Source organism: Erwinia sp. AK-PDG3-5, from assembly GCF_056821705.1.
Map to the genome: position 1 here is coordinate 2,756,742 of NZ_CM165967.1, position 113,944 is coordinate 2,870,685.

The 113,944-nt window shown below is 55.7% G+C and carries 109 protein-coding genes and 1 pseudogene (2 of these 110 only partly in view); 50 read left to right on the plus strand and 60 right to left on the minus strand.

The features are described from left to right. The 4 genes in view from astB to AC1UKS_RS12695 are tightly spaced (each overlapping or abutting the next) and all read right to left on the minus strand, a layout consistent with a single transcriptional unit that may run on beyond the window. Nucleotides 1-22: the 5' end (the start) of an N-succinylarginine dihydrolase gene (gene astB, locus AC1UKS_RS12680; RefSeq protein WP_265910255.1), read on the minus strand. The gene continues 1,307 nt to the left of window position 1, outside the view; the window shows 22 of its 1,329 coding nt (coding positions 1-22); it begins with the start codon at nucleotides 20-22; its stop codon lies off the left edge, out of view. Then, entirely contained in the window at nucleotides 19-1,488 is a 1,470-nt protein-coding gene (gene astD, locus AC1UKS_RS12685; RefSeq protein WP_482433869.1) for a succinylglutamate-semialdehyde dehydrogenase, read from the minus strand. The genes astB and astD overlap by 4 nt, the downstream gene beginning before the upstream one ends. After that, complete coding sequence (astA, locus tag AC1UKS_RS12690) at nucleotides 1,485-2,516, minus strand: arginine N-succinyltransferase (protein ID WP_482433871.1); 1,032 nt, start codon at nucleotides 2,514-2,516, stop codon at nucleotides 1,485-1,487. Before astA ends, astD begins: the two co-directional genes overlap by 4 nt. Continuing rightward, nucleotides 2,513-3,733 (minus strand): bifunctional succinylornithine transaminase/acetylornithine transaminase, encoded by a 1,221-nt coding sequence (locus AC1UKS_RS12695; RefSeq protein WP_482433873.1) that lies wholly within the window; start codon nucleotides 3,731-3,733, stop codon nucleotides 2,513-2,515. The genes astA and AC1UKS_RS12695 overlap by 4 nt, the downstream gene beginning before the upstream one ends. Nucleotides 3,734-4,784: 1,051 nt before the next feature. Here AC1UKS_RS12695 and AC1UKS_RS12700 point away from each other — a divergent pair. Beyond that, nucleotides 4,785-5,852: a porin gene (locus AC1UKS_RS12700; protein ID WP_482433875.1), complete on the plus strand. Its 1,068-nt coding sequence runs from the start codon at nucleotides 4,785-4,787 to the stop codon at nucleotides 5,850-5,852. 99 nt (nucleotides 5,853-5,951) lie between these two features. Here the strand turns inward: AC1UKS_RS12700 and AC1UKS_RS12705 are convergent, their stop codons facing one another. Beyond that, on the minus strand, nucleotides 5,952-6,857 hold the full coding sequence (locus tag AC1UKS_RS12705) for a bestrophin family protein (protein WP_265910251.1): 906 nt from the start codon (nucleotides 6,855-6,857) through the stop codon (nucleotides 5,952-5,954). Between the two features lie 658 nt (nucleotides 6,858-7,515). Here AC1UKS_RS12705 and AC1UKS_RS12710 point away from each other — a divergent pair. Next, the gene (locus AC1UKS_RS12710; RefSeq protein ID WP_482436975.1) at nucleotides 7,516-8,583 is read left to right on the plus strand and encodes a porin; all 1,068 of its coding nucleotides are present in this window, start codon (nucleotides 7,516-7,518) and stop codon (nucleotides 8,581-8,583) included. A gap of 68 nt (nucleotides 8,584-8,651) precedes the next feature. Here the strand turns inward: AC1UKS_RS12710 and AC1UKS_RS12715 are convergent, their stop codons facing one another. Beyond that, the gene (locus AC1UKS_RS12715; protein ID WP_482433877.1) at nucleotides 8,652-10,076 is read right to left on the minus strand and encodes a YchO/YchP family invasin; all 1,425 of its coding nucleotides are present in this window, start codon (nucleotides 10,074-10,076) and stop codon (nucleotides 8,652-8,654) included. Between the two features lie 212 nt (nucleotides 10,077-10,288). Between AC1UKS_RS12715 and AC1UKS_RS12720 the strand changes: the two genes are divergently transcribed. Then, nucleotides 10,289-10,837, plus strand: coding sequence for a YbhB/YbcL family Raf kinase inhibitor-like protein (locus tag AC1UKS_RS12720; protein ID WP_482433879.1), 549 nt, complete (start codon nucleotides 10,289-10,291; stop codon nucleotides 10,835-10,837). A 9-nt stretch (nucleotides 10,838-10,846) separates the two neighbouring features. Here the strand turns inward: AC1UKS_RS12720 and AC1UKS_RS12725 are convergent, their stop codons facing one another. The 9 genes from AC1UKS_RS12725 to AC1UKS_RS12765 form a co-directional block, all read right to left on the minus strand. Further along, nucleotides 10,847-11,644 carry a glucose 1-dehydrogenase gene (locus tag AC1UKS_RS12725; protein ID WP_482433881.1) on the minus strand — a complete coding sequence of 266 codons (798 nt, stop codon included), beginning with the start codon at nucleotides 11,642-11,644 and terminating at the stop codon, nucleotides 10,847-10,849. Next, a complete protein-coding gene (locus AC1UKS_RS12730) occupies nucleotides 11,634-13,169 on the minus strand; it encodes an FGGY family carbohydrate kinase (protein ID WP_482433882.1) in 1,536 nt (511 codons plus the stop codon). The genes AC1UKS_RS12725 and AC1UKS_RS12730 overlap by 11 nt, the downstream gene beginning before the upstream one ends. Beyond that, nucleotides 13,162-14,229: an ABC transporter permease gene (locus AC1UKS_RS12735; RefSeq protein WP_265910246.1), complete on the minus strand. Its 1,068-nt coding sequence runs from the start codon at nucleotides 14,227-14,229 to the stop codon at nucleotides 13,162-13,164. Before AC1UKS_RS12735 ends, AC1UKS_RS12730 begins: the two co-directional genes overlap by 8 nt. Before the next feature lie 30 nt (nucleotides 14,230-14,259). Then, nucleotides 14,260-15,810 carry a sugar ABC transporter ATP-binding protein gene (locus tag AC1UKS_RS12740; protein WP_013201872.1) on the minus strand — a complete coding sequence of 517 codons (1,551 nt, stop codon included), beginning with the start codon at nucleotides 15,808-15,810 and terminating at the stop codon, nucleotides 14,260-14,262. A gap of 3 nt (nucleotides 15,811-15,813) precedes the next feature. Next, nucleotides 15,814-16,431 (minus strand): DUF2291 family protein, encoded by a 618-nt coding sequence (locus AC1UKS_RS12745; RefSeq protein WP_013201871.1) that lies wholly within the window; start codon nucleotides 16,429-16,431, stop codon nucleotides 15,814-15,816. A gap of 55 nt (nucleotides 16,432-16,486) precedes the next feature. Next, complete coding sequence (locus AC1UKS_RS12750) at nucleotides 16,487-17,422, minus strand: substrate-binding domain-containing protein (RefSeq protein WP_482433884.1); 936 nt, start codon at nucleotides 17,420-17,422, stop codon at nucleotides 16,487-16,489. Nucleotides 17,423-17,500: 78 nt separating this feature from the next. After that, the gene (locus tag AC1UKS_RS12755) at nucleotides 17,501-18,298 is read right to left on the minus strand and encodes a GolD/DthD family dehydrogenase (RefSeq protein ID WP_265910243.1); all 798 of its coding nucleotides are present in this window, start codon (nucleotides 18,296-18,298) and stop codon (nucleotides 17,501-17,503) included. A gap of 10 nt (nucleotides 18,299-18,308) precedes the next feature. Further along, on the minus strand, nucleotides 18,309-19,226 hold the full coding sequence (locus AC1UKS_RS12760; protein WP_482433886.1) for a transketolase family protein: 918 nt from the start codon (nucleotides 19,224-19,226) through the stop codon (nucleotides 18,309-18,311). Beyond that, nucleotides 19,226-20,032 (minus strand): transketolase, encoded by an 807-nt coding sequence (locus AC1UKS_RS12765; RefSeq protein WP_041692280.1) that lies wholly within the window; start codon nucleotides 20,030-20,032, stop codon nucleotides 19,226-19,228. Before AC1UKS_RS12765 ends, AC1UKS_RS12760 begins: the two co-directional genes overlap by 1 nt. A 373-nt stretch (nucleotides 20,033-20,405) precedes the next feature. Here AC1UKS_RS12765 and AC1UKS_RS12770 point away from each other — a divergent pair, with 373 nt between their 5' ends. From AC1UKS_RS12770 to AC1UKS_RS12810, 9 genes are all read left to right on the plus strand, one after another. Further along, a complete protein-coding gene (locus AC1UKS_RS12770; RefSeq protein WP_482433887.1) occupies nucleotides 20,406-21,200 on the plus strand; it encodes a DeoR/GlpR family DNA-binding transcription regulator in 795 nt (264 codons plus the stop codon). 763 nt (nucleotides 21,201-21,963) lie between these two features. Beyond that, nucleotides 21,964-22,476 (plus strand): SH3 domain-containing protein, encoded by a 513-nt coding sequence (locus AC1UKS_RS12775; RefSeq protein WP_082267235.1) that lies wholly within the window; start codon nucleotides 21,964-21,966, stop codon nucleotides 22,474-22,476. Nucleotides 22,477-22,575: 99 nt separating this feature from the next. Then, entirely contained in the window at nucleotides 22,576-23,799 is a 1,224-nt protein-coding gene (gene icmH, locus AC1UKS_RS12780; RefSeq protein WP_482433889.1) for a type IVB secretion system protein IcmH/DotU, read from the plus strand. Beyond that, complete coding sequence (gene tssM, locus AC1UKS_RS12785) at nucleotides 23,799-25,922, plus strand: type VI secretion system membrane subunit TssM (protein ID WP_482433890.1); 2,124 nt, start codon at nucleotides 23,799-23,801, stop codon at nucleotides 25,920-25,922. The genes icmH and tssM overlap by 1 nt, the downstream gene beginning before the upstream one ends. Before the next feature lie 14 nt (nucleotides 25,923-25,936). Continuing rightward, a complete protein-coding gene (tagF, locus tag AC1UKS_RS12790; RefSeq protein ID WP_482433891.1) occupies nucleotides 25,937-26,635 on the plus strand; it encodes a type VI secretion system-associated protein TagF in 699 nt (232 codons plus the stop codon). A gap of 38 nt (nucleotides 26,636-26,673) precedes the next feature. After that, nucleotides 26,674-27,840: a type VI secretion system-associated FHA domain protein TagH gene (gene tagH, locus AC1UKS_RS12795; RefSeq protein ID WP_265910238.1), complete on the plus strand. Its 1,167-nt coding sequence runs from the start codon at nucleotides 26,674-26,676 to the stop codon at nucleotides 27,838-27,840. Further along, nucleotides 27,837-28,613: a PP2C family protein-serine/threonine phosphatase gene (locus AC1UKS_RS12800; RefSeq protein WP_482433893.1), complete on the plus strand. Its 777-nt coding sequence runs from the start codon at nucleotides 27,837-27,839 to the stop codon at nucleotides 28,611-28,613. The genes tagH and AC1UKS_RS12800 overlap by 4 nt, the downstream gene beginning before the upstream one ends. 14 nt (nucleotides 28,614-28,627) lie before the next feature. After that, nucleotides 28,628-29,578 carry a hypothetical protein gene (locus AC1UKS_RS12805; RefSeq protein ID WP_482433894.1) on the plus strand — a complete coding sequence of 317 codons (951 nt, stop codon included), beginning with the start codon at nucleotides 28,628-28,630 and terminating at the stop codon, nucleotides 29,576-29,578. 15 nt (nucleotides 29,579-29,593) lie between these two features. Continuing rightward, nucleotides 29,594-31,039, plus strand: coding sequence for a serine/threonine protein kinase (locus tag AC1UKS_RS12810; RefSeq protein ID WP_482433895.1), 1,446 nt, complete (start codon nucleotides 29,594-29,596; stop codon nucleotides 31,037-31,039). A gap of 10 nt (nucleotides 31,040-31,049) precedes the next feature. Here the strand turns inward: AC1UKS_RS12810 and AC1UKS_RS12815 are convergent, their stop codons facing one another. Beyond that, entirely contained in the window at nucleotides 31,050-31,727 is a 678-nt protein-coding gene (locus tag AC1UKS_RS12815) for a gamma-glutamylcyclotransferase (RefSeq protein ID WP_013201857.1), read from the minus strand. A gap of 616 nt (nucleotides 31,728-32,343) precedes the next feature. Between AC1UKS_RS12815 and chaA the strand changes: the two genes are divergently transcribed. Next, nucleotides 32,344-33,435, plus strand: coding sequence for a sodium-potassium/proton antiporter ChaA (gene chaA / locus AC1UKS_RS12820; RefSeq protein WP_013201856.1), 1,092 nt, complete (start codon nucleotides 32,344-32,346; stop codon nucleotides 33,433-33,435). Between the two features lie 71 nt (nucleotides 33,436-33,506). On the opposite strand, the gene AC1UKS_RS12825 is transcribed toward chaA, so the two are convergent. The 6 genes from AC1UKS_RS12825 to hemA all read right to left on the minus strand — a co-directional run bounded on the left by AC1UKS_RS12825 (nucleotide 33,507) and on the right by hemA (nucleotide 38,943). Then, on the minus strand, nucleotides 33,507-33,920 hold the full coding sequence (locus AC1UKS_RS12825; RefSeq protein ID WP_482433896.1) for an META domain-containing protein: 414 nt from the start codon (nucleotides 33,918-33,920) through the stop codon (nucleotides 33,507-33,509). A 34-nt stretch (nucleotides 33,921-33,954) separates the two neighbouring features. After that, on the minus strand, nucleotides 33,955-34,809 hold the full coding sequence (gene kdsA, locus AC1UKS_RS12830) for a 3-deoxy-8-phosphooctulonate synthase (RefSeq protein WP_053143528.1): 855 nt from the start codon (nucleotides 34,807-34,809) through the stop codon (nucleotides 33,955-33,957). Between the two features lie 19 nt (nucleotides 34,810-34,828). After that, entirely contained in the window at nucleotides 34,829-35,638 is an 810-nt protein-coding gene (gene sirB1, locus AC1UKS_RS12835; RefSeq protein WP_013201853.1) for an invasion regulator SirB1, read from the minus strand. A gap of 96 nt (nucleotides 35,639-35,734) precedes the next feature. After that, nucleotides 35,735-36,565: a peptide chain release factor N(5)-glutamine methyltransferase gene (gene prmC / locus AC1UKS_RS12840; RefSeq protein ID WP_482433898.1), complete on the minus strand. Its 831-nt coding sequence runs from the start codon at nucleotides 36,563-36,565 to the stop codon at nucleotides 35,735-35,737. After that, on the minus strand, nucleotides 36,565-37,647 hold the full coding sequence (gene prfA, locus AC1UKS_RS12845) for a peptide chain release factor 1 (RefSeq protein WP_013201851.1): 1,083 nt from the start codon (nucleotides 37,645-37,647) through the stop codon (nucleotides 36,565-36,567). Before prfA ends, prmC begins: the two co-directional genes overlap by 1 nt. A gap of 39 nt (nucleotides 37,648-37,686) precedes the next feature. Next, entirely contained in the window at nucleotides 37,687-38,943 is a 1,257-nt protein-coding gene (gene hemA / locus AC1UKS_RS12850; RefSeq protein ID WP_482436977.1) for a glutamyl-tRNA reductase, read from the minus strand. A gap of 227 nt (nucleotides 38,944-39,170) precedes the next feature. On the opposite strand from hemA, the gene lolB reads away from it, so the two are divergent. From lolB to AC1UKS_RS12870, 4 genes are all read left to right on the plus strand, one after another. Next, a complete protein-coding gene (lolB, locus tag AC1UKS_RS12855) occupies nucleotides 39,171-39,794 on the plus strand; it encodes a lipoprotein insertase outer membrane protein LolB (protein WP_482433899.1) in 624 nt (207 codons plus the stop codon). Beyond that, nucleotides 39,791-40,687, plus strand: a complete 897-nt coding sequence (gene ispE / locus AC1UKS_RS12860) for a 4-(cytidine 5'-diphospho)-2-C-methyl-D-erythritol kinase (RefSeq protein WP_265910233.1) — start codon at nucleotides 39,791-39,793, stop codon at nucleotides 40,685-40,687. The genes lolB and ispE overlap by 4 nt, the downstream gene beginning before the upstream one ends. Before the next feature lie 134 nt (nucleotides 40,688-40,821). Continuing rightward, complete coding sequence (prs, locus tag AC1UKS_RS12865; RefSeq protein ID WP_013201847.1) at nucleotides 40,822-41,769, plus strand: ribose-phosphate diphosphokinase; 948 nt, start codon at nucleotides 40,822-40,824, stop codon at nucleotides 41,767-41,769. A gap of 268 nt (nucleotides 41,770-42,037) precedes the next feature. After that, nucleotides 42,038-43,207 (plus strand): GGDEF domain-containing protein, encoded by a 1,170-nt coding sequence (locus AC1UKS_RS12870; protein ID WP_482433901.1) that lies wholly within the window; start codon nucleotides 42,038-42,040, stop codon nucleotides 43,205-43,207. Between the two features lie 40 nt (nucleotides 43,208-43,247). Here AC1UKS_RS12870 and ychH read toward each other — a convergent pair whose 3' ends face one another. Further along, nucleotides 43,248-43,529: a stress-induced protein YchH gene (gene ychH / locus AC1UKS_RS12875; protein WP_482433903.1), complete on the minus strand. Its 282-nt coding sequence runs from the start codon at nucleotides 43,527-43,529 to the stop codon at nucleotides 43,248-43,250. 275 nt (nucleotides 43,530-43,804) lie between these two features. Here ychH and pth point away from each other — a divergent pair, with 275 nt between their 5' ends. Then, a complete protein-coding gene (gene pth, locus AC1UKS_RS12880; RefSeq protein WP_482433905.1) occupies nucleotides 43,805-44,392 on the plus strand; it encodes an aminoacyl-tRNA hydrolase in 588 nt (195 codons plus the stop codon). Nucleotides 44,393-44,605: 213 nt separating this feature from the next. Here pth and AC1UKS_RS12885 read toward each other — a convergent pair whose 3' ends face one another. Then, the gene (locus AC1UKS_RS12885) at nucleotides 44,606-45,259 is read right to left on the minus strand and encodes an EAL domain-containing protein (RefSeq protein WP_482433907.1); all 654 of its coding nucleotides are present in this window, start codon (nucleotides 45,257-45,259) and stop codon (nucleotides 44,606-44,608) included. A 254-nt stretch (nucleotides 45,260-45,513) separates the two neighbouring features. Then, nucleotides 45,514-46,995: a SulP family inorganic anion transporter gene (locus tag AC1UKS_RS12890; protein WP_482433909.1), complete on the minus strand. Its 1,482-nt coding sequence runs from the start codon at nucleotides 46,993-46,995 to the stop codon at nucleotides 45,514-45,516. A gap of 353 nt (nucleotides 46,996-47,348) precedes the next feature. Between AC1UKS_RS12890 and ychF the strand changes: the two genes are divergently transcribed. Next, nucleotides 47,349-48,440, plus strand: a complete 1,092-nt coding sequence (gene ychF / locus AC1UKS_RS12895; protein WP_482433911.1) for a redox-regulated ATPase YchF — start codon at nucleotides 47,349-47,351, stop codon at nucleotides 48,438-48,440. A gap of 285 nt (nucleotides 48,441-48,725) precedes the next feature. On the opposite strand, the gene AC1UKS_RS12900 is transcribed toward ychF, so the two are convergent. The 8 genes from AC1UKS_RS12900 to AC1UKS_RS12935 form a co-directional block, all read right to left on the minus strand. Beyond that, nucleotides 48,726-49,385 (minus strand): HAD family hydrolase, encoded by a 660-nt coding sequence (locus AC1UKS_RS12900; RefSeq protein WP_482433913.1) that lies wholly within the window; start codon nucleotides 49,383-49,385, stop codon nucleotides 48,726-48,728. Next, entirely contained in the window at nucleotides 49,382-50,014 is a 633-nt protein-coding gene (locus AC1UKS_RS12905; protein WP_482433915.1) for a PI-PLC domain-containing protein, read from the minus strand. The genes AC1UKS_RS12900 and AC1UKS_RS12905 overlap by 4 nt, the downstream gene beginning before the upstream one ends. 33 nt (nucleotides 50,015-50,047) lie before the next feature. After that, nucleotides 50,048-50,758, minus strand: a complete 711-nt coding sequence (locus AC1UKS_RS12910; protein ID WP_482433917.1) for an ABC transporter ATP-binding protein — start codon at nucleotides 50,756-50,758, stop codon at nucleotides 50,048-50,050. Next, nucleotides 50,755-51,597, minus strand: a complete 843-nt coding sequence (locus tag AC1UKS_RS12915; RefSeq protein ID WP_482433918.1) for an ABC transporter permease — start codon at nucleotides 51,595-51,597, stop codon at nucleotides 50,755-50,757. The genes AC1UKS_RS12910 and AC1UKS_RS12915 overlap by 4 nt, the downstream gene beginning before the upstream one ends. Before the next feature lie 32 nt (nucleotides 51,598-51,629). Further along, on the minus strand, nucleotides 51,630-52,646 hold the full coding sequence (locus tag AC1UKS_RS12920) for a WavE lipopolysaccharide synthesis family protein (RefSeq protein ID WP_482433920.1): 1,017 nt from the start codon (nucleotides 52,644-52,646) through the stop codon (nucleotides 51,630-51,632). Between the two features lie 37 nt (nucleotides 52,647-52,683). Next, nucleotides 52,684-53,448, minus strand: coding sequence for a glycosyltransferase family 2 protein (locus AC1UKS_RS12925; protein ID WP_482433921.1), 765 nt, complete (start codon nucleotides 53,446-53,448; stop codon nucleotides 52,684-52,686). Continuing rightward, complete coding sequence (locus tag AC1UKS_RS12930) at nucleotides 53,448-53,801, minus strand: cupin domain-containing protein (protein WP_482433923.1); 354 nt, start codon at nucleotides 53,799-53,801, stop codon at nucleotides 53,448-53,450. The genes AC1UKS_RS12925 and AC1UKS_RS12930 overlap by 1 nt, the downstream gene beginning before the upstream one ends. A gap of 489 nt (nucleotides 53,802-54,290) precedes the next feature. Beyond that, nucleotides 54,291-56,225 (minus strand): Ig-like domain-containing protein, encoded by a 1,935-nt coding sequence (locus AC1UKS_RS12935; RefSeq protein ID WP_482433925.1) that lies wholly within the window; start codon nucleotides 56,223-56,225, stop codon nucleotides 54,291-54,293. 503 nt (nucleotides 56,226-56,728) lie between these two features. On the opposite strand from AC1UKS_RS12935, the gene AC1UKS_RS12940 reads away from it, so the two are divergent. Then, nucleotides 56,729-57,952 carry an acyl-CoA dehydrogenase family protein gene (locus AC1UKS_RS12940; protein ID WP_482433927.1) on the plus strand — a complete coding sequence of 408 codons (1,224 nt, stop codon included), beginning with the start codon at nucleotides 56,729-56,731 and terminating at the stop codon, nucleotides 57,950-57,952. Between the two features lie 138 nt (nucleotides 57,953-58,090). Here AC1UKS_RS12940 and AC1UKS_RS12945 read toward each other — a convergent pair whose 3' ends face one another. From AC1UKS_RS12945 to AC1UKS_RS12975, 7 genes and pseudogenes are all read right to left on the minus strand, one after another. Beyond that, on the minus strand, nucleotides 58,091-58,228 hold the full coding sequence (locus AC1UKS_RS12945; protein WP_482433929.1) for a hypothetical protein: 138 nt from the start codon (nucleotides 58,226-58,228) through the stop codon (nucleotides 58,091-58,093). Between the two features lie 4 nt (nucleotides 58,229-58,232). Beyond that, a complete protein-coding gene (locus tag AC1UKS_RS12950) occupies nucleotides 58,233-58,685 on the minus strand; it encodes an LLM class flavin-dependent oxidoreductase (protein ID WP_482433931.1) in 453 nt (150 codons plus the stop codon). A gap of 13 nt (nucleotides 58,686-58,698) precedes the next feature. After that, a complete protein-coding gene (locus AC1UKS_RS12955) occupies nucleotides 58,699-59,808 on the minus strand; it encodes an ATP-binding cassette domain-containing protein (RefSeq protein ID WP_482433933.1) in 1,110 nt (369 codons plus the stop codon). Next, on the minus strand, nucleotides 59,808-60,521 hold the full coding sequence (locus AC1UKS_RS12960; RefSeq protein WP_482433935.1) for an ABC transporter permease: 714 nt from the start codon (nucleotides 60,519-60,521) through the stop codon (nucleotides 59,808-59,810). Before AC1UKS_RS12960 ends, AC1UKS_RS12955 begins: the two co-directional genes overlap by 1 nt. Then, entirely contained in the window at nucleotides 60,518-60,949 is a 432-nt protein-coding gene (locus AC1UKS_RS12965; protein ID WP_482433936.1) for an ABC transporter permease subunit, read from the minus strand. Before AC1UKS_RS12965 ends, AC1UKS_RS12960 begins: the two co-directional genes overlap by 4 nt. Further along, on the minus strand, nucleotides 60,946-61,470 hold the full coding sequence (locus tag AC1UKS_RS12970) for a hypothetical protein (RefSeq protein ID WP_482433938.1): 525 nt from the start codon (nucleotides 61,468-61,470) through the stop codon (nucleotides 60,946-60,948). The genes AC1UKS_RS12965 and AC1UKS_RS12970 overlap by 4 nt, the downstream gene beginning before the upstream one ends. A 96-nt stretch (nucleotides 61,471-61,566) precedes the next feature. Beyond that, nucleotides 61,567-62,577: pseudogene (locus AC1UKS_RS12975) on the minus strand (ABC transporter substrate-binding protein). A 307-nt stretch (nucleotides 62,578-62,884) separates the two neighbouring features. Between AC1UKS_RS12975 and AC1UKS_RS12980 the strand changes: the two are divergent. After that, a complete protein-coding gene (locus AC1UKS_RS12980; protein ID WP_482433939.1) occupies nucleotides 62,885-63,517 on the plus strand; it encodes an alanyl-tRNA editing protein in 633 nt (210 codons plus the stop codon). 719 nt (nucleotides 63,518-64,236) lie between these two features. On the opposite strand, the gene AC1UKS_RS12985 is transcribed toward AC1UKS_RS12980, so the two are convergent. Both AC1UKS_RS12985 and AC1UKS_RS12990 read right to left on the minus strand, forming a co-directional pair. Continuing rightward, nucleotides 64,237-65,781: a methyl-accepting chemotaxis protein gene (locus AC1UKS_RS12985; RefSeq protein WP_482433940.1), complete on the minus strand. Its 1,545-nt coding sequence runs from the start codon at nucleotides 65,779-65,781 to the stop codon at nucleotides 64,237-64,239. 136 nt (nucleotides 65,782-65,917) lie between these two features. Beyond that, nucleotides 65,918-66,811 (minus strand): substrate-binding domain-containing protein, encoded by an 894-nt coding sequence (locus tag AC1UKS_RS12990; RefSeq protein ID WP_482433942.1) that lies wholly within the window; start codon nucleotides 66,809-66,811, stop codon nucleotides 65,918-65,920. A gap of 220 nt (nucleotides 66,812-67,031) precedes the next feature. On the opposite strand from AC1UKS_RS12990, the gene AC1UKS_RS12995 reads away from it, so the two are divergent. Further along, nucleotides 67,032-68,156: an alkene reductase gene (locus AC1UKS_RS12995; protein ID WP_265910211.1), complete on the plus strand. Its 1,125-nt coding sequence runs from the start codon at nucleotides 67,032-67,034 to the stop codon at nucleotides 68,154-68,156. 16 nt (nucleotides 68,157-68,172) lie between these two features. Next, nucleotides 68,173-68,487 carry an ArsR/SmtB family transcription factor gene (locus AC1UKS_RS13000; protein ID WP_206403240.1) on the plus strand — a complete coding sequence of 105 codons (315 nt, stop codon included), beginning with the start codon at nucleotides 68,173-68,175 and terminating at the stop codon, nucleotides 68,485-68,487. Between the two features lie 65 nt (nucleotides 68,488-68,552). Here AC1UKS_RS13000 and AC1UKS_RS13005 read toward each other — a convergent pair whose 3' ends face one another. After that, nucleotides 68,553-69,326, minus strand: a complete 774-nt coding sequence (locus AC1UKS_RS13005) for an ElyC/SanA/YdcF family protein (RefSeq protein WP_482433945.1) — start codon at nucleotides 69,324-69,326, stop codon at nucleotides 68,553-68,555. A 94-nt stretch (nucleotides 69,327-69,420) separates the two neighbouring features. On the opposite strand from AC1UKS_RS13005, the gene AC1UKS_RS13010 reads away from it, so the two are divergent. Then, nucleotides 69,421-71,061 (plus strand): sensor histidine kinase, encoded by a 1,641-nt coding sequence (locus tag AC1UKS_RS13010; protein WP_265910209.1) that lies wholly within the window; start codon nucleotides 69,421-69,423, stop codon nucleotides 71,059-71,061. Continuing rightward, the gene (gene dcuR, locus AC1UKS_RS13015; RefSeq protein WP_013201781.1) at nucleotides 71,055-71,774 is read left to right on the plus strand and encodes a two-component system response regulator DcuR; all 720 of its coding nucleotides are present in this window, start codon (nucleotides 71,055-71,057) and stop codon (nucleotides 71,772-71,774) included. The genes AC1UKS_RS13010 and dcuR overlap by 7 nt, the downstream gene beginning before the upstream one ends. 2 nt (nucleotides 71,775-71,776) lie before the next feature. On the opposite strand, the gene AC1UKS_RS13020 is transcribed toward dcuR, so the two are convergent. Together AC1UKS_RS13020 and AC1UKS_RS13025 are read right to left on the minus strand one after the other, a co-directional pair. Then, nucleotides 71,777-72,742 carry an FAD:protein FMN transferase gene (locus AC1UKS_RS13020; RefSeq protein ID WP_482433947.1) on the minus strand — a complete coding sequence of 322 codons (966 nt, stop codon included), beginning with the start codon at nucleotides 72,740-72,742 and terminating at the stop codon, nucleotides 71,777-71,779. A gap of 372 nt (nucleotides 72,743-73,114) precedes the next feature. Further along, a complete protein-coding gene (locus AC1UKS_RS13025) occupies nucleotides 73,115-73,903 on the minus strand; it encodes a MipA/OmpV family protein (protein ID WP_482433948.1) in 789 nt (262 codons plus the stop codon). Nucleotides 73,904-74,227: 324 nt separating this feature from the next. On the opposite strand from AC1UKS_RS13025, the gene AC1UKS_RS13030 reads away from it, so the two are divergent. From AC1UKS_RS13030 to AC1UKS_RS13065, 8 genes are all read left to right on the plus strand, one after another. Continuing rightward, nucleotides 74,228-74,920, plus strand: coding sequence for a response regulator (locus AC1UKS_RS13030; protein ID WP_013201778.1), 693 nt, complete (start codon nucleotides 74,228-74,230; stop codon nucleotides 74,918-74,920). After that, the gene (locus AC1UKS_RS13035) at nucleotides 74,917-76,104 is read left to right on the plus strand and encodes a sensor histidine kinase (protein WP_482433950.1); all 1,188 of its coding nucleotides are present in this window, start codon (nucleotides 74,917-74,919) and stop codon (nucleotides 76,102-76,104) included. The genes AC1UKS_RS13030 and AC1UKS_RS13035 overlap by 4 nt, the downstream gene beginning before the upstream one ends. A gap of 91 nt (nucleotides 76,105-76,195) precedes the next feature. Then, nucleotides 76,196-77,326, plus strand: a complete 1,131-nt coding sequence (locus AC1UKS_RS13040) for an efflux RND transporter periplasmic adaptor subunit (RefSeq protein ID WP_482433951.1) — start codon at nucleotides 76,196-76,198, stop codon at nucleotides 77,324-77,326. After that, the gene (locus AC1UKS_RS13045; protein ID WP_482433953.1) at nucleotides 77,323-80,361 is read left to right on the plus strand and encodes an efflux RND transporter permease subunit; all 3,039 of its coding nucleotides are present in this window, start codon (nucleotides 77,323-77,325) and stop codon (nucleotides 80,359-80,361) included. The genes AC1UKS_RS13040 and AC1UKS_RS13045 overlap by 4 nt, the downstream gene beginning before the upstream one ends. 51 nt (nucleotides 80,362-80,412) lie before the next feature. Further along, the gene (locus tag AC1UKS_RS13050) at nucleotides 80,413-81,000 is read left to right on the plus strand and encodes a TetR/AcrR family transcriptional regulator (RefSeq protein WP_482433954.1); all 588 of its coding nucleotides are present in this window, start codon (nucleotides 80,413-80,415) and stop codon (nucleotides 80,998-81,000) included. Further along, entirely contained in the window at nucleotides 81,000-81,917 is a 918-nt protein-coding gene (locus tag AC1UKS_RS13055) for a DMT family transporter (RefSeq protein WP_482433956.1), read from the plus strand. The genes AC1UKS_RS13050 and AC1UKS_RS13055 overlap by 1 nt, the downstream gene beginning before the upstream one ends. Before the next feature lie 85 nt (nucleotides 81,918-82,002). Beyond that, a complete protein-coding gene (locus tag AC1UKS_RS13060) occupies nucleotides 82,003-82,491 on the plus strand; it encodes a GNAT family N-acetyltransferase (protein WP_482433957.1) in 489 nt (162 codons plus the stop codon). A 124-nt stretch (nucleotides 82,492-82,615) separates the two neighbouring features. Then, nucleotides 82,616-83,197: a nuclear transport factor 2 family protein gene (locus AC1UKS_RS13065; RefSeq protein ID WP_482433958.1), complete on the plus strand. Its 582-nt coding sequence runs from the start codon at nucleotides 82,616-82,618 to the stop codon at nucleotides 83,195-83,197. A gap of 658 nt (nucleotides 83,198-83,855) precedes the next feature. Here the strand turns inward: AC1UKS_RS13065 and AC1UKS_RS13070 are convergent. Beyond that, nucleotides 83,856-86,633: a flavocytochrome c gene (locus tag AC1UKS_RS13070; RefSeq protein WP_265910191.1), complete on the minus strand. Its 2,778-nt coding sequence runs from the start codon at nucleotides 86,631-86,633 to the stop codon at nucleotides 83,856-83,858. A gap of 622 nt (nucleotides 86,634-87,255) precedes the next feature. Here AC1UKS_RS13070 and AC1UKS_RS13075 point away from each other — a divergent pair. Further along, nucleotides 87,256-88,767: an anion permease gene (locus AC1UKS_RS13075; RefSeq protein WP_041691971.1), complete on the plus strand. Its 1,512-nt coding sequence runs from the start codon at nucleotides 87,256-87,258 to the stop codon at nucleotides 88,765-88,767. 165 nt (nucleotides 88,768-88,932) lie between these two features. Beyond that, nucleotides 88,933-90,579: a class I fumarate hydratase FumA gene (gene fumA, locus AC1UKS_RS13080; protein WP_151037745.1), complete on the plus strand. Its 1,647-nt coding sequence runs from the start codon at nucleotides 88,933-88,935 to the stop codon at nucleotides 90,577-90,579. 56 nt (nucleotides 90,580-90,635) lie between these two features. Here the strand turns inward: fumA and AC1UKS_RS13085 are convergent, their stop codons facing one another. After that, the gene (locus tag AC1UKS_RS13085; protein ID WP_482433959.1) at nucleotides 90,636-92,066 is read right to left on the minus strand and encodes a 6-phospho-beta-glucosidase; all 1,431 of its coding nucleotides are present in this window, start codon (nucleotides 92,064-92,066) and stop codon (nucleotides 90,636-90,638) included. A 14-nt stretch (nucleotides 92,067-92,080) separates the two neighbouring features. Further along, entirely contained in the window at nucleotides 92,081-93,538 is a 1,458-nt protein-coding gene (gene ascF, locus AC1UKS_RS13090) for a PTS cellobiose/arbutin/salicin transporter subunit IIBC (RefSeq protein WP_482433960.1), read from the minus strand. Between the two features lie 260 nt (nucleotides 93,539-93,798). Between ascF and AC1UKS_RS13095 the strand changes: the two genes are divergently transcribed. The 4 genes from AC1UKS_RS13095 (at nucleotide 93,799) to AC1UKS_RS13110 (ending at nucleotide 100,399) form a co-directional block, all read left to right on the plus strand. Then, nucleotides 93,799-94,812 (plus strand): LacI family DNA-binding transcriptional regulator, encoded by a 1,014-nt coding sequence (locus AC1UKS_RS13095; RefSeq protein ID WP_482433961.1) that lies wholly within the window; start codon nucleotides 93,799-93,801, stop codon nucleotides 94,810-94,812. Between the two features lie 183 nt (nucleotides 94,813-94,995). Continuing rightward, nucleotides 94,996-96,663, plus strand: coding sequence for an alpha,alpha-trehalase TreA (gene treA, locus AC1UKS_RS13100; protein ID WP_265910186.1), 1,668 nt, complete (start codon nucleotides 94,996-94,998; stop codon nucleotides 96,661-96,663). A gap of 114 nt (nucleotides 96,664-96,777) precedes the next feature. Next, nucleotides 96,778-98,055, plus strand: a complete 1,278-nt coding sequence (locus tag AC1UKS_RS13105) for an MFS transporter (protein ID WP_482433962.1) — start codon at nucleotides 96,778-96,780, stop codon at nucleotides 98,053-98,055. A 226-nt stretch (nucleotides 98,056-98,281) separates the two neighbouring features. Continuing rightward, nucleotides 98,282-100,399: a TonB-dependent siderophore receptor gene (locus AC1UKS_RS13110; RefSeq protein WP_482433963.1), complete on the plus strand. Its 2,118-nt coding sequence runs from the start codon at nucleotides 98,282-98,284 to the stop codon at nucleotides 100,397-100,399. Between the two features lie 62 nt (nucleotides 100,400-100,461). Here the strand turns inward: AC1UKS_RS13110 and AC1UKS_RS13115 are convergent, their stop codons facing one another. After that, nucleotides 100,462-100,710 carry a GlsB/YeaQ/YmgE family stress response membrane protein gene (locus AC1UKS_RS13115; RefSeq protein WP_013201740.1) on the minus strand — a complete coding sequence of 83 codons (249 nt, stop codon included), beginning with the start codon at nucleotides 100,708-100,710 and terminating at the stop codon, nucleotides 100,462-100,464. Between the two features lie 185 nt (nucleotides 100,711-100,895). On the opposite strand from AC1UKS_RS13115, the gene AC1UKS_RS13120 reads away from it, so the two are divergent. After that, on the plus strand, nucleotides 100,896-101,633 hold the full coding sequence (locus AC1UKS_RS13120) for a flagellar brake protein (protein ID WP_482433964.1): 738 nt from the start codon (nucleotides 100,896-100,898) through the stop codon (nucleotides 101,631-101,633). A 53-nt stretch (nucleotides 101,634-101,686) separates the two neighbouring features. Here AC1UKS_RS13120 and emtA read toward each other — a convergent pair whose 3' ends face one another. Continuing rightward, entirely contained in the window at nucleotides 101,687-102,310 is a 624-nt protein-coding gene (gene emtA, locus AC1UKS_RS13125; RefSeq protein ID WP_371732187.1) for a membrane-bound lytic murein transglycosylase EmtA, read from the minus strand. Nucleotides 102,311-102,602: 292 nt separating this feature from the next. Between emtA and ldcA the strand changes: the two genes are divergently transcribed. Next, complete coding sequence (gene ldcA, locus AC1UKS_RS13130) at nucleotides 102,603-103,523, plus strand: muramoyltetrapeptide carboxypeptidase (RefSeq protein WP_482433965.1); 921 nt, start codon at nucleotides 102,603-102,605, stop codon at nucleotides 103,521-103,523. 15 nt (nucleotides 103,524-103,538) lie between these two features. After that, on the plus strand, nucleotides 103,539-104,201 hold the full coding sequence (locus AC1UKS_RS13135; RefSeq protein WP_013201735.1) for an MBL fold metallo-hydrolase: 663 nt from the start codon (nucleotides 103,539-103,541) through the stop codon (nucleotides 104,199-104,201). 7 nt (nucleotides 104,202-104,208) lie between these two features. On the opposite strand, the gene AC1UKS_RS13140 is transcribed toward AC1UKS_RS13135, so the two are convergent. Both AC1UKS_RS13140 and AC1UKS_RS13145 read right to left on the minus strand, forming a co-directional pair. After that, nucleotides 104,209-104,613: a hypothetical protein gene (locus AC1UKS_RS13140; RefSeq protein WP_482433966.1), complete on the minus strand. Its 405-nt coding sequence runs from the start codon at nucleotides 104,611-104,613 to the stop codon at nucleotides 104,209-104,211. Between the two features lie 111 nt (nucleotides 104,614-104,724). Further along, nucleotides 104,725-104,949: a YgdI/YgdR family lipoprotein gene (locus tag AC1UKS_RS13145; protein WP_265910179.1), complete on the minus strand. Its 225-nt coding sequence runs from the start codon at nucleotides 104,947-104,949 to the stop codon at nucleotides 104,725-104,727. 195 nt (nucleotides 104,950-105,144) lie between these two features. Between AC1UKS_RS13145 and AC1UKS_RS13150 the strand changes: the two genes are divergently transcribed. Together AC1UKS_RS13150 and AC1UKS_RS13155 are read left to right on the plus strand one after the other, a co-directional pair. After that, a complete protein-coding gene (locus tag AC1UKS_RS13150) occupies nucleotides 105,145-105,390 on the plus strand; it encodes a DinI-like family protein (protein WP_013201731.1) in 246 nt (81 codons plus the stop codon). Nucleotides 105,391-105,486: 96 nt separating this feature from the next. Next, complete coding sequence (locus AC1UKS_RS13155) at nucleotides 105,487-105,729, plus strand: hypothetical protein (protein WP_308727085.1); 243 nt, start codon at nucleotides 105,487-105,489, stop codon at nucleotides 105,727-105,729. A 15-nt stretch (nucleotides 105,730-105,744) separates the two neighbouring features. Here the strand turns inward: AC1UKS_RS13155 and AC1UKS_RS13160 are convergent, their stop codons facing one another. The 5 genes from AC1UKS_RS13160 to AC1UKS_RS13180 form a co-directional block, all read right to left on the minus strand. Then, the gene (locus tag AC1UKS_RS13160; protein ID WP_013201729.1) at nucleotides 105,745-105,942 is read right to left on the minus strand and encodes a hypothetical protein; all 198 of its coding nucleotides are present in this window, start codon (nucleotides 105,940-105,942) and stop codon (nucleotides 105,745-105,747) included. Nucleotides 105,943-106,241: 299 nt separating this feature from the next. Continuing rightward, nucleotides 106,242-107,993: a glycosyl hydrolase family 28-related protein gene (locus tag AC1UKS_RS13165; RefSeq protein WP_482433967.1), complete on the minus strand. Its 1,752-nt coding sequence runs from the start codon at nucleotides 107,991-107,993 to the stop codon at nucleotides 106,242-106,244. A 143-nt stretch (nucleotides 107,994-108,136) separates the two neighbouring features. Next, nucleotides 108,137-108,328, minus strand: a complete 192-nt coding sequence (locus AC1UKS_RS13170; protein WP_482433968.1) for a hypothetical protein — start codon at nucleotides 108,326-108,328, stop codon at nucleotides 108,137-108,139. 77 nt (nucleotides 108,329-108,405) lie between these two features. Next, on the minus strand, nucleotides 108,406-108,756 hold the full coding sequence (locus AC1UKS_RS13175) for a DUF7940 domain-containing protein (protein ID WP_482433969.1): 351 nt from the start codon (nucleotides 108,754-108,756) through the stop codon (nucleotides 108,406-108,408). Then, complete coding sequence (locus AC1UKS_RS13180) at nucleotides 108,753-109,220, minus strand: lysozyme (protein ID WP_482433970.1); 468 nt, start codon at nucleotides 109,218-109,220, stop codon at nucleotides 108,753-108,755. Before AC1UKS_RS13180 ends, AC1UKS_RS13175 begins: the two co-directional genes overlap by 4 nt. A gap of 277 nt (nucleotides 109,221-109,497) precedes the next feature. Here AC1UKS_RS13180 and AC1UKS_RS13185 point away from each other — a divergent pair, with 277 nt between their 5' ends. Together AC1UKS_RS13185 and AC1UKS_RS13190 are read left to right on the plus strand one after the other, a co-directional pair. Continuing rightward, on the plus strand, nucleotides 109,498-110,187 hold the full coding sequence (locus AC1UKS_RS13185; protein WP_482433971.1) for an XRE family transcriptional regulator: 690 nt from the start codon (nucleotides 109,498-109,500) through the stop codon (nucleotides 110,185-110,187). A 120-nt stretch (nucleotides 110,188-110,307) separates the two neighbouring features. Next, a complete protein-coding gene (locus tag AC1UKS_RS13190) occupies nucleotides 110,308-110,445 on the plus strand; it encodes a hypothetical protein (RefSeq protein ID WP_482433972.1) in 138 nt (45 codons plus the stop codon). 8 nt (nucleotides 110,446-110,453) lie between these two features. On the opposite strand, the gene AC1UKS_RS13195 is transcribed toward AC1UKS_RS13190, so the two are convergent. Together AC1UKS_RS13195 and AC1UKS_RS13200 are read right to left on the minus strand one after the other, a co-directional pair. Then, complete coding sequence (locus tag AC1UKS_RS13195; protein WP_482433973.1) at nucleotides 110,454-110,741, minus strand: phage holin family protein; 288 nt, start codon at nucleotides 110,739-110,741, stop codon at nucleotides 110,454-110,456. Next, on the minus strand, nucleotides 110,728-111,039 hold the full coding sequence (locus AC1UKS_RS13200; protein WP_482436979.1) for a putative holin: 312 nt from the start codon (nucleotides 111,037-111,039) through the stop codon (nucleotides 110,728-110,730). Before AC1UKS_RS13200 ends, AC1UKS_RS13195 begins: the two co-directional genes overlap by 14 nt. A gap of 384 nt (nucleotides 111,040-111,423) precedes the next feature. On the opposite strand from AC1UKS_RS13200, the gene AC1UKS_RS13205 reads away from it, so the two are divergent. The 4 genes from AC1UKS_RS13205 to AC1UKS_RS13220 all read left to right on the plus strand — a co-directional run bounded on the left by AC1UKS_RS13205 (nucleotide 111,424) and on the right by AC1UKS_RS13220 (nucleotide 113,785). Continuing rightward, nucleotides 111,424-112,254, plus strand: coding sequence for an alpha/beta fold hydrolase (locus AC1UKS_RS13205; RefSeq protein ID WP_482433974.1), 831 nt, complete (start codon nucleotides 111,424-111,426; stop codon nucleotides 112,252-112,254). 221 nt (nucleotides 112,255-112,475) lie between these two features. Then, the gene (locus AC1UKS_RS13210; protein WP_482433976.1) at nucleotides 112,476-112,994 is read left to right on the plus strand and encodes a P-loop nucleotide/nucleoside kinase family protein; all 519 of its coding nucleotides are present in this window, start codon (nucleotides 112,476-112,478) and stop codon (nucleotides 112,992-112,994) included. Between the two features lie 122 nt (nucleotides 112,995-113,116). Further along, the gene (locus AC1UKS_RS13215; RefSeq protein WP_482436981.1) at nucleotides 113,117-113,299 is read left to right on the plus strand and encodes a type II toxin-antitoxin system HicA family toxin; all 183 of its coding nucleotides are present in this window, start codon (nucleotides 113,117-113,119) and stop codon (nucleotides 113,297-113,299) included. Nucleotides 113,300-113,371: 72 nt separating this feature from the next. Further along, nucleotides 113,372-113,785 (plus strand): type II toxin-antitoxin system HicB family antitoxin, encoded by a 414-nt coding sequence (locus tag AC1UKS_RS13220; RefSeq protein ID WP_482433977.1) that lies wholly within the window; start codon nucleotides 113,372-113,374, stop codon nucleotides 113,783-113,785. Between the two features lie 83 nt (nucleotides 113,786-113,868). Here AC1UKS_RS13220 and AC1UKS_RS13225 read toward each other — a convergent pair whose 3' ends face one another. After that, a protein-coding gene (locus tag AC1UKS_RS13225) for a hypothetical protein (protein WP_482433978.1) crosses the window boundary here: on the minus strand, nucleotides 113,869-113,944 show its final stretch. The gene runs 155 nt beyond the window's last position; 76 of the gene's 231 nt are visible here — the last part of the coding sequence; its start codon lies beyond the right edge, outside the window; it ends in the stop codon at nucleotides 113,869-113,871.

Here is a 113,944-nt window from a genome sequence, read left to right on the forward strand (position 1 = left end):
AATTTACTTCACGTGCACTCATTGCGCGCCTCCCGCCGGACCGAAGTCCAGACCAGGTGACAACGTCACGGGCAGCGAGAGGTCAGCAGACTCCAGCGAGGCCATTGGCCATGCGCAGTAGTCGGCAGCGTAGAAGGCGCTGGCGCGATGATTACCGGACGCGCCGATGCCACCGAACGGCGCGCTGCTGGCGGCACCGGTCAGCGGTTTATTCCAGTTGACAATACCGGCGCGGCACTCAATCAGCAGGCGATCGAAAAGCTCACGCTTCGGCGAAATCAGCCCGCAGGAGAGGCCATAACGGGTGTTATTGGCCAGGCGGATGGCCTGATCGAAATCGTCGTAGCGGATCACCGTCAGCAGCGGACCAAACACCTCTTCATCCGGCACGTTGTTAAGCGCGGTGATATCAATAATCCCCGGCGTCAGGATCGCGCTGTCGCGGGCGGGCCAGGTCATTGGCAGCAGCACCTTGCCGCCGGCTTCCACGCGGGCCTGCCACTCGCTGAAAATACGCTCCGCCGCCTGCAGGGATATCACGCTGCCCATAAAAGGTTGCGGCTGCTCATCCCAACCGCCGGGCTTAATTCGCGCGGCCACTTCCGTCAGGCGGACCAGGAAAGTATCCCCTGCCGCGCCACGTTTTACCAGCATGCGACGCGCGCAGGTGCAGCGCTGACCGGCGGTGATAAAGGCCGACTGGATCGCCAGGTTTACCGCGGCATCGATATCATCCGGGTCTTCAACGATCAGCGCATTGTTGCCGCCCATCTCCAGCGCCAGCATTTTGTCCGGACGCCCGGCAAACTGGCTGTGCAACTGATAACCGGTCGCCGCGCTGCCGGTAAACAGCACGCCATCCACCTGCGGCTCTTTCGACAGGCTTTGGCCGGTTTCGCGTCCGCCCTGCACCATATTCAGCACGCCATCCGGCAGGCCGGCACTCTGCCACAGCTTGACGACTTTCTCGGCAATTATCGGCGTCAGTTCGCTGGGCTTAAACACCACGGTGTTCCCGGCCAGCAGCGCCGGAACGATATGCCCATTCGGCAGATGACCGGGGAAATTATACGGACCGAACACCGCCATCACGCCATGCGGGCGGTGACGCAGTGAACTTTCTGCCTCCACCGTCGTCCCGGTGCGGCTGTGATAGGCCTTCACGGAAATCGCGATTTTGTTGATCATCGCCTGAATCTCAGTGGCGGACTCCCAGCGCGGTTTGCCGGTTTCCCGGGCGATAGTGACGGTCAGCTGGTCTTTATTTTTTTCCAGCAGCGCGGCAAATTTTTCCGCAATCGCCTGACGATCAGCAAAGGGCCGACGCGCCCAGCCAGGGAAAGCATTGCGGGCCGCTTCAACGGCCGCCGATACCTGGTCGACGCTGGCCGCTTTGCCCTGCCACAGCAGCTCGCCGCTGACCGGATCCAGCTTGCTAAAATGCTCGCCCGCGCCCGTCAACCATTGACCTTCAATACAGTGCGTCATGCTTTACTCTCCGCATTCAGTGTCACCACGCGCAGGCTGTCGCCCGGCCCGCAGCGTAAAATTTCAGCCTGTTCAGGACTGAGGATAATGCTGTCGCCCTGAAGATCGACATTCAGCAGGATCGAACGGAAATCGGCGTAGCTGTCGTTAGCGACCAGGCATAACGGAAGGCTGTCATCCGCCTGCTCACCGAGGCTGACCTTCAGCAGTCGGCTTTTACGGATTGCCCGCACGCGATCGATATCGCATTCCAGCGTTGGACCGCCGTCAAAAATGTCGATGTAGTTCATATAGCGGAATCCCTCCGCTTCCAGCACCGCACGGGCCGGTGCGGTTTGCGGATGGGTCTGACCAATCACGCTCTTGGCTTCTTCCGACAAGTAATCGAGATACAGCGGATGTTTCGGCATCAGCTCGGCAATAAACGATTTTTGTCCGGTGCCGCACAGGTAGTCCGCTTCGCTGAAGGACATCGAGAAGAAACGGCTGCCGACACTTTCCCAGAATGGCGAGTGGCCGGCTTCGTCGATCACCCCCCGCATTTCCGCCACCACCTTCTGCATAAAGCGATCGCGGAAGCCGGCCATAAACAGGAAGCGGGATTTCGACAGCAGGTAGCCATTTTTGCCGTTGCGATAATCCGGATCGAGGAACAGCGTGCACAGCTCGCTGCTGCCGGTATGGTCGTTGCTGAGTGACAGCGTCGGCATCATGTTGTAAACATTGAGTTCTTTCGAAGCATGCACCTGGCTTCCCACGCGGAAGTTATACCAGGGATCCTGCAGTCCTACCGCCACCTCAATCGCACAAATCCCGACCGCTTTGCCCGATTCACTGTCCTCCAGCACAAACACATAGCCCTGCTCAGCCTTCGGCAATTCATTCTGCCAGGTCTGAATAGAACGATCGATACGCGCCGACAACGTGACGCTGTCTGCAGGCAATGAGGTCAATCCCCCGCCCGTTTTGCTGGCAAGGGCCATCAGCTGAGCGAGATCGTCACGTTCAACAGGACGGATGACCATCATTTTGCGGCTCCTTCGATCACGGCGCGGCAGGCAATTTCAAAGCGGGCCAGCCCTTCTTTCACTTCGGCTTCAGAGATGATCAGCGACGGTGCAAAGCGAATGACGTTAGCGCCGGCAATCAGCACCATTAAGCCTTCCACCGCCGCCGCCTGGTTAAACTGCTTCGCCTGGCCGTTGTAATCCTGATTCAGCACGCAACCAATCAGCAGACCCAGACCGCGGATCTCGCTGAACAGATGCAGACGTTGGTTAATCTCATTCAGGCCGTCGACAAACCACTGGTGACGCAGTGCGACCCCGGCCAACACTTCCGGCGTATTGATCAGCTCCATCACTTTGCCGCCCACCGCGCCCGCCAGCGGGTTACCGCCGTAGGTGGTGCCGTGGGTGCCGACGCCCATTGCCGACGCCAGCGTTTCGGTGGTTAGCATCGCGCCCATCGGGAAACCGCCACCTAACGCTTTGGCGGTGGTCAGCACGTCAGGCGTGACGCCGTAGTGCATATAGGCGTAAAGGGAACCGGTACGCCCCACGCCACTTTGCACTTCATCAAAAATCAGCACTGCCTGATGTTGGTCACACAGCTCACGCAGGCCACGCAGGAAAGCGGGTTCAGCAGGCACAACGCCGCCTTCGCCCTGGATGGGCTCGACGATCACCGCACAGGTCTGGTCGGTAATCAGTGCGGCGGCAGAGGCCAGATCGTTATAAACGGCATGGTCGATACCGCCCGGAAGCGGCGCGAAGTCTTTGGAATAGGCAGGCTGGCCACCGGCAGTCACGGTGAATAAGGTGCGGCCATGGAAGGCATTTTTGAACGCCACGATGCCGCTTTTCTGCTCACCCACCCTGTCGTGGGCCACTTTACGCGCCAGCTTCAGGGCGGCTTCATTCGCTTCGGCCCCGGAGTTACAGAAAAACACCCGATCGGCAAAGGTGGCATCAATCAGCTGTTTCGCCAGGCGTAAAATCGGCTCGTTAGTATAGCCATTGCCGGTATGCCAGAGTTTTGCCGCCTGCTGTTGCAGCGCCTTCTGCAGATCCGGATGGGCATGGCCCAGCGCATTCACCGCGATTCCGCCGGCAAAGTCGATATACGACTTACCCTGCTGATCCCACAATGTGGAGCCCTCGGCACGCACCGGGACAAAGCTGGCGGGTGCATAGGTTGGCACAATCCACTGATCAAAATTCTCGCGAGATACTGACGGGTTCATAACGGCCTCTGTTTACTGCGCACTGGCAGGTAACTTAAAAGTTTAAATAATGTTAATGAAATGATTCATTGCGGCTCTACTGTAGATTGCACGCAGCGTGCCAGCCAGCGATAAAAATGCATAAACCGATCGCACCTACCAAATATCAATGGGTTACGCCAGACTCTTATGCACTGTTAATGCATATAAAGTGAATAACATTCTGATTGGGGTGGGTTTGCCGAATAAAAAAGAGAAGAATTATGCAACGAGAAAATAAAATATCGCTTTTGTGATCGAAGCCGGGATTAGGGTTTAAAAAGAGGCATTTAGCGCACCATAATCGGGCTTTACGCACCCATTTGAGGCAGCCCCGGGGGGTAACAGTTGCAACAGATTTCACATTAACGTGAGACAAAACGGGTAAAAATTGCTGTCTGACCCCTCTTCTTGCAGCGGCATCCCTTCGCGCACGCTTGTCAGTTTGACGCGATAAAATTCGTCTGCTTAATCCTTCGGCTCGCAGTTCTGCCACTACATGCGTCGATAGCCAGTTGAGCCTGCTAAGTAATTAATTATCACGCTAATTAAAAAAGCGGAAAATTAAAGATTATCCGCCACAATAATCACCCTGGTAATTATCAACACCCACCTCAGGTGGATTAAAAAAACAACAGAAATATCCAGCAACACCAAATTAACTAAAACCGCAAATATGCCTTTATTCCAAGCCCAACGTTATTTTTGTTATTGAACAAAATAAGCACAGAAAACAAACCACCGCATTGGTTATTAAATTAGATAAATAATGTTATAGAAAAGTTAAAAATAACATTATACGCTTGAAAACAACGTGTTAAATCGAAACAAAACAACGAAATCAACCCCTACCCATGATAAGAAAGTGGCATTAAAAAGAAGAAAAACAGCTAATCACCATTGGAAATACTGATAACCCACGCTTATTTACACAATGTTACATATATTTAGTTTTTATTTCATACTCTCCTGTGTCACTTTCTTTTTCGACGCATTCGACGTCATTACAATAATTAATTCACAGGGTTACTTAATGATGAAGCGCAACTTTCTGGCATGGGTCATTCCTGCCATCCTCGGGATTGGCAGCGTGAACGCCGCCGAAATCTACAATAAAGACGGTAACAAAGTTGATCTGACCGGCAAGATTAACGTCAGCCACCTGTTCTCTTCAGATGATGCTAACAACAGCGATAACAGCTATGCCCGTATGGGCTTCAAAGGCCTGACGCAAATCACCGACCAGCTCAGTGGCTATGGTCGCTGGGAATATCAGTACCAGTTGAATAATTCAGAAGGTGATGACGCGCAGACCGGCAATAAAACCCGTCTGGGTTATGCCGGCTTGAAGTTCGGTGACGCAGGCTCGTTCGATTACGGCCGCAACTACGGTGTGATTTACGATGCGCTGGCGTACACCGATATGCTGCCAAAATTTGGCGGTGACTCCGCCTATACTGATGCCTTCCTGGCCGGCCGTTCCACCGGCGTCGCCACCTGGCGTAACAGCAACTTCTTTGGTCTGGTTGATGGCCTGAGCGTGGCCGCCCAATATCAGGGCAAGAATGCGCGTAGCGGCGCTAACGCGGTCCGCCGGGCAAATGGGGATGGCTATGCGGCGTCCATTGCCTATGATTTTGACTTTGGCTTAAGCATGGTTGGCGCCTATGGCAGCATTGACCGCACTAACGCCCAGAATCTGGCCACCCGCGGTGAAGGCGACCGCGCTGAAATCTGGTCAACCGCCGTCAAGTATGATGCAAACCAGATCTACCTTGCTGCAATGTATGGCGAAACGCATAACGCCACGCCGATCGGCGGCGGCTTTGCCAATAAAGCGCAGAACGTAGAAGCGGTTGCACAGTATCAATTCCTCAACGGTTTCCGCCCTTCCCTGGCGTATGTCTCTTCACGGGGTAAGGACATCGAAACCATCGGCAGCGCAGACATCTATAAATATGTCAGCGTGGGTGCCAACTACTACTTCAACAAAAACATGCTGGCGTATGCCGAATACCGTATCAACCTGCTGGACAGCGACAACGCGCTGGGTCTGGCGGATGACGACATTACCGCCGTCGGTCTGACCTACCAGTTCTGACCGATCGTGACCTCATCACCCTCTGCCTGTGTCTGAGAAGGTGACGTGCTAAAGGGCCTTTACGGCCCTTTTTTTATGCTCTGCGTTCCCGCGTGTGCATCAGGTCAGGCGGTAGTACCTGTCCGGTTTTGGTGTGTCAGGCAAATCGCGCTGGTTATTCATCTCGAGAAGATTGATCTCAATATTGGTGCACATGGCATCCATCGGCAGATGGTTGTTGGCATAGCCGAACGGCATCTCCAGCTCTTCGGCCAGCGTATCCAGCGACAGGAAACTGTAGGCGATAAACACCGAGACCAGCGGCGTCATGTAATGCAGATCCGGCACCAGCGCAAACGGCAGCAAGGTACAGAACAGATACACCGTGCGGTGCAACAGCAGACCATAGGCAAAAGGCAGCGGCATGCTGGCTAAACGCTCACATCCTCCCAGTACCTGCGACAGCTGATGAATGCTGCTGTCCAGCTGCGCATACACGATATCGGATACGTCGCCATTACGGCGCTGCTCCGCCAGCCACTGAGAAATCTTCATTTCGATGGCATTGGTCTGCGCCCGGCGGCGCAAAATTTCCTCGGCCTCGTCACCTAAATAACGATGAAGATCCTCTTTGGGATCGGTCTGACGTAACTGATGCTTCAGGCTGTAACAGAAGGCCATCAACAGGGCACTGATGCGCGGCGCATCGGCCGGCGAAATCGCCAATACCTGGCGCATAATGGTTCGACTGGCGATCAACAGATTGCCCCACAGCTGGCGGGCTTCGGTGAAGCGAGCATAGCAGACGCTGTTACGGAAGCCGAGGAAGATAGCAATCGACACGCCGAGCAAACTGAACGGCGCAAGCGTCAGCTTTACGCCCAACGTCTCGTACCAGTCGAGGCAATAAATCGCCACGATAGACATCAGCAAATTCAACCCAAGCCGAAACATGATGCCGGACAGCACTGAGCCGTGCCAGGAGAATAAACGAACAAACCAGTGGCGATGTGGACGGATGATCATAGTTGAATATCTGCAGGTTTTTTCTGGATTCTGGCAAATTCCGACGGCGCTGCACAGCGATTTATGTGAGGAAAATCACATTTAAAATGTGACAGGAGTGGTTCACAGGCCGTTCCCGCCCTGTCAGATTTATTTCACACGCCAATATTTACCTATTAATACTTTAAAAGTGCCGCAATGTTTTTTTCCAGGTTGGTCAGCATGCTGAATATCCCCAAACAACAGCTAACATCTTTTCAGGAGACATTCGTAAAGAATACAGTTTTCAGCAAGCACGAATAATCTTAGCGCATAACCTAATTAAGTAAACCTAAGCAGTAAGCCATTCGCGTAATAGAGATCACCCATTAACGACAGAAGGATAAATAACCCCACTCCACAGAGTGAACTTATTTTGGCGCGGGGAAACCCCAAGAAACAAAAAAGCACACCAATACTTAATACATTAAAATAAGATAGTTAACATTATTAATTACATTAAAATAACCTTATATACAATAAACAACTTATAAAAAACAATAATCGATAGCCAGAAAATTAAGTGATCTAAATTTGATATTTACATTTTGTTACGTATATTTTATTTATATACGCTTCTTATTCATGGCATTTTCTAACGCGACGCAAGTGGGCGTCTTAAAATGAACAGGGTGTTCAAATAATGAAACTAAAACTTTTCGCATTGGCTATTTCTTCCCTCATAGCGATCGGCGGCGTTCATGCCGCTGATATGTTCAACAAAGACGGACACAAAATTGACCTTACTGGAAAGGTTGATGTCGCCCGTATTTTTACTTCTGATGACAATAAAAACGTCGATGACAGTTATGCCCGCTTAGGCTTCAAGGGCGAAACCCAGATCGGCGACAACCTGACCGGCTACGGCATGTTTGAATACCAATTCCGTCTCGATAATGCCGAAGACGTTAACGCGCAAACAGGCAACAAAACCCGTCTGGGATTCGCGGGCCTGAAGTTTGGTGATTACGGTAGCCTCGACTATGGCCGCAACTACGGCCTGATTTATGACGCGCTGGCCTACACCGACGTGCTGCCAAAATTTGGCGGCGAAACCGCGTACCTTGACACCTTCCTTTCTGGCCGCGCCGGCGGCGTGGCGACATGGCGCACACAAAATCTGTTCGGCATGGTCGAGGGACTGCAATTTGCGGCTCAGTATCAGGGGAAGAATGAGCGCAGCGGGGGTGACAGCATTGCCCGGGCGAACGGCGACGGTTACGCCACCTCGTTAGGCTTTAACAGCGAGGCCGGTATCAGTGTGGTTGCTGCCTGGGCCAGCGTTAACCGCACGGATGCCCAGAATCACGCACTGCGTGGTAAAGGCGATCGTGCTGAACGTTGGTCAACCGCGATTAAATATGACATGAACCAGTTTTACCTGGCTGCCATGTACGGCGAATCGCACAATGCGACGCCGATTGCAGGTGGTTTTGCCAATAAAGCGCAAAACGTTGAAGCCGTCGCGCAGTATCTGTTCCTCAACGGCTTCCAACCCTCACTGGCATATGTGTCTTCACGCGCGAAGGATATCGAAGGCGTCGGTGATGCCGATATTCTTAAGCATGCCAATATCGGTGCGAAGTACTTTATGAATGCGAATATGCAGGGGTATGTTGAATATCGATTCAACCTGTTGAAAGAGGATAACCGGCTGGGTCTGGCAACGGATGATTTGATCGGTATCGGCCTGATTTACCAGTTCTAACCCTCGCGGTATGACCCTGGGGCCTTTCGCCTGTGTCTGACAAGGAAAGGCCCTTTTTACGCTGTAACTTAGGGTGCCATCAAATCATACGGGTTTTGCTGTTCCCCCTGCAGAGTGACCGGAGCCACCAGCTTCAGGGTGATCCAGTTTGAGGTGACGCGCTGCTGCTTGCTGTCCTCCAGCGTGACCGAAAGACGATACTCATTGCTCGCCCCTTCTGAACTGTCCCAGGCCGGAATAATGATGCTCCAGCCCTGCGGATCGGTATTGCTGGCGGGCGGCGTCAGGCTCAGCGCCTGGGTATCACCCTGCCAGCTGATGGCCTTGATCGCATTGGCGTGACGAATTTGCAGCTTCAGCGGCAGCGTTTCGCCCGGCTGAACCTGCCACGGCGGCGTGGCGAGGAACACTGACAGCGTCTTGCTCTGACGGAACTCCATCACCGGTGAATTGTTGCGGTTCACCGTGTCATAGCGGCTGCCGCTCAGCGAGCGTGCTGCCGCCACGTTATCCGCCGACAGCTGCTTGCTAAGCGCAACGCCAATCTGATAATTCATCTTCAGACCGAACTGATCCTGGGTTTCGCCGGTATCCGCGGTTTTATGGCTGGCGGTGACGGTAAACAGCGGCACCGGCGTATAGCTAACGCCGAGCTCAATCGCCGACGGATTGCTGCCCTGGGTGCCGCTGTTAAACAAATCCACGTTGTCGCCAAGATATTGCTCATAGCTTAACGAGACGCCCAGCTGGCGGTAAAACGGCAGATAACCCTGTGAAGTAATGTCGTAACCGCGCGCCATACGCATCTCGGTCAGGCTGTTTTGATCGCGCCAGCCGGAAAGCGGCTGATAATAGTTGGCGGAGAAGCGCAGATAATCGCCCCAGGCTTCCGCGCCCAGCGATCCGCGCTGCTGATTGGATTCAAACATTTGATCGACAAAGGCGTTGTATCCGATCCGCCAGTGACCGGCCACCCAACGCTGCCCCACGCCGGCATTGCCCACCAGACCGTAATCGGTCTGTTCCACGCCCACCTGGCTGAAGGTCAGATAGCGGTAATTGTCCGCCCAGGGCGTCACTAATTGTGCAGAAGTGCCGGAAAAGTCGCCCTTCATATCCACCATCAGCGACATACTGGCCCGACCGTAAGGTGAGAGCAGCTGCTGCCCTTCGGTCTCGGCCCGTTTGGCGGCCTCGTCCCGGAAGTGATTGAATGCCCACTGCCCCGCCTCGCTGCCCAGTGACTGATCGTCATCACTGCTCATACTGGCTTCGCCAATGGTTTTCATCGCCTGGGCGACGCGTTTCTCTAACGCGCTGTCATCGGAAGCTGTGCTGCCTAAGTCCGGCAGCGACTGGCTAAAACGGGCGGGATCGTCAAACGGCGCATCGGCGACACGGGTATCCGTGGTCAGCGCCTGCGCATATTGGTCAGCACCGCCGGCCAGAACCAGGACAGCGCAAAGTGAGCGGATCGGGTGGAATTTTGTCATAACCTCATTGATTGCCAGCGGCAATGCAGTTTTTAATCGTTAAAAACGTAAGACAGATCACAAATCTAATCAAAGGGTAACGTAATACGCGGAGGAGCGCGAGTCAGATGGCTCCTGGTTGATCGGTTTCTATCCAAATCATCCAGTTAACTGGCGAACATAAGGAGGATCGTCCAGGCTTTGACCAGGCATTTACCAACAGGATGTGACTGATGAAAAGAATTTTGCTCTGTTTCTCTTGGCTGGCTTGTGCGACTGCGGCCAGCGCCGCGCCCGTTTTCACCCTCAATTCGCCCGACTTTAATGACAATGATGTGATGGCCAAAACTTTTGCCGGCAATGCCAAAGGGAATGCCAGCTGCACCGGCGAAGGCATCTCCCCGGCCCTGAGCTGGAACAATCCGCCGCCGGGCACCAAAAGCTTTGCCCTGACGCTGGTGGATCCAGTCGGCGCAAAAGGACTGGGCGTCAATCATATGGTGGCCTACAACATTCCCTTCCAGCGCACCAGCTTTGCCAGAGGAGAGTTGAGTGACGGCAAAGGCTATACCGGCGGCAAAAACAGCCCCGGCACCCTGCGCTATTACGGCCCCTGCCCGCCAGCAGGCAGCGGACAGCACCACTATAACTTCACGCTGATTGCCACGGATTTACCCGCCAACGCGCTGGGACAGGGCTTAACCCGCGAGGAATTACTCAGCAAATTAAAAGGCCACACCTTAGGTGCGGCCGGATTGATTGGGCGGTTTGGCAACGAGTAACGAATGTCCTCAGGACATGATTAATCCGCCGTCGACGTTGATGGTTTGTCCGGTGATGTATCGCGCATCATCGGACGCTAAAAAGGCCACCAGCCCGGCGACATCCTGCGGCTGCCCTGCCCGCTTCAACGGAATATTTTGCACCCATTCCGCCATCAGCTCGCCCTTGCCGTAGGTTTTCTGTTCGGTGCTGAGGATTTCCCCCCACACCCGATCGTTATAATCCCACATCTCACTTTCGATAATGCCCGGACAGAAGGCGTTAACGGTGATGTTCCACGGTGCCAGCTCCTGCGACAGGCTTTGGGTAATGCCAATCACGCCCATTTTACTGGCGGCATAGTGCGGCGTGTAGATAAACCCCTGACGTCCCTGGCCTGACGAGGTATTGATCAGGCTACCCGACTGCTGTTTGACCATATATTTTGCCGCTTCACGGCAGCACAGCCAGACGCCGGTGGTGTTCACCGCCAGAATCTTATCAAAGTCAGACTTCGGCATTTTGTCGAAGGTATCGATGGTGATCACCCCCGCGTTCTGAATCGAGACGTCGATGGTGCCAAAGCGGGATGCCGCTTCCTGATACAGATGCTGCACCTGCTGTTCATCGGTGACGTCCACCTGCAACGCGAGGATCTCACTGCCGTGCGTCGCCTTAAGCTTTTCGGCGGTTTCAAACACCCGTTCAGCGTTGGAAACCATCACCAGACGGGCACCGTCGCTGGCGAAACGCTCGGCAATGCCCGCCCCAATTCCCCGACAGGCGCCGGTGATCACCACGGTTTTGCCCGCAAAATTACGCTTCATGCTGTTCTCCTTGATGGGTTTGGCCAGCAGGCTGCCAGAGCGTGCGTTGAACCGCCTCACGCCAGCCTTGCCAACTGGTGTTAAGTTGCTGATGGCGGGCAGCGTCTGGCAGCCAGCAATCGTGTTCGGGTAACAGCGCGATTAGCTGGCTATCGTCAAGCTGTTCCAGCGCGCGCCTTGCCAGTAATCCCGCGCCCAGCGCCGACAGTTCTGGCGTACTGCTGCGCGCCACCGGGCAACCCAGCAGATCGGCCTGGAACTGCATCAGCCACGGGTTTTGCGTCGGGCCGCCGTCGACCATCAGCGTCTCAAGATGGAAACCGGGATGCTGGCGCATGGCGGCGATCACGTCGGCAATCTGGTAAGCAATGGCTTCCAGCGAAGCGCGGATCAGATGAGCTGGCGTCACGCCACGGCTCAGGCCACAAATCACCCCGCGCGCCTGGTCGTCCCACCAGGGCGCACCGGTGCCGGTCAGCGCCGGCACGAAATAAACGCCCAGCGTTGAGTCGATGCTGGCCGGCAGTTCATGCAGCGCCCGGCTGAGTACCTGCCCTTTGCCGTCGGTCAGACCGGTGGCCTGCGCCATCCAGGCTACGCCGTCGCCGGTGTGCGGAATATTGCCTTCCAGCCCGTACACCAGACGCTCGCCATCGTGCCAGGCCACGGTGGTCGCCAGTTGAGTGATACTGGTGTCCGGCGTCAGCAGCGGCGCCATCACCGAAGAACCGGTGCCGTAGGTCGCTTTTACCCCGCCCGCCTGCCCCAGCCCGTGCCCATAGAGCGCGGCATGAGAATCCCCGACCATCGCCATAATCGGCAGACCATCAGGAATCCCGCTCAGGCCACGGGTGGTGCCAAACAGTCCGCTGGACGGATGAATGTCCGGTAATGCCACGCGCGGCAGGCCAAACAGCGCCAGCATCGCCTCATCCCACTCGCCGGTTTGCAGATTCAGCAGCTGGGTGCGTGCCGCGTTGGAGGTATCACAACGGAACTGCTTGCCACCGGTAAAATGCCACAGCAGCCAGCCGTCAATGGTGCCGAGGCAGAGTTCACCGTTAGCCGCCCTTTCCGCGCCATCTGCGGTGTTATCCAGCAGCCAGCGCATTTTTGAGGCCGAAAACAACGGCGCAATCGGCAGGCCGGTCACCGAACGGATCAACGCATCCTGATGATCGCCTCTGAGCTGCTCGCAAAATGGCGAAGAGCGGGAACATTGCCAGGTTATTGCCGGCGCGATCGGTTTCCCGGTTGCCCGCTCCCAGCCCATCGCCGTTTCACGTTGGTTACTGATTGCCAGCGCCGCGACGCGGTTTTCGCCAACGCTGTGGATAACCTCTCTGAGCACGGTCAGCGAAGCGTTCAGCAGCATCATGCCGTCCTGCTCCACCCAGCCTGACCGTGGCGTGTCGACCGTCAGCGGGCGCGAGGCTTTGGTCACCACTTGTCCACGGGCATCGATAGCCACCGCTTTAACATTGCTGGTGCCTTCATCCAGCGCAACGATCAGCTCTCTAGCCATGACTGACCTCAGAGAGCGGCGCGGCCGCCTGCTTTTTTTCGTGACGACGCATCAGCACCACTTTGCTTTGCAGGCGTTGCTGGAACTGGTCGATAACTACTGCGGTGACAATCACCAGGCCTTTGATCACCATCTGCCAGAAGTCGCTGACGCCCATCATCACCATGCCATCGGCGAGGAAGACGATCACGAATGCGCCGATAATTGAGCCCGACACGCGACCGCGACCGCCCGCCAGCGCGGTTCCACCTAGCACCGTGGCCCCGATGGCGTCCATCTCAAACATGTTGCCGGTCATCGGGTGCGCCGTTTGCAGCTGCGAGGCGACAATCAACCCCACCAGCGCCGCACACATCCCCGAGAAGGCGTAAACAAACACTTTTACTTTGATGATCGGCACACCGGCCAGCCGCGCCGCCGACTCGTTACCGCCGCTGGCGTAGATATAGCGACCCAACGGCGTCTTACGGGTGATATACAGGCCGACCAGCAGCAGGCCAACCATCATCCAGATTGGAATATAGACGCCCAAAATGCTGCCCGACCCGAGGATGGCAAAGCCGGTATTGCCCAGTTGCGGCATGCCCACCAGGTTGGCGTAGGTGCTGCCATCGTTCCATAACAGCGCGGCACCGCGCGCGACATACATCATGCCCAGCGTACAGATAAACGGTGCCACACCGAGCCGGGTGATCACCGCGCCATTGATCAGCCCAACCACGATACCGAACAGGGTGACCACCAGGATCACCTCCGGCACGTTGAGGAACAGCGTTTGTCCGCCCCACAGCGGCAGGCCGTTGGTCAGCAGCGCACCGGCCACCATGCCGCAAATCCCGGCCACCGCGCCGACGGACAGGTCGATACCGCCGGTGAGGATCACCAGCGTCATGCCAATCGCCAGCAGGCCGGTGATCGCCACGTGCTGGGTCATGATTAGCAGGTTAGACGGGGTCAAAAAGTTCGGCACCATCACGCTGAAAAAACTAATCACAATCAGCAACGCGATAAACGTACGCGCCTTCAGCAGATACATATAGAGCAAATATTTCTGGTTCATGGTCTTGTTCCTCAACGCCCGGGGGGCACGCTAATCATGTGGAGTGGACGCCGTGATAAGCCGCTCGCGGGTGGCTTCAGCCCGGGGTAAATCGGCGGTGATTTTTCCATCGGCCATCACCAGGATCCGGTCGGCCAACGCCATGACCTCATCCAGCTCTGAGGAGGAAAACATCACTGCCAGTCCCTGCCGGGCCATTGACCCAATCAGGTGATAAACGTCAGTTTTGGCGCCGACATCAATGCCGCGCGTCGGCTCATCGAGCAGCACCACTTCCGGGCCGGTCATCAACGCCTTGCCGAGCACCACCTTTTGCTGATTGCCGCCGCTTAGCGAGGTGATCGGCAGTTCGACATCGCTGACCTTGATTGCCAGCCGTTCAATCATCTCGTTGACCCGCTGCGCTTCTTTCTGCGGATGCAGCAGGTTCAGCGCACGGCGGAAGCCTTTCAGGCTCAGATCGCTCAGGGTCATATTGGTTTTGATCGACATCAGCTCGATCACGCCTTCGCCTTTACGATCTTCCGGCACCAGCGCAATGCCCTTCTTCAGGCGATACTGGAAATTGCGCTTGTCGAGGCATTCGCCGTTCAGCGTGACGCTGCCGCTCTGGCAGGACATCAGGCCAATCAGACCTTTGAACAGCTCGGTACGCCCAGCACCCAACAGGCCATAAATGCCGACCACTTCGCCTTTGCGCAGCGAGAAGCTGACGTCGTTAAGCTTGTAGCCACCGTTCTGCGCCAGCGCGGTTAAGCCGTTGACGTTGAGTACCGCGTCGCCCTGCTCGGCGGCCTGATAATCAAAGTGCTTTTTCTTGTCGCCGACCATCTGCTCGATGATCCACGGCACGCTGGCATCGCGGACTTCACGCTCGCTGATAAAACGACCGTCGCGGAAAATGGTGATGTGATCGCCAATTTCCATCAGCTCTTCCAGCCGGTGCGAGATATAGATGATGGTGACGCCACGGCGCTTCAGCGCCTCAATGACGTTAAACAGCACCTTCACTTCCGACTGGCTGAGGGCGGAGGTCGGCTCGTCCATGATCAGCACGCGGGTGTCTTTCGACAGCGCCCGGGCGATCTCGACCAGTTGCTGATGACCAATGCCCAGTTCGTTCAACGGTGCATAGGGATCGACATCCAGCTCCAGCCTTTCCAGCAGCGCCTTCGCCAGCTGGTACTGGTATTTCTCGTTGATCACCCCGCGCTGGAAGAATTCGTTGCCGATAAAAATGTTGTCCATCACGTTCATATTCGGGAACAGGTTCAGCTCCTGAAAAATGATGCTGATGCCGTGTTTCTCAGCCTGCTGCGTGGTGTGTAAGGTCACCGGCTCACCATCCAGCAGGATCTGCCCGGACGACGGCACTTCCACGCCCGCCAGCATTTTCATCATGGTGGATTTGCCCGCGCCGTTTTCGCCGATCAGCACGTTGACCTTGTTGCGATACACGCGATAGTCCACCGAATCCAGCGCGGTGACGCCCGGATAAATGCGGGAGACATTGCGGGTTTCGATAATCACGTCCGACTGCTGGCTGGCCGGCGTCAGGACATCCGCTTCAGTGTGCGCCATGATTTACTCCTGTTGACGGACAACGCGGGCCGGAGTGATATCCGGTGCGGATTGCGGCACGTCCCAGCTGCTGAACACGCCATCGACTTCCACCCGATCGCCCACTTTCGGCTGAAGTTTTTTCACTTCATTCGAGGCCAGGGTGTTGATCGCCCGGCCGTAATCACCAAACAGCACCTGATCGTTGAAGTCCTGATAGCTGGAACCTTTGTAGACATCGCGCAGGGCGGTGCCACGAATTATCGGGCCAATCTGCACCACCACGTCCTGGCCGCTGACGTCTTTTACCGTCATCTTGCCGCTGCGTGAGGTGGTATTCACCGCCGACACCGTACCGTTAATCTTCACGGTAAAGACGCACGGATTCTCTTCCTGGCTACGGTAGCCAAACTGCTTACAGGCGCTGTCGATATCCTTCGCGGCGGCCAGATCTTTCATTACCTCGCCCAGCGGTTTGGCATCGTTTAGCACCTGCGGCACGATCTTCTGCTGATAGGTATTAGTGACGTTCGCCATGGCCGGATTGGGTGGGTTTTTCAGGTCGGCTAATTCCTGTTGCGACACAATGCGGCAACCGCCAAGGGTTAACGCCGCGACTGCCAGCCAGACTCGCCTGGACATAAATTCTCTCCTTTGCGCCCCGTAAGGGGCGCAGCAGTATCACCACAACCACGACTCAGGATTTGTAATTGAAGTCCTGAACCTTCGAGGCATTGTCCGGGTTGATCAGAATGCCGCGGAACATCACACGCTGTTTCTCAGGCCTGGTGCCTTTCTGGATAAAGTTATCGAGATCGGTCACACCCTGCGCGGCGATGGCCTGAGCCTGCAGCATCACGGTGGCTTTCAGCGTGCCGGCTTTCACCGCGTCACGTTCATCATTGCTGCCATCAATACCGACCACGATCACATCGTTACGGCCTGCGGCTTTCAGCGCGGCAATTGCCCCTAACGCCACCGGGCCGTTACCACAGATCACCCCTTTCACGTCCGGATGCGCCTGCAGAATGCTGTCCATGATGCGCTTGCCGTCGATCAGGGTGCCTTTCGCATCCTGGCGGGCGACGCTTTTCATGTCGGTGTACTGGTCGAGTACCTGGTGGAAGGATTTGGAGCGGGTCACGCAGTTATTGTCGGCGAGGTTACAGGTCAGTTCGGCGTAGCTGCCCTTCTCACCCATCTTCTCGACGAAGACGTTGGCGACGTCAGAGCCGGCCTGGAAGTTGTTGTGGGTAATCTGCTCCAGCGCGACGTTGTCGACCGGAATTTCGCGGTTAATCAGCACCACCGGAATGCCGGCATCCTTGGCTTTCTGAATAGCGGCGACGCTGGCGGTGGAGTCGGCGTTATCGAGGATAATGCCCTGCACTTTTTTACCGATCGCGGCATCGATCAGCTCGCTTTGTTTCTTTACATCTTCGCCGTGAGACAGAACCGACGTTTTGTAACCCAACTCCTGCGCCTTCATGTTGGCCCCTTTCGCTTCTGAGGCGTAATAAGGGTTATCCAGCGAGTTCACCATTATCATAATGGTGCCTTTCTCGGCTGCCAGCGCCACGTGGGAGAAAGTGCAGGCGGTGGCAACGGCTAATGCAGTTAAACGCATGTTCATAGTGATGTTCTCTCATTATTGTAGGGTCAGCGTGTAGGGTATTGCGTTCGGACTCGCTTCTCTGGTCTGGGCGAAGTACTACCAAATGGTAAAGCCGCCATCGATCATCAGATCGGCGCCGGTAATCATGTCGCTGCCGTTGCTGGCAAAGAACAGCACGGCGGCGGCAATCTCGTCGGTGTAGGCGAAGCGTCCCATCGGGATTAATTGCTTCATTGCCTCACCTTTTTCTCCCCGCCAGGCTTTTTCGCCCATTGGTGTCAACACCACGGTCGGAGAAAGGGTATTCACGTTAATTTTATGCGGCGCAAACTCCTTAGCCATCACCTTGGTCATGCCCAGTAATCCGGCTTTGGCTGAGGTGTAAGCCACATGGTTATCAATGGCGATGGAGGCGGCCTGCGAGGCGATGTTAATAATTTTTCCGCCCTTGCCGGCTTTCACCATGCGTTTGGCCACCGCCTGCGAGCAGAGGAACGGCCCGGTCAGGTTGACGGCGACCTGCTTTTGCCACTCGTCAAACTCGGTTTCCAGCACCGGCTGCAGCATCACATAGCCGGCACAGTTGACCAGGATGTCGATATGGCCGTAATGCGCATCCACGTCTGAGACAGCCTGTTCCACGGAGGCCGGGTCAGTCACATCGCACTGCACAAACTGCACGCGGCTGGCGTCAAACTGGCTGGCCACGTCGCTCACTTTGCTCTGTTCGAATGCCGGGTAAAGCAGCGCCAGGCTGGCGCCTTTTTCCAGCAGCATTTTATTGCTGGCCATGGCGATGCCGCCCAGGCCGCCGGTGACCACCGCAACCTTGCCGGTCAGATCCATATTGGTATCCACGCCATAGCGCAGATTGACATCATATTCATTGCTCATCAGTGGCTCCTCAGGCGGCGGCGACAACGTGTTGCAGGGTGGTACGCAGGCCTTCCGCATCAATACGGAACTGGCTGCGCAGTGCAGCGCGACTGCTGCTGTGGGTAAATTCGTAAGCCGGAATGCCCAACGCGGTAAACCGCTGGCGCAGCGCGTGCTTATGCAAAATTTCACCGATAATGCTGCCCAAACCGCCGCTCAGGGAATGCTCTTCCATGGTGATCACCTGCTGGTGCGCGCCAATCAGTTTCACCACCGCCGCTTCATCCAGTGGCCACAGCGAAGGCAGGGAAACGATGGTGATGCTGTCGTCTTTTGCCGCCAGTGCTTCATGGGCCAGCGTGCCCATACAGAACACCACCGTCTCTTTGCCTTCCTGCAGCACTTCCGGCTTGCCGGGAACGAACTGGTAATCGTCGCCGTGCAGCACCGGCACTTTGTCGCTGTCCATACGGATATACACCGGACCCGTATGCTGAATGGCGTAACGCGCAATGGCGCTGGCCTGCACGGCATCGGCCGGGGCAAACACCTGCAGGTTGCCGAAGGTGCGGGCAATGGCGATATCATTGGTACAGTGGTGGGTGGCTCCCAGCGGCCCGTAGGCAAAGCCGGCATTCAGCCCAAGCATCTTGACGTTGGTTTCGGTATAGCAAATATCGTTCTTGACCTGCTCATTGGAGCGGGCAAACAGGAAAGGTGCGGCGTTGGCGGTAAACACCGTCCTGCCGCTCAAGGCCATTCCCGCCGCCATACCGACCATGTTCTGCTCGGCGATGCCGACGTTAATCACCCGATCGGGAAAGGCCTTTTCAAATGGCGCAATTTTGGAGGTTGAGGTGGAGTCAGCAACCATCACGCTGAGATTCGCCCCGTTATGTTGTTCATCGACCAGCGTGGCGATGATCGCGTCGCGTAAGTCTTGCATTAGTCTTCCTCCAGCTCTGCCAGCCCAAGGGCCAGCTGTTCATCATTAGGCACCGAGTGGTGCCAGGCCGGGACGTTCGCCATAAAGGAGATGCCGTGGCCCTTCTCGGTATTGGCGAGGATCACCCGGGGTTTGCCAGTGGACGGCTGGTTAACCGCATTGGCAATCGCTTCGGGATCGTGACCGTCGCACTCCAGCACCTCGAAACCGAACGCCAGCCATTTATCTGCCAGCGGTTCCAGCGGCATGATGTCTTCGGTTTTGCCCGCCAACTGCAGGCGGTTGCGGTCCACAATGGCCACCAGGTTATCGAGCTTAAATTTGCTGGCGGACATCGCTGCTTCCCAGTTTGAGCCTTCCGCCAGTTCACCGTCGCCAAGCAGCACAAATGCCCGGCGATGGCCCATGCCGGAGAGCTTGTTGCCCAGCGCCAGGCCGACGCCAATCGGCAAGCCGTGCCCGAGGCCGCCGGAGTTAATCTCGACCAGATCCGGCAGCTTTTGCCTGACCGGATGGCCTGCCAGCAGCGTATCGTCGCCCATAAACTGGTCGAGGATCGCCGGGTCAATCAGCCCCATCGCCGCCGCGCTGCAATACAGCCCACCCGCGCCGTGGCCTTTCGATAAAATGAAACGATCCTGATCGGGACGCTCAGCACCGCGATCCATCACCCCCATAAACAGCGTACAGATGATGTCTACCTCTGAGAGGTCGGCGCCGGTATGCCCTTTTCCCGCCCGATGATTCATTTGCAGGACATAACGTCGGGCCTGACGCGCTGTCTGTTTGATTGCCTGAAAGTCCATCATTACCTCTTCGTCTGTAACGCCGCTGACCGGATAGCGAAGTGGCAGTCCTGCGGCTCATTCGTTTTCGAATAAAAATATACGCTATCGTTTATAAGCATATTGTGGGGTGGATCAAATTTCAAACAAAAGCCGATCTTAATATCAAGTCATTGATTTACCAGAAAAATTGCCTTTAACAGGAATGAAGGCAGGGACTAAAAGGCTAAAAATATGTTTAAAATCAATAGCGTTAGCAGCCAATGGCTTTCGAACGAAAGCGAAAGGGGAAAGTGACCGGACTCGCATTCAATCGAATGCAGAGGTAATATTTGCGCTAACGGCCGTTTGGCGCGGGTTTTCGCCCGTTCAGCAGGTGAAGGGAGAGTTTCGGTTGAAAAGCAAAAGCGAACAATTAGCCGACATGCAGCAACGGCGGGAAAAAATCCTTGAGATGATCCGGGAAGACGGCACGGTGACCGTAAAGATGCTGACGGAGGCCTTTGGCCTGACGGAAGCCACCATCCGTACCGATCTCCGCGTGTTGCAGAAAGAGGGACATGTCCAGCGTTATCATGGCGGTGCCACGCTGATGACCGGCAAGCAGAATACCGGCGCGCTGATGCTGGAGAGGCAAACCCATCTTGATGAGAAGGATGCTATCGGCCGGCTGGCGGCGGAGCATATCGAAAATGGCGATACGGTGATTTTCGACTCCGGTACCACCACCACCGCTATCGCCCATCATCTGGGGCACATCAACAAGCTGTCGGTGGTCACCACCGCAGTCAATATCGCGCTGATGTTAGGCGGTGAGCCCGGCGTCAATATTCTGCTGACCGGCGGCACCTTTAAGTTCCCGACTCTTTCCACCTCCGGCGAGAAAGCGGCCAGCTTCTTTGAGAACGTGCTGGCCGAGAAGCTGTTTCTGGCGACCGCCTGCATTTCACCCAAGCTGGGGCTGAGCTTCCCGAGCGAAACCGATATCAAAGTCAAAAGCGCGATGATCCGCTCGGCCAGCACGGTGTATGTGGTGGCCGACTCCAGCAAGATCGACAAGGTGTCGATGTTTGCCCTGCCCTGTGACTGGAGCAATATTCATTACCTGATCACCGACAGCGGCATCAGTGCCGAGTCGACAGAGGCGTTTGAAGCATTGGGCGTCAGGGTATTGATTGCCAGGGGGTAACCCCGCTGGCTTAAAACCGGCAGGATAAAAAAAGGCGTCCTGCCTGTGCCTGGAGCACGAAGTTGGACGCCTTTATCCAAAGCACTCGCGCAACCGTCACCGGCCAAACAAATGCATTGTTGTGTATCACGGTTTTTGCAATGCCTGTGCCAGATCTTCAACCCTCTGATTCCCCTGATAAAGGCCAGAGAGCGTCTGGTTAACTGGCGACAGTTTCCTATTCCCGGCGGCGATTTTGCCCTGCCATGATGCACAAATCGCACTCCCAGTGTGCATCACCTGACCAGCCCGATTGCGCGGCTTTTTTAGCACTGTCCGCTTGCCGCCAACAGGCTTCTGATTGCCTCAAGCACCTCCAGATCCCCCTGCTGAAACTCGCTGGCTTTTAACTGAAAAAAGCGCGGTGGCCTAAAAAAATCAGCCTACGCAAAACATTAGCCAGATTGATACGTTAAGCCCTTGAGCCGTTAACAGATGATGCCCGCTCTGAGCGCCGCTATTAATGCGGTCTGGTGACAGTTTATCGATACTAATCAAATTGACTTCTTGTCACCTTTCAGGGATGGATTGTCACCTCTGGTGACCGCCAATAACATGTAAAGTGGCGGCCTGCAATTGTTCCCATTCTCAAAAGCGTCAGGTAAACTGACAACGAATTTATCTTTCTGTAAACCTGACTCTTTTTTTCTTGTTACCGACAGTTTACCTGAGCGGACGATGACAATGATTGTGGGGTTTTGCCTGTGGACTATAAGACTCACTGATGAAATGCATGAGGACCAATGTGAAAATAAGCATCGCGTTTACCCTGTTGGCAGTGCTGTCCCTGTCCGGATGCAAGGCTCCTCCTCCGCCGATGACGGATGACACCATCGTAACCAGTGAAGTGGATGGCGTGAAATTCACCCATCGTCACGCGGTACAGGCACCGACGTCGTTTACCCCCGTCAATGAGACCTACCGCGCGTTATATAACGCGTCGGTGATGACCAGCCCGGATTTCAGTGGCAAGAACGTCCGCTATCTTGAGAATGGCAAACCCTTTACCGTACTGGGTGAAGTGGAAAATCACTGGCTGGCTATCGCCGATCCCGATCAGGAACAGCTGATTGGTTACGTGCCGTTCAAAGCCGGCGTGAAAACCGACCTGTATGATGCCACGATCAAAAGCGATCGTCCCCGCCCACGTAAAAACGCCAAAAAAGTGTGCGTCGATGTGGGTGGCCAAAGTAAAGCCTGCCGCAACAACGCGACGGCCACCTGGATCCTGGAATAATCGCGTTCTGTGCCACGGACGGCCAGAAATCACTCTTCGATCCGACGACCCAAAGCGCCCGCCTTGCTGGCGCCACACAGCCGAGACAGTAAAAGCCTGATGACCCCGGAATACCCCGCTGACGCGCTCCCTTACGTCAGCCCAGAAAACCCGTTGCTGGCCGCAGCGGCACCGTTGCTGAATGCAATTGTGCAGATCCGCCTGGCAGCCACGCATGACGACCCTGCCGGCCTGCGTCAGCAACTGGTCGATGAGATCCGCTTGTTTGAAACCCGATGTAAACAAGCCGGCCTGCCCTTTGACATGATTATTGGTGCCCGCTACTGCCTGTGCAGCGTGCTGGACGAAGCCGCGGCGCAAACCCCGTGGGGCACGCGCGGCGTCTGGTCGGGCAACGGTCTGCTGGTCACCTTCCATAATGAAAGTTGGGGTGGTGAAAAAGTCTTCCAGCTGCTTTCCCGCGTCTCGCAAAATCCCAAATTGCATCTGCCGCTGCTTGAGGTGATCCACTACTGTCTGCTGCTGGGCTATGAAGGCCGTTACCGTGGCATCGACCAGGGTAAGCTGCAGCGTGATGCGTTGCGCACCCGCCTGGCCCAGTTGATTAGCGATACCCGCGTGCAGCAGCAACCGCTGGTCGAACCCCAGCCGTTATCGCCCGCCAGCCAGAACACCTTCTGGCGACCGCCGGTGCCGTTGTGGGCATGCGTGATGCTGACCGCCTTTGTGGCCAGCCTGATTTATTCCGGCCTTAACTGGCGTCTGGGGAATTCGGCGGAGCCGCTGCTGCGTGCCATCTGGCAAACGCCGCTGCCCAAGGCCGAACCGGTCAGACGCTCCTCGACGCAGGCGATGCTGGATTTGCGCACGCGACTGGACGATCTGATCGTTGACCGCACGCTGGATGTTGCCGACGGCGCCAATGGCAGCAAGGTGATTATTGCGGCCGACAAGCTGTTTAACCGCGGCGGCAGCGATTTAACCCCTGCGGGCCGGGCGATCATGGTGCGCGTCGCCGCCGCCATGGATAACATCAGAGGCACGCTGCAGGTCAGCGTTTATACCGATAACCAACCGCAGCGTACCGCCCGCTTCCCATCTAATTATGAATATTCGCTGGCTCAGGCCCATACGCTGACCTCGCTATTGCAGCAGCTGATGATTCAGCCTGGCCATATGATCCGCGGTGAAGGCCGCGGTGACAGCAACCCACTGCTGCCGAACGACAGCCAGGAAAACCGGGCGCAAAACCGCCGGGTGGAAATCCTGCTTTTCCCGGCGCCTGAAGTTCAAAGCAGCAGAAAACCCGCGGGGAAATCCTGATGTCTTCTCGCCTTTATTCCCTGATTTTTAGCCGCCTGCTGTGGGGCTTTTTCGGCATCAGCGCGCTGTCGGCGGTGATCTGGATGCTTGGCCCTCAGCTGTTAATCGGCGGCAGCCACTGGCTGGAGCCGGTCATCAACCGCCAGCTGGCCATTTGCCTGTGCTTCTTCCTGTGGATCATCTTCCAACTGATCCCCCAGCTGTATCGTGCCTGGTTCAACTCGCGCTTGCTGAATAACCTGCAGCACAATGACAACGTCGATTATGCCGACCGGGCAATGACCGAAGAGTTGCTCAGCACCCGCTTCAGTGAAGCGGCCATGCGGCTGAAGAAAACCCAGTTTAGCGGGCGGGATCGCAAGAAAAAGCCGCGCGGCTGGCTGCAACGCGTTAATTCCCAGTATTTGTACCAGCTGCCCTGGTACATGATTGTCGGCGCGCCTGGCGCGGGTAAAACCACGGCGCTGGTGAATTCGGGCCTTGAATTCCCGCTCAGCGACAGCTTCGGCAAAACCGCGCTGCGCGGCGTTGGCGGCACCCGTCATTGCGACTGGTGGTTTACCGAAGACGCGGTGCTGCTGGATACCGCCGGGCGTTATACCCTGCAGGAAAGCCAGCGCGCGAAGGATGCCAACGAATGGCAGACCTTTATCACCCTGCTGAAACGCTACCGCACGCGTCAGCCGATCAACGGGGTGATCATGACCGTCAGCGTCGCCGATCTGCTTAGCGACTCGGCCGAAGCGCGTTTTAATCAGGCGACGGCGCTGCGTCAGCGTATGTCCGAACTGCACCAGCAAACCGGTATCCACTTCCCGGTGTATGTGATGGTGACCAAAACGGACCTGCTGAAAGGCTTTATGAGCTATTACGCGTCGCTGGATAAAGCGCAGCGCGATCGCATCTGGGGCTTCAGCTTCCCGTGGGAAAATAACCGCCAGAGCGAATCGGCCATTAACCAGCTGTTCGATCGCCAGTTCCGCCTGCTGACCCAACAGCTGCAGGACGATCTGGCCGGCAATATGGCGCGGGAAAGTGACCTGACGCTGCGGGCCGAGTGCTTCCTGTTCCCGCAGGAGTTTGCCTCTTTACGGCCACTGCTGGCGGAATACCTCGATATTGTCTTCTCCCCGGAAAATGGCGACATGCCGTGGTCAGTGCGCGGCGTGTTCTTTACCAGCGGCACCCAGGAAGGGCTGCCGTTTGACCGCATAATGGGTGAGTTGAACAGAAAGCTGCAGCTGCCGCAGGCGTCAGGCCACTCCATCGCCAGCTGGGATTCGGTAAACCGCCATGCGCCGATCCCCGCTAACAAAGGCCAGAGCTATTTTATCCGCTCGCTGATGGATGACATGATTTTTGCCGAAAGCGGGCTGGCAGGCAGCGATCGCTCCTGGGAGCACCGTAACCGGCTGCTGCACTGGGCCGGTTATGCCTCGCTGGCACTGGCGCTGATGATTGCCACCATGCTGTGGACCACCAGCTATTATAAAAATCAGCAGTATCTGCACCAGGTGGAAAGTCGGATGACTGCGGTCGACCAGCAGGCGAAACGGCTGGCAGCCAATAACTCCGGGGATATCCTGGATCTGCTACCCTTCTTAAACAGCCTGGTGGCATTGCCGCAGAGTCAAAGTTTCTCGGTTGAAGCGCCTCCGCTCATCATGCGCGGCGGATTATATCGCGGCGGCCAGGTGAGCGATGCGGCCTGGGGCTTTTATCAGAATGCGTTGAAATCCCTGCTGCTGCCGCGCGTGGCGCAAAATATCACCCAGACCCTGCGGCAGGACAAGGGTGATGACAGCGAGTTCAGCCGGAATGCGTTGCGCGCGTATAAGATGCTGTATCAGCCGCGCAGTTATGACGGCGAATTCTTACGCGGCTGGGTGATGCAGAATCTTCAGCGTACCCTGCCGGCGAACGTCACCACCCGCCAGCTTCAGCAGCTGGACTGGCATCTGAGCCAGCTGCTGGACCGGCAGATCCAGAGTTCTCCCTTTATCCGGGACAATACGCTGATGATGAGAAAGTTAGCGCTGGATTTGGAAAATGCAGGACGACAGCCCGAAACAGACACGGTAATAATTCCTGCGGCTGAACGTGTAGCAGCGAACGTTCACTGAATAAGGTCAGCACTATGGCAGAAAATACAGAGTTGGGATGGTACGGCAAGCTGCCTTCCACCGGTGATTTTCTTCAGCGCAGGTTGCCTGAGGCGATGGTCAACAGCTGGTCAAACTGGTTCCAGCTCGGTTTATCGCACTGGCATCACCACCGCGAACGCAACGCCGAGCTGTTCAGCCGGGCGCCGGTATGGAATTTCGCTCTGCCCGCCACGCTGGGCGTGCAGCGGGTGCAAATTGGCTGCCTGCTGGCCTCACGCGACAGAGTGGGTCGCGCGTGGCCGCTGCTGGCGGTACAAAGCGTGCCCCTCAGCCTCTGGCATCCGGCGCAGCTGGCGGTGTCGGGCGACTGGTTCAGCCACCTCGGCCAGACTTTGCACCGTGCGGTGTCAACGAACGTCACCCCTGACGCACTCAGCCAGGCGTTACTTTCTCTGCCGCCCCTGTCGCTTCCTGACACCGGCAGATCGGACATTATGGACGTGATTGGCTACCAGGATCTTCCCTGCACGCTGGCCTGGCATGAAGTGTCACAACGCTTCAATCCCGGCCAGTACACCAGCTACTGGTGGACCAATCAGAGCGACGGCTATCCTCTGGTCAGCCATAAACACAGCGGCAACCTCACCGCACAGCTTTTTTCACAATTATTCGATCCGGCCGCCGTGGCGCAACCGGGTCGACATGGACTCTATCCTCCGATGTTTGAATAGAGTTATTTGGCCTCTGGCCCTGGCTTCAGGAAAAGCGCATGCGATTTACCATTGTTGAGAGCAGAACCGAGGCGCCCGTCACCGCCTGTGACTTTGTCGCCCCCGGCGGCACCATTGGCCGCAGCGTGGATAACGATCTGGTCCTTCCCGATGACGAACGTGCCATTTCTCGCCTGCAGGCGGTGGTGCACGTGGCCAGCAGCGGCGACTGCCGGCTGACCAGTCACGGCAGTGTGATTGCGGTGTTGCATAACCAGGCGCCGCTGGCACGCGGCAGCCAGATTGCGCTGCAGCATGGCGATTTGCTGAGCATTGGCGACTATCAGATCCAGGTCAGCGATCCGGCGCGGGCTAGCGAAACGCCGTTCAGCGATGTCGACCCGCTGGCCCTGTTTAGCGAGGATCACTCGCTGCCGGCCGATCCGTTGGGGATCCTGCATGAAGAAGAGCCGATTATTATCCACTCCACCGATGCGCAGACGCCGGAACAGCTCGCGGCGCGCACCGCCCGCCAGAATGATGCCAGGCTGGGAATCGAACCGATTGGTCATGACGGCCCTTACAGCGAGCGTCCGACCAGCGACAGCAACGCCGAACGGCTGCTGGCGGCGCTGATGGAAGGCATGGGTCTGGAGCACGGTGCGGGTAAACCGGCGCTCACCGAAGATCAGCTGCGGATGACCGGCAGAATGCTGAGCCTGTTTTCGCAGGGAACGGTTGCCCTGCTCTCTTCGCGCTCGATCCTCAAGCGCGGCGTGAAGGCTGAAATGACCATGATCCTCAATGAAGCCAATAACCCGTTCAAAATCCTGCCGTCGGGTAAAACCGTGCTGATGCAGATATATCAGAGCCAAATGCCGGGCTTTATGCCACCCGAGCAGGCGGTGCGCGATGCGCTGGTCGATCTGCAGGCGCATCAGCTGGGAATGATTGCCGGCATCCGCGCGATTATCGCCGCCATGCTGCAGTCGTTTAACCCTCAGCGGCTGGAGGATAACGCGAAACGTGATGGCGTCTTGCCAAAATTTGGCCTGCCGGGCAGCAAAAAAGCCGCGATGTGGCAAGCCTATCAACGTCATTATCAGAACACCTCAGGCGAAATTGAGGACGATTTCCATACCCTGTTTGGCGATGCATTCCTGCAGGCCTATGACATGGAAGTGAATCAGTACAAAGACTCACAAATCCGACCGGAAGATGAATGAAGATTAATACTGCCTCGACCTCAGAAATTGGCGCAAGAGAGAGCAATCAGGATGAAACGGGTGAGTACACCGGCGCGCATTCTGCCTGTTTTTTAGTCTGCGATGGCGTGGCGGGCACCGAGGGTGGTGAGATCGCCGCCCGACTGGCCCGTGATGCATTACTGACCGAATTCGCCAATGACCGGCCGATAAATCCGGCTGATACCGAAAAGTGGGTCACCAAAGCCGACCAGGCGATCCGCCAGGCGCAGAGGAATAATCTGAATTTTAAGCGCATGAGCACCACCCTTGCCGCGCTGTTTATTGACCGCGTGCAACAACGCGCATGGTGGGCCCACGCTGGTGACAGCCGTGTTTATCACTTCCGTCGTGGGTTCATCCATACGGTGACCCGCGACCACAGTCTGGCCCAGCAAATGAAAGAGGCCGGTGTTGATAATTCCGGTATTAACAGTAATTTACTTTATAATGCGCTCGGCGCCGATGGCACGCTTCCGGTCAGTTACAGCGATGTGATCCAGCTGGAAGATGGCGATGCCTTTTTGGTCTGTACCGACGGCTTCTGGTGCAGCCTGTCGCCACAGGAAATGGAGCAGGCGCTGCGGATGGTCAACTCGCCGGAAGAGTGGCTGGCACTGATGCAAAAAGCCATTAATCGCAGTGAAAAAAAAGACAATTTGAGTGCTGTGGCCGTTTGGGTAGGCTCGCCACAGGAAACCACCCTATTACAATCGATGGCGGATTCGGCTCGTTTTTTACCGCCGCGTGATTAACACCAAGGATCGCTATGAAATTCTGGTTGCCAGCTACTGCCACACTGTTGATAGCAACTGCCGCACAGGCTGATGATTACCGCGTAGTTTACTCTCCCAGCCTGGCGCTGGAAGTGTTTATTGATAACGTGGAAAGTAATGCGCCGCAGGACTGGTGCCAGGATAACATTCATTTACGTATCGTCTCCGGCAAAAGCAAAGAGTCCAGCGTGCTGACCACCTTCCTGCCGCGCGTGGGCAACCTGCTGCAAAATCAGTGTGGCAAGCTGGTCGAACTGCCGTGGCAGATGACCAACGATGCCGGTTCGGTTCTGGCTACCGGTACCGCCTCGAAAGAGCAGAGCTGGCGCCCGATCGTCATTGCTGATGCCACCGCCGCCGCAACTACCAGCAATGCCGCACCGCTGGATCTGTCACAGCCGGCCAACAGCGCGCCGTTGCAGCATTTCGATCTGCCTGCCGGCTGCCATTTCCGCACCTGGTGGGACGACAAAGGCCAGTCGCTGTTTATCCCCGACAGCAAGCGGCTGACCTGTTCAACCGAAGGCTGGCTGGAAGGCCCAAGCGAACTGACCCTTTCCAGCAACGGGAAATCCGAGCCGGTGCCGGTGCAGTTCTACGAAGGCTACCCGCTGAAAAATATTCACCCTGCCTCCGGGGCGCTGGATATTGTCGCAGCCAACAATCAGCGTCTGGTAGCCGCCAAAGCCGACGCGCCTGACAGTTGGTTACTGCTGCCGTTTAACGCCACGCAGCACGTCTGGTCCTTTGATGGCGTGATGCTGGTGAAAATGGACAAAACCCAGGCAAACGATCCCGAGCAGCTGAAAACCCGGGTTGATGCACTGCGCAAGGCCTGGGCGAAAGTGATGGATCCGCAAGCGAAGATTACCGTGCTGCTGGTTGATGACCTGCATGCAGACCTGGCCGATCCGGCTATTGGCGCCTGGCGCACCGTTAACTAACTCCGGATGGATACTATGTCGGCGAACGAGAAAACCAAAACAGTCCCCAATGCGCTTCCGGCCGGGCACCGTTTTAATGAGTTTGAGATCAAGGAAGTGATTGGCGGTGGCGGCTTCGGGATCGTATATCGTGCCTGGGATCATCTGCTTGAGCGCACCATTGCGATCAAAGAGTATCTGCCGATTTCGCTGGCCTCGCGCGGGGACGATCTGACCATCGTGCTGCGCGGTGAACGCTATCAGAAGTTATTTAACGCCGGGCTGAACAGCTTTATTCAGGAAGCCCGCCTGCTCGCTCGCTTTAATCACCCCGGCTTGCTGCACGTGCTGCGCTTCTGGGAAGAGAACGGCACCGCCTATATGGGCACGCTCTACTATAGCGGAATGACGCTGAAAGAGTGGCAGCAAGGCAGCCCGGAAAGCGTGACCGATGGTTGGATCCGCCAGCTGCTGCCGCCGTTATTCGGCGCCATCGATACCATCCATCGCGGTGGCTATCTGCACCGGGATATCTCCCTCGACAATATCCAGATTCAGGATAACCAGCTGCCGGTGCTGCTGGACTTTGGCTCGGCGCGCAAAGAAATCGGTAATCTCTCCGATGAAACTGAGATTATGCTCAAGCCTGGCTACGCGCCGATCGAGCAGTACAGCGAAGAGAGCGACAGTGAACAGGGCCCGTGGACCGATATTTACGCGCTGGGTGCGGTGCTGCATACGCTGGTGACCGGCAATCCTCCGCCGGTCAGCGTGGTGCGCTGTATTGAAGATCGCTATCAGCCGCTGACGCAGCTGCGACCAGAGGGCTTCTCGTTATCCCTGTTAAACGCCATCGACCAGTCGCTGGCGATGAAACCGCAGGATCGCCCTCAATCTATTGACGCGCTGGCTGCGCTGATCGAGCTGCCGGTCAGCACGGTTGAGCAGCTGGTAACGGCAGTGACGCAAATCTCCGAACCGGCCCCCGAACCGTCAGTCGAGCCGGAGCCGCTTCCTGAACCGGTGATGATTGCCGTCAACCCGACGGCGGGCTCCGCAGAGATGGTCAGCCCGCGCAGCAGCCGTAAGCTGTCCAAACCGCTGGCGGTGTTAAGCGTGGTGGCACTGGTTGCGGTGGTGGGTCTGGTGGTGATGCTGAACCGGGGAGGCGATAAAACCGTCGAGCATCCGGCCGCGGCGGCGACGGCAGATGCCACTGCACCGGTCGCCAGTGCTGCGCCACCGACAGCAGCGCAGAACACCGGCCCGATGCTGGCAACGGTCTATCTGAAGCTGACCGCCGGCGAAACCGTGTTGCTGAACGGCACGCCGATGGACGTTAAGCCCAATAACAACGGCTATGCCTCGCTAAATCTGGCGGCGGGAAGCTATAAAATCGAAGTCCATTCCGGCACGGCGGTACATAGCCAGCAGCTGGATATCAATAAAGCGGGTACCTGGCTGATTAACCCTGGCGTGTAAACGGTGGGGATCACCCCACCATATTGTTGTGGCACTCCTGCAGCTCGCGCACGCGCTGAACCAGGTCGGTCAGGCAGTCGTCATACAAGCCCCGCTTCTTTAACTCCTGTTCAAGGGAGTAAAGATACTGCGCGTTAGTACCTAATGGACCGCTGGCTTGTGCAATCAGCGGCGCAATGGTTTTCGGGCAGGAATCGGCTTCATACAGCGCATGGCGTGGATCCATCACGAACGCCATTGCGGTCACCGTGCGACCGTCTGCCAGCTTCAAATCGCACCAGGTCGGCAGATAGCAGCCGGTGACCATCTCGCGCTTCCACAGCAGCTCCAGCTCTTCATGCAGCTTCTCTTCAGGCAAACGATAGGCCAACCCGGTGGTTTCACCGCCCTCTTTCAACGCCAGCATGCGTCCCGGCTGGGTGGCCGTGCCGCGCCCGGCGGTTAAGCGCAGGCAGAATGCCCGATGCCAGCCTTCCAGCGTGCCTTCGGCAATTTCATCCGATTCGAAGATCGGGTTCCACATCAGCGAGCCGTATCCAAAAATCCACACCGGGCTATGATTGGGACGACAGGCCAGCGTAGCGGCTAATGAGGCTGCCCGTTGCTCACAGGTCCATAACAACGATTCCTCAATAGCACCAAAAGCTGTCTTACAATCCGCTTTTAACAGGAAATCTCTTGTTAACATAACCCCTCCGCCCGCCACTGCTCACTCCCTGCCACTGCGTTTTACCGTCCCTGAAATTGAATTATTATGAAACTCATGGTTTCAACGCTATCAATGACCCTATGTCATTCATCACGCGCAATCAAGTTTGAACCGCGTCACAAAAGAAAAAATTTCACTTAACTTCATCATCGGCATTATAAGAATAAACTTCAGCAGCAATGTGGCGAACAGAGGGCTTTATCCGCGTCTTTTGCTGCTGCCTGGAACAGCACACTGCTGGCCGCCGCTAAAGTCACGCCTTTCACCGCTCTTAAGCAAAAAATCTGCTTTACGCCCTGTTTACTCAGCAAAAATCCGCATAAAGCCAAATAAAGGTCGGGTTAATAATAAATAAAGGAAAAATAAGCCATGGCAATACAGTATGATAGGTTACTAAAGTCATAGTTATTGGTCATTTAAGCCAAAAATATTAATAACCTGTAAATTATGGTAAATAGTACAGGTTTAAAGTTGATAACCCGTTACAATTCCGTTGCTTGTAATATAACCACTGCCGTTCGATGCTATTATTTATGCCTGCAGGTGTTCCCTTAATTCAGGCTAACAGGACAGATAAACAAGGATAAATCAGCCTATGAGTGCCCATGAAGGCGTCAAAACACGCCATAAAGAAACATCCCTAATTCTTCCCCTCGCCGCGCTGGGTATATTGTGGTTTTGGGGTGCCTCAAGCTCGTTTCCCATCGTTATCACCATCAACCTTATTGCCCTGTTCGCTATCCTTAGCAGCGCCTTTAGCGTGGTTCGCCATGCGGATGTGCTGGCACACCGTCTGGGAGAACCCTACGGCTCGCTGATCCTCAGCCTGTCGGTGGTGATCCTGGAAGTCAGCCTGATCTCGGCGCTGATGGCAACCGGCGATGCCGCACCGGCATTGATGCGCGACACCCTTTATTCGATCATCATGATTGTGACCTGCGGTCTGGTCGGCGCGGCGTTGCTGTTGGGCGGACGCAAGTTTGCCACCCAGTACGTTAACCTCGCCGGGGTTAAGCAGTACCTGATCGCCATTTTCCCGCTGGGTATTCTGGTGCTGGTGTTTCCTAATGCCCTGCCCGGTGGCAACTTCTCCGTCGGCCAGGCGCTGCTGATTTCGGCAATTTCTGCCGCGATGTATGGCGTGTTCCTGCTGATCCAGACCAAAACGCACCAGAGCCTGTTTGTTTACGAACATGAAGATGAGGGCGATGACCCGCACCATGGCAAGCCGTCCGCGCACTCCAACATCTGGCACTCGGGCTGGCTGATTGTGCATCTGATTGCGGTGATTGCAGTGACCAAGATGAACGCCACGCCGCTGGAGTCCTTGCTGACCACGCTGAATGCGCCAGAACAGTTCACCGGCTTCCTGGTGGCCTTGCTGATCCTCTCACCGGAAGGTCTGGGGGCGATTAAAGCGGTGCTGGCGAATCAGGTGCAACGTGCCATGAACCTGTTCTTCGGTTCGGTACTGGCGACCATCTCGCTGACGGTGCCGGCGGTGACCATCATTGCCACCCTGACCGGTCAGCAGCTGATCTTCGGCCTTGAACCACCCCAGATGGTAATGATGATTGCGGCGCTGTTGCTGTGCCAGATCTCCTTCTCCACCGGCAGAACCAACGTGCTGAACGGCGCGGCGCATCTGGCCTTGTTTGTCGGCTATCTGATGACCATCATGCTGTAGCGCTAAACGCACAGCATAAAAAAACGGGGCGATTTATTCGCCCCGTTTTTATTTGACTGACTGAAGAAGAGTTACTGCGCGAGATACACCAGCGAGTGGCCCGCCCCGGTCAGCGTAAGCGTGTTCTGCTCAAGCTTAACGGTGGCGCCCGCGGTGAGCATTTTACCAATGGCCATTTCCCACTGGTTCAGCTTCGGATCGCTACACATCATGCGGGTAGACGCCATTTGCGGCACGCTCAGCACGTTGCCTTTCAGCGTGCCCTGACCAAAGAAGCGATTACACATCACGCCGGTGACGCGCATTTCATCACTGAAGTTGATCCCCGGCTTCATGCCCTGAGGCGCGCTGATGGACTGGCCATCCACGGTGGTCAGCACAAAGTTACGGTTGGCTAAAGACGCCTGCGCGTCGTGCTGGGCAGCGCTACTGCATCCGCCCAGCACCATGGCGGCCGTTAACACGGCGAGGGTTCTTTTCATCATTCACTCCTTGTCCTGATTGTCCTTAACCGATTACTCAGTTGCTGGTATCCAGCTCCGCAAAGCTTTTCACCAGATCATCAATCGCTTTAATCTGCGCCAGGAACGGCTCCAGCTTATCCAGCGGCAGCGCCGAAGGACCGTCGCATTTCGCGTTAGCCGGATCCGGGTGCGCTTCGATAAACAGACCGGCCAGGCCAACGGCCATCCCGGCGCGTGCCAGTTCGGTGACCTGACCACGGCGGCCGCCGGATGCAGAGCCAAACGGGTCACGGCACTGCAGCGCGTGGGTCACGTCAAAGATCACCGGGCTACCGTTAGACACCTGCTTCATCACGTTAAAGCCCAGCATATCCACGACCAGGTTATCGTAACCAAAGTTGGCACCGCGATCGCACAGGATCACCTTGTCGTTGCCGCCTTCGGCAAACTTATCGACGATGTTACCCATCTGGCCTGGGCTGACGAACTGGGGTTTCTTGACGTTGATCACCGCGCCGGTTTTCGCCATCGCTTCAACCAGATCGGTCTGACGGGCGAGGAAGGCCGGCAGCTGGATCACGTCCACCACGTCAGCCACGGTCTGCGCCTGGCTGGCTTCATGCACATCGGTGATCACCTTCACGCCGAAGGCCGCTTTGATGTCCTGGAAAATACGCATTCCCTCTTCCAGGCCTGGGCCACGGTAAGAGTGGATGGAAGAGCGGTTGGCCTTGTCAAACGAGGCCTTGAACACATAAGGGATACCCAGCTTCTGGGTCACGGTGACGTAATGCTCACAGATGCGCATCGCCAGATCGCGAGATTCCAGCACGTTCATGCCACCAAACAGCACGAACGGCAGGTCGTTTGCTACCTTGATATCGCCAATGTTAACCACTTTCTGTTTCATGTCTTCGCCTTATTCTCTGTTAATGCAGCGTAATCTGTTTTTGTTCAATCGAATGGATCTGCAGCTTAATCATTTCGCTGACCGGGTCTTCTGGACACTGTTCAACAAAGTAAGTCAGATCCGTCAAAGCCACATGTTCACACTCTAACTGGGCGAAAATCAGCCCACGGTCGCGAATTTCGTACGGATCTTCCGGGTCCATCTGCACCAGCACCTGGCTGACCTGCAGTGCCAGCTCCATCTGCTTCTCTTCCATCAGCGCGGATTTCAGCGTATCGAGCATTTTATTCAGCACCAGCTGCGGTTCGGCTTCCTGAAGGTCGTCGTCATACAGCTCGGCGACCGGGCCAATATTGCCCTTCAGCCAGGCTTCCAGCGTATGTTCATCGAGGGTATCGCCGTTGAACGGGTTAATTAACCACATCTCTTCGTCGATCCAGTCGGCACGTAAAATCAGCTGGGTGGGGAAAATGACCGGCATCAGCGGTAACGACAGCTGACCGGCAATGTGCAGGAAAATGATGCCTAACGAGACAGCCGTTCCCTGACGGGTTCTGAGAACATTATCCAGCCACAGGGTGTCGGACAGGCGATATACGCCGCTGGCGCCGCCAAATCCCCACTGTTTCCAGAACAGCTCGATTAACTTCTCAAGCTGCATGTCCTGCTCTAACTGCTGTGGAATTGCTGCGCGGGCCTCTGCTACCAGTGCCGCTAACTGCTTATTCACGTCTTCAGCAGGGAAATCGGGGCGGATAGCTTTGGTGGCTGCTATTACCGCCTCGCACAGTGGTAACACTGTGAGATCTTCAGTTGCTATCGACGTCATACACTCCCCAACAATGGCATTTTGCCACGATGATACCGCCAAATAGCCTCCCCGTCAGCCGGGGACCGCGCCATTCGGTCATTCTCTTGCGTTCATTTAGCGTTTCTGGGCATAAGTCACACGATCGTTGCCACCGTAATCCTGGCAGGTGGCGACGCTGACAAAATGATTCTGCTGCAGGATCGCCCGCACCGCCTCCGCCTGCTGCCAACCGTGCTCCAGCAATAACCAGCCGCCGGACAGCAAATAGTGCCCCGCTTCTGCCGCAATCTGCTTGATGTCCGCCAGCCCATTATCGGCGGCAATCAGGGCGCTGTCGGGCTCAAAGCGCACGTCGCCCTGCTGAAGATGTTCATCTTCTGCATCAATATACGGTGGATTGCTGACGATCAGCGTGAACTGTTCGCCGGAGACCGCGCTAAACCAGTTGCTGAGCCGGAACCGCGCGTTGATGATGCCCAGCCGCTGCGCATTGCTTTCGGCCAGCGAAACCGCGGCGGCAATGCGATCGACACCCGTCACCTGGCAATCCGGCCGCTCGGAGGCGATGGCTAACGCAATCGCGCCGGTGCCGGTGCCGAGGTCGAGGACGCGACTCGCAGTATCAGGAAGATGCGCCAGCGCCTGCTCGACCAGCAATTCGGTATCAGGACGGGGGATCAGGGTGTCGGGGGAAACGCTCAGCGACAGCGACCAGAATTCGCGCTGGCCGGTCAGCCAGGCAACCGGCTCGCCGTTGGCACGGCGCGACAGTAAATCATCCAGCTGGCTGAGCTGTTCCGCGCTCAGCTCGCTGTCATCAAAGGCAATAATCCAGCTGCGGGATTTGCCAGTAACGAAGCCCAGCAGGATTTCAGCATCCCGCTTTGGGCTTTCGCTGCCCGCCAGGCGGGCAATCGCCGCCCGCAACCACTGGCGAACAATCATTAGTCCTGACCGGACAGTGCGGCCAGCTGATCCGCCTGATATTCCTGCACGATAGGCTCGATCAGCATATCCAGCTTGCCCTGCATCGCTTCATCCAGACGGTAAAGCGTCAGGTTGATGCGGTGGTCGGTAATACGCCCCTGCGGGTAGTTATAGGTGCGGTTACGGTCGGAACGATCGCCGGTGCCCAGCAGGTTGCGACGGGTAGAGGCTTCTTCCTGATGCAGCCTGGCGGTTTCTGCCGCACGGATACGCGCGCCCAGCACCGACAACGCTTTCGCTTTGTTTTTATGCTGTGAACGTTCGTCCTGACACTCCACCACGATGCCGGTTGGCAGGTGGGTAATACGGATGGCCGAGTCGGTGGTGTTAACGTGCTGACCGCCGGCACCGGAGGAGCGGAAGGTATCGATTTTCAGATCGCCGGCGTTGATTTCCGGCATTTCCGCTTCCGGCAGCTCGGGCATAATCGCCACGGTGCAGGCAGAAGTATGAATACGGCCCTGCGATTCGGTTTCCGGTACGCGCTGCACCCGGTGACCGCCTGATTCAAACTTCAGACGCCCGTAAGCGCCGTCGCCGATCACTTTGGCAATCACTTCTTTATAGCCACCATGTTCACCGTCGTTGGTGCTCATGATTTCAATTTTCCAGCGGCGGGTTTCAGCATAACGGCTGTACATACGGAACAGATCGCCAGCGAAAATCGCGGCTTCATCACCGCCGGTGCCGGCGCGCACTTCCAGATAGCAGTTACGCTCGTCATCGGGATCTTTCGGCAACAGCAGAACCTGCAGCTCCTGCTCCAGCTGTTCGCTGGTAGCACGCGCGTCTTTTAATTCTTCCTGCGCCATGTCGCGCATTTCAGGATCGTCCAGCATCTCTTCCGCTGCGGCGATATCGTCCTGGTTCTGCTGCCAGCGACGGAAACACTGGCTCACGTCGGTCAGCTGCGCATATTCGCGTGACAGAGCACGAAAACGGTCCTGGTCGGCAATCACGCCCGCATCGCCCAGCATCGCCTCAACTTCTTCATGGCGTTCCTGCAAGGCTTCCAGTTTGGCAACAATAGAAGGCTTCATTGGTGTTGTTTTACCTTGTATTCAATAGAGGCTAAAACGCTATTCCAGCCCGAGGCTGTCGCGTAAAATCTGCAGGCGTTCATCATCCCCATCACGGGCAGCCTGCTGAAGAGATTTGGTAGGAGCGTGGATCAAACGGTTGGTTAGCTTGTGGGCCAGATCGCGCATCACTTCCTGCGGTTCGGCGCCCTGTTGCAGCGCGGTCAGCGCACGGGCCTGCAGCTCTTCACGCACCTGTTCGGCCCGCGAACGGTAGTCGCGAATGGTTTCCACCGCGTTCTGCGCTCGCAGCCAGGACATAAACTCCCCGCTTTCCTGCACCACAATGGTTTCGGCCTGCACGGCGGCGGCTTTACGCTGCGCCATATTGCTTTCAATGATCGCCTGCAGGTCGTCAACGCTGTAAAGATAGGCGTTCGGCAGCTTGCCGACTTCCGGCTCCACATCGCGGGGTACGGCGATGTCCACCAGTAACATGGGTTGGTTGCGGCGTTTTTTCAACGCCCGCTCCATCATGCCTTTGCCGATTATCGGCAGCGGGCTGGCGGTGGAGCTAATAATGATGTCGGCTTCGGCCAGGCGCGCGTCGATTTCCGCCAGGCTAATCACTTCCGCCCCCACCTGATCGGCCAGAGACTGGGCACGTTCACGGGTGCGGTTGGCGATAATCAGATTTTTAACGTTGTGCTCGCGCAGATGGCGCGCGGCCAGTTCGATGGTTTCCCCGGCACCGACCAACAGCACGGTAACATCGGCCAGGGATTCAAAGATTTGTCTTGCCAGCGTACAGGCGGCGAAGGCAACAGAGACGGCGCTGGCGCCAATCTCGGTTTCTGTGCGCACGCGTTTGGCCACCGAGAAGGTTTTCTGGAACATCCTTTCCAATTCGCTGACAATCGGCTGTCCGCGATGGGAATCGGCAAAGGCTTTCTTTACCTGCCCCAGGATCTGCGGCTCCCCTAACACCAGTGAATCTAAGCCACTTGCCACGCGCATCAGATGGCTGACGGCGTCGTTATCATGGTGCCAGTAGAGGCTTTTCGCCACCTCTTCGGCACTCAGATGATGGTAGTCACATAGCCACTTAACCAACTGTTCCTGCAGGTTTTCCTGTTGCTCAACGCTTAAGTAGAGCTCGGTCCGGTTACACGTAGACAGCACCACGCCGCCCTGCACCATTGGCTGGGCCAACAGACTGCTAAGGGCTTGATCCAACGTCTCCGGGGAGAACGTCACGCGTTCACGCAGAGCAATTGGGGCCGTTTTGTGATTGATTCCGAGAGCCAGCAAGGTCATGGTGATTAGGTTGGGGTTATCCCACAGTTGATAGGGTTTTGTGAGGCGCATTCTACAAGATGCGCGAGATCAAGAAAAGCCATCGTTCACCGAAGGCTGTAACAAGATATAGTTATTATGCATCAAATAAGACAAATTGAGCATTGACGCCGTCCGCCGGTCTGGTTAGCTTGGACGGTTACTTTGGGCATGAAAGCCCTTCCGGAGTCTGAGGAGTTGACCCCTTAATGTTTATGCAGAATCGCAGCCTGATGCGGCTTCTCCCGCTTGCCGCCCTGTTATTGACCGCCTGTACCATCAATAAACCGCAAGGTCCTGGCAAGAGTATTTCCTCGCCACAATGGCAGCAGCACCAGCAAGACGTTGAAAAAATCACGCAATATCAGACCCGCGGCGCTTTTGCCTATCTTTCTGATAGCCAGAAAGTCTATGCCCGTTTTAACTGGCAGCAGACCTCCCCCGATCGCTATCGTTTGATCCTGACTAACCCGTTGGGCAGCACCGAGTTGCAGCTGGATGCTCAGGGCAGCGTGGTGCAGTTAGTCGACAACAAAGGCAAACGTTATACCAGCAATGACGCCGAGAAGATGATTTCTCAGCTGACCGGCATGGATATCCCGCTAAACAGCCTGCGTCAGTGGATGATGGGCCTGCCGGGCGACTCGTCCGATTACACGCTGGACGACCAGTATCGCCTCAAGTCGGTGAATTACAGCCGCGACGGCCAGAACTGGCAGGTGACCTATCAGGGTTATGACAGCAAGCAGAACCCGACGCTGCCATCCAATCTTGAGCTGAAAGAAGGCAACCAGCGCATCAAACTGAAAATGGACAGCTGGATCGTTAAATGAGTGCAGGTAAGGTTCCCCTGACGGCGGGCAGCCGTGAAAGCTGGCCGGCGCCCGCCAAGCTGAATTTATTTCTCTACATCACGGGCCGTCGTCCTGACGGCTACCATAATTTGCAGACGCTGTTTCAGTTTCTCGATTATGGCGACACTCTGACCGTTGAGACCAACGCCAGCGGGCAGATCGGCCTGCTGACGCCGGTGGTCGGGGTAAAAGAGGAAGACAATCTGGTGGTGCGGGCGGCGAAGCTGTTGCAGCAGCAGGCGACATTGCGCGGAACGCTGCCGGCACAGGCCGGTGCCAGCATCGCCATTGAGAAACGCCTGCCGATGGGCGGCGGGCTGGGCGGCGGCTCGTCTGATGCGGCCACGGTGCTGGTCGCGCTGAATCACCAGTGGCAAACCGGCTTCACGCTGAGCGAGCTGGCCGGCTGGGGATTATCGCTGGGCGCGGACGTTCCGGTGTTCGTGGAAGGCTTTGCCGCTTTTGCTGAAGGCGTCGGCGAAAAATTGACTCCGGTGTCGCCTGCAGAAAAATGGTATCTTGTTGTCCACCCTGGCGTGAACATTTCCACACCGGCTGTTTTCACCGATCCTGAGCTGATCCGCACCACGCCAGCCCGCGAAATCAGTGAGTTATTAAGTGCTGAATTCCGTAATGATTGTGAACCAGTCGTAAGAAAACGTTTTCGCGAGGTTGAACAGCTCGTTTCCTGGCTGCTAGAATACGCGCCGTCGCGCCTGACCGGGACAGGAGCTTGTGTGTTTGCTGAATTCGACACCGAGTCCGCTGCCCGCCAGGTGTTTGAGCTAACGCCGAAAGCGTGGCAGAGCTTTGTTGCGCGAGGCGTTAACGTTTCGCCGCTGCACCGCCACCTTTCGACGTTATTAGAGTGACCGTGACAGCATCGCCACGTTCCTGATGCTGCACGTAGATGACTATACCCGTATGAAACCGTCGTTACGGTATTCCGCCCAGTGCCGCTAACGATGATGTTCATTCTCTGGACGCAAAGCCTGAGGTTCTTCTCGTGCCTGATATGAAGCTTTTTGCTGGTAACGCAACACCCGAACTAGCACAACGTATTGCCAACCGCCTTTACACTAGCCTGGGCGACGCCGCCGTCGGTCGTTTCAGTGATGGTGAAGTGAGCGTACAAATTAATGAAAATGTACGCGGTGGTGATATTTTCATCATCCAGTCCACCTGTGCCCCTACCAATGACAACCTGATGGAACTGGTTGTGATGGTAGATGCCCTGCGCCGTGCATCCGCTGGCCGTATTACTGCCGTAATCCCGTATTTTGGTTATGCCCGTCAGGATCGTCGCGTACGTTCCGCTCGTGTACCCATCACGGCCAAAGTGGTTGCTGACTTTCTTTCCAGCGTAGGTGTCGATCGCGTACTGACTGTGGATCTGCATGCTGAACAGATTCAGGGCTTCTTTGACGTCCCGGTTGATAACGTATTTGGTAGCCCGATTCTGCTTGAGGATATGCTGCAGATTGGCCTGGAGAATCCGATTGTGGTTTCCCCGGACATCGGCGGTGTGGTACGCGCCCGTGCTATTGCTAAACTGCTGAACGACACTGATATGGCGATCATCGATAAACGCCGTCCACGCGCTAACGTTTCACAGGTGATGCACATCATCGGTGACGTCGCTGGCCGTGACTGCGTATTAGTGGATGACATGATCGACACCGGTGGAACGCTGTGCAAGGCTGCTGAAGCGCTGAAGGAGCGTGGTGCCAAGCGTGTATTCGCTTACGCCACGCACCCTATTTTCTCCGGCAATGCCGTGGAAAACCTGCGTAATTCCGTGATTGATGAAGTGGTGGTTTGCGACACCATTCCGCTGCCGGAAGAGATCAAAGCCCTGCCAAACGTGCGTACGTTGACGCTGTCTGGCATGCTCGCTGAAGCGATCCGTCGCATCAGCAATGAAGAGTCTATCTCTGCGATGTTCGAGCATTGATAGCGAAGGGACGGGTTCGCCCGTCCCTCTTTTTCCCCAACCAATTATTCCAAATCCGTTAACCTATTTTATCACTTTCGTAACAATCTAAAGGTCCGGCTCCTGTCTTCCCCGGCGATTGTCTCTGTTGTCAGCCCTTCTGTACCGCCCTTTAGTCCTGATTGTCATCTCTCGCAACTATTTTTTATCTTTCCCGCCAGCCAGCTCTTTTGGCCGCTATTTATTAATGATATTTTGCCTGAATGATTCCACCAGGAATAATCCTAAGATGACGCTGGACGTCTATACCCTGTTTGTTTGCGAGCTCTATGTGCTGTTTTTTCTCAGCATCATCATGGTGTTTGCATGGAAAGGCTCACAATATAATCGCGTATTGGGTTTTCAGTGTCTGGCACTGGTGATCACCATCATTGCGGTGTTCCTGAGCAGTTTGCGCAGCAACGGCAGTCTGTTTCTGCCGGTCGGCGTGGGCAATTTGCTGGTGATGCTGGCCTACAGTCTGCTGGTGATGTCGTTTCGGGCGTTTCGCGGGGCGCGCAGCGGCTGGTTATGGCTGGCCGGGCCGCTGGTGTGGCTGGTGTTATGTCAGTGGTCGACGTTTTATCACTCGATGCCGATGCGCATTCTGGCCGTGTGTCTGCTGTGTGTGATTTACACCGGCTGGATGATCATTGAGTTGCACCGTTCGCGGGCCACCTTGCCGGTGACCTACTGGCCGGCCCAGCTGTTGTTGTGGATCCATCTGCTGTTCCACCTGACGCGCGCGGTGGTGGATGGCGGCATTCCCAGTCCGTTTCATGGCGCGATTGGCGGTTCGACCTTTTCGGTTTACGTCATTCTGGAGTCGATCATGATGGTGATCGGGCTGACCTTTACCATGTTGGCAATGGTCAATGAGCGCACGCAGATCAAGTATAAGAATGCCTCGTTGCTCGATCCCCTGACCGGCGTCTGGAACCGTCGCGCGTTGTTTGAGCAGGGCGAAGCGTTGGCTCGCCTGTGTGATAAAACGGCGCAGCCGCTAACCATTATGCTGTTCGATTTGGACCATTTTAAGAGCATCAATGACCGCTTTGGTCACAGTCAGGGCGATCTGGTGCTGATTGATTTTTGCCGACAGGTGCAGCAATCCCTGCCGGCGCAGAGTCATTTTGCGCGATTAGGCGGCGAAGAGTTTGCGGCGATTCTGGTGGCCAGCGAGCGCGATGCCTTGCGGTATGCCGAGAAGATCCGTCAGACGGTGGAGCATTCCCATCCGGAAGGGGTGAATTACACGGTGAGTATTGGGGTGGCCACCGCGCAGGGTGCTTACCATCAGATACCGACGTTAATGGTCGCCGCTGATGAAGCCTTGTATCAGGCAAAGGCGTTAGGGCGTAACCGGGTGACGCGTTTTGTAGCAACCGAAGTGGAGGTGCTGTCAGGCGTGGCGGGATAAAGGATTAAAACGCCTCTGAACAGAGGCGTTTTTAACGGGATTAATGGTGGCTAGGGCCATCGGTGCTGCGACGGCAGCGTTTATCGTAGTGGCGTACCCAGTAGTAGCGGTCAGTGACTTTTTCCCGTCCACTGATACGTGCGCCCACCAGCCAAAGGAGTGCGCCGATAAAGATGCTGAATATGGCGCCATGAACCAAAAACTGAGGCAATTGCAGTTGTGGAAGCTGATTCAGCACGGAATAACCGACGCCCGCCACCATTACGACCAGGCCCAACACCATTAAAGAATTACCGGTAAGATTGGCATGTTTACGTTTCATTATTCCCCTCCAGTTTCCAGATAAGGGCGTTGTCCTGTGCCCGAATGTCATAAGTTTATGCAATGGATGTTTATGTTGGTGCGGGACAGATCACATTTGTTGCTAAAAGTTTGACATTTCTTTACGCACAAGCTGCTGATTTCTTATAGAAAATGCATTATCACGGATGTGAACTATTGCGGCGTGTGTCACGTTTTGGTGGGGGATTTTGCGTTTTCAGCCGGGCAACGTACACTAGCCCCCTTCTTCACCGCACTCTTCAGGAAAACAGACAAGTGAGCAGCATTAAACTGATTGTGGGCCTTGCCAATCCCGGCGCCGAGTACGCCGCCACCCGTCATAATGCCGGTGCCTGGTACGTCGATTTACTGGCACAGCGTCACAATCAAGCGTTAAAAGAAGACAGTAAGTTTTACGGTTACACCGCACGTCTGAATATCGGCGGCGAAGATGTCCGTTTACTGGTTCCGACCACCTTTATGAATTTGAGCGGTAAAGCGGTGGCGGCGATGGCCACGTTTTACCGGATTACGCCGGAAGAGATTCTGGTGGCGCATGATGAGTTAGATTTGCCGCCGGGCGTGGCGAAGTTCAAGCAGGGTGGCGGTCATGGCGGTCACAATGGTTTAAAAGATATCATCAGCAAGCTCGGCAACAATCTTAACTTCCACCGTTTGCGAATTGGCATTGGTCATCCGGGCGATCGCAATAAGGTGGTGGGATTTGTGTTGGGTAAGCCGCAGGCAGCCGAGCAGTCGTTAATTGATAATGCTATTGATGAAGCCGCGCGTTGTACCGAGGTGTGGTTGAAGGAAGATCGCTTAAAGGCGATGAACCGGTTGCACAGTTTTAAGGCTGAGTAAGGTCAAGACCGGGTTTGGTGATCTTAAGGTCAAGACCGGGTTTGGTGACCCGGCGTTACCACAGGGCGCGTTATCCGGGACGCCGTGAACCCATCCCTGGGGGCTTGGATGCCGCATCCCTGCGGCATACACCCGGCTAACGCGCCCTGTGGCACCACCCTGTAGCCTCTGAGATGTTGGCAAATTGGGGGGATGCACAGGTCAAAGGAAAGATTAGTCGTCGGCTTGGCCCAATTCTTTCAGCGCCACCCTCGGCAAGAAGTAGCCCTGAACGCCCCAGATTTTGCTTTCGGCCAGTTTCCCCAGCTGGATTTCGCTTTGAACCCCTTCCACAATCACCCGATTGGTGTACTGGCGGATATTGGCGATCAGGATGCTGAACCAGGGTTTGGTGACGTTATCGAGAAAGAACTGCCGATCGAGTTTTACCGCCTCAAACATTTTCGACTGCAGCGCATTCAGGTTCGCGTCCCCTGCCCCTAAATCATCCAGCCACAGGATGTTGAGCTGTTCAATCAGCGTCCGCAGCAGTGGATTGTTCGGACCATCGTGCAGGTTCGGGAAATCCTCTGACAGTTTCAGACGGATAAACGGCAAATGGCTGAGGATTTGCTGGATAAACGCCGACTGGCTGACCACTTTAGCCAGCTGGAAATCGATCGTCAGGCAGCACAGCAAGCCGTGTTGTTGGAAATAGTCAGCGTAATGCTCAATGGTGAGCAATTGATTAAGCAAAAGGGTTTCCGGATCGAGCTGATCGACCAGCGGAGTGCCCGAATCAATGTCCATTTCGCCAGGCGTCAGATCGAGTGCGATCAGTTCACCGTTAAGCGTGTGGATAGGAACACAGTTGTAATTATGTATCATGCCTTCATGCCAATGTTCTGGCGTCCTGCCAATGCTAAAAATCGTCGTACAGATAAAACATAGATGCTTATTCTGTAAAACAGCGAATCAATACGACGATTTTTAACGTTATCGGCAGGTCCAGCGGCAGCTTTACAGTTTAGTCACCCCTGGCAACAATTTTTATCGTTCTCAACGTTTTGTTGATGGTCAGGATTTTTTGACCGTATTGGAATCTTTAAGATTGCCGGCAGGCCCGGCAACCCCTTCATGACTCAGGCATCATTACTGGCGACTTTATAATCCGGATCGTCCAGTTCATGGCTGCAGAATGGCCCGGCCTGGCGCAGCAAGCTGATGCAATCCTCGCTCAGGTGGCGCAGACGCAGGCTTTTACCGGCTTCAAGGTAGCGAGCGGTCAGCTTGTCGATTGCTTCCACGCCGCTGGAATCCATCACCCGGGTGCGGGCGAAATCGATCACCACACTGTCGGCATCCTGTTGCGGATTGAACAGTTCCTGGAAACTGGCGGTGGAACCAAAGAACAGCGGCCCTTCCAGACGGTAGGTTTTCTCGCCCTCTTTTTCTGATTGCGCGATAATGGTGATGCGCGCATGCTGCCAGGCAAAGACCAGCGCCGAGATAATCACCCCGCAGATCACCGCCATCGCCAGGTCGGTGAAAATGGTCACCAGCGTTACCGCGATCATAATCACCGCATCGGCTTTCGGCATGCGTTTCAGCCGTTTAATGGAGCTCCATTCAAAGGTGTTAATGCACACCACGAACATAATACCCGCCAGCGCCGCCACCGGCAGCAGTGCGATATAGTCGGACAGGCTAATGACAAACAGGATCAGCAGGACCGCACCGACCAGGTTGGAGATGCGTCCGCGCCCGCCGGAAGTGAAGTTGATAATTGACTGACCGATCATCGCACAGCCGGCAAAGCTGCCGAAGAAGCCGCAGATGGTGTTGCCGATGCCCTGCGCCACGCACTCCTGGTTGCCGGCGCCCTTTTTACTGCCCATTTCATCCAGCACCGCCAGCGTCAGCAGCGACTCAATCAGCCCCACCAGCGCAATCACCACCGCATACGGCAGCACGATTTTCAGGGTGTCCCAGGTTAATGGCGCGGTCGGCAGATGGAAGGATGGTAGTGACCCGGAGATATTCGCCAGGTCGCCAACGCGCTTGGTATCCAGACCAAAACCAATGGCAATCGCACTGATGACAATCAGCGCCGCCAGCGAACCGGGGATCGCCTTGGTCAGTTTCGGGAACAGCCAGACAATCATCATCGCCAGCGCCACCAGCGCATACATCACTGGCCCCTGCCCTTTAATCATCGGGAACTGCGCCAGCATAATTACGATCGCCAGCCCGTTAACGAACCCATAAATCGCCGGTTGCGGCACCAGCCGGATAAACTTACCGAGTCGTAGCACGCCAATCGCCAGCTGGATCAGTCCCGCCAGGATGGTCGCCAGCAGCACATACTCGTAGCCGTGTTGGGTAATCAGGCTGATTAGCACCACGATGATCGACCCGGCCGCGCCGGAGATCATCCCAGGCTTGCCGCCGAAGAAGGCGGTGACCAGCCCGAGAATAAAGGCGGTATGCAGACCGATGGTCGGTGACAGACCGGCCAGCAGAGAAAAGGCCGTCGCTTCCGGGATCAGCGCGACAGACACCACGGCACCGGCCAGCACGTCATTTTTGACGTCACTCGCCCTGAGCTTGCTCAGATTAAACATTAAAATTTCCAGTTATCATTAATCAGGTGAAATCCTGCACCGCGGAAGAACGGGCGCAAAGAGGCTCGTCAGAGAGACGAGTGGCGCAACAGGCGTTGCTGGCAAGGGAAGTCTTAAGGTGGCGTAAGCAGCAAGCGATGCATCTGCGGCGTTCTCCGTCAGCTGTAAAGTTAAGTCAGTATCGGGAATTGTGAGGCAGATCTCAACCCTAAACCTGAACGGCTGGGCATAAATCAACGTCATTTGCCGCATAATTCCGTGTATAATGCGCGGTAACTTTTAGCAGTAACCAACTAATAACACCGGTGAGTTGTCTGGCTCATTGGTTATCAAGCAATTAAGGTGATTCAAACATGGGATTCAAATGCGGTATTGTGGGCCTGCCAAACGTCGGGAAATCCACCCTGTTCAATGCGTTAACCAAAGCGGGCATCGAAGCAGCTAACTTCCCGTTCTGTACCATTGAGCCGAATACCGGCGTAGTGCCAATGCCTGACTCCCGTCTGGATCAGCTGGCGGCCATCGTTAAGCCACAGCGCATTCTGCCGACCACCATGGAGTTCGTGGATATCGCCGGCCTGGTAAAAGGCGCGTCGAAAGGTGAAGGCCTGGGTAACCAGTTCCTGACCAACATCCGCGAAACTGAAGCGATCGGCCACGTGGTGCGCTGTTTTGAAAACGACAACATCATCCACGTGAATAATAAAGTCGACCCGGCTGACGATATTGAAACCATCAATACCGAACTGGCGCTTTCCGACCTTGATACCTGTGAACGTGCTCTGCAGCGCGTGCAGAAGAAAGCCAAAGGCGGCGACAAAGACGCCAAAGTTGAACAGGCCGCGCTGGAAAAATGTCTGCCGCATCTGGAAAAAGCTGGCATGCTGCGCGCGCTGGATCTGAGCGACGAAGATAAAGCGGCCATCCGCTACCTGAGCTTCCTGACCCTGAAGCCAACCATGTATATCGCCAACGTAAACGAAGACGGTTTTGAAAATAACCCGTACCTCGACATCGTGCGCGCGATTGCCGAAGCAGAAGGTTCCGTGGTGGTGCCAGTCTGTGCCGCCGTTGAGTCTGATATTGCCGAGCTGGAAGATGCCGACCGCGAAGAGTTTATGGCCGAGCTGGGTATTGAAGAGCCCGGTCTGAACCGCGTGATCCGCGCCGGTTACTCGCTGCTGAACCTGCAGACCTACTTCACCGCGGGCGTGAAGGAAGTACGTGCCTGGACTATCCCGGTAGGTGCCACCGCGCCACAGGCTGCCGGTAAGATCCACACCGACTTCGAGAAAGGCTTTATCCGCGCGCAGACCATCGCCTTTGATGACTACATCGCCTGCAAGGGTGAGCAAGGTGCGAAAGAAGCCGGCAAGATGCGCTCAGAAGGTAAAGAGTACATCGTTAAAGATGGCGACGTGATGAACTTCCTGTTTAACGTCTAAAGCACTTAAGTTGTCTGATGGGTGTCAGTAAACCTCATCAAGGCGGCAAACCCTTCTAAAATCCACGCCATGGCGTGGATTTTTCATTTCATAGCGTCTCAAATGGTTTCGTAGAAACACAGTAAAAAATTGAGTACTTAGGTGAGTACATCAGACTTCCATCTTAATGCCAGGTGAATACAATAACGGCATAATAAATAGACAAATAATCGTTATGCTCACCTAAGCGTTGCGACAGAAATATTTAACTGGCTCGACCTGTTATCAGTCCCTGCAGGATGGCTATCAGAATATGTGAGAGTCGGCTGGCACATCAGACCCCGCTTCTCTCTGACGAATAAAATCGGTTATGCGTGAAAGGCATACTTCAGAGGGATCTGCCACGCGTAAAACATGTGCCCCTGCGGCTACTGCCGCGGCAATGCCGTGCGGATTGTCTTCCACCACTACACATTCTTCCGGCATCAATCCCATGCGGGATATCGCCTTGTGGTAAATTTCCGGGTGGGGTTTCCCCTTTTCGACATCCTCATTCGACAGCGTGAACCCAAGGTATTTTTTCAGCCCGGCTTTTTCTAGCATCAGGTCAATACTGCCGCGTACAGAATTGGACGCGACGGCAAGCTGGTAACCCTGTGCTTTCAGCCCGGCAAGCGCCTGATGATGTGCCGGCACCGGCGCGCAAAGACGGGTGACCATTTGCAACGTATAGCGCTGTTTCATCTCATTGATGAATCCGTGCAGCGTCAATGGCAATCCCTGGTTTGCGGATAAACGCTGCAGCTTGTCATAGGTGGGCAGACCATCGAACTCACGAAGATGGGCTTCACGGCTAATAGCAAAACCAAACAGGCCCAACGCGCGGTTCAGCGCAGTGTAATGCCACTCGCGCGCATCAATAAGCACACCATCCATATCAAAAATCACGCCGCGGATCTGGATCATGACAAAGCCCTCTCTGCGAGTACCGGGTGATCGGTACACAACATTAAATTATGATTCTGCCGTATCGCTGGTGGCAACGCCGCTAGCTGCTGCCAGAAGGCTTCCGGCGATCGCCTGTGCAGCTCTGGTGAAACCAGACAAACGCGTTTTCCCCTCGACAGCCAGTTCGCCAAACGATCTGTAGGTAACGTCTGTTCGCTGAAGGCATCCCACCATACGATGCTGGCACATTCACTCAGCGGACCTTCCGGTTCATACTCGCTCAGCCTGACAGCAAAAGGCATTTCCCTTTGGCGATAAGGCAGCGTGTCCGGGACGGACATATCGAAGCAGAAATAATCGACCACCTGGTGGGATGTCAGCAAACAGTGGAGTGGTGCGGTCAGTCCGTCAGACTTTATATTAATGGCAAGCGTACCCGGCCGCCCTGCATTAACGTAGTCGCCCAATACCGTAGCGAAGGTCAACGCGCCATTACGCGGCATATCATGGCTGACCACCAGCACTCCGTTCAGATCGCGAATATCTATTTCCACCCCCAGACCGGCCTGAAATGCTCTGCCAAAAGCCTGGCGGCTATTTTTATCTTCTTCCCGTTGCCACAGGCCGCGGTGCGCCAGAAAATTCATCGCCTACTTCCTCATTTACTGTTTAACTTCAGACTATTCCGCATAATGTGCCAGCGCCTTAACGATATCGCCATCGGCTACCATGCGCCCATTGTCCAGAACCACCCCACGCGAGCAAACCTGACGTAGTTGACGTTCATCATGACTGACCAGCACCAGAGTGCCACCGTCCTGACGGAAGTCCTGAATTCGTGCCATACACTGCGACTGGAAGTCGACATCGCCGACGGTTAGCGCCTCGTCAATCACCAGAATATCGCTGTCCAGATGCACGCCAATGGAGAACGCCAGCCGCAGACTCATCCCGGAAGACCAGGTCCGCACCGGCGAATCAATAGAGCCTGACAGACCGGAAAAATCGACGATTTCGTTCACCCGGCTGGCAATTTCCCTCCGGGACATCCCCAGAATGGTCCCTGCCAGATAAATATTTTCCCTGCCGCTCAGATCAAGATGAAAACCTGCCCCCACTTCAAGTAATGAAGAAATTTTGCCATTGACGGTAATACGTCCGGCAGAAGGCCGGATTACCCGGGTTAGCAACTTTAGCAATGTCGATTTCCCGGAGCCGTTGCGCCCGATAATCCCTAACGCTTCGCCCTGCTTAAGATGAAAACTGACATTATCCAACGCAACAAATGCAGGGTTGACGGGAGGAGAGCGAAATGACAGTGCACTTCTCAACGTAGTTCCCGTGTTTTGCGTCGCAACGTACTGGCGGGAGACGTGCTCAAAGATAATCATTCTCTCTCTGTCGCCCCCGGTTCAAAGCGGACAAAAAATCCATATCCGGCAGCGGCCAGCACCAGACTACCGGCCATTGCCGTCATCAGCGCAAGGGGGGACGGTGCCGGCCCGTGTAATAGCACATGTCGGAACGCCGCAATCAGTTGGGCAAGCGGATTAAGCATTTCAAGCCATTGCCAGCGATCTGACAACAGGCCTGGCGTCCATACCACCGGCGTGGCATAGAACATGCCCTGGATCAGCAGTGGCATCAGATGACGCACATCGCGATAACGCAGGCGCAGTAACGCCATGATGCAGCCTGCGCCCCAGCCGCACAGCGCGGTCATCAATCCGCAGACAATCAACAACGGCAGATGCAGAGGCGACCAGAAAATGCCGCAAGCCAGTAGCAACAACAGCAGGCAAATCAGTGCCAGCGTGAAATCCACCAGACTCACGCCACAAGCGGCTACGGTGAGTGCCACTCGAGGGAACCAGATTTTCTTAATCAAGTGCAGATTGTTCAGCAGACTTTCACTGGTGGCATTCAGCGTGGCGGCAAACAGCATCCAGATAACCAACCCACTAAGGAGTACCAGCGCATAAGGCGCCTGATATTCCCGCGGTCGAAATTTAACCATCAGGCCAAAGACCACGTAATAGAGCGACATATTCATTGCCGGATTCAAAACCGCCCATAGCCAACCGAGCCAGGTTTGACGGTAACGCACGGTGAGATCTCGCCAGACAAGCTGACTGACCAGATGACGTGCCTGCCACAGCTCGCGCATTGTTTCGCGGCTTCCCGGTGCCGAGACAAACCCATCGCTGGATGGTTTGCTTATATCCTTCATAAACTATCCCCTCCCGATTTCATGAACAGTGATTACCGGCGATGCACAAAAAGTCGCATCGCAATACGTCGAATTGCGGAAAAGCGCAGTAAAAGATTTCGCAGACGGTAACCGCCACGCCAGATTGCCGTCATTATCGTGTCGGCGATGCCCGAAATGCGGTGGATGCGCTTGCCTTCAGTCCGGGCTGCAAGACGCAGCCAACGGCGATGCGTGCAGACACTAAACATTCCTCGCAATGGATAGCAGCGCCAATATTTGCTCCATTGAAAGCCAAGGGTCCGCGCGGAATACGGCACAAAATTGGCCAGATAGGCTTGTTCAGACGCCACAATGTTTTGCTCATCATGTTCAAAGTTGCCGTTATAAACCCACTCGCCCGTAGTCTTGTAGATGGCATTAATCCAGAACCACTGCTCTGGCACGTAGCGCCACGGGCAGCTGAGTCCAGCAATTGCTGATGGGTGAAAAATGTCGGCCCCGGCCAGCGGCGCGCTGAAAAATAGCCGCAAATCTTCGGTTAAACCTGCCAGAAAGATATCACCAGGGTGATACAGATAGGGCAAGCTGCCGCGAGCATCACGGGCATACCAATCGGCGTTGATGACCCGGGAACGAAAAATGGTGAAGGCCGGATCGCGCGGCACCGGCGGAACGTCACAAACCACGTGCTGGTTTAACAATGATTCCAGCCTTCTGCTGGTCAGGCTGCTGTCGGTTCTGAGTTTGACCGCCAGCGGTCGGGTGGCCTCTGCCAGCCCGGCACGCGAGGAAATTAGCAGACGATTAACGTTGGTGATGTATTTGGCCTTTTTGACGGTGTAGACCTGCGAACCGGGATCCGGACTCAAGACCAAACGGACCTTCAGCACCCCCAGACTTACCTGCCACCACGCCATCCGCTCAGGCGCCATCGCCCAGGTTGAAAGAATGATTTCAGCGTGGGGAAATAGCTGTCGTGTACGCCGCAAATGCGCATAGACCTGCGGGCACATCGTTCCATCAGCGTTTGCTGCTGGCCCCTGAAAAATGATACTCAGGTTTTTCACCCGCCCCTCCTTGCGTGCATTATGCAGAACACGGGGTTCATGCTACCGCCTCGCGGACGTTATTAACTGCCAGTGCCAGTGCGGGGCTTTTAAGAAAGGCCGCCAGATCTTCCGGCGTGCCCAGACCATGCATCCCGCTACCGATATTGCAGGTTTCGATCGCGGTGAGGCCGGCGTTATACATGCGTGTGTAGACCGGCGCGACGTAAAATTCGCCCATACTGCGCTCGTCAGCGGCAATCATCGCCCGCGCTTCTGTGCAAAAGTGATGACCATGACCAAAATGATAGATACCCACCGTGGCTTCTTCTGATACCACTTCTTTTTCCACCACCTGACAAACCTGCCCGGCACTGTCACGTTTGACATAGGACCATTTAGGGCTGGTTGCCGGCATAGTCATGATCATGCCGTCCGTATTGCCGCGTTCAGCCTGGTCCAGAAAGCGATCGATATTCACCTCCACCCACTGATCGGCATTGGCGATCAATAGGGGTTGCTGATTATCGATAAAATCTGACGCCAGCAGAACAGAGCAGGCGGCGCCCTCGGTGACGCCGGGCACTCCCAGAACCTCACAATCTGGTGCCAGCTCATGCAAACGGCGATGAAAATCATAACGTTCGAGGTGGTTCTGACGGCAGATGAATATAAACCGGTGACGGCACGCAGGCCGCAAATTCCTGATTACCAGCTCTATCATCGGCACGCCGTTGATGCGGATAAAGGGTTTTGGATCCGTGAAGCCTGCATTCATAAAGCGGCTGCCCAGTCCGGCCATTGGAATAACAATGTTTAGCATCAGGCTGTCTCGTCAGAGTATTTATCGTTCAGAACGCCGGGGTGTTTCACGACCACGGTTACGCAGTCCGTCAGCGCGGTAAAGGATGCAGAAGTGCCGGGTGCCAACGTAATGATGTCACCCGCGAGCAGAAGCTCGCCGCCCATCCTGGCTTCTCCAGACAACAGAAGAGTGACTTCTGTGGCCAGTTTGTGGTGGTGATAACCGCTGTGATAACCCGCGGGAAAACGCTGTACCGCCACCTCTGCATCGGAGGTATTAAAGGCGGCCGGTGAAAAAGCGCCCACAAACCAGCCACCTTTCATATCGGCCAGCCGGCTGCGACACATGTTCTGAGAGGATATTTTTTTCATCGGGGATCACCCCACTCCGTTCAACGTGATGAGATCAATTCGATCACATAACTTTTAAGCAAACTTCAGATATCCCATTGGCTTGAGAAGGCAATGAGGTAAACGGCACATCCTTATGCGGCAGAATTCATTCATTGGGCGTATTTTAGGCAAAACATCAGCAGGGACAACTCATGTCTTTCTCATGAATTTATGAAGCTCACTTCATATCTTAAGGTTATGAATTTGTTAACAATAAATCGATTATCATGTAAAAGGGAGAGGAATGATTATGCCTGTTATCTGGATGTTGACATGCCAAAGCGGACGATTTTTCACCAACACGACCAACCACAGAATGACTCTGTAACAGGTTCACTATCATTAATCTCAAAGGTCATGGTTATCGCTTTCAGAGCTTATGAGAGGGGATTATTTACTGTAAAAAAAAGCCAGCTTTGTAAGCTGGCTTTTTTCCTGCAGGCACCGTATGCCGTTGAGTCTGGTTAACTACACCAGCACCGCCTGGTGCTGTAACAAGTGGTCCGCCAGGGTATAAGGTGAGTCGTTCACCAGATTGCTGTCTGATATGGCGTGGCTGGCTGAACTGGCGGCGTTTTCCGTCGCCACACTGGCTGTGGGGGCCATCGCCAAATCTGAACCCACTCCCCCATCCTGCTGGGCAGTTGGCGCATAAAATTCCAGTAACTGGTCCATATTTAACGCGCTCTGATGTGATGCCACGGTGACACTCTCACTGGCCGAGGCCTGATTGCCGGCGCTGTCATGTGCCGTCACTTTGATCACATAATCACCGTCATCCAACGGGGCCAGTTGTCCGGCGAGAATGGTCAACGCCCATTTGCCATCGGCTTTTACCGCCGCGCTGTAGCTTTGATCGCCCAGCGTTAAGGTCACGGTACTGCCCGCATCCAGCTGGGTGGAACTGCCCTGCAGCAGATGCCAGGTATTGACATCATCCGCGCCAATAACGTGATCCGCAAACGCGGTGTCCAGCGTCAGCGTCGGTAAGTTGTGGGTAGCGACGTCGAAAAAATCATTCAGCGTTTGTGTGTCGCTATTGCCATACTGATCCGAACGGTGGGCCGTTGCGGTAACCGGACCGTCAGCCAGCGCCAGCAGATCGGCGCTGGACAGGGTCACCATCCCGCCGCTGTCCGGCTGGTAGCTTTTGCCATTGATATCCAGCGTGGTCACACCTTCCAGATAAAAGCTCAGATCGTGTTGGGCTTCCTGATAATTCAGCGTCATATCGCCACCGATATCCATCTCGTAATAAACCGGGATCATCTGGGTGACGATATTCAGCTCCTGCGAAATATCGGTATAGTTATTTGCCCCGTCATGATACCAGGCATGGATCTCACCATTTCTGATAAATCCGGCCACGTCGGCCGCCGCGATCAGCACCTGCCAGTGGCCCTGAGCATCAATGGATGCGGCATGCTCGTGGCCATCGCTGCCTTTCAGCATCAACGACTGTCCCAGTGCCATGGCCGAGAGTGAGCCGCTTAAAAGCAGATCGTGTTGGCTTTCCGCCAGGTTGATCACATTGTCATCAGTGACTTTGTCGAAGTGGATTTCCGGCACGCTGCTCATATGGGTGATTAGCGTCAGATCGTGGCTAACGGTGCTGGTTTTGCCATTGGCATCGACCGCCGTCAGCGTCAGGCTGTGCAGGCCATCCTGCATTGCCAGCAATTGTTCGGTGGTGAAATGGCCGCTCCAGCTGCCGTCGGGGTTAACTAATGCGATGACTTTAGCGGCGCCCAGCGTCAGGGTGATTTTATTGTGATTGGCCATGTGCGTTGAGGTACCGCTGATATCCACGCCATAGATGCTTTCGGCGACGTTGATCGCGTTATCGCCGCTGATCGTATCCACCGTCAGCGTCGGCTTGATGGTTTTATCAACATACAGGCCAAAATCGACGTTGGTATCGGTATGGTTACCGGCTTTATCGGTGATGGTCAGTTTCAGGCTGTAGTTGCCGTCAGACAAGCCTTTCAGCGCCTCAGGCGGCATCGAAGCGTTCCAGTAACCCCACTTATTCACCGTACTGGTCCAGCTTTGATCCTTAAAGGTCAGGGTGACCGTTGAGCCGGCCTCGCCTTCTGCCCGGCCACGCAGATGAACACGGTTGCTGGCTTCCCAGGCGGCAATCACCCCATCGCTGGCGATCGGTTCATAAGGGCGCAAAGGTGCAGGCGCTTCCGTGTCTACGGCACTGACGGCCAGTGTATGAATAACCGGCGTGCTGACAGTGCTTACCGTTTCCGGCGTGATATCAGGCACCGCAAGGCGGTAAGTTGATGAAACTACCGGGGTGTCGGCAGCAGCTGAGTCGCTAACAGCATAGTTACTGACGGCATTCTGGAAGACTGACTCCAGACGCAGAGCACGGTAGTCAACGCGTTGGGACATAGGTCACCTCGTTCTGATATTTGGCGCGCAAGCCATCGCGACACCTTAAGGTGCGGGATGGCGGATGGGTTGTGCGAGCCATACGAGACGGCCCGTTTCCTCTGGCAGGAACGGATTACCTTAGCGGGTAACATTTCAGGAACAGCAAATCCCCTTTTCATTATAAAAAGTGGAATAAACAGCAAATGATTTTTTTAATCTTATGCCCTTCACGGTGGGTCACCGTTTAAGCTGCCATCACCCTAGTCCTTCATTTGATTAATAGATAGTGGCCAAATTCTGAATACTTATGTGTGTGTTGATTTAGCTTATGATTATTTCTACCTGTTTATTTTTTACTAACCTCTTTACTGTTGAAATATCGACTGCGCGGATGCCGTTGTTTATCTTGCAACCGTCACCGACTCGTCAGCTAAATCACTTTAGCTTGAAAATCAGTCAATTAATCCATTGCAGGGTATTTGCTAAATACGTTTAACGCCAATTAACGATAAGGGAGCAGCATGTCGCAAATTGATGCAGCCTGGGGAGCAGGTCCAACCCCTGATTATGAGCAACTGGCAGAGCGTTTCAGGCCACTCTTTACCAGAATTCGCGACGGCGCGATTGAACGGGAAATAAACCGTGAATTACCTTTCGAACAGATTCAGTGGTTAAAAGAGAGTGGTTTCACGGCATTACGCGTACCGCCAGAATATGGCGGCAGCGGTATTTCCTTACCTGAGCTGTTTAATTTGTTAATTGAGCTTGGCGAAGCTGATTCAAATCTGGTCCAGTCGATACGCGGTCATTTGGGGTTTGTCGAAAATGTGCTCAACAGTGACAACCCCCGACGGCGCGAAACCTGGTTACCGCGACTGGGCCGTGGCGATATCGTCGGCCCGGCCTGGAGCGAAGCGGGAGACGTGCAGCAGTCGGCATTTTCGACGCGGCTTGAACAGATTGGCAATCAGTGGCGGATTGATGGCAAAAAGTTCTACACCACCGGCTCGCTGTATTCTGACTGGATTGACGTCGGCATCAGTGATGAGACGGGGAAAACGCTGGCGATCACCGTTTCACGCTCGGCACCCGGCGTGACGGTGGTTGATGACTGGAAGGGCTTTGGTCAGCGTCTTACCGCCAGCGGCACCTCGGTGTTTGAGAACGTGGTGGTGGATGAAAGCGATATCTACGACCAGGATAAATTTAAATATTCCCCGGCGTTTTATCAGCTGGTTCACCTCGCGACGCTGGCGGGCCTGGGCCGTCAGCTCAGCCGGGAAGTGGCTGAAAACGTGGCCGCCCGCAAACGCACCTACAGCAATGGCAACGCCGCCCGGGCCGCGCAGGATCCGCAGATCCTGGCGGTGGTCGGCAAACTGCGCGGTGCGGCCTACACCAGCGGCGCGATTGTGCTGAAAATCGCCGAGGCGCTGCAGCGGGCCTTCGACAGTCGCTTTGCCGGCGATGAACCGGCGGAAGTGCAGGCCAACGCCATCGCGGAAATCGAGGTGTCACAATCGCTGAATGTGGTGACCGATCTGCTGCTTAATGCGGCCACCATTTTATTCGATGCGTTAGGCGCGTCCGCCACCTTAACTCCGCTGTCATTAGACCGGTTCTGGCGCAATGCCCGCACGCTTTCCTCGCACAATCCCCGCATCTATAAAGACCGCATCGTCGGCGATTATGCGGTGAACGGCACCTTGCCGCCGCCGCAGTGGCGGATTGGGATCGCCTCTTAGCCGAATTTAATCACCAATGGCGGATTGCGATCGCCTCCTGGCCGGGTTAAATCAGCCGTGGCAGAGTGCGATCGCCTCACATCCGAATTCAAGCACCAGATACTGCTGAGCCTGTATAGCGCTCAGCAGCCGGTTGCCTTATCTCAGCTTCAGCTTTCTCTGAGGGTGCGTGGCCGGATCGTGCAATACCGCGCCATCCTCCCAGGAGAGTTCCCACAGCTTATAGGCGACATCGAGATATTCCTGCGCCCATTCATAGCGTTCATCGTGCGGCACGATGTCATTGAAGCCGTAATTGCGGAACCCGTTCGAAAAAATAGGAGGTGACGATATTCCAGCCGATACGCCCGCGGGTGAATTCATCCAGCGAGGAGATCTGGCGGGCAAATGAAAATGGATGGGCCTGAATCACGTTGCTGGTGACCACAATCCCCAAATGCTCGGTCACCAGCCCCAGCGCAGAAACGAGAGTAATCGAATCCGGATCGGGAAACTGCGTGCCCGCCCGGATGGTAGTTTTACCGTCGCCAAAGTCGGCGTCATACACCCCCACCACATCGGCGATAAACAGGGTATCAAAACGCCCTTTTTCCAGCGTTTTCACCGTCTTGACGTATTCATCCAGCGGGTTGTAGCCGTACTGGACCTGGCCTTCGGTGGTGCGCCAGTAACCATGGCTGTGATGGTTTGGCGTCAGATGCAAAAAACCGTTATAAATCAGTTCGCGTGACATTATGTCTCCCGTTTCAGTTGTGGGCGAATTCCGCCGCCTGCAGCCGTGGCAACGAGGCGAGTAACTTTTGCGTATAAGGATGGCGCGGACGATAGAAGATCTCGCTGGCGCTTCCCTGCTCCACCGCGACACCGTCTTGCATCACCAGCACCCGATCGCTCATATGGTGGATCACCCCGAGGTCGTGGGAGATAAACAGGTAGCTCACGCCCAGCTGCTGCTGTAAATCGCTGAGCAGATCGAGGATTTGCGCCTGAATAGTCACATCCAGCGCCGACACGGCTTCATCGAGGACAATCACGTCAGGTTGTGTGGCAATCGCCCGCGCAATGGCTACGCGCTGGCCGCCGGATAATCGCGCCGGCGTTTGCGTCATATGTTCCGGCCCCAGACCCACCGACGCCAGCAGGCTCAACGCCCGTTGGATCGCCGTCTGGCCAGGGATCGCCGGCCCGAGGGCAATGGCATCGAGAAGGATTTGTGACACCCGCCAGCGCGTATCGAAAGAGGAGAGTGGATCCTGATAGACCACCGAAATATGGCGGCGTATTTCGCGCTGGTCGCGCGGTGATGCATGGCTCCAGGCTTTGCCCCGAAACAGGACTTCGCCGCTGTCCGGCTGCGCTAACGCCAGCGCAATGCGTGACAGGGTGGTTTTGCCCGAGCCCGATTCCCCCACAATGCCCAGCGTTTCACCGCGCCCGAGGGTAAAGGAGACGTCCGACACCGCACGATGTCCCCTGAAGTCTTTGACGATATTGCGCGCTTCAAGCAGCCATTCCGCAGATTCGTTCGCCGCCGCTGCCGGTTGCGCCAGCGCGATCACCCGTTCGCCCGTGGAGAGCCGCTGGCCTTTGGTGTGTTCGCTGGGAATGGCGTTGATCAGGCCCTGGGTATACGCATGCTGCGGACGCTGCAGGACCTGGTCGACCGTGCCCGATTCGACCAGCGCGCCGCCCTGCATCACCAGAATGTGGTCAGCTATTTTCGCGACCACCGCCAGGTCATGGCTGATCAGAATGATGCTGGTGCCGCGATCCAGCATCTGTCGGAGCACCTCCAGCACCTGCGCCTGAACCGTGACGTCGCGCGGGACTGCCTGACTTTTGTTTTGCGTGCTCATCAGCGCGATCCTCCTTCTGCCCGCTGTTGCAGGTAACGACCAATCTGGGTGAATGACAGCGCCACCAGCGACACCAGCGGGCGAAACGCATTTGGCGCAATGTGCTGTAAAAACAGCCGGTGCCACGGATGCCCCAACGCCCGCGCGGCCTCGACGTAGCCCGACTGTCGCACCTTCAGCGCCTGGGCACGCACCAGCCGCGCATAGCCTGGCGCAGTGCCAATCCCCACCGAAATCAGCAGGCTGCTGGCAGAAGGACCCAGCAGCGCCACAAAAAGCAACGCCAGTAACAGCGTGGGAAACGCCAGCAGAATTTCCAGCAGGCGGTTAACCGGCCCGGCAACCCAGCGCGGTGCCAGCGCGGCGCTGAACCCGAGGACGATGGCACCCACCAGCGCAATGGCCATCGCCCCCAGCCCGATCGCCAGCGACTGACGCGTGCCCCAGATGATGCGGCTGTAGAGATCGCGGCCAATATCATCGGTGCCCAGCCAGTGGGCGAAGGACGGGGCCTGCAGGGCATTAAGTAAGTCGGTACTGAAGGGATCATGCGTCGCCAACAGTGACGGCGACACGGCGGCGACGATAAAGAACAGCGCAACCAGCAGCGACAGTGATGCGGAAAGCGGTATCACAGTCAGTGCACGCCGCAAGCGCTGACGCGGGACGCGCCCGGCCTTAGCGTCTGAAAAATCGGAAATATGACTGGTCATGAGTGGCCTCGCAGTCGCGGATCGACGATCAGATAGATCAGGTCGACCGCCAGATTGATAACGATATAGAGGAAGCTGATCAGGATGACGATCCCCGATATCAGCGCGAAATCCTTATTGCTGACCGCATTGACCAGCACGTTGCCGAGGCCGGGGCGGGCAAACACCGCCTCCACCAGCACCGCGCCGGAGAGTAAATTGCCGATCGCCCACCCGCTGAGGGTAATCGCCGGGATCAGCGCATGGCGCAGGACGTGATGCAGTTTGACCTTGCGCAGACTCATGCCGCGCGCACGCGCAGACAGCACAAACAGGGCCGAGCCCATCCTCACCAAAATGCGGCGCCACAGGCTGCGGTGTTTAGCCGAAGTGTCGCCCGATCCTTCGCTGGCGGTCGGTTGATTCCCCGGTGAAATAAGATCGGTCATGGCGTCTCCTGCACGAAGTAGGCGTCGTTGAAATTCAGTAAGCGATTGCCGCTGTCCTGCCAGATGCCCCGGACGTTATTGGCTATCGCGACGTTGTAAGTGAAGTTGTATCCGCCGATGGCAATCGCCTGGTCGTCAAACCACTTTTGCAGCACATCAAATTTCTGGCGACGGCGGGCGGGATCGGGTTCGCGTTGCGCGTCAAGAATCTGTGTTTCGACTTCCGGGTTATTGAAGAAGCTGGTGTTATTGCCGTTAAACGCGCCGGCAAGCGTCGCGTTATAGACGATGTCGAGAATGTTGGGTGACGGCCAGATCCAGTAACCAAAGCTGATCTCCTTATCCGCCGGGCGCGACCTGGCGCCGGCAAAGCCTTCGGTTTGCGTCAGCGGGATCAGCACCAGTTTGATACCGACCTGCTTAACCTGATCCTGCACCGCCTGCAGCATCAGCGCGCCTTCCTGATCGATAATCGCCTGAATAAAGGGCAGCCTGGCAACCAGCGACTCGCCGTCCTTCACCCGATAGCCTTCGGCATCGCGTCCGGTCCAGCCAGCCTAATCCAGCAGCGCATTGGCTTTGGCAACATTGAGCGAATAACGATTGTCAACGTTGAGTTACAGCGGCGTGCTTTTACTCAGGGATCCGTTGCCTTCATACGGCACCGCCCCCTTGAACACCGTTTTGACAATTTGCTGGCGATCCAGCGCATAGGCAAAGGCCTGACGTACCCGCCGATCGGTAAAGGGGCCGCGCTGAACGTTGAATGAAAAGGCCTGTGGCCGGCCGGTGGCCACGTAAGACAGGGTTTGATAGTCCCGCTGCAGCGCGTGCCACTGCGCGGAAGGTGGCTGGTAAATCACGTCTGCGCCGCCGCTAACCAGCGCACCCCAGCGGGTGGTGGCGTCCGGCACAAATTTCCATTCCAGATGCTTTATATAGGCCGGGCCATTGTGCCGGGCGTTTGGCGGTGCCCAGTGATAATCATCGTTGCGGACAAAGCTGATCCCTTCCCCTCTGACCCATTTTTCTACTTTCCATGGGCCTGTCCCGACCGGCTTCAGGCATTTTTGCTCACTGCTGTTATGCGCAATGGAATCCGGTGACTGGAAACCATAATGCCCATTCGCCAGCACGTTATAAATTTCTGGATTGGGCTCAGATAAATGTCACTCAACGGTATAATCATCGACTTTAGTTAACCCGGTCATATAGGTAAAACCGTGCCAGCCAATGCCTTTAGTCCACGCGGAATAATTAGCGACCACCGCATCGGCATTAAATTTATCGCCGTCGGTAAATTTAACGTCTTTGCGTAAATGAAAGGTAATGGTTTTGCGATCCGCTGATTCCGTCCAGTCGGTTGCCAGCCAGGGACGTATTTCCCCGCGATCAAAACTGACCAGATAATCGAAAACCTGCCGCGACAGATAGGCCTGCTGCACCCATCCACCCCACAGGCACGGCGGCTCCTGCTCGTGCAGATAAAACAGCGTGCCGCCGTCCTGATTATGCCCTGCCACCCGTGCGGGCGCGGGATCCGCCAGAGCGACAGGCTGCCCCACCAGCAGCAGCATCGCCCCTGCCGCCAGCGGTAATAAGGTTTTATTTATGCGTAAACTGCTCATCGCGTCATTCTTTCCCCTGATAATGCCGAATATTCGCTGGACCGTAATTAATGCTGCGGCCTGGACGTTATTTAAATTAAGATCGTATTCTGTTTATAAGACGAATAGAGCACAGAAATCCGCGAGGGCAAGTATCAATACCGGCAGTAGATAGTTAAATATGACACAGCCGCGTCATGCTTTTTGTTACTGAACAAATAACGGTGGGCGACAGTCAATACAGGTTGGCTTGTTGACAGTTTTGATAATAAAAGGTAAATGATTCACCTGTCGTAATGCACAGATTAAAGCCTCTCAAGGAAAGAACATGACCGAACGTAGCTATTTTGATAACGATGCGCTGGAGATGGAGACGACCGTCATCAGCTGTACACCGCAGGACGACGGGCGATTTCGGGTGATCCTCGCCGCTACCCTTTTCCATCCGCAAGGCGGCGGACAGCCTTCCGATCGCGGAACCCTTGACGCGGCGTCGATGCTGCATGCCGCACAGGAAGACGGCGAGATCGCCCATTACACCGATGGGCCGCTCGCACCCGGCCCGGTTAACATCAAGGTGGATGAACCGCTGCGTCAGCTGCATAGCCATTATCACTCTGCGGGACACTTTATCGCCGTGGCCGGGGAGACATTCGGCTGGCACGGCAGCAAGGGCAATCACCGCCCTGGCGAGGCGCGGGTGGTATTCGAGCCCACTGACCAAAAAACGCCGGTCACGGCCGAGCAGATTGCGGCAGATGTCGCTGAGATTGTCGCGCGCGATCTGCCGCGCCAGCTGACGATCGCCGACGGCCGTCGTGAGGTCACCTGGGGAGATTTACCGGCTTATGCCTGTGGTGGCACCCACGTGGTCAGCACGGCCGAGGTGGGTCGGGTGCGCATTCTGAAAATCAGCGAAAAGAAAGGCGTGCTGACGGTGAAATATGAGGTTGGCGAGTAGCGAACAATGCCACCTGTTTGGCCAGGCCAAAACATTCAAAAAAAGCGCATTTTTCGGAAACTACTGACCATATTAACATGGCATTAAAAACAGTATTGACTCGAGTTCTTATTGGAGTAGTTTATTAATCAACGGCAGGAAAAACCCTCCAGTCGTTAATAAGTTAACGCTTTACAGTGTTAAGTAAGTAATCTGCGATAAAGGTCACGAAATATTGTTGTATGGGCTATGACGGTGGGGAAGTTATCCACCCGACGCGTTAGAGCCACGTAACAAAATTTGCACCGATCGCAGGATGGGAACGAAAACGCGATGATGTCAGGCCATGTTTCAACAGTACTCAGAGTCGATGTATCGTTATCTTTCATAACGATTTTCCGACGATAGTCAGGCCATGCATCAAGAGTATATATCGCGATGGGAAGATGTACGTGTTCCGCCTCCTTTTTTAAGGTGGGCTGTGTTTAAACGGTAATAATAGGAGGTCAGTTATCAACACAGTGCCTAATATTATCTGTGTGGACTTGTACATTTAACGTTGTACAATCAGCAGTAAATCGATGTAAGTAAATTAATGCTAAATGACGAGTATGCAGTACTGTAAAAGCCCTGACCTGAAAAGTCGGGGCTTTTACGTTTCTGCGGTTGTTGAAAACACTCCCAATCTTTCAGCACCATTATCCGCCCTGCGCATATGAACAGGACGGCGGGTTTTGGTCTTACGCGTCAGACAAGCGGAAGGTGGAGACGGAATGGGTCAGGTAATGCACCTGCTCTTCCAGAGAAGCCGCCGCCGCCGCGGATTCCTGCACCAGCGAGGCATTTTGCTGGGTCACGCTGTCCATCTCGGTCACCGCCTGCTCAATCTGGCTGATACCGCGACTCTGCTCGTCGGAGGCGGTCGAAATATGATCCATCAGCACATCCACCTGGCTGACCGAAGCAATTATCGCCCCGATCGCCTCGCCGGTCCGGCCAACCTGATCCGATCCGGCACGAATGTTGATAACGGATTCGGCAATCAGACTTTCGATCTCTTTGGCCGCCACCGCGCTGCGCTGCGCAAGATTACGCACTTCCGCTGCCACCACCGCAAAACCACGGCCCTGCTCACCGGCACGCGCCGCTTCCACCGCCGCATTCAGCGCCAGGATATTGGTCTGGAAGGCAATGCTGTTAATGACGCCGGTAATATCTTCGATTTTCTTCGAACTGCTGTTAATCAGTCCCATGGTGACGATCACCTGCTGGGAGACCTTTTCGCCGGTTTTGGCATTTTTCACCGCTTCGCCGGTCAGGCGGCTGGCTTCGAAGACGTTTTCGGTGTTCTGTTTCACCGTCGCGCCTAACTCTTCCATGCTGGCGGCGGTTTCGGTCAGGGCGGCGGCCTGTTGCTCGGTGCGCGATGCCAGATCGATGTTGCCGGCAGCAATCTCTTTCGAGGCGTGCGACACGGTCAGCGTCGAGTTGCGCACCTGACCAATAATGTCGGTCAGCGACTGGCGCATCTGCTCCATGGTTGCCATCAAATCCTGGATTTCGCTCTGAGAACCGACGGTGACCGGCACCGGCTGGTCGAGGATCCCTTCGGCGATTTTGCTGCAATAGGCTTTCGCGCTGTCGAGTGGATTCAGCACATAGCGCTTGATAAAGAACAGCACGGCGGTAATCACCAGCAGGAACAGCACGCCAAAGAAGATAATCACGCTCATCCCCAGGCTGAAGTGGCGCTGCGCATCGCTGTTGAGCTTTTTGGCATAGGCCTCGTGCTCGGCGAGCACCTGATCGAGGACGATTTCATACTGTCGGTCGAGACGGATCACCGTCGCCAGCTGGTCCTTAAAGCGCGCCTGATCGTTGGCTTCAGCCGCGTCGATCATTGGCTGAATGCCCTGCTGACGGTAGGTCAGATAGGCCTGCTCATAGGCTTTTGCTGCAGCGTCTTCACCGGCTAAGCGTGGCGCATCTTTATATGCCTGGAATGCGGCATCGGCCTTGCCGATCACCGTCTTCACGCCTTCCAGCGACGGCTTAGACAGCCCATCGCTTCCCTCACTGGCCTTCATATATTCCATCAGCCGCAAACGTAAGGTGCGGCTGTGGTTAATCGGGTCGATGATCGACAGCACAACGCGGATCTCTTTATTGACCGCATCCAGCGACTGGTTGCTGCGAGTCAGCAACCAGATGCTGGCGAACATACTGCTAATAAAGATGATAAATAAGAACAACATAATCAACAGCGAGGATTTTTTAACCGACATAGCGTTATCCAGATAAAGGGGAGGTCTTTAACTGTTAACGGCATAAATTTCGAAAAATTTAGCCCCTGCCCCCAGGATCTGCTTTGAAAAGGCGATTTTGCAGCGAATGTTAAAATCGGTGTCGGCTACGCCCGGATTAATGTCGGCTGGCGCAACCACATTTCGGGATGTCACCGAGCACTTCTTTGCCTAAATGCGAATGCCTGACCTGCAGCTCACCCTGCTGCCACTGGCCGCTGAGATCGGCCCGATTATCCAGCAGTCGGTTTAGCGCCTCGGACACCAGCAGATCGCTGCGCGGTGCCCAGCTGGTCAGATGCCAGGTGGATGAACCGGCATCATCACTGTCATTGAAGCCCACCACGCCGATATGCACGCCCTGACCAAAATCACGGATTGCCTGAATCGCGCCGAACGCCAGCAGATCGTTTTCACATAACAGCGCATTAATGCGTTCTGACGCCCGGGTCTGTTTCAGGTAGGCAGTCATGGCCTGCCACGCCAGTTCGCGGTCGTTGTTGCCGGCAATCAGCACCCTGTCCAGCCGTTTATCCGCTGCCGTCAGGCTGTCGGCAAAACCGGCCATCTGCCGCAAAGACGCTGCAGCGCGGTCTTTCCCCTGCATAAAGCCGAAACGCTGATAGCCCTGCGACAGCAGCAATTTTCCGCTCTCAACCCCCGCCTGATACCCCTCGGCCGCAACCACCGACTCCTCACCCTCGCTCGCGCCGCCAAGCTGGACGACGGGGACGCCAGGAAGAAGATCGCCGGCCACCGACTGCGCAGTGCCGTCGGCAGTGAGGAATACCAGTCCGTCGAGTTCGAGGCCTGCGGCTTTTTGCATCAGGGATGGCGTGCGGTCCGCAGAACGGGCGTTGAGCAACAGCGGCAGATAATCGCGCAGATCCAGCTGCCGGGTGACTTCGTCCAGCATTTTCAGGGTCCAGGGATTGCTGAATCCCTCGCTGACCACGCCAATAACGCCGGCGCGCTGGCCGCTTTTTTGCTGCTGATGGGGCCTATCCGTCATGAGTGTTTTCCCGCTTATCAGGCTGATTAGGTTGAAAGAAAGAACAGGTAACAAGATTGTTAAGATAATGCGATCTTTCATCAGCATGACCTAAAGTCCGGGATCTGTCACCGTCCCGAACCGACATCTGCAACACAGATCGTCTGCTAAAATGAATTTACACATTTAAATTTATAAATATAATGGCCCGGCACATTTTTCTCAGAAAACCGGAAGCTTTATGAATCGTCCTACCCTTTTTTCCCCGCTACAGCTTGGCGGCTTCACCCTGCGTAACCGTATTGCCTTGCCGCCGTTAACCCGCTGCCGCAGCGAACAGCCTGGCAACATTCCCGGCGAGATGATGGTGGAATACTACCGACAGCGCGCCACCGCCGGCTTTATGATCACCGAAGGGACGCAGATTGAACCGCGTGGACAGGGTTATGCCTGGACGCCGGGGATCCACAGTGAACCGCAGATCGCCGGATGGAAAAAGGTCACCGAAGCCGTACATCAGCAAGGCGGCACGATCTTCTGCCAGCTGTGGCACGTGGGTCGCGTCTCGCATACTGCGCTTCAGCCCGGCGAACAGCCGCCGGTGGCACCTTCTGCCGTCACCGCCACCGGCGTTCGCGTGTTTATCGAAACCGGGCCGGGCGAAGGCATGTTGACGGCACCCAGCGATCCCCGCGAACTCAGCACCGAAGAAGTGAAAGAGATTGTCGGGCTGTATCGTCAGGCGGCAGTCAATGCACAGGCCGCCGGATTTGATGGCGTGGAGCTGCACTCTGCCAATGGCTATCTGATCAATCAATTTATCTCTGAACACACCAATTTCCGCTGTGATGAGTACGGCGGTTCGCTGGAGAACCGACTGCGCTTCCTGAAAGAGATTGTCGAAGCGGTCAGCGAGGTGTTTGGCAGCCAGAAAGTCGGCGTGCGTTTTGCCCCGCTGTTTACCAGCACCGATGAAGAGCGCGTCTATTTAGGCCTGGTTGAAAGCGATCCGCACGCGACCTATATCGCCGCGGCCGGCATGTTGAATGAACGGGAGATTGGCTATCTGTCGATTGCCGAAGCCGACTGGGATAACAGCCCGGATCTGCCGGTCAGCTTCCGCACGGCGCTGCGGGAAACCTTCCACTGGCCGATCATGTATTCCGGCCGCTATACCCGCGAGAAAGCCGAAAGCATTCTGCAAAATGGCTGGGGCGATCTGTTTGGCTTTGGCAGAACCTTTATTGCCAACCCGGACTTACCGGCCCGCTTTGCGTCGGATGTTGCGTTAAACCCGGTGGATGCGTCCTCGCTGTATGGTGGCGGCGCTAAAGGGTATACTGACTACCCGGTTTACCGCTCCTGATTGTTTGTGAGGCTGCATGTCCCCTGAAAGCGCCATGAAATTACTGTCCAACCCCACCCGGTTGGCGGTGTTGCAGTGGCTGAAGAACCCGCAACAGGCCTTTGCAGGCTATAGCCAGCTCTATGACTATGACCTGTACGGGGTGTGTGCCAGCCTTATTCAGGACAAGGCCGGCTTATCCCAGCCGGCCACCTCGCTGTGTCTGAAGGTGCTGTTTGAAGCCGGACTGCTGGAAGCCAGTAAGGTCGGAAAGTGGACCTATTATCGCCGCAATGAAACGCGCATTACCGACGTGCGCGAAAGCCTGGTCGGATTTCTGCAGGATTTATAACGTCGTCGCACCCCCCTGCGGTTCATCCCGATCGCTTAACCTACTGACGGCGAATTAGCGCGTAATCATCGACTTAATTCAGCCAGCCGTGGATTCTGTAACAGACGGCGCCAGGCGCTTTCCACTGCGCCCGGCATCTCAACCGCGCCAATAAATCCTTTACCGTTCGGGCCATAGCCGTGGGCATCATCTTTCAGGCGGGCCATTTCCCCCAGAATCATCGACAGATAGCGCTCCAGTGACCAGATCCCGCCAAGACCCGGCCTGCCGGTAATGGTGAGCTGCGAATCCACCCTCGTCAGCACGGGGGTAAATACCGGCCAGCTCAGGCATTCAGCCTGCACGCCCTGCTGTTGCCACTGATGTAAATAGGTGGCTTTGGTGCGTCGCTGCATCAGCGGATCCTGCACCAGCAGATATCTGGCCGGAACCTTCCCGGCCTTTTGCAGAAAGTTAAGCCTGAACAACGCGTTTTCGCCACAGTTTCTCGAGCGGTTTTCATTCAGCACCTGCTCTGGCGGTAAATTAAAAGCCTGTATTGCCATTGCTTGCAGCAGATCGCCTTCCCCGCCGGTCAACGTAGCGAATTGCTGATAACGCCTGTCTGCGGCCAACGCCGCGCGCAGCAGCGCGGTGGAGTGTCCCTCGCCGCCGCTGAGCAAAAGAGGAATGCCGCGCTGACGGGATAACGCCATTGCCCCTTCGATTTCCGGGAGGATGGCATTACCTGCGAGGATAATAAGTTGAACGTCGTCGATCTCCCGTTCAGCCAGATCGTTTTCCGCCAGCCAGTGGGACAGCAGATTGAAATCATCGACTTCATAAACGCTGAGTTGCATTAAAAACTCCTTATTAAAAGCATTACAGGTCAGGCAGAGTCAGATAAATTTACCTTAATGGAAAGCCTCCGCAGGAAAATTCGGAAATCATGCCATGAAACGCCAGCCAACCCTTCCGGGGCTTAAACGCCCGATGAAACTCAGTACCTCCGTCAGCCTGATGGTCAGCGCGGTGATTGTCGCCGTCTTACTGGCCGTCCACTTTTTCTATTTTCTGCAGATAAGCCAGGTCACTAATAAAGGCGTCGAGGATAAAGCGTTGGCGGTGGCCCGTACGCTGGCGGATTCGCCGGATATTCATCGCGGACTGCGGTTACCGCCGGACAGCAACGTCATTCAGCCGATCGCTACCGCCGTGTTGCAGAGCAATGACCTGCTGTTTGTGGTGGTCACCAATATGGCCGGTATTCGCTATTCGCATCCCAATAAAGACGCCATTAATCACCATTTTATTGGCGACGATTTGCAGCCCGCGTTATTGGGCAAAGAGAATGTTTCGATCAACCGCGGGCAGCTAGTGCAGGCATTGCGGGTGTTTACTCCGGTGTTTGATGCTGAACACAGGCAGATTGGCGTGGTGGTGATTGGCATCTCGCTAAGCGAAGTGGCGGATCAGATTAACCAGAGCCGCTGGAACATTCTGTGGACCGCGCTGTTCGGCATCCTGGTGGGCGCTATCGGCACCTGGCTGTTGGTAAAAGCCTCCCGACGAATTCTGTTCGGCCTGGAACCGTACGAAGTCTCCGAGCTGTTTGAACAGCGTCAGGCCATGCTGTATGCCATCAAAGAAGGGGTGATCGCCGTGGATATCAACGCCCAGGTGACGTTGATTAACCATGCCGCGCGCAAGCTATTCCGTGAAACGGGCATGCCGCAGGCGCTGGAAAGCGAAATCATTCAGAGTATTCAGGCCACCGGCGCGCTGATTATCAACCTGCGCGAAGTGCTGCGCAGCGGCAAACCGCAGCGCGATGAAGAGATCCTGTTCCGCGGTCGGGTTCTGCTGTGCAACACCATGCCGGTGCTGAAAGGCGGCGTGATGATTGGCGCGATCTGCTCTTTCCGCGATAAAACCGAAGTGACCCAGCTGACCCAACGCCTGAGCGGCATGGTTAACTATGTGGATGCGCTACGTCAGCACTCCCACGAGTTTATGAACAAGCTGCACGTAATCCTCGGCTTATTGCATATGAAGAGCTATACGCAGCTGGAAGATTACATTCTGAAAACCGCCAATAACTACCAGACCGAGATCGGCTCGCTGGTGAAAAAAATCCAGTCGCCGGTGATTGCCGGCGTACTGCTGAGTAAATTAAACCGCGCGGCGGACAGCGGCCACCAGCTGATCCTCAGCGAGGACAGTTTCCTGCCCGACAGCGGTAACGAACAGCAAACCTCGGTACTGGTCACCGTGCTGGGCAATCTGATTGAAAACGCCTTTGATGCGCTGGCACAGCAGCCGGATGGCGAAGTCAGCGTGCTGCTACACTATCAGAATGGCTGGCTGAGCTGTGAAGTCAGCGATGACGGCCCCGGTATCCCGGCAGAACAGCTTGATGCGATCTTTGAGCACGGCTTTTCGTCGAAGGGTGAGCAACGCGGCGTAGGTTTATTCCTCTGCAAGCAGCAAATCCAGAGCCTTGGCGGCGAAATTATTGTAGAGTCCGACCCTGGGGTTTACACCCAATTCTTAGTACAACTGCCGTGGGATGGAGGAAACCGATCCGCATGCTAAATGTGTTAGTCGTCGATGATGATGCGATGGTGGCAGAGCTGAACCGCTGCTACATTGGCCAGATCCCGGGATTTGCCTGCTGCGGCGTGGCGTCAACGCTGAAACAGGCCAGAGAAATGGTGCTGCACAGCGAACTGTCGGTGGATTTGATCCTGTTGGATATTTACATGCAGCAGGAAAACGGGCTGGATTTACTGCCTGAACTGCGCGCGGCCAGGCGCAATATCGATGTCATCGTCATCTCTTCCGCCGCCGATGCCCAGACCATTCAGCAATCGCTGCATTACGGCGTGGTGGATTATCTGATCAAGCCGTTCCAGTTCTCCCGCTTTGAAGAGGCGCTGACCGGCTGGCAGCATAAGAAATCGCTTAAGGACCAGCATCCGTGGTATCAGCAGACCGATGTCGATGCCCTGCTGCACGGCAATCCGCCGGACGTCACCGAAGCGCACCGTCTGCCAAAAGGCTTAACGCCGCAAACGTTGCGCACGCTGTGCCTGTGGATTGACAGCCATCACGACAGCGAGTTTTCAACCGACGATCTGGCCGCCGCCGTGGCCATTTCCCGCGTGTCGTGCCGCAAATACCTGATCTGGCTGGCGCAGCGTAAAATCCTCTCCACCAACCTGCATTATGGTTTAACCGGCCGGCCGGTTTATCGCTACCGCTTGCAGGCGGAACATCGCGAGCTGTTAAAACAGTTTTGCCAGTAGCCTTAAACGGCGTGAAAATCCGCGTCCAGTAGCGTGAAGCTAAACTGCCGCTGGGAAGAGCAGATCACCTGACGGTCGCGGGTGACAAAAACGGCTTCGATGTCGGGTCTGTTTGCCAGATAGTCGAGGCCTTTTTTAACGCCCATTCCGTACAGCAAGGTGGTGTAGATATCCCCGTCGATCGAGTCCTCAGAAATCACCGTAACGCTCAATAACTCATTATCCAGCGGATAGCCGCTGGCCGGGTCGAGAATATGGTGGTAGCGTTTGCCCGCCAGCTCGAAGTAGCGCTCGTATACGCCGGAGGTCACCACTGATTTGCCGCTGACGGTAATCACCCCAATCAGCTCTTCCGGCGCGCCGAACGGCTTCTTCAGGCCGATGCCCCAGCCCGGCGCCTCGCTATCCGGCGTTCCGCCCAGCGTCTGCACGTTGCCACCGAGATTGATCAGCGCATGTTCAACGCCCTGCTGACGCAGGAAATCCCGCACCCGATCGGCAATATAGCCTTTGGCGATGGCCCCCAAATCGATCTCCATCCCGCGCTGTGTCAGAAACACCGAACGGGCCGCTGGGTCGAGGATCACCTGCTGCGGATCGGTCAGCGGCAGCAGCGCCTGAAGTTCTTTCGCCGGCGGCACGCTGTCGCCGTGAAAACCGATCTTCCAGCGTTTGACCAGCGGGCCGATGGTGACGTTAAACAGGCTGTCCGGCAATACGCTGACCGCTCTGGCGCGGGCAATCAGGTCAAACACCTGCTGGCTGACCACCACTGGACCGACGCCGGCGGCATGGTTGACCGACATCACTTCTGACTGCGGCCGGTTAACCGTCAGCAAAATCTCCTGCTGTTTGATCACTCTGAACACCGCGCCGGCCAGCGCTTCATTATGATCAAACAGTTTGAGAAGGATCGGCGAACCCATCAGCACTGCGGAGTAGGAATAGACGTGGGTGTCAGATGACATGCTGCGCTCCTGCTTTCTGCCCAGATAGGGCTGACATTGTGCCACGGCGCAGGTTTTTCTGCTGGGTTTTGCCATCCGCATTACTGGGTGATCGATAACCGGTGAGGCTTAAGATTCTTTTATCAGGATTAACATCGGGTTATTCACCGCTCTGCCTTCACGCCAACAGTAAGTACAGAATAAAATAACTCAGCAGGTAGCAAATAATTATTATGCACAACACTTCCCCTTCCCCGACTTCCTTTTCAACCGGCAACGATGCTGTAGAAGGATGGCGTGACCGGTGAATTACTGGCTGCTCCACTGACCGCTTTGTCATTTATTTCATCCCGGGTAAAAGTTAACGAAGTAATAAACCGGCCTTAAGGTAAATCAGAAGCTGTAAGTAATGGCGGCGATGGCGGTAAATTCATTCCGGCGATAAACAATCGGGCTGTCATCCGCCTTATCACCCAGCCAGGTATAATTACCGATCAGCATGCTGCCCCACTGCGCGCTGTACTGATGATTCCAGGTCAGGCTCGACTGCATGCCGTAGAAGCCACCGCCGGTGTGATAAGTTGCATAGCCGCTGCGCTCGCTCTGCTGTCGGTTGACGCCATAAAAGGTATTGTTGTAGCGGGCATCGCCAAACAGCGCCGCCGTCTGTAACGCCACCGTGTCGCTGCGGGTCTGCCAGGGAAGCAGCGTGACGGAGCCCTGATACTGCACGCCCTGCGAATCCGTCAGCGGTAGGGTGGCTTTACCTTCAACGGAAAACCACGGCGTGGCCTGCCAGCCAACGGCGATCGCCGTATTGGCCACCGCGCTGATATTGCCCATGCCTTTCAGTTTATCGGAGCCATCTCGCCAGGCATTGTTGTCGTCTGACCGCCCGAGGTTATAGCCCAGCGTGTGTTCCAGATAGAGGCCATTATCCGCCTGCAGGTCGTAACCCAGACCTTTTTGCGAATCGAAGAAAAACGCCCCATCGCGCGCCTGCACCAACGGGACAATCTGCCACTGACGCTGGTCGGAACCGCTGTAACGCGGCGTATTCACCGCGCCGATGCCCACCATCAGGCTGGGATCGGCCGGTGCAGTCTGATCGGCTCGCACTAACGCGCTCTGGGCAATTAACAGCAGGGAGGCTAAAGGCCACAGTCTATTTATCGGCTTCATCACAATCACTCATGTCGGATTATCTTACCCTGACTCAGGGTCCCTGGAATGAGTTGATGATGAGCGCCCGTTATCAACAGACGGTCGGTTATTTATTAAGAACGTGTCAAGACCGAATTATTTCACAGAAAAATAGTGCTATTGATGACGATTGTTTTGTTGTACTCTGCTTTTAATTTCAGGCAATAGTTTTACCGGCAGCCGCTTAATACAAATCAAATGACTGTTGCACTTTATTTAATGCGTGATGTGTTGATAAGTAAATTATAAATACGCCAATATTATATTGGCAGATGATTATCAAGAAAGAGTCAAGGTGCAGCGATGCAGTCAAAAAGAATTCTGATCGTTGAAGATGATGCGGATGCCGCCAGCGTGCTGGAGGCCTATCTGAAAAGAGACCATTTTGAGGTCGCCATTGTCGGTGATGGGCTGCGCGCGCTCGATGTTGTCGCCCAGTGGAAACCGAATCTGATCCTGCTGGACGTGATGCTGCCCGGCCTGAATGGTACCGAAGTGCTGGCTGCGCTGCGGCGAAAAAGCCACGTGCCGGTGATTATGGTCACCGCGATGGGCGAAGCGCATGACAAAATTGGCGCGCTGCGTTACGGCGCCGATGACTACGTGGTCAAGCCCTACAATCCCGGAGAAGTGGTCGCCCGCGTCCACGCCGTGCTGCGGCGCGGCGTCCCGGCGGCGCTGGCGGATGAGCGGCTGCGCTGGAACGGGCTGGAAGTCGACAGCGAATCCATGACCGCCACGGTGGGCAGCGAAGCGGGCCGCGCCTTGCTGGACCTGACGCCGACCGAATTCTGTCTGCTCACCACCTTAATGCAATCCCCTACCCGTGCATTTTCACGCCTGCAACTGCTGGAAAAATGCCTGCCGGACAGCGAAGCGCTGGAGCGGGTGGTCGATACCCACGTTTATAATCTGCGCAAAAAGCTGGAGCTGGCGGGCATCAGCGAGGTATTGATCAATGTGCGTAGCGTCGGCTACCGGTTCAGACAGCCATGAGTAAAATTTCCCATCAGTTTTTATGGCGCTGGATCTGTATGCGCATCCTGGCGCTGGCGATTGGCACCATCGTCATCATCGCGGCGTTAATGTGGCTGCGGTTTGCGCTGGAAAATATGTGGATCATGCAGCGGATGTCTCCGGCGCTGAAACATGAGTTCCAGAACCTGGTTCACAACCCCTCCCTCAATCCCGCCCGCTTCCATCAGATTATGGACGATCGCTGGGGGCTGCAGTATTCGGTGCCGTCTATCGCCTCGCCAGACTGGATTGCGCTGGGGGTGATGATTGTCATTATGATCCCGGTGATAACCCTGGTCGGTTTGCGTATCGCCCGTCCGTTATCTGCACAGTTTGGCAGCCTGGTGCTGGCCGCGGGCGCAGTGGCACGCGGCGAGTTTACTACCCGCGCGGCACAGATAAAAAATGCCCCGACCGAGCTGGTGCGGTTTACCGCCGATTTTAACGCCATGACCGCCCAGCTGGAGAGGTACGATCGTGAGCTGCAGGCGTCGCACGTGGCGATGGCCCATGAACTGCGCTCGCCATTAACCGCCGCCATCGGCCGGATGCAGGGCATGCTGGATGGGGTTTTCCAGCCGGAGCCTGAGCAATTGCAGATGGTGATGAAGCAGTTACAGCATCTCAGCCGCTTAACCGATGAGCTGCACCTGCTCTCACTGGCGGATGCCGGGCAGCTGGTGTTGCATCATGAGAGCCTGGATATCACCGAGCTGCTGCACGAGCGGGCGAACTGGCTGACTCCGCAGGCGGAAGCGCTGGGCATGGCGATCGTCATCAAAGAACAGGCCCCCTGCATTATCACCGGGGACGCCTTCCGTCTGGCGCAGGTGTTCACTATCGTGATGGAGAATGCCCTGCGCTATGCCGCCGAGGGCCGACGCCTTAGCGTGTGGCTGGAATGCAAAGGCGACCGGCATTCGATCTGTTTTAAAGATCGTGGGCCGGGTGTGGCGGAAGACTTTCTGCCTTCGCTGTTCGACCGCTTCACCCGGGCCGATTCCTCACGGGCGCGGCATTCGGGCGGCAGCGGGCTGGGTCTGTCGATTGCCCGCGCCATCTGTCTGGCGCACGGTGGCGATGTGGTTGCAACGCTGCCGGACGACGGCGGCCTGCTGATAACGGTTATGCTTCCCACCAACCGGGATAGAAATGCGCAATAAAGTCAGAAATTGACCCCATCTTGATAAAACATACGGCGATTCTGGACAGATCGTCCTGAAACTGACGCGATTCAGTTTCAGGACGATAACCATGACCGCGTTGATTATCCCTTTCGTCAGACAAACACTGCATGCCCTGGCCGTTAGCCTAATAAACACCCTGCTGGTTATCCTGACGGTAACCTGTTCACTGAGCGGCTGTGGTGAAAAATCCCCGGTGCCGGTCGCGCTTCCGCGCCCCGTTCGCTTTATCCTGGCCCCCGCTCCTGAGTCGGGTATGTCACTGAGCCAGACCGGCGAAATACGCGCCCACGATCAAATCACGCTGGGCTTTCGCCTCGATGGCAGGATCACCGCCAGATCGGTTGACGTTGGCGACCGGGTGCATGCCGGACAGGCGCTGGCGACCATCGAAAGTGAGAGCAGCCACAATCAGCTGCTCAGCGCCCAGGCAGACGTTCAAAGTGCTGCGGCTGCCGAACATCTGGCTGCCCTCAGCCTGAAGCGAATGACGTTGCTGATGCCGCAGGGCGCGATTGCCCGCGTCCAGCTGGATACAGCGAAATCAGACTGGCAGTCCGCCGCCGCCCGACTGAAGAGCAGTCAGGCTGCCCTCAGCAATGCCCGTGAAACCCTGTCATGGACCACGCTGAACGCGCCGGAAGACGGCATTATCACCAGCGTCAGCGCCTCTGCCGGGCAGGTGGTCAGCGAAGGCCAGACCGTGGTGACGCTCGCCACCTCAGGCAGCCGCGATGCCGTCTTTGATGTCGCTGACCCTCACCTGTTCAGCGCAAACGCCAGCACACCCTTCCTGATCACCCTGCTGGCCAATCCGGCGGTTCAGGTCAGCGGATCGCTGCGTGACGTCAGCCCGCAGGCCGATGCGCAAACCCGCACCTGGCGCATCCGCGTCACCCTGAAAAATCCGCCGGACGCGATAGCGTTGGGGGCCAGCGTACTGGGCCAGATAACCCTGCCGGGACAGTCTGCCATCCGCCTTCCGGCCTCGGTGCTGACCCGTTCTCAACACGCCGCCGCGGTATTCGTGGTCGATCGCATCACGCAGACCGTGCACCTGCGGCCGGTGGTGGTCGACAGCTTCACCGTGGACGCGGTGTTGGTGAAATCCGGCATCGCACCCGGTGAGACGGTGGTGACCGCCGGCGTCAGTCATCTGCGCGATGGCGAGAAAGTGAGTGTTGGGGAGCCGAATCCATGAACGCCAAATTCAATCTTTCCCGCTGGGCGCTGAACCACCAGCAGCTGATGGTGTTTTTTATGCTGTTAATCATGGCTGCGGGCATCATGAGCTTTGAGCAGCTGCCGAGAAATGAAGATCCTGCTTTCACCATCAAAACGGCGGTGATCGGTGCGCAGTGGCCCGGGGCGACGGTCACGGACATGGTCAATCTGGTGACCGATCCGCTGGAACAAAAGCTGCAGGAGATCCCGCATCTGGACTCTGTGGAAAGTGAAACGCGCGCCGGTCAAACCACCCTGTTCGTCAACCTGCGCGATGACACGCCGCCCAATGCGGTGGCAGATATCTGGTATCAGGTCAGAAAGAAGCTGCAGGACCTGACGCCTTCCCTGCCTGATGGCGTCAGTACCCCGGCGGTCAACGATGAGTTCGATGACACCTGGGGCACTATCTACGGCTTTACCGCCGAGGGGTTTAGCCCGCAGGAGCTGCGCGACCGGGTTGAAACGGTTCGCCGCAGCCTGGCCAGCCTGACGGACGTGGGCAAAATCCGGCTGATTGGCGTCCAGGAGCAACAGATCACCGTGGCCTTCTCCTTACACAAGCTGGCGGGCATGGGGATCACCGCCGATCGGGTGGCGGACGCGCTGAAACAGCAGAATGCCGTGGTTTCAGCGGGCACGCTCAGGACGCACAGTGAAAATATCGCGCTGCGGGTCAGCGGGGCGTTTACCTCAGAACAGAGTCTGCGCCGGGTGACCTTGAATATTGCCGGTCGCTATATCCCGCTGGCGGATATTGCCAGCGTCACCCGTGATGTTGCTGACCCGCCAGCGCCGGCTTTCCGCGTAAACGGTGAGCCGGCGATAGGGCTGGCCATTTCCATGGCCGCTGGCGGCAATATGCCGGCATTCGGCAAGGCGCTGAACCAACGGATGGCGGCGATCCAGCAGCAGCTGCCGCACGGCATTGAGGTGGTGCGGGTTGCCGATCAAAGCCAGGTGGTGGTGCAGGCGATCGGCAGTTTTGTCCGGGTGCTGCTGGAAGCGATCGCCATCGTGCTGGCGGTATCTTTTCTCTCGCTGGGCATGCGGGCAGGCCTGGTGGTGGCGGCCGCTATCCCACTGGTGCTGGCCCTGACCTTTATGGGTATGCAGCTGGCGGGGATCGGGCTGCAGCGTATTTCACTGGGTGCGCTGATCATTGCCCTCGGCCTGATGGTCGATGATGCGATGATCGCCGTGGAAACCATGGTCACCCGTCTGGAAGCGGGCGACAGCCGCTGGCGGGCGGCGACGGTGGCGTTTGAAACCACGGCGTTTCCGATGCTGACCGGCACGCTGGTGATGATCAGCGGCTTTATCCCGGTCGGTTTTGCCGCCTCCGCCGCCGGGGAATACTGTTATTCCCTGTTCGCGGTGGTGCTGATTTCGCTGCTGTGCTCCTGGGGCGTGGCGATACTGTTTTCGCCCTTGATCGGCAGCTGGATGTTGGCCGAATCCCTGCAGGGGCACGTCAGAAAAGAAGGCAAACTCGTCGGCTGGTATCGCAGAATTCTCCAGCGCGTGTTGCGCCACCGCCTGCTGACCATTGGCATCGCGCTGTGCCTGCTGGGCCTGTCGGCTTGGGGAACCACCTTTATGCAGGGGGAATTCTTCCCGGCCTCCGATCGTCCCGAGCTGCTGGTCAGCCTGAACCTGCCCGCCAATGCCTCTCAGGCGGAGACCGCCCGCAGAACCAGCGATCTGGAAGCCCGGCTGAAGGGCAATCACAACGTCGATCGTTTCAGCAGCTATATCGGCGGCGGCGCGATCCGCTTCTATCTGCCGATGGACGTGCTCAACGACAATGAAAATACCGCGCAGCTGGTGGTGGTGGCGACAGACCTCGCCGCCCGCGATCGCCTGCGCAGCCAGCTACAGGCGATTCTGAGTCAGCACTTCAGCGATATCACCACCCGTGTGTCGCCTCTGGAGCTGGGGCCGCCGGTGGGCTGGCCGGTTAAATACCGGGTGACGGGACCGGATAACGACACCGTCGGCATCTTTGCCCGTCAGCTGGCGGAAGTGGTCGGCAAAAATGCCCTGACCCGCGATGTGAATCTGACGGCAGGTGAGCCCGAGCGGGTAACCAACCTGCTTGTTAACCAGACTGCGGCGCGGGCGGCGGGCCTGTCTTCGGAAAGTCTCGCCGACGGGCTGAACACTTACTGGTCAGGTAAGCAGGTCACCACGCTGCGTGAGGGTAACCGTCAGCTTGGCGTTGTGCTCCGCGGCAGCGACAGCGATCGGCAGGACCTGGCCGCGCTTTCCGGGATGCTGTTTACCAACAGTCGGGGTGAGAAGATCCCGCTGGCACAGGTGGCGACGCCACAGTGGCTGGTTGACGATCCGGTGATCTGGCGACACCAGCGGCTGCCGTTTATTACCGTACAGACCGATGTGGCACCCGGCGTGCGGGCTGAAACCCTGTCGGACAGCCTCGCACCGGCCATTGACCACTTCCGCACCTCGCTGCCCTCGGGCTACAGCATCGAAGAGCAGGGAACCGTGGCCGAATCGAACAAAGGCAACGGCTCGATCTTTGCCGTGCTGCCGGTGACGCTGGGCATCATGCTGGTGCTGCTGATGGTGCAGCTGCAGCGCTTTTCACGGCTTTTTCTGGCGCTGCTGATGGCACCCTTTGGCCTGATTGGCATCGTGATGGCGATGCTGCCGTCGGGCACCCCGATGGGGTTTGTCGCCCTGCTGGGGGTGATCGCGCTGACCGGAATGATCATCCGCAATGCGGTGATCCTGATTAGCGAAGTGGATAACAATACCCGTGCCGGCATGGCGCATGACGCCGCGATTATTGCGGCGGCGCTGAACCGTTCACGTCCGATTATGCTTACCGCCTGCGCGGCGATCCTCGGGATGATCCCGATATCCCATCAGGTTTTTTGGGGCCCGATGGCCTGGGCAATTACCGGCGGGCTGTTAGTGGCAACGGTGGTGACGCTGACCGTGCTGCCGGCGTCGATGAGCCTGGTGATGCAGACTGAGGTTGATTAACCGCGCAGAGTAGGTAGACTGGTCTACCTACTCTTATTCACGAGGTGACTTATGGCTGGCCTGCCTGTGGGTTCTGAATCCGCCTATGAAAAGCTGCTCAACGCGGCACGCGTCCTGTTTTATAACCATGGCGTCAACGGCACCGGCATTGATGCCATCATCAAGCGGGCTGGGGTAGCCAAAAAGAGCCTGTACAACAACTTCGCCTCAAAAGATGCGCTGGTGGCCACCTACCTCAGAGTGCGTCATGACGAGTGGCTGTCGCTGTACAAAAACCGGGTGGCCAGCGCCATCACCCCGCGCGATCGGGTGCTGGCGGTGTTTGCTGCCTATGAGGATCACGCCGAATTTGCCTATGAAAATGGCTTTCGCGGCTGCGGGCTGCTGAACGCGGCGGCCGAGCTGCCGGCCGGATCGCCGGGACGTCAGGCGGTGCGTGAACACAAGGAAGAGGTGGAAGCCATTCTGACCGCGCATCTGAACGATTTGCTCGGTGGAGACGCCGATGCTGCCGGTGAAATGGCCCGGCATTTTGCGTTTCTGCTGGAAGGCAGCATCTCGCGCGCCGGGCTGGAAGGTCGCAGTGACTGCGTGATCCAGGCCGCCGCCATGGCGGGCAAAATGATGGAGGCCTGTTAATGCTTTCATCCGGACAACGACTGGGCGGCACGGCGGGCGTGCTGATTGCGGCGATCCTGTGGGGCACCACCGGCACCGCCGCCACCTATGCCCCCGGACTAAGCCCGCTGGCGGTGGGCGCGGTAGCAATGGGCATTGGCGGACTGCTGCAGGCGCTGATTGCCGCAACCACGATTATTCGTCAGCGCCGCCTGATTGCCCGACACTGGCCTTTTCTGTTGACCGGTGCCCTCGCGGTCGCGGTCTATCCGCTCGCCTTCTATACCTCGATGCGCTATGCCGGGGTAACGGTCGGCACGGTGATCTCCATCGGCTCTGCGCCCCTGCTCTCCGCGCTGATCGAAACCCGTCTTGACGGACTGCGCCTGATAAAGCAGTGGGCGACCGGCGCCTTGGTTGGCGTGGCCGGCATGGCCTTGCTGTGCATGGCGGAAAGCGGCGGGCACAGCGCCAGCAACAGCTACGCCATGGCGGGCATCGCCCTGGGACTGCTGGCCGGCTTTACCTATGCGCTGTATTCGTGGTCAGCGCGGCGGTTAATGCAGTGCGACGTGCTGCCCCGCGCGGCGATGGGTGCCACATTTGGTGCCGGGGGTCTGCTGCTGATGCCGGTATTGCTGCTGACCGGCGCGCCGCTGTTAGCTGCCTGGAACAATGCAGCGGTCGGAATATATATGGCGCTGGTGCCGATGTTTATTGGCTACGTTTGCTATGGCTACGGCCTGGCGCGCATTCCCGCCAGCATGGCCACTACAATCACCCTGCTGGAACCGGTGGTTGCCGCGCTGCTGGCGGTGGTGCTGGTCGGGGAAAGGCTGCCGCCTTACGGATGGGCTGGCGTTGCATTGATTGTCGCCAGCCTGGTGGTGATCACCGCGCCTGTGCGATTTTTTGCCAAACGCCCCTTGCCTGAATGAGGTCGATCGGGAGCAGACGTTTTAGTATGGCCAGTCGGGCCGTTACTTGAGCCATCATTTCAACCAAACGATGAGTGTTTACTGAATGGATAATCTGAGTATTGAACGATATGTACCGGGTGATGAAGATGCGTTGATCCCGATGATTGTGCAAATCCAGCGTCAGGAGTTTGGTATCAATATTACGGCGGAGGATCAGCCTGACCTGATGCAAATCCCGGCCTTTTATCAGACGGGCAACGGTGATTTTTGGGTTGCCCGGATGCAGGGAAAGGTGATTGGGACAATTGCTCTGAAAGACATTGGCAACGGCGAAGCGGCACTGCGTAAGATGTTTGTAGCAGCGCCATGGCGAGGCAGGGACTTGGGTGTGGCCAGGCAAATGCTTGAGCGGTTGATTGACACCTCGAATACCCGGGGAGTACACAGGATCTATTTAGGGACCACGGATAAGTTTCTGGCTGCACATCATTTTTATGAAAAACAGGGTTTCACATTGGTCGATGCGTCAGACCTCCCCGCTTCATTTCCGCGCATGGTTGTCGATACCCGGTTTTACCTGATGGAGTTATGAATGCGGGTTTTCATTCAGCAGGTAAATCGGTTTTCCGGGTGTGGTTAAGGTAGGCCAGCACGGCGGCGCTGGATTCATGATTGGGGACCAGACTAAATGCAATCACTTTAAAGGAAGCATAAACATGCAAAACCAACTTCTTGACCGCCAACAACTGAACGATCTGATCAATGGCTGGATGCACCGCGATCTCGGTGAGTGGGAGCAGCTGAACGAACTGTTTCATCCTGACGGCACGATTGAAATTATCTGGTTTGAAGGGCTGGGCAGCGACTTTGTGGCGGGTTCTGCGCGCATGGGTGCTTCAAATCTGCGGACCAAACACCTGATTGCATCTCCTGTAGTGACCTTCAATGCGCGTGGGGATAAAGCGATTTTGGAAACAAACGCGTTGATTATCGGCGAGAACGTCACACTCAATATCGGCTGTGAATGTCACAACCGGTTCTACGATCTGGCCGAAAAACGTGACGAAGTGTGGAAATTATTCCGCCGGCAGTCCATTTACGATATGGGCACCTTCACCTTCCCGTTGGGGGTGGTTGAAATCGATCGGACGGTGGTCGCGAAATATCCACGTGAATATGCCGCGCTGGCCTATCTGCTGGAGCAAAGTGGATTTCCTCTCGGACGCGTATTTGCTACGCGCGGCAGTGAGCTTGAGGCAAAAATGAAAGCCGGGGCGAAGCGTTGGCTGGCGGCCTGAAGCTGATATGTTGATTGCCGCGTCAATTGGAGGGGGCGATCCGCATTGCGTTCACCCGCAATGTCCACCAAACCGCATGGGATTTTGACTTTTGTGTCCTGGATGTTCTGAATGTCGTCTGGATGTTCGGGTGATCGGGTCAGGGAGAGAGGGGTGAACACAAAGTCGCCGTAAACCCGTCCGTGGGGGCTCAGCGGCGACATCCCGGTCGCCGATGCTTTGCTTTTCACCCCTCTCTCCCTTCCCTCAAGCTTCAATATCGAATGGCCAATTGGGGACGCACAGGTCAACACCTTTCCCGCCGTTGGACTTTAAACTGTGCCCCGCTAAGCCAATCAACGACGCCATGCCACCGCGCTCGCCCTTGACCTGTGCATCCACCAAACCCACCCATCGACACCAATGCTATTGGGTGGCGGCATAGGGTGCCTTAGCCGAGTGTCTGCGGCAGGGATGCCGCAGCCAAGCCTACAGGGGTGTATTTACGGCGTCTCGGATAAGGCACCCTATGCTGACGCCATACCACCTGAGCGGGTGTTGACTTAAACATCCACAATACTGGCGCCGAGCCACCCGAGCTTGTGTTGACCTTTACGTTTAACGCCCCTGGCAACAGGCTAGCTGATGCCAGGGGCGTGATTGACATATCGGGCTGCGTTTAGCGTCGTGCCAGCGCCGCGGCGTTTTTACCGGCCAGGATACCGAAGATAATGATATCGGCCACGGCGTTACCGCCGATACGGTTTGCGCCGTGGATACCGCCAACCACTTCACCCGCCGCCCAGGCACCTTCAATCACCTGTTTCTGCGCATCCAGCACCGCGGTGTCCGGGTTGATGGTCACGCCGCCCATGGTGTGGTGAACCCCCGGGGCAATGCGAATGGCGTAGAACGGTCCCTGATTCAGTGGATGACGCAGCGCGGTTTTACGGCCAAAGTCTTCATCGTCCTGTTTTTCAACGAACAGGTTGTAGCGTTCCAGCGTCGCCAGCAGCGCATGGAGATCCATGTTCAGCTTAATCGCCAACTCCTGCGGTGACGGTGCGCTGATCACAAAGCCCTTGGCGATATACTCATCGGCCGCTTTGTTATTCAGGCGAACCTGCTCATCAAAGATCACCCAGGCACTTTTCTCCGGCAAGGCGATGATTTCGGCAGACACTTTGTCGCGGGTTTCCATCTCATTAAAGAAGCGTTTACCCGCCTGGCTGACCAGAATCGCCCCGCCGCCACGAATGGCTTCGGAAATCAGGTAGGAGGTGGTCTGCTCCACCGTTGGGTGAATTTGGATCTCGCCCATATCCACGGTGTCGGCACCGATTTTCTGCAGCATGGCGATGCCGCTGCCGGTGGCGCCAGCATGGTTGGTGGTGACGAAGCCATCCAGTTCAGGACGGTATTTCACCACCATCTCGCGGTTGGCGCTGAAGCCGCCGGTGGCGACAATCACGCTTTTGGCATTCAGGATGCGGGTGTCGTTGTATTCATCGACCACCTTCACGCCGGTAACCACACCGTTCTCAACCAGAATCTCCGCCACGGAGGTTTCCAGCAGCACTTCGATATCGCGCTTGTTGATGTTTTTCACCAGGCCGCTGATCAGGAAGCCACCGACCGCAGACCGGTCAGCCGGACGGTGCGTACGGTCAATGCTCATGCCGCCGGTGATGGTGATATCGCACAGCTCAATGTCCTTGGCGGCCAACCATTCAATCGCTTCTGGCGCCAGCTCCACGAACTCTCTCAGCAGCACCGGATTGTTTTTGAATTTGCCGCCTTTCAACGTTTCGTCATAGAACAGGTCTTTGCTGTCCTCGATGCCTTTCAGTTTCTGGAAGCGGGTTTCTGCCGCGTTCATCCCGACCGACGCCTTGATGGTGTTGCCGCCGATGGTGGGCATCTTCTCGATGATTACTACGTGAGCGCCGTCATCGCTGGCCTGAATCGCTGCGGCCAGGCCTGCGCCACCGCTGCCGATCACCACCACATCGTAATTCACCGGTGCCGCCGGGTTGCCGCCTTCCTCAATCACGTGCTCTTTACTGGAAGTGGCCAGCGCGCGGGAAACGGCTTTTTTCAACGCTTCACTCTGGGTAGTCGCGCCGGTGATGGCGTCCACGTGCGGGCTGTTGGCCACCAGGATGCGGCTGCGCAGGCTCTCAAAGGTGGTGGTGAAGTCCACGTCCAGCGAGTCATCCGGCACCAGAATGATGTCGGTAATACGGTCGGTATCCAGCGTGACGTTGATTTTCAGCTTCAGCGCTTCCGCTTCCACTTTTTCCTGATAGACGCCGGCTTTGTATTTGCGGCCGGTGGTGCTGGTATCGCGGATCATCGCGTCGACCAGCGAGAAGCGCCACAGCGGCTCAGGAATGTTGAGCGCTTCGCGTTTGTTGCTGTCGATGTACAGTTCAAGATGTTCGTTGTTGGTAATGCGATCGGCCCAGTCCGGATAGGCGATGCAGGCCTTACCGATAGCCACCAGGTCAAAGCCATGTTCCAGCGCGCTTTCGGCATCTTCTTTATTCACCACGCCACCGACGCCAATCACCGGCACTTTGGCGAGGGTTTCAGAGCGCATGGCGATAAATTTTGTGATCAGCGGCGTCGGATCTTCACGGTCGACGATGGAGGAACGCAGCAGCTGGCCGACGGAGAAGTGCACGTAATCCAGGCCACGCGCGGCGAGCTTCTCCAAGAGGTACATGGTGTCATCAAAACGAATGCCGGGGACTTCCAGCTCTTCTGGCGAGAAGCGATAGCCGATAATAAAAGAATTATCCGCGAAGCGTTCGGCCATTTTATGGGTGATTTCCAACACTTCCAGCGGGAAACGGGCGCGATTATCGCGGCTGCCGCCCCACTTGTCGTCACGCTGGTTGGAGTTCGGAGAATAGAACTGTTGGATCAGATAGGTGTTTGCGCCGTGGATTTCCACGCCGTCAAAGCCGGCTTTGATCGCGCGGTTAACGGCATCACCAAATTTGGTGATCATCACATCCACTTCTTCCGCGGTCAGCGCCTGCGGCGTGGTGGCCCCTTCACGCGGGGCCGCGATGGCACTTGGCGCAACCGGCGTTCTGCCGCCAATCAGCTCAGGTTCAACCATCCTGCCGCCGTGATAAATCTGCAGGATCGCTTTCGAGCCCTTGGATTTGATGGCATGGGCAATTTTGCTCAGGCCGGAAATTTTGTTGTCGCTGTCGATAGCGATGGCGCCGGGGAAAGCCGGGCCTTTAGGATCGATAAAACAGCATTCCACGATCACCGTACCAATGCTGCCTGCACGGTCACGGTAGTACTCCACCAGCTCGCTGGTCACGGTGCCATCGTAAAATCCTGTACAGGTGGTCATCGGTGCCATCAGCAGGCGGTTTTTCAGCACCGCGCCGTTGGGCAGAGTCAGGGGATTCAGGATCGGGGTGAGAGTATGCATTATGATCAACTCCAAGATTTAAAAGTTTTTAATTCTGTCGCGGACGCGTTACTTTCCATTTAATTAAGTGGTCCGATGTGATGCAGTTAATATAACAATTTCTTTTCTTATATAACCGTTAATTTTAGTTATAAAACTTTTAAACGAACTGAAGTCGGTTAATTGATGATCACGCTTCAAATACCAACTTCAATTGTTAATCATTAGTAGTAAAAAATCAACCCCTCGTTAACATACCAAATAAACCCATACAAATCACACACATAAAAACTTAGTGGATTTTTTCAGAAATTAAATCTACTGTCTTTAAGTTCAAGGCGATAGCGAAGAGGTGGCCGACTTGATACAGAAAAATGCGTTTTATTAAATGAATTGTATTTTTATATTAATTTAAGGGTGGCGAGAATATTTTATTGATCCAGATCAAAATTAGCGTCACGGGTAAATCGCATTATATTCGCACGTTGTCATTAATATGAATATGAAGACGTAAGATTAGGAAGTGATATTAACTCAAATGTCACGGTAAAATAGCTAAAGTAACGATTAAGAAACTAAAAAAAGTGGCTGTAGACAAACCGGGGCGTTAAATCGCATTCTCCACAACTTGCAGACAAATACTATGAAAACGACATCAACTTTGAGTGAACCCGTCGCGGCACCTCCAGCCCCAGCGGGACAAAAAAAACGGCTGATTATGATGTTCCTGCCGGTGCTGGTCGCCGTGCTGTTGCTCCTGACCCCAGTGCCTGCCGGGCTGGAACCCTATGCCTGGCACTTCTTTGCTATCTTTGTCGGTGTCATCGTCGGGTTGATCTTTGAACCTCTGCCGGGTGCGGTAATCGGCCTGACCGGGGTGGTGGTAATCGCCCTGTTTAGCCAGTGGCTATTATTCAGCCCGGCCGAGCTGGCCAACCCGAAATTTAAAATGGCCACCGAGTCATTTAAATGGGCGGTCAGCGGCTTCGGTAATTCCACCGTCTGGCTGATCTTCGGTGCCTTTATGTTTGCCGCCGGTTATGACAAGACCCAGTTTGGTCGGCGTCTGGCGTTGATTCTGGTGAAATATCTTGGTCGTCGCAGCCTGACGCTGGGTTACGCCATTACCTTCGCCGATTTACTGCTGGCGCCCTTCACCCCGTCCAACACCGCGCGCAGCGGCGGTACCATCTACCCGATTATCGCCAACCTGCCACCGCTGTACGGATCTAAACCGAACGATCCGAGCGCGCGCAAAATCGGTTCTTACCTGATGTGGGTAGCGATCACCGCCGCCTGTATCACCAGTTCGATGTTCCTCTCCGCGCTGGCACCCAATCTGCTGGCGCTGGCGCTGGTGAAAAGCATCGTCGGGTTTGAAATCTCCTGGGGCACCTGGTTCCTCGCCTTCCTGCCGCTGGGCGTGCTGCTGATTCTGACCATGCCGCTGCTGGCTTACTGGTTCTACCCGCCGGAAGTCAAAATCAATGACGAAGTGCCGAAATGGGCGAAAGGCGAGCTGGAAAAACTGGGCAAACTGTCACGCAACGAAATTCTGCTGCTGGTGTTTGTCTGTAGCGCCCTGCTGATGTGGATTTTTGCCACCGCCTGGATTGAACCGGCCATGGCCGCGCTGCTGGTGGTGGTGCTGATGCTGTGGACCGGCGTACTGAACTGGAACGACATTACCAGCAACAAACCGGCCTGGAACACTTTCGCCTGGTTTGCCACCCTGGTGGCGCTGGCCGATGGTCTGGCACGCGTCGGCTTTATTGCCTGGTTAGGTAAAGAAGGCGGTCAGCTGCTGACCGGTATTGACCCACAGGTGGCGGCGGTGATGCTGCTGGTGGCCTTCTTCCTGCTGCACTACCTGTTCGCCAGTACCACCGCGCACACCACCGCGCTGCTGCCGGCCATGCTGACCATCGCCGCTGCCATACCGGGCATCAATATGCCGGTCTACTGCCTGATGATGGTGACATCACTGGGTGTGATGGGGATTATCACCCCGTACGGTACCGGTCCAAGCCCGATTTACTACGGCAGTGGTTACCTGCCAACCAAAGACTACTGGCGCCTTGGCACCATCTTCGGCGCCATCTTCCTGGCGGGCCTGATGCTGATTGGTTATCCGTGGATGGTCATGATGTTCTGACCCGCTGCGGCCCCGGCCGCAGAAGCATGCAGATGTTGAATAATTGTTATATCATCTCTTCCCTTGCCGGTCTTAGCGGGCCGGCAAGCCTAAAACCAATAATATGCTGTCGCCAATGATATTGCCTGTTGCTCACGCAGCAACGCGTCATTAAGTGAGAAAAAAATGTCGAATAAACCTTTCTACTATCAAAATCCCTTCCCGCTCGCCGCTGACGATACCGAATACTACCTGCTGACGGCGGATCACGTTTCCGTTGCCGAGTTCGATGGTCAGGAAGTGTTGAAGGTTGACCCGAAAGCGCTGACCGTGATGGCGCAGCAGGCCTTCCATGACGCCTCCTTTATGCTGCGTCCTGCCCACCAGCAGCAGGTTGCTGCGGTGCTGGCCGACCCGGAAGCCAGTCAAAACGACCGCTATGTGGCGTTACAGTTTCTGAGAAACTCGGAGATCGCCGCGAAAGGCGTTCTGCCAACCTGCCAGGATACCGGCACCGCGATCATCAGCGGTAAGAAAGGCCAGCGCGTCTGGACCGGCGGCGGTGACGAAGCGGCGTTATCTCAGGGCGTCTACAACACCTATATTGAAGACAACCTGCGCTACTCCCAAACCGTGGCGCTGGATATGTATAAAGAAATCAATACCGGCACCAACCTGCCGGCGCAGATCGACCTCTACAGCGTTGATGGCGATGAATACAAGTTCCTCTGCATCGCCAAAGGCGGCGGTTCAGCTAACAAGACTTACCTTTATCAGGAAACCAAAGCCCTGCTGAGTCCGGCGAAGCTGAAAGATTACCTGATCGGTAAAATGCTGACCCTTGGCACCGCCGCCTGCCCGCCGTACCATATCGCCTTTGTCATTGGCGGCACCTCGGCAGAAAGCACCCTGAAGACGGTCAAACTGGCATCCACCCACTATTACGACGGGCTGCCAACCGAAGGGAACGAGCACGGTCAGGCCTTCCGCGATGTGCAGTTGGAAGAAGAGTTACTGGTTGCCGCACAGCAGCTGGGGCTTGGTGCGCAGTTTGGCGGTAAGTACTTTGCGCACGATATCCGTGTGGTGCGTCTGCCGCGTCACGGCGCGTCCTGCCCGGTGGGCATGGGCGTCTCCTGCTCCGCAGACCGTAATATTAAAGCCAAGATCAACCGTAAAGGCATCTGGATTGAGAAGCTGGAAGACAATCCAGGCAAATATATCCCTGAGGAACTGCGCGAGCAGGGCGAAGGCGACGTACTGCATATCGACCTGAACCGTCCGATGAAAGAGATCCTCGATCAGCTCTCTCAGCATCCGGTCTCAACCCGCCTGTCGTTGAGCGGCACCATTATCGTGGCGCGTGATATTGCCCACGCCAAGCTGAAAGAGCGTCTGGATAACGGCGAAGGTTTGCCGCAGTACATTAAAGATCACCCGGTGTATTACGCCGGTCCGGCCAAAACGCCTGAAGGTCATGCTTCCGGTTCATTGGGCCCGACCACCGCAGGCCGTATGGATTCGTATGTCGATCAGCTGCAGGAAGCGGGCGGCAGCCTGATTATGCTGGCGAAAGGCAACCGCAGCCAGCAGGTGACCGATGCCTGTCAGAAACACGGCGGCTTCTACCTGGGCAGCATCGGCGGCCCGGCAGCGGTGCTGGCGCAGCAGAGTATTAAGAGCCTGGAGTGTGTGGAGTACCCGGAACTGGGTATGGAAGCCATCTGGAAAATCGAAGTGGAAAACTTCCCGGCCTTTATTCTTGTCGATGACAAGGGCAACGATTTCTTCCAGCAGATCCATCAGGAACAGTGCGCGAAATGCGTTAAGTAAGCTGATCTGAACGGTGCCCTTCTCTTTCCAGAGTAAGGGCACTTTTTTTGCCTGAACTAACTCAAATCCGCCCCGTTACTGGCAATCACTTTCTGATACCAGTAAAAGGATTTCTTGCGGGTTCGCGCTAACGTCCCCTGCCCGCGATCGTCACGGTCGACATAGACAAAACCATAGCGCTTGCTCATTTCGCCGGTGGATGCCGACACCAAATCGATGCAGCCCCATGAGGTATAGCCGATCACCGGAATGCCATCGCCAATGGCTTCACCCATCGCTTTAATGTGCTCGCGCAGATAGCTGATGCGGTAATCATCGACGATCTCGCCCTCAGGGGTAATCTCATCTTTGGCCCCAAGGCCGTTTTCCACCAGAAACAGCGGTTTCTGATAACGGTCATACATCATATTCATGGTGATACGCAGTCCGAGCGGATCGATGCCCCAGCCCCAGTCGCTGACCTGAATATGCGGGTTTTTCAGCGATTTCACCACGTTGGCGGCACTGCTGTTGTTCTCGTTCATATCGGCCGAAGCACAGCGTGAGGCGTAATAGCTAAAGGACACGAAGTCGACGGTATTTTTCAGGATCTCGCCATCACCCTCTTCCATCTTCACGCTAATGCCTTTTTCGGCGAACAGACGACGGGTATAGGACGGATACGCGCCGCGCGCCTGCACATCAATAAAGAACAGGTTTTCGCGGTCTTTCTCCAGCGCGGCCCAGACGTCCCCGGGTTTGCAGGTCCGTGGGTAAAAATTCCCGCCGGCCAGCATGCAGCCCACCTGATTTTCCGCATTGACCTCATGGGCGATTTTGGTCGCCAGTGCGCTGGCCACCAGCTCGTGGTGCGCGGCCTGGTACTTCACCTGCGCCGGGTCTTCACCTTCTTCAAACACCAGCCCGGCACCGGAAAACGGGCTGGCCAGCAGAATGTTGATCTCATTAAAGGTCAGCCAGTATTTCACCAGCCCATCAAAGGCTTCAAAACAGGTGCGGGCGTAACGGGCGAAGAACCCGACCATTTTACGGTTACGCCAGGAGCCGTACTCGGTAACCAGATGCATCGGCACATCAAAATGGCACAACGTGACCAGCGGTTCGATGTTGTGCTTTTTGCACTCGTTAAACAGATCGCGATAAAAGGCGATGCCGGCTTCGTTGGGCACCAGCTCGTCACCGTTTGGATAAATGCGGCTCCAGGCAATGGAGGTTCTGAACACGGTGAATCCCATCTCGGCCATCAGCGCGATATCGTCTTTGTAACGGTGGTAGAAATCTATCGCCTGATGGCTGGGATAGAACTCATCCTCACGCAGCGCAACGCGCTTTTCTAATCCGACTTTGACCGCCAGACGGTGCGCACCATGCGGGATGACGTCGACCGTTGTCAGCCCTTTTCCACCTTCAAAACTTGCACCTTCGGCCTGGTTAGCGGCTAATGCGCCGCCCCATAAAAAACCGTCGGGAAACTGTGTTGCTGACATGACTTTCCTCTCTATCAGGGTGTTTTTACGGCAAGGGACGCCGGTGGTACGGCATCACTCTGCTTACTCTGTGCGGTACGCGGCGCGTCGACCGGGATATCCTCAAAGCCGAGCAGTAAGGTGGTAACAAAGGAGAACACCACCGCCAGCACCATCACGCCGACCACCCAAACAATGCTCATCGGATTAGCGGGATCAAAGAACTGCACGCTGGTGAACAGGCCCGGCGAGGCCATTGAGTGACTGGCCAGGCCGCCAATCCCGGCGACCGCGCCGCAGATAAAGCCACTGATCAGACAGGCAATCAGCGGGCGCTTAAGGCGCAGGGCCACGCCGTACAGCGCGGGTTCGGAAATGCCGGCCACAATGGCGGACGCCGCCGCAGCCAGCGCCGTCTGGCGCAGCTCCGGGTTTTTGGTGCGCCACGCGACGGCCAGTGAGGATCCGCCCAACGACAGGTTTGCCCCGATTTCCGACGGCATTACCATGCCCTCTTTGCCGGTTTCGGCAATGGTCTGAATAATGGTGGGGGTGAACACGCGGTGCATCCCGGTCATCACCAGCAGCGGCCAGGCGGCGCCCATGATCGCCACCGACAGCCAGCCAAGGTAGCTGTGCACGGTATAAACCACGGCAGAGATCCCGGTCCCGATCCAGATGCCCAACGGCCCAATCAGCACGATGGCGATGGGTGCGGCGATCAGCATAATCAGCATCGGCTTAAGGAAGTTTTTGGTGACCACCGGCGTGATGCGATCCACCCAGCGTTCGATATACGACAGCAGCCAGGTCATGCACAGTGCGGGGATCACCGTGTAGGTGTATTTCACCGCCGTCACCGACAGGCCAATAAACTCCACTTTTTGTCCCTGGGCAGCCTTGGCCATCAAATCGATAAAGGCCGGATGCACCAGCACCCCGGCGATGGCAATGGCCAGCGACAGGTTGGTTTTGAACTTAACCGCCGCCGAGGCGGCGACCATCACCGGCAGGAAGAAGAAGGCGCCATCGCCGATAACATTGAGGATCACCAGCGTCGGATCGGCTTTGGTGAAGACGCCGGACATTTCCAGAATCATCGCCAGCAGCTTGACCATCGAGCCGCCGATAATCGCCGGAATTAACGGTGACATGGTGCCAATCAGCGCATCGAGAATGCCCGCACCAATGCGCTTAAAGGAGAATTTCTTGTTGCTGGCGATCTCTTTTTCCGCGACGTCGGCGGGCAGCAGTTTCTGCACTTCGGCATAAGCCTGAGAGACGTTATTGCCAATGATCACCTGGCACTGGGTATCATTGCTTACCACGCCCATCACGCCGGTCAGTGACTTCAACACTGCCGTATCCACCTGGTCGTCGTGAACAACCACAAAGCGTAAACGGGTCATGCAGTGGGTCACGGCGGCGATATTGTCCACGCCGCCCAGCGCAGCGACTATCGACTGCGCCAGAGGTGCAAAGTTTTTGGCCATCAGGGACTATTCTCCAGAATTCATAGGGTTAGGCGTTCAGGCTGCAGGAGCACGGTCTCTTAATGGCCGTTAATCCGCAACGCTGTGAAAAAGAGGTAACCGGTTTCACACGAGAATGTTCAACTCAGGAGCAAACTTCAATCAATTTGGTAAACGGCGTTCTGAATATGTGACAGCGATCGTTATTAGCGGGTATTTCATCGCGTGCGCTGCAGAATGTGTAAAATGACGCTTCATTTTGACTCTTCCAGGAGGGGCCTGTGTCAACAATGCAGGAAGTGGCAGCCAAAGCAGGCGTCTCAAAGGCCACGGTTTCGCGTGTGCTTTCCGGTAAAGGCTACGTCAGCCAGCAGACCAAAGAGCAGGTCTATAAAGCCATTGAAGAAGCCGGCTATCGGCCTAATTTGCTGGCGCGAAATCTGGCCACCAGCAAATCAATGTGTATTGGCCTGGTGGTGACTAACACCCTGTATAACGGCCCTTACTTTAATGAACTGATCTCGCAGGCGGCCAAAAAGCTCGATGCCAATGGCCGCCAGCTATTGCTGGTGGATGGTAAAAACAGCGCGCAGGAGGAGCTGGAAGCGATTGATTTTCTGCACGATCTGCGCTGTGACGCGATCATCATCTATCCGCGTTTTTTATCGGTAGATGCGCTGGACCGGCTGATCGATAAAGACAATAAGCCGCTGATGGTGGTGAACCGTAAACTGCGCCAGCACCAAAGTCACTGCATCTCCTGCGACCATAAAGGCGCCAGCTTTAATGCCACCCGTTACCTGATTGAACGCGGTCACCGGCAGATTGCTTTTATCACCGGCTCGCTGGACTCGCCGACCGCGCTGGAACGCCTGTCGGGTTATAAGCAGGCGCTGACGGATCATGCTCTGCCGGTCCGCGACGAACTGATCGTCAGCGGGAAATGGTCACCCGCCAGCGGCGCGGCCGCGGTGGAAACGTTACTGAAAACCGATACCGCCTTTAGCGCCCTGCTGGCCAGTAATGATGAAATGGCGATCGGGGCGATGAAGAAACTGAATGAGACCGGGTTCGCGGTGCCCGCCCAGGTGTCGGTGATGGGGTTCGATGATATTCCTACCGCCGCCTATTTGATCCCCGCCCTGTCGAGCGTCAAGGATCCGGTCAAAGAGATGGTTAACGAGGTGATTGGCCAGATCATATCGATGCTCGATGGGGGCTATTTAGCCAAGCAAAACACCTTTGTCTCCGAGATGATTGTCCGGGATTCGGTCGCTGACGGGCCGTTTCTGTAATCCACACTGACTCCCTACGCTGCGGCATCATAGCCTGATGCCGCTTCTGATTTGATACTTGCAAAACCCTGACCAGTTCACATTTCCCGGCATAGCCGAGGTAGGACCAAAGAAAGTCGTCTAAAGTTTGTTTCAGGGTCAATAACTTACAGACAGCCATCGTCTGGACATGGAGAACTACCTATGCAGAGAGTTGAGAAGCGTCAATGGAAAGCGGTTTTGGTGCTGCCGTTAATGGTCGCAGCGCTGACACAAACGGGCTATGCGGCAGAGAATGATGCCGGGCAACATCTGCTGAGTAGTGCACCTCAGCCACCCGATATCCGGCTGGGGCCGTTGTTCCATGCGGTTCAGGCGGCGAAACTCTACCCGGATCAAAAAACCTTTGCCGATGCCGTGCCGAAAAGCAATCCAACGTCGATTCTGGCCGACTGGCAGATGCAGAAAAAACAGAGCAACTTTGATTTACGCCATTTTGTTGAGGCTAACTTTACCCTGCCTGCTGCCGGGGAAAAGTATGTTCCGCCGTCCGGACAGAGCCTGCGCGAACACATTAATGGCCTCTGGCCGGTGCTGACCCGTTCGACCCAGCAGGCCAGCCAGTGGGATTCGTTGCTGCCCTTGCCGAAACCGTACGTGGTGCCTGGCGGCCGTTTCCGCGAGGTCTATTACTGGGACAGCTACTTCACCATGCTCGGCCTCGCCGAGAGCGGCCACTGGGATCGCGTGCAGGATATGGTGGAAAACTTTGCCCACGAGCTGGATACCTACGGCCACATTCCTAACGGTAACCGCAGCTATTATCTCAGCCGCTCGCAGCCGCCGTTCTTCAGCATGATGGTCGATTTACTGGCGCAGCATCAGGGCGACAGCGCGTACAGCAAATACCTGCCTGAGCTGCAGAAAGAGTACGACTACTGGATGGCGGACGCCGACAGCGTTAAGCCGGGCGACGCCAGCAAGCGCGTGGTGAAGCTGAAAGATGGCACGCTGTTGAACCGCTACTGGGATGCCCGCGACGTGCCGCGTACCGAATCCTATATGGATGACATCGCCACCGCGCAGAAGGCCAGCAACCGCAATAAAGCTGAGCTGTACCGCGATCTGCGTGCCGGCGCCGCCTCCGGTTGGGACTTCAGCTCGCGCTGGTTTGATAAGCCGGGCGATCTCTCCACCATCCATACCACGCGGATTGTTCCGGTCGATCTGAATGCGCTGATGTTCCATCTGGAGCAAACGCTGGCGCGCGCCAATAAAGTGGCGAAAAACGACGATGCGGTGAAGAAATTTGACGCGCTGGCGAAGAAACGTCAGGCGGCAATCAACCGCTACCTTTGGGACAATAAGCAGGGCTTCTATGCCGACTATGACTGGCAGAAAGCCACCATCCGTCCTCAGCTGACGGCGGCCACCCTGTTCCCACTGTATCTGCAGGCGGCAACGGAAGAGCACGCCACCCGCACTGCTGACGCGGTGAAATCCCAGCTGCTGAAAGAAGGTGGACTGGCGACGACCAACGTTAACAACGGTCAGCAGTGGGACGCGCCGAACGGCTGGGCACCGCTGCAATGGGCGGCGGTTCAGGGACTGAATAATTACGGTAAACAGGCGCTGGCGAAGGATGTCGGCATGCGTTTCTTGCAGAACGTGCAGGCCACCTATGACAAGGAACACAAGCTGGTTGAAAAATATGTGGTGGAAGGTAAAGGGCTGGGTGGCGGTGGTGGCGGTGAATATCCGTTGCAGGATGGTTTCGGCTGGACCAACGGCGTGACGCTGAAGCTGATGGACCTCTACTGCCCGAAAAACAGTACCTGTAATAACGTGAGTGATATAACGAAAACGCAGTAAGCGTTGCAAACCTTGCGGCTGCCGGTCGGCAGCCGCGGTGATCACCCTATCCTATTGTTCTTCCGTGGCTATAAAAGGCACTCTGCGTTAACCCCCTCACCAGGACCTCCCTTTATGCATACCACTGACTCTCGCTTCCCTGAGAAAAAAATGTTAATTGCCGGATCGGTTGGCAACTTTATCGAATGGTATGAATTCGCGGTGTACGGCTTTCTGGCGACGGTGATCGCCGCTAACTTTTTCCATCTGGACGGTGAGAGCGATCTGACCAGCCTGATCCTCACCTACGCCGCCTTTGCGCTGGCCTTCTTTTGTCGGCCGATTGGCGCGATGATTTTTGGTCGCATCGGCGACCGCATCGGCCGCAAGCCGACGCTGATTGCGGTGCTGCTGCTGATGACGCTGGCGACCTTTCTGATTGGACTGATGCCCACTTATGCTACCGTCGGCGTGGCGGCACCGCTGCTTCTGACCCTGCTGCGGATGCTGCAAGGGCTGTTCGCCGGCGGGGAATTTGGTGGTGCGGTGGCGCTGATGACCGAATTCGCCCCGGCGGGAAAACGCGGACGCTACGGCGCGTGGCAATCCTTCACCGTCGCGCTGGGGTTACTGGCAGGTGCCGGTCTGGTGGCCTTGCTGTCCGCGCTGCTCACGCCCGAACAGCTGAAAGGCTGGGGATGGCGAATTCCCTTCCTGCTGGCGTTACCGATGGGGCTGGTAGCGCTGTGGCTGCGGTCACAGCTGGAAGAGCCGCCCACCTTTGCCAAAGCGCAGAAGCTTGAACCCGCGCCGCTGTCTTCAGTCGTGAAAGCCATCGTACTGGGTATTGGCAGAATGATGGGCTGGTCGGCCGCGGGCTACACCTTCCTGGTGGTGATGCCCTCGTGGTTGCAGACCGCACTGCATGCCAGTTTTCAGCAGGCGTTGCTGGCAACGGTATTGGGCAACGTCGGTTTTGCGTTAACCATTTTACCGGCGGGAAGGCTCAGCGATCGCTATGGCCGACGCAGTATTATGCTGCTGGCGATGCTGGTGGTGGTGCTGTTTAGCTACCCACTGCTGGCCCTGTTGCAGCAACCGGACGCCGCGCTCTGGCTGAAAGGATTAGCCGTGCTGATAGCCGGTGCGGTAGTGGGGATGATTGCCGGTCCCGGTCCGGCGATGCTGGCCGAGATGTTTCCTACCCGCATTCGCTATACCGGCCTGGGCCTGGCCTATTCACTTTCTAACGCCGTTTTCTCCGGCTGTGCCGGGCTGATTATCACCGGGCTGATCAAACAAACCGGAAATATCTATATCCCAGCGTGGTATGTGATGATCACCGGGGCGATCAGTGCGCTGGCGCTGCTGACGCTAAACCGCGACGATCATCTGCACGACCTCAAGCCTTAGACTCACCTCAAGCCAGCGGCGCGCTCCGCTGGCCTCTCCTGCCGGCGATATAATTCCCTTATTTTTGCAAGTGAATAGATAAGCAAATTCAATGCTTGAAAGTATGTTACGGAAAGATAATAATTCTCATTGAGATTATCATAAATCTTTACATTACCGTCACGACGCGTCTTTCACTGTAACAGCGTCAGCGGACCTTTCTTCGCATTTTGTAAGGGAATTGACAATGAGAATGGCTTTTTCTTTAAAGCGTTCTGCTTTGCTTTGCTCCATCGCTCTGGCTACACCTGCTTTCACCTTTGCGGCCGAGACGCTGGTCGTTACCGCGCAACCCGCAGAAACGGCGACCACGCCAACAGAGGGTTACACGGCTAAAACCAGCAAAGGCGCAACCAAAACCGATCGTCCACTGATCACCACCGCCCAGTCCGTTTCCGTGGTCACCCGTCAGCAGATGGAAGACCAGGGCGCGATGGACGTTAACCAGGCGCTGAACTATACCGCCGGTGCCTTTACTAACTTTGCCGGAGCCGCAACCCGTTATGACACCGTTTCTCTTCGCGGCTTCCACGGTGGGGATGTTGATAACATCTTCCTCGATGGCCTGCGTCTGATGAGCGATCCGGGCAGCTATAACGTCCTGCAGGTCGATCCCTGGTTCCTGGACCGTATCGATGTGATCAAAGGCCCGTCTTCTGCCCTGTATGGTCAGACCGTGCCGGGTGGACTGGTGATGGAAACCTCCAAGCGTCCACAGTTCACGCCTGAAGGCCACTTCCGTGCCTCTACCGGCACCAATTCCACCAACAGCGCCGCCTTTGATTACACCAATGCGATTAACGATCAGTGGGCGTTTCGTCTGACCGGCATCACCCGCAACAGTGACACCCAGTACGATCACACCCGTGAAGAAAAATACGCCATCTCCCCTTCCGTGCTGTGGCAGCCGGATGAAGATACCTCGCTGTTGCTGCGTGCCTATCTGCAGAAAGACCCGTCCGGCGGCTATCACGGTGCCGTACCGGGCGATGGCAGCATCACCGAACATAACGGCCGCAAGCTCAGCAACGGTTTCTACGACGGCGACAGCTCGCTGGATCAGTTCAAGCGTAACGAGCAAATTTACAGCTACGAATTCGCTCACCGCTTTAACGACACCTGGGCGTTCCGTTCTAACGCCAGCTATTCCCACTCCAACGTCAACCTCGATCAGGTTTATCAGATTGGCTGGGACGCCGATAACCCGAATCTGCTGAACCGCTACTACTCCGGTTCACGCTCTTCGCTGGATGCGTACGCCATCGATAACCAGCTGGAAGCCGATTTCGCCACTGGCGAAGTGGATCATAAAGTTGTGCTCGGCGGTGAATACCACCAGTACAAGAACGATCTGAGCGATGCCAGCGGCTATGCAAATCAGCTGAACGCGTTGACCGGCCAGGCCGTCGGCGATCGTCTGAGCTACGACTTTACCGATTCGCAGCGTCGTTATTACCAGACCGGCGTCTATCTGCAGGATGAAATGACCTGGCAGAAATGGCACCTCGATCTGTCTGGCCGTTATGACCGCATCGTGTCGGAAACGGATGATTACTCAACCAGCACCAAAAACCGTCGTCAGGACGATCACGTCAGTGGCCGTGCCGCCCTGCTGTATGCGTTCGACAATGGCATTTCGCCATATGCCAGCTACAGCCAGGCCATTACGCCGCAGTCACTGTCCGGTGAAGATGGCAATCTGCTGAAGCCAACCACCTCCGAGCAGTATGAAGCCGGGGTGAAATACCAGCCGAACGGCACGTCCGATCTCTACTCGGTTGCGGTTTACGATCTGACGCAGAAAGACGTGGGTAACCGCGTTGTGGTCGGTTCCTATTATGAGCCGGCCGGTAAGGTGCATTCACAAGGGTTTGAACTGGAAGCACATAACCAGATCACGCCACGTCTGAGCACCATCGCTAACTACACCATGAACCACGTGCGCTTTAAGGATTCTGTGGATGGCAACGACGGCCACACGCCGTACGTTACGCCAAACTCCATGGCGTCGGCCTGGGCGAAATACCAGCTGGATTGGGGTATCAGCGTCGGTGCCGGTGTGCGTTACATCGGCAAGCAGTGGGCGGATAACGAAAACACCACCCGTCTGCCCTCCACCACGCTGTTTGATGCTTCGGTGCGTGCCGATCTTGGCGCCTGGAACAGCAGCCTGAAAGGCGCGTTTGTGCAGGTGAATGCCAATAACGTGACTGACCGTGATTACGTCTCGGCCTGTTACGGCACCGGTTACTGCTACTGGGGCGCAGAGCGCACCGTGGTGGCGACCGTCGGCTACGATTTCTAATCCGCCAGCCATAAAAAAAGGGAGACGATATCGTCTCCCTTTCCTTTACTACCCATCGCGGGTCAGCTTTTGACTTTACGGTAAATCCACAGCACCACAATCGCGCCGATCACCGCGACAACAAAGCTGCCGAAGTTAAACCCGTCTACCCTGCCGAAGCCGAACAGCGTACTGATCCAGCCGCCGACCACAGCACCGATGATGCCGAGAACCACGGTGATGATAAATCCGCCGCCGTCTTTACCTGGCATAATCCACTTAGCGATAATCCCTGCGATCAGACCAAAGATGATCCAAGATAAAATTCCCATTTACAGCTCCTTGTTACTTACTGATTAGACGGGATTAGTATAGGACAGGATTCTAACTCTGTGATTTAAATCTAAACTTTTTGTCAGTTTTTTTTGTTTCAGCCCTAAAGCGTCACATTGAGATGCCGATACTTCGACGTATCACCGCTCAAAGCGTGTTTTCTGGCAGTCAACCGGAGTGGAATGTGAAAGAAAACGATAATGAACAGTACCTGAAACGCGGCCCGTTGGCGGTGTTGGCGGTATTGAAGAATCTGATGAAAAATCAGACGCCAATTCTGGTCTCTCACGCGCGTGGCCAGTTTATAACCAATTTGCTGGATGCCGACAAGGATCGGATGGTGCTCGATTTGGGCAGTAACGATCATGAAAACCAGCTGGCGATGGAAGCCGAAGACCTGCATCTGACGGCGGAAACGCACGGGGCGAAAGTCGAATTCGCTCTCGGCACGCTGACTAACGATAAGTTTGATGGCCTGCCCGCCTTTGGTGCCGACCTGCCAGATATTCTGTGGATGATCCAACGGCGGGAATTTTTCCGCGTGAATGCCCCGCTTGACCCGATATTTTATTGCTACGTGCAGTGGCCCGACGGCAGCGGCGAAGGCCGGATGCGTCTGCAGGATTTGTCACTCGGCGGCATTGGCGTATTAGGCGATTCGCCGCTCCCGGAAGGGCTGCACGGTGGCGAGCAGTTTAAGAAGCTGCGCGTTGAGCTGGGGGAATATGGCCGTTTTGAAGTGGATGCGCATCTGATCAACGTCGGTAAGCGCAGCATTGTCGGCAATAAGAATGAAACCGTGGTCACCCCACGTCTGAGCTTCCGCTTCAGTTCATTAAATGCGGGCGAAGAACGTTCGCTTCAGCAGGTGATTTTCTCTCTTGAACGCCTGGCGCGCGATAAAGCCACTCGCTTCCAGTAAATTGCCGACCTGAAGAACAGCCGGCGCGCTGAGCAGTCAGCACGCCGGACATTTTAGATGGTGCGATACGCGGTGGTCACTTTCCACAGATAACGCGGTGCCTGAGCAGCAGGATGCTTATTCTGCACGTGCTGGTAAAACTCTTCCGGCGACATTGAGTTAATCATGGCAATCGCCTGATCCCGATCGCGTGAGAAGGTTCTCAGCAACGCACCGGCACCATTGGCATACGACACGATGGTGGCGTAACGCAGCGTTTTCGGATCGCGGATGCCAGCCAGCGACTGATCCTGCAGGATCTTCAGATACGCCGTACCAATATCAATGTTCCTCACCGGATCGCGCAGCTCTTTACTGCTTGGCTGCCCTCTTCTTCCCTGAACCCGGTACACTTCACGGCCTGCTGTTGAGGCTTTAATCTGCATCAATCCAATGGCATTCGACTTACTGACTACCGTTGGATTGCCGCCCGATTCCACTGAAATAATGGCATCTACCAGCTTTGGATCGACCCCGTAGTTGTTTGCTGCGCTCTCCGTGAACATCGACCAGGCCTGAGCCACCTTTTCTGGCGGCGCCTGGGTTAACGGCGTTTGCTGCTGAGTTATTGTTTGTTTATGCGGTTCACTGGCACATCCCGCCAGCAGTAACACGCCCAGTATCGCAACCGTTTTCACTTTTCTCACGCTGTTTTCATCCTCTGAGCCTTAGCCTCGCGCCTTACAATAGCGTGCGCCGGACAAAAGAAAATTACCGAAACTCTGAATTTGACGCGCTTGCGGGTGACTTCACCTGCGCTTTTCGTCATCATCAGGGGTATTGGACCGTCAGTGGCGTAAAAAAATTCCTTTCGAAGTGGATAAAAATCACACAGATTGTGATTGAAGGCGACTTTTTTTTCGCGCTGCCTGCAAAATGCCGTTGAAATCCGGCCGATCTTTCGCCGCACCGAGGATTAAAGTGAACATTATGTCCGTTACTCCGCGCACTTTTCATCTGATTGCTCCTTCTGGCTATTGCCATAATCAGCCTGCCGCGCTGCTGGCGGTAAAACGCTTGCAGGATCAAGGGCATCACGTGGTGAATACCGAGGTGATTGCCCGCCGTGACCAGCGCTTTGCCGGGGATGACGCCGAACGTTTGCAGGATATTAACCGTCTGGCGCAGATGGAGGATCTGCCGGATATCCTGCTGGCGGTGCGCGGCGGTTATGGCGCGACCCGGCTGCTGCCGCAGATTGATTTTGCCGCCGTCGCTGCCCGCCTGAAGGACCAGCCGGTGGCGCTGTGTGGCCACAGCGACTTCACCGCCATCCAGCTTCCGCTGCTGAAACAGGGTGCCATTTCCTTCAGTGGTCCGATGCTGACCGGCAATTTTGGCGCTGAGGTTTTATCTGATTTCACCGTTGACCACTTTTGGCGCGCGCTGACTTCGCCTAAATTAACCCTTAGCTGGGAAACGCAGCCACAGGATATCGACGCGCAGGGCACCGTCTGGGGCGGTAACCTGGCGATGATTGCCTCGATGATGGGCACACCCTGGCTGCCTGAGATTGAAGACGGCATCCTGGTGATTGAGGATGTGAATGAGCATCCTTTCCGCGTGGAGAGAATGCTTCTTCAGCTGGCACAGAGCGGCATCCTGGCACGACAGAAGGCAATTGTGACCGGCAGCTTTACCGGCGCGACACTCACCGATTATGACAATGGCTATGACTTCGACAGCGTCTGGACGCTGATTCGTCAGGTAACGGGCGTACCGCTGGTTACCGGTCTTGAATTTGGCCATCACTGGAATACCGTGACGCTACCGTTAGGCGCGCAGGGACATTTACAGGTCAAGGGTTCAAGCAGCACGCTGACGCTATCAGGGCACCCTACGCTTCGTTAACCATCCGGAGCGCCCATGAAGCAGTTGTACGAGGATCTCTGGGTTTCAACCCCGGAGTTTCCGGCCAGTGAACATGAGCCGGAACTGATGATGCATGGATTTTTGCTGCAGCATACGCGGGGAAACTTACTGATTTCCCGCGTGGAGAATCTGAACGACCACCAGGCGATTGAAGATTTGGGCGGGATTATCCGCCATTATCTGACCCACTCCCATGAAGCCGGGCCGGGTGCCCGTTTACTGCAAACGCGCTTTAACGCGGCCTTGTATTGTCATAACAAGGCGCTGGGCGCGATCAGTCCGTATGTCGAGGCTGACGACACCTTCAATCAGGCTGAGCTGCACTGTGGCAGCTTTCACGTGGTTCCCACGCCGGGCCATACGCCGGGCAGCACCAGCTATCTGTATGCCTCCCCCTTTGGCAAAACCTATCTGTTTGTTGGCGACACCATCACCATGTCACACGATCGCTGGGTGACGGTGTTGGTGCCGGAAAGCAACGAAGCGGATTTGAAAAAGTCGATTGAGTTCTATCGGGCGCTAAGGCCCGACGTAGTGTTGATGGGCACCACCGCCGGACATTTGTCCTGGCAGGAAGTGACGATGCGCGAATGGCTGGCGTTGCTGGATGAGGCGGAGAGTTCGCCGCTGGATCTGCGCCAGCGGCTACCTGACTAGCGGGCGATCAGGAGGCGACGTTGCCGGACGAATCGGTACGTTGCAGATCGACCGCGCTGTTTTCACGCTCGCGGCTGCGGCTACAGGGCACCAGTTTTTGTACGCCGCTGTAGGAGAAGAAGGTGTCATCGTCTGAGGTGTTCACCACCATCTGATCGCCATTGCGGAACAGCACGATCGACACCTTGACCCCGTTATCCGTTTTGGAACGCTGATTACCCGCCGCAATCTGGAAATTATCGCCCGGCCACATAAGGGTGGTCAGGCCGTATTGCGCCTGGGTGACTGTCATCGTTGGGCGGCCTGGGCAGGTAATCTGAAATTCGGTGTTGAGTGGCGGCGTGTCGTTGTTAGCCTGTGCAGCAAAGGTGGCACAGACGAGCAAACATCCAGTGGCGATAGTGCGGAACATGGGCAGCGGTCTCCGGGCGATTCTCTCTGATTTGATTGACTATATGTCAGAAAGCCTACCACAGGACGCTACCCACGTTTGCCTTAAGTGTTACGAAATCCCCGGCAGAGATTAATTATTCAGCGAGTTCATCTCTTTGATCTGATCCTGATTCACCGCCTGCTGCTTACCGTTTTCATCGGTATACATCACCATGCCGGTGGCTTTATCGACTTCAGGTTTCCCCTGGACCACCACGGTGCTGCCATCCTTCATCTGCAGTACATGGTCGCTGGAACAGCCTGCCAGCAGCAATCCGCCAACGAGTAAGGTCAGTGCACAAGCTACTTTTTTCATTTTAAATTTCCTTCATTGGATTCAACAGTGTGCAGTGTAGCCTGGTGATTTTCGTTAATTTGATGAATGTTGCGTCCGCTTCTCAGATTAGCCGCCCAATGCCATTTTTCAGTTTATTCCTGGAGGGCAAATTTTCATTGAAGGTTGCGGCTATTAACTGTATTTTTATCCAGCATTTATAACCAGGATAACCCCATGTTTGTAGAACTGACTTATGATAAGCGCAACGTTGCCGGATTGCCCAATGCGCAGGAATTAATTCTGAACGAGCTGGAGAAGCGTATTCAACGCGTTTTCCCGGCTGCCGAAGTGAAGGTAAAACCGATGCAGGCTAATGGCGTGAAAACCGATGCCAGTAAGAGTGACAAGTCAGTGATGCTGCGGATCATTGAAGAGATGTTCGATGAAGCCGATCAGTGGCTGGTGTCAGAAGAATTTTAAACGAGGGTGGGCATTTTTCACACTATGCGCGTCCACCGCTAAAGTTTTCACCCGCTGAGCCGAAGATGTTCCCAGGGCATAACGAATGGGAATGCGATGATGGCAGTACTTTATATTCCGTCACTGGTCAGTTTACTGGTGAACGCTGAAAAGCAAAAAGGCAGTGGGTTGACGCAGCAGGAAGTGGAAAAAATTCGTGATAATGCCACCTGCATTTCTGTGCCGGACGACCTTGTCCGGGGGATGGATCCGTCACGAGGATACCGTGATATCGATCCTGCAAGATGCTGGGAGGCGTGGCGTGACTCTCGCTCTCCGGGTCTGGCACAGACGGCATAATACGCAGTAGCCGGACTATTTCGCCCGTTGAGCAATTTCCGCATACAACAATTCGTAGACTTTCGCGGCATGGGCCGCACTGTCGCGCAGCATTTGAATGGCATCTTCCAGCGTCTGCGGTTCGATATTGCCTACAATACGCCAGCCCAAAGCGATGTTTTTCGCTTCTTCCAGTCGGTTGGGGTTATCTTCGATTGAAGCAGCTTCTGACACAGAATTCTCCTGATTTGCGTTTTGGCCCTATTTTACGGATCAACACTCCGCCATCTCAACCCCCGATTTCTACCGGAGTGTAAAAGCGTCCGTTTTTTACGCACTTTTGACCAAAAAGGGGTTTTATCCGCCCAAATCAGAAAAAATCACCGCAAAAAACAGATTAATCCTGGTGATGAATCAGCACTATTTCACCCTTTGGCACTGACTACCAGCCCTTTCGCAGGAAAAGTTCGCTTAAAATCCTCAGACGAAAAAAAACCGCCCTCAGCAGGCGGTTTTAGTTAGCAAGCTACTATTCAGCTGAAGTAAGGGAATTTACGATCTATGCCGTTAACGTTCAGGGTGATATACCCCACCGGGGCCGCGCTGACCGGGGATGCCGACTCCGTTGTCGCTAAGGTCACGACCCCATTTTCATTGGCGCCGATGCCCGCCAGGCCGTTATGGAAACTTAAGCGCGCGTTGGGCGTGACCGTGCCGACGGTGGTCAGATCGGTAACCTCCGACAGATCCGGTGTAAATAAGGAACACTCCCCGGCTTCAAACCGCGTTGGCCCGGTCGATCGCACGTTAAACATGGTGTCGCCACTGCCCGCTTTCAGCTTCACCCAGACCTCGACGATATTCTGATAGCTGCGCGCATACTTGACGTCAACCACCGCCGTGGTGCCGCGATGGAACATATCGGCCCACACCGCGCTGACGCAGCGCTGCAGATTCAGGTAGGTGACGCCCGACGAGATGGTTTGCAGCGGGCTGGCCGCGGTGCCGGAAGGATTGGCCGTTGACTGTTTGCTGACCATCTCCAGCGTCCATTGCTGATTAGCTTTCGGGAAGACAAATTTGCCGATGCGATACCATTTATCGGTATCCGAGGTATTACTGAGCTTATAGCCGCTGTACCAGCCGGCTTTCATCGACCCGGTCATGGTGGTGCCGAAGTTTTCATCACGGCGCCAGCCGCTCTCATAGCCTGACAGCCAGCGATCGGAGGTATTGTCCAGATTGACCGTCGCCCCGGCCTGCAGGCTGAGCTGACGCAGCAGCACCCGGCTGTTATTCAACAGCAGCGGATTGGCGCAATCCTCCAGGCTCAGGGCATCGATAATCCACTGGCCGTTGCTTAAATCACCGGGGAAGCGGGTATGTTCAACCCAGACGTTGCGGATCAGCCCCTGGGTTAATCGCGGCATCTTCAGCGTGGCATCGCCATAACCGTACTGGAAGTTGGCATTCGACAGCTCAATGGCGGTCGAGTGATCCCAGACGCCGTTTGGCGAGTTTGACCAGCTGACGTCAAAGACCCGCGCATAGGTATTTTGCGAATAGATTTGGTCGAATCGCGTGTCGAGGGTATCCAGCAGTTTCACCGCCGTGCCGCCGTTATACTGCACGCGAAAACAGCGGATATTAACGAACTCCCCTTCGATGGTGGTGTTCTCAAAGAACGGCTGGACGTTGGACAGCATGTCCGCGGTGATCGCCCCGGTATTACTGGCCGTATCCGCCGTGGCCTGCCCGTTCCAGCTGATGCCGCGAATGATGGTCCGGCGGGCATTCACCTTGAACACCGTATTGATCGATTTATCAGAGATAATGACCGTTCTGGGCGTGACGCCATAGGGCGCGTCGTCACCATACAGAGCAAAACACGGAATTTCGCTGGCGCTGAGGTCGACAGGCGAGATTAAAAACTTCCCGGCCGGGAAACGTACGCCGATGTCTTTTGCATTAACATCATAGACTTGTGACCAGCTGAACATCCGCTTAAAGGCGTCGGTATCATCGGTGACACCGTCACCTTTCGCGCCAAAATGGTACAAATTCACCTGCTCGGTGTCATTAATGATGCGCTTCCAGTAGAAGGTGCTGCCCTTGGCCATCGAGCCGCCGTCATCACTCAGCGTGGTGGTACCGAGGAAGCCGACAAAGTCGCCGCCGCCATGAAAACTGGAATCCTTGTCGTAGTAGCGTTTGAGTGCCGCAATATCACCGGCTTTGGTTGGCGCAGTGGTTCGCAAATCACCAAAGCAGTTTACTTCGATCATAAAGACCTCCGGATGGATGGTTACGTACAGTGAGATGCCCGTGACGGACAGGATGGAGAGGGAGATAGGACGTTACGTTGCAGGGTAGTAGGGTGATGGCGGCCAGGCCGCCGGGAGAGAAAAAGGCGTCAGTGCTGGTAACACTATTTTGTGGCCAGCTTCTTGGCCAGCGCGACGATTTCGGCGTACTCATCGATGTTGTGCCCTACCGAGCTCAGCAACTCGCCAACTTTTTCCAGCACCACGTCATTGGTGATAACCGTGACCTGGCGGGTTTGGGTATTGCTGCTTAACGGGCCGTTGCTCTCTTCGGGGATGGTGGTGTTATCAGTCATGATAATGTCCTCATTTTGCTTCGGGGTGCGGAGGCCTGACAGCAAACGCCATCCCGCCCCCAGTAGTTGCAGACGATTCATGTGTGCTCTCCGCAATCCAGTTTCTCCCGTTCAGTGGCTAACGGTCGCTGGCGGACAAACTGCGCCATTACCGCCATCGCCACCATAAATGCCCCGATCATGCCGAGGTAGTTGGGGGGAATAACGCTTTTGGCATCGGACGGTAGTAGCTGCCAGGCGCGCATCGCGGAATCAGGAAAGGATTGCACCCAGGCGCTGATCACCGATCCGGCCGAAGCCAGCCACACCGACCAGGTTTTGAACAACAGCCTGGCGTGATGCACAAACTCAACCGAGCTGTACTTACGGATCGTTAACAGCAGCAGGATGGTCATCAGGATGGCGCAGAGATAGAGGGCGAATTTCATAGCAACCCCCGATAGCCGTCGTAGGTGCCGCTGCGCATTACCGCAGCATGACGTTTCGCCCGGGCCGGCGTCTGACTGGCCCAGAGGCTGTTCAGCATGCCGTCCGCCGCAGAGGAAAAGTCGCCGCGTGACATCGCTTTCAGGCTCTCTTTGAATCCCGACAGCCCTTCCACACCCATTTGATAGGCCATGCTGTAAAGAATGTCGGCCCGTGCCTCATTGCACTGGCGAAGCGCATCGGCAAGCAGTGGGCGCTGCTTGAGCTCAAAAATTTTGCTCTCGACCAACATCTGCATCCACAGCTCACCGACCGGCGCCGGCACTTTAAAGATATAACTGTTCAGGGCCGCGCCTTTTGGACCAATTTTGATCCCTGCGGCCACGGTGGGATAGCCCAGGGTGTCTATAAAGGGAACGTCGCGATACCCTTCTTCATACTTTAGGATGGAAACTATCTGACTCATGGTGAATACTCCTCTTGACGCAAAAAATAAGTATCAGACAGCAAGGCCGGCTGAAAAATGCGTATGAATCATTTTTCACCTGTGGAAAAATGATCGACAGGCAGGTTAATGCAGGGTTTAAGGCACCTGTATCGGCGCGGCCAGATTGTGTAAAGAGCGTAACGTCTTCAAATGTTGCGTGGAGACATTATTTAATGCGCTATACGCATATTAGTAGGCAGTATTTTATTGTGCAAGGCGATTTGTGTAAAACGCATAAAAAAGGTGTGAACGCTTAATGAAACCCGGAGAAAGAATCAGACAGCTTCGCAAAGCGAAGAAGATGACGCTCAACGCGTTAGCAATGCAGGTAGGAAGTGATGTCGGGAACCTGTCCAGACTGGAACGCGGGGTGCAGGGATACAGCGATGCGTTGCTACAAAAATTGGCGGATGCACTCGCAGTGCCGATTTCTGCGCTATTCTCATCAGGAGAGCTGAAGAATACTGATGATTCATACAGTGTATCTTCGTTAACCGAAATGGGGAGAGATGATGTGTATCGTGTTGACGTCCTTGATGTTTCTGCCAGTGCGGGTGAGGGTTCACCGGCCAGAGAAGTGGTTCAGGTCATTAGATCTATTGAATATGTGCGGAAGGAAGCCAGCGTTATTTTTGGCAATAAACCTGAGGCCATTGTTAAATTGATAAACGTCCGGGGCGACAGCATGGAAGGGACCATTGAACCTGGCGATTTGATTTTTGTCGACGTCAGCGTCCCCTTCTTTGATGGTGATGGGATTTACGTTTTTGATTTCAATGGCGATATGTTTGTAAAACGCCTGCAAAAAGTGAAGTCAGAACTGTATGTCATTTCCGATAACCCCCGCTATAAAGAGTGGACGATTTCCGCTGATGAGATGGCAATGCTGCATGTGGCCGGCCGGGTAATGCTCAGCCAGTCGCAGCAATTCCGCCGCCATGGCTAGGTCTCTGTGCAACCCGCTTCCGGCGGGTTTGTTTCCTTCCTTGCCATTTAATGCGTTTGACGCATATAAAAAACCCCTCTAAGGTTAGTTTACCGATACTCTCCTTTACGAGGTGCACTGATGAACTCACGACAACGCCGGGCCCTACGCTATCGCGAGGCCTGCAAAAAACTGGATCGCCTGCTCACTCAAGCCCTGACCGGCAGCAACCGCCGTATTGATAAAGCCCTGACGCTGCCGCCAGGGGTGAAAGAGTGACGGCTACCCTATTTCTGTGGTCGCAGCACGGCAAACATCAGCGCCACATTGCCCTTCGCCCGAAAGACGGCGGCGGCAAAAATCAGGTTAACCATCACCGACGCCCAGCTGGCATGGGCGTAAGCATCAAAGAAATAGCGGAAAGGAATCGAGGCATAGGCCAGCACAATCATATAGGCCAGCCACGATGCCCACCATTGGTGGTGGGCGCCAGGTTTGCGGAACATCATTAACCGCAGCGCGATTGCGGTAGCCGTGATGACATTGGTGAGTACCAGAGGATCATTTGTTACCATGGAAACCTCCTTTAAGGCGTGCCAGCCAGGTGACCGGATCATGCTCACTGAATAAGGTTAAGGTTTTGATTGCCACGGCGGAAAGTAATATGGCTCCCAGCCCATCCAGCGGACGGTCGGTATAGCCCGATAACTGTTCCAGCTTGGCACCTGCCAGCCCTGAGCCAAACACCCCCACAATCCACGAGACAAGGAAATAGGCTGCACGCACAATCAGTCTGAGATCGACGGCGCTGGCAACATAATAAACAGCCCCCGCAAAGGCACCGAATAACACCCCATAATTGATGCCGGCCATCGGACCGGACAACAATGAACCTGCTGAAGATGCCGCGCCTGCGCTAACGGCGAGTAAGTTCCCGACCATAATGCCCCCTTTTGCTACAGCGTCTTCTCAAGGATTTGAGCAATAAAAAACCCCGGCCGGGGCCAGGGTTCGACGAATTCGTCAGTTCGCGCTGTTGCTGCTGATAGTAATACCTTAGATCGCTTAATGCGTACGCGTGAGCACTTTAATTCATTATTTTTTGGCGCTGATTATGCCGTTGTTTTCCCTGAACTCCGGCGAATTCACCGCGCGCGATGCGACAACTTCAAGGCTATGAACTAGCCTTTAACAGCCCGACCTGCCAAAGCTAATGTTATTCCCAATCAATCAGTTAATTGCGTGAGGAGTGAAATAATGTCATCAGGTAACTATCTAAAACTCAAAGATGGGACAAGCCTTTACTATAAAGACTGGGGCAAAGGCCAGCCGATAGTGTTCAGCCACGGCTGGCCTTTGTCCGGGGATGCGTTTGAAGATCAGATGTTTTTCCTTGCCTCGCACGGTTATCGGGTGATCGCCCATGACCGTCGGGGACACGGCCGCTCTTCCCAACCCTGGGACGGCAACAATATGGACCAATACGCTGACGATTTGGCTGAACTGACCGCCGCGCTGGATTTACAGGATGCGGTGCATATCGGCCATTCTACCGGCGGCGGCGAAGTGGCGCGCTATATTGGCCGTCACGGCATCTCACGCGTGGCAAAAGCGGCACTGATTGGTGCGGTGCCGCCGATTATGGTTAAGACCGATTTTAACCCGGACGGTTTACCCAAAACGGTATTTGACGGGATCCGCGAGGGCTTGCTGAAGGATCGATCCTCACTGTTTAAGGACTTCCCCACCGCCTTTTATGGTTTTAACCGCGACTCTGCGCAGTCCTCACAGGGTTTGCGCGACAGCTTCTGGCTGCAGGGAATGCAGGGATCGCTTAAATCGTTATATGACTGTGTGGCGGCCTTCTCCGAAACGGACCAACGTGAAGACCTGAAGAAGATGACCATCCCAACGCTGGTGCTATACGGCGACGACGATCAGATTGTGCCGCCGAAGTCGTCCAGTGAAGCGGCGATTAAGCTTTTGCCAAACCCAACGGTGAAAGTCTATCCGGGTGCGCCGCACGGATTGTGCAGTACCCATAAAGATCAGGTGAATGAGGATTTGCTCAACTTTATTAAAAGCTGATCGCGCCTGCGGGGCGGGATGCCCCATTTTTGCCGTGCAGATCGCGGCGATAGACTTCACCCCCTGCCTTCTGCTAGTTTTTAAACCATGCACCCTGATTCCTTTACCACCCCGATGATGATTATTACACCCGTAATTCCGGTGGGATAACGTTCGTCTTTCAGTCGACACCCGCCAGATAAGGCGGGCGCCTTGTCTGGTTACATACAGCGAGGTTAAAAATGTCTACCGGTTCCCTTCCAAACGCTTCCTCCCCCACCCTGCATTTGCTGTGTGGGAAAATGGCTTCCGGCAAATCGACCCTGGCCCATCAACTGGCTGAGGCGCCCGCGACGCTACTCATTTCTGAAGATCGCTGGCTGGCGGCGTTGTACCGCGATGAAATGAACAGCGTGGCCGATTATGTTCGCTGTTCGGCGAAGCTGCGTACCGCAATGACACCCCATCTGATCGCGCTGCTGGAATCGGGCCTTTCCGTGGTGCTGGATTTCCCGGCCAACACGCTGTCGCTACGCAAATGGATGCGGGAGATCGCCGAATCAGCCTCTGCACTATCGCAACTGCATTACCTTGACGTCGCTGACAGCCGCTGTAAGGCCCGCCTGCAGGCCAGAAACGCCGGCGGAAACCATGACTTTGCCGCAACCGACGCGCAGTTCGAGCTGATTAGCCGCTACTTTGAAGCGCCGCTGGCTGATGAAGGGTTTAGGGTGATAGTGCATTCGTTTGATGATGCTTAGTGACAATTAGTAGACAACCGAAACCCGGGGCGGGTATTAAAATGCACACCCTACACTCAAAGGATTGAACCGCACCATAAAGTGTGTGCGATGTGTACACCAGCAAACGAAATGGAGGTCGTTTGAAAAGTTGCGAACTGATCAGGCTTTTAGAGAAAAATGGCTGGATTCTTTCCAGAGTCAAAGGCAGCCGCCACACGTTCAAGCACCCTGATTCGTGTGCCATCGTAACGCTGCCCCATCCCAGCAAAGATATTAAAACCGGTACGCTGCGGCAAATACTGAAAAAAGCAGGGCTTACCTGATAAGGATAGCGCCCCACTTGGGTGCACCTTTTAGACAAATTAACTGATATGTATATTAAATTGGGGGCACCTATGCATTACCCAGCTTTCATCGAAGTAGATAAAGACGGCTCAGCCAGTGGTTGGTTCCCAGATGTTGACGGCTGCATTTTCGCTGGCGACACAATCGAAGATGCAATTGCCGATGCCAGAAGCGCAATTGATGCCCATTTCGAGGCGCTGGCTGAAAATGGGGCAGAACTTCCTGCTCCTCACCCGATGCTGGAACATGTCGCCGCTAATGCGAACGAATACGTCGGCGGCCAGTGGGTATTGGTCGACATCAACATGGATAAATTTGACGGCAAAGCCGAAAGAATAAACATTACATTGCCGCATCGGTTATTACACCAGATTGATATTGCAGTAAAAAGTCGTCCAGACTACGGCAGCCGCAGCGCATTTATTGCAGCGGCGACACGCAAAGAACTGCGTCGTGCCGGTTAGGTTGCCTCTCGGCTGAACTTTCTGTGGCGATGTCGACAAAGCGCGTGGCATCGTCCAGTAACAGTGCTTCAGTACCGACTGAATCAATAGCGGTGTTTACCCAGGCAATTGATATACGACAGTGGCGTTGAGCGACAACGACGTTTGCCAGCAATAACA

Bases quoted from the DNA above. Each gene is read 5' to 3' on its own strand.
- sirB1 (WP_013201853.1), bottom strand. From the start codon at position 35,638: ATGACGTCGATAGCAACTGAAGATCTCACAGTGTTACCACTGTGCGAG.
- AC1UKS_RS12700 (WP_482433875.1), top strand. From the start codon at position 4,785: ATGATGAAGCGCAACTTTCTGGCATGGGTCATTCCTGCCATCCTCGGG.
- AC1UKS_RS13055 (WP_482433956.1), top strand. From the start codon at position 81,000: ATGCTTTCATCCGGACAACGACTGGGCGGCACGGCGGGCGTGCTGATT.
- AC1UKS_RS13020 (WP_482433947.1), bottom strand. From the start codon at position 72,742: ATGTCATCTGACACCCACGTCTATTCCTACTCCGCAGTGCTGATGGGT.
- AC1UKS_RS13190 (WP_482433972.1), top strand. From the start codon at position 110,308: ATGAACTCACGACAACGCCGGGCCCTACGCTATCGCGAGGCCTGCAAA.
- AC1UKS_RS12715 (WP_482433877.1), bottom strand. From the start codon at position 10,076: ATGACAAAATTCCACCCGATCCGCTCACTTTGCGCTGTCCTGGTTCTG.
- AC1UKS_RS12745 (WP_013201871.1), bottom strand. From the start codon at position 16,431: ATGTCCAGGCGAGTCTGGCTGGCAGTCGCGGCGTTAACCCTTGGCGGT.
- AC1UKS_RS12950 (WP_482433931.1), bottom strand. From the start codon at position 58,685: ATGTCACGCGAACTGATTTATAACGGTTTTTTGCATCTGACGCCAAAC.
- AC1UKS_RS12915 (WP_482433918.1), bottom strand. From the start codon at position 51,597: ATGAAGGATATAAGCAAACCATCCAGCGATGGGTTTGTCTCGGCACCG.
- AC1UKS_RS13150 (WP_013201731.1), top strand. From the start codon at position 105,145: ATGTTTGTAGAACTGACTTATGATAAGCGCAACGTTGCCGGATTGCCC.
- prfA (WP_013201851.1), bottom strand. From the start codon at position 37,647: ATGAAGCCTTCTATTGTTGCCAAACTGGAAGCCTTGCAGGAACGCCAT.
- astA (WP_482433871.1), bottom strand. From the start codon at position 2,516: ATGATGGTCATCCGTCCTGTTGAACGTGACGATCTCGCTCAGCTGATG.
- AC1UKS_RS13220 (WP_482433977.1), top strand. From the start codon at position 113,372: ATGCATTACCCAGCTTTCATCGAAGTAGATAAAGACGGCTCAGCCAGT.
- AC1UKS_RS12995 (WP_265910211.1), top strand. From the start codon at position 67,032: ATGAATCGTCCTACCCTTTTTTCCCCGCTACAGCTTGGCGGCTTCACC.
- astD (WP_482433869.1), bottom strand. From the start codon at position 1,488: ATGACGCACTGTATTGAAGGTCAATGGTTGACGGGCGCGGGCGAGCAT.
- tssM (WP_482433890.1), top strand. From the start codon at position 23,799: ATGTCTTCTCGCCTTTATTCCCTGATTTTTAGCCGCCTGCTGTGGGGC.
- AC1UKS_RS13175 (WP_482433969.1), bottom strand. From the start codon at position 108,756: ATGAAATTCGCCCTCTATCTCTGCGCCATCCTGATGACCATCCTGCTG.
- AC1UKS_RS13115 (WP_013201740.1), bottom strand. From the start codon at position 100,710: ATGGGAATTTTATCTTGGATCATCTTTGGTCTGATCGCAGGGATTATC.
- AC1UKS_RS12805 (WP_482433894.1), top strand. From the start codon at position 28,628: ATGAAATTCTGGTTGCCAGCTACTGCCACACTGTTGATAGCAACTGCC.
- AC1UKS_RS12735 (WP_265910246.1), bottom strand. From the start codon at position 14,229: ATGAACCAGAAATATTTGCTCTATATGTATCTGCTGAAGGCGCGTACG.
- AC1UKS_RS13065 (WP_482433958.1), top strand. From the start codon at position 82,616: ATGCAAAACCAACTTCTTGACCGCCAACAACTGAACGATCTGATCAAT.
- ldcA (WP_482433965.1), top strand. From the start codon at position 102,603: ATGTCCGTTACTCCGCGCACTTTTCATCTGATTGCTCCTTCTGGCTAT.
- AC1UKS_RS12890 (WP_482433909.1), bottom strand. From the start codon at position 46,995: ATGTTTAATCTGAGCAAGCTCAGGGCGAGTGACGTCAAAAATGACGTG.
- AC1UKS_RS12815 (WP_013201857.1), bottom strand. From the start codon at position 31,727: ATGTTAACAAGAGATTTCCTGTTAAAAGCGGATTGTAAGACAGCTTTT.
- kdsA (WP_053143528.1), bottom strand. From the start codon at position 34,809: ATGAAACAGAAAGTGGTTAACATTGGCGATATCAAGGTAGCAAACGAC.
- treA (WP_265910186.1), top strand. From the start codon at position 94,996: ATGCAGAGAGTTGAGAAGCGTCAATGGAAAGCGGTTTTGGTGCTGCCG.
- AC1UKS_RS13135 (WP_013201735.1), top strand. From the start codon at position 103,539: ATGAAGCAGTTGTACGAGGATCTCTGGGTTTCAACCCCGGAGTTTCCG.
- AC1UKS_RS13085 (WP_482433959.1), bottom strand. From the start codon at position 92,066: ATGTCAGCAACACAGTTTCCCGACGGTTTTTTATGGGGCGGCGCATTA.
- chaA (WP_013201856.1), top strand. From the start codon at position 32,344: ATGAGTGCCCATGAAGGCGTCAAAACACGCCATAAAGAAACATCCCTA.
- AC1UKS_RS12985 (WP_482433940.1), bottom strand. From the start codon at position 65,781: ATGTCGGTTAAAAAATCCTCGCTGTTGATTATGTTGTTCTTATTTATC.
- AC1UKS_RS12740 (WP_013201872.1), bottom strand. From the start codon at position 15,810: ATGGCGCACACTGAAGCGGATGTCCTGACGCCGGCCAGCCAGCAGTCG.
- AC1UKS_RS13105 (WP_482433962.1), top strand. From the start codon at position 96,778: ATGCATACCACTGACTCTCGCTTCCCTGAGAAAAAAATGTTAATTGCC.
- ascF (WP_482433960.1), bottom strand. From the start codon at position 93,538: ATGGCCAAAAACTTTGCACCTCTGGCGCAGTCGATAGTCGCTGCGCTG.
- AC1UKS_RS13140 (WP_482433966.1), bottom strand. From the start codon at position 104,613: ATGTTCCGCACTATCGCCACTGGATGTTTGCTCGTCTGTGCCACCTTT.
- AC1UKS_RS12775 (WP_082267235.1), top strand. From the start codon at position 21,964: ATGAAATGCATGAGGACCAATGTGAAAATAAGCATCGCGTTTACCCTG.
- AC1UKS_RS13170 (WP_482433968.1), bottom strand. From the start codon at position 108,328: ATGACTGATAACACCACCATCCCCGAAGAGAGCAACGGCCCGTTAAGC.
- AC1UKS_RS13005 (WP_482433945.1), bottom strand. From the start codon at position 69,326: ATGCAACTCAGCGTTTATGAAGTCGATGATTTCAATCTGCTGTCCCAC.
- AC1UKS_RS12910 (WP_482433917.1), bottom strand. From the start codon at position 50,758: ATGATTATCTTTGAGCACGTCTCCCGCCAGTACGTTGCGACGCAAAAC.
- AC1UKS_RS12800 (WP_482433893.1), top strand. From the start codon at position 27,837: ATGAAGATTAATACTGCCTCGACCTCAGAAATTGGCGCAAGAGAGAGC.
- AC1UKS_RS12980 (WP_482433939.1), top strand. From the start codon at position 62,885: ATGACCGAACGTAGCTATTTTGATAACGATGCGCTGGAGATGGAGACG.
- AC1UKS_RS12695 (WP_482433873.1), bottom strand. From the start codon at position 3,733: ATGAACCCGTCAGTATCTCGCGAGAATTTTGATCAGTGGATTGTGCCA.
- AC1UKS_RS13075 (WP_041691971.1), top strand. From the start codon at position 87,256: ATGAAAACGACATCAACTTTGAGTGAACCCGTCGCGGCACCTCCAGCC.
- AC1UKS_RS13060 (WP_482433957.1), top strand. From the start codon at position 82,003: ATGGATAATCTGAGTATTGAACGATATGTACCGGGTGATGAAGATGCG.
- AC1UKS_RS12965 (WP_482433936.1), bottom strand. From the start codon at position 60,949: ATGACCGATCTTATTTCACCGGGGAATCAACCGACCGCCAGCGAAGGA.
- AC1UKS_RS12750 (WP_482433884.1), bottom strand. From the start codon at position 17,422: ATGAACATGCGTTTAACTGCATTAGCCGTTGCCACCGCCTGCACTTTC.
- fumA (WP_151037745.1), top strand. From the start codon at position 88,933: ATGTCGAATAAACCTTTCTACTATCAAAATCCCTTCCCGCTCGCCGCT.
- AC1UKS_RS12765 (WP_041692280.1), bottom strand. From the start codon at position 20,032: ATGGACTTTCAGGCAATCAAACAGACAGCGCGTCAGGCCCGACGTTAT.
- AC1UKS_RS12900 (WP_482433913.1), bottom strand. From the start codon at position 49,385: ATGATCCAGATCCGCGGCGTGATTTTTGATATGGATGGTGTGCTTATT.
- AC1UKS_RS12755 (WP_265910243.1), bottom strand. From the start codon at position 18,298: ATGAGCAATGAATATGATGTCAATCTGCGCTATGGCGTGGATACCAAT.
- ychH (WP_482433903.1), bottom strand. From the start codon at position 43,529: ATGAAACGTAAACATGCCAATCTTACCGGTAATTCTTTAATGGTGTTG.
- AC1UKS_RS12990 (WP_482433942.1), bottom strand. From the start codon at position 66,811: ATGACGGATAGGCCCCATCAGCAGCAAAAAAGCGGCCAGCGCGCCGGC.
- AC1UKS_RS13200 (WP_482436979.1), bottom strand. From the start codon at position 111,039: ATGGCCGGCATCAATTATGGGGTGTTATTCGGTGCCTTTGCGGGGGCT.
- prmC (WP_482433898.1), bottom strand. From the start codon at position 36,565: ATGATTGTTCGCCAGTGGTTGCGGGCGGCGATTGCCCGCCTGGCGGGC.
- AC1UKS_RS13165 (WP_482433967.1), bottom strand. From the start codon at position 107,993: ATGATCGAAGTAAACTGCTTTGGTGATTTGCGAACCACTGCGCCAACC.
- AC1UKS_RS12935 (WP_482433925.1), bottom strand. From the start codon at position 56,225: ATGTCCCAACGCGTTGACTACCGTGCTCTGCGTCTGGAGTCAGTCTTC.
- AC1UKS_RS12925 (WP_482433921.1), bottom strand. From the start codon at position 53,448: ATGCTAAACATTGTTATTCCAATGGCCGGACTGGGCAGCCGCTTTATG.
- AC1UKS_RS13035 (WP_482433950.1), top strand. From the start codon at position 74,917: ATGAGTAAAATTTCCCATCAGTTTTTATGGCGCTGGATCTGTATGCGC.
- tagH (WP_265910238.1), top strand. From the start codon at position 26,674: ATGCGATTTACCATTGTTGAGAGCAGAACCGAGGCGCCCGTCACCGCC.
- dcuR (WP_013201781.1), top strand. From the start codon at position 71,055: ATGCTAAATGTGTTAGTCGTCGATGATGATGCGATGGTGGCAGAGCTG.
- AC1UKS_RS12960 (WP_482433935.1), bottom strand. From the start codon at position 60,521: ATGACCAGTCATATTTCCGATTTTTCAGACGCTAAGGCCGGGCGCGTC.
- AC1UKS_RS13180 (WP_482433970.1), bottom strand. From the start codon at position 109,220: ATGAGTCAGATAGTTTCCATCCTAAAGTATGAAGAAGGGTATCGCGAC.
- AC1UKS_RS12885 (WP_482433907.1), bottom strand. From the start codon at position 45,259: ATGATACATAATTACAACTGTGTTCCTATCCACACGCTTAACGGTGAA.
- AC1UKS_RS12940 (WP_482433927.1), top strand. From the start codon at position 56,729: ATGTCGCAAATTGATGCAGCCTGGGGAGCAGGTCCAACCCCTGATTAT.
- AC1UKS_RS12730 (WP_482433882.1), bottom strand. From the start codon at position 13,169: ATGGCTAGAGAGCTGATCGTTGCGCTGGATGAAGGCACCAGCAATGTT.
- icmH (WP_482433889.1), top strand. From the start codon at position 22,576: ATGACCCCGGAATACCCCGCTGACGCGCTCCCTTACGTCAGCCCAGAA.
- lolB (WP_482433899.1), top strand. From the start codon at position 39,171: ATGTTTATGCAGAATCGCAGCCTGATGCGGCTTCTCCCGCTTGCCGCC.
- AC1UKS_RS13025 (WP_482433948.1), bottom strand. From the start codon at position 73,903: ATGAAGCCGATAAATAGACTGTGGCCTTTAGCCTCCCTGCTGTTAATT.
- AC1UKS_RS12705 (WP_265910251.1), bottom strand. From the start codon at position 6,857: ATGATCATCCGTCCACATCGCCACTGGTTTGTTCGTTTATTCTCCTGG.
- AC1UKS_RS13010 (WP_265910209.1), top strand. From the start codon at position 69,421: ATGAAACGCCAGCCAACCCTTCCGGGGCTTAAACGCCCGATGAAACTC.
- AC1UKS_RS13205 (WP_482433974.1), top strand. From the start codon at position 111,424: ATGTCATCAGGTAACTATCTAAAACTCAAAGATGGGACAAGCCTTTAC.
- AC1UKS_RS13040 (WP_482433951.1), top strand. From the start codon at position 76,196: ATGACCGCGTTGATTATCCCTTTCGTCAGACAAACACTGCATGCCCTG.
- AC1UKS_RS13145 (WP_265910179.1), bottom strand. From the start codon at position 104,949: ATGAAAAAAGTAGCTTGTGCACTGACCTTACTCGTTGGCGGATTGCTG.
- AC1UKS_RS13155 (WP_308727085.1), top strand. From the start codon at position 105,487: ATGATGGCAGTACTTTATATTCCGTCACTGGTCAGTTTACTGGTGAAC.
- hemA (WP_482436977.1), bottom strand. From the start codon at position 38,943: ATGACCTTGCTGGCTCTCGGAATCAATCACAAAACGGCCCCAATTGCT.
- AC1UKS_RS13070 (WP_265910191.1), bottom strand. From the start codon at position 86,633: ATGCATACTCTCACCCCGATCCTGAATCCCCTGACTCTGCCCAACGGC.
- AC1UKS_RS13185 (WP_482433971.1), top strand. From the start codon at position 109,498: ATGAAACCCGGAGAAAGAATCAGACAGCTTCGCAAAGCGAAGAAGATG.
- AC1UKS_RS12955 (WP_482433933.1), bottom strand. From the start codon at position 59,808: ATGAGCACGCAAAACAAAAGTCAGGCAGTCCCGCGCGACGTCACGGTT.
- AC1UKS_RS13110 (WP_482433963.1), top strand. From the start codon at position 98,282: ATGAGAATGGCTTTTTCTTTAAAGCGTTCTGCTTTGCTTTGCTCCATC.
- AC1UKS_RS12720 (WP_482433879.1), top strand. From the start codon at position 10,289: ATGAAAAGAATTTTGCTCTGTTTCTCTTGGCTGGCTTGTGCGACTGCG.
- AC1UKS_RS13045 (WP_482433953.1), top strand. From the start codon at position 77,323: ATGAACGCCAAATTCAATCTTTCCCGCTGGGCGCTGAACCACCAGCAG.
- AC1UKS_RS12870 (WP_482433901.1), top strand. From the start codon at position 42,038: ATGACGCTGGACGTCTATACCCTGTTTGTTTGCGAGCTCTATGTGCTG.
- AC1UKS_RS12725 (WP_482433881.1), bottom strand. From the start codon at position 11,644: ATGAAGCGTAATTTTGCGGGCAAAACCGTGGTGATCACCGGCGCCTGT.
- ispE (WP_265910233.1), top strand. From the start codon at position 39,791: ATGAGTGCAGGTAAGGTTCCCCTGACGGCGGGCAGCCGTGAAAGCTGG.
- AC1UKS_RS13030 (WP_013201778.1), top strand. From the start codon at position 74,228: ATGCAGTCAAAAAGAATTCTGATCGTTGAAGATGATGCGGATGCCGCC.
- AC1UKS_RS13195 (WP_482433973.1), bottom strand. From the start codon at position 110,741: ATGGTAACAAATGATCCTCTGGTACTCACCAATGTCATCACGGCTACC.
- AC1UKS_RS12810 (WP_482433895.1), top strand. From the start codon at position 29,594: ATGTCGGCGAACGAGAAAACCAAAACAGTCCCCAATGCGCTTCCGGCC.
- AC1UKS_RS13000 (WP_206403240.1), top strand. From the start codon at position 68,173: ATGTCCCCTGAAAGCGCCATGAAATTACTGTCCAACCCCACCCGGTTG.
- ychF (WP_482433911.1), top strand. From the start codon at position 47,349: ATGGGATTCAAATGCGGTATTGTGGGCCTGCCAAACGTCGGGAAATCC.
- AC1UKS_RS13050 (WP_482433954.1), top strand. From the start codon at position 80,413: ATGGCTGGCCTGCCTGTGGGTTCTGAATCCGCCTATGAAAAGCTGCTC.
- AC1UKS_RS12930 (WP_482433923.1), bottom strand. From the start codon at position 53,801: ATGAAAAAAATATCCTCTCAGAACATGTGTCGCAGCCGGCTGGCCGAT.
- AC1UKS_RS12825 (WP_482433896.1), bottom strand. From the start codon at position 33,920: ATGATGAAAAGAACCCTCGCCGTGTTAACGGCCGCCATGGTGCTGGGC.
- AC1UKS_RS13210 (WP_482433976.1), top strand. From the start codon at position 112,476: ATGTCTACCGGTTCCCTTCCAAACGCTTCCTCCCCCACCCTGCATTTG.
- AC1UKS_RS12905 (WP_482433915.1), bottom strand. From the start codon at position 50,014: ATGAATTTTCTGGCGCACCGCGGCCTGTGGCAACGGGAAGAAGATAAA.
- AC1UKS_RS12760 (WP_482433886.1), bottom strand. From the start codon at position 19,226: ATGCAAGACTTACGCGACGCGATCATCGCCACGCTGGTCGATGAACAA.
- tagF (WP_482433891.1), top strand. From the start codon at position 25,937: ATGGCAGAAAATACAGAGTTGGGATGGTACGGCAAGCTGCCTTCCACC.